Source organism: Chryseobacterium cheonjiense (assembly GCF_012927265.1).
GTDB classification, from domain to species: Bacteria; Bacteroidota; Bacteroidia; order Flavobacteriales; family Weeksellaceae; genus Chryseobacterium; species Chryseobacterium cheonjiense.
Genome location: NZ_JABBGF010000002.1, coordinates 287,433 through 402,775 on the forward strand (window position 1 = coordinate 287,433; position 115,343 = coordinate 402,775).

The 115,343-nt window shown below is 37.6% G+C and carries 107 protein-coding genes and 2 pseudogenes (2 of these 109 cut by a window edge); 71 read left to right on the forward strand and 38 right to left on the reverse strand.

Going from position 1 to position 115,343, the window contains the following annotated elements; all coding sequences use genetic code 11:
• Positions 1–457, reverse strand: partial view of a 3-oxoacyl-ACP synthase III family protein gene (locus HHL20_RS11850; protein WP_169231402.1) — the 5' portion only. The gene continues 518 nt to the left of window position 1, outside the view; only the first 457 of its 975 coding nucleotides appear in the window; its start codon is at positions 455–457; its stop codon lies off the left edge, out of view.
• Positions 458–539: 82 nt separating this feature from the next.
• Here HHL20_RS11850 and HHL20_RS11855 point away from each other — a divergent pair, with 82 nt between their 5' ends.
• From HHL20_RS11855 to HHL20_RS11895, 9 genes are all read left to right on the forward strand, one after another.
• On the forward strand, positions 540–1,079 hold the full coding sequence (locus tag HHL20_RS11855; protein WP_228463181.1) for an acyltransferase: 540 nt from the start codon (positions 540–542) through the stop codon (positions 1,077–1,079).
• 37 nt (positions 1,080–1,116) lie between these two features.
• The gene (locus HHL20_RS11860; protein WP_169231404.1) at positions 1,117–2,265 is read left to right on the forward strand and encodes a glycosyltransferase; all 1,149 of its coding nucleotides are present in this window, start codon (positions 1,117–1,119) and stop codon (positions 2,263–2,265) included.
• A gap of 12 nt (positions 2,266–2,277) precedes the next feature.
• Entirely contained in the window at positions 2,278–2,832 is a 555-nt protein-coding gene (locus HHL20_RS11865; RefSeq protein ID WP_169231405.1) for a serine O-acetyltransferase, read from the forward strand.
• 37 nt (positions 2,833–2,869) lie between these two features.
• A complete protein-coding gene (locus HHL20_RS11870; protein WP_169231406.1) occupies positions 2,870–4,363 on the forward strand; it encodes a phosphoethanolamine transferase in 1,494 nt (497 codons plus the stop codon).
• A 325-nt stretch (positions 4,364–4,688) separates the two neighbouring features.
• Positions 4,689–5,357, forward strand: coding sequence for a carbonic anhydrase (locus HHL20_RS11875; protein WP_169231407.1), 669 nt, complete (start codon positions 4,689–4,691; stop codon positions 5,355–5,357).
• A 20-nt stretch (positions 5,358–5,377) separates the two neighbouring features.
• Positions 5,378–5,677: a Rossmann-fold NAD(P)-binding domain-containing protein gene (locus HHL20_RS11880; protein WP_169231408.1), complete on the forward strand. Its 300-nt coding sequence runs from the start codon at positions 5,378–5,380 to the stop codon at positions 5,675–5,677.
• Positions 5,678–5,820: 143 nt separating this feature from the next.
• Entirely contained in the window at positions 5,821–7,413 is a 1,593-nt protein-coding gene (locus HHL20_RS11885) for a SulP family inorganic anion transporter (protein WP_169231409.1), read from the forward strand.
• 49 nt (positions 7,414–7,462) lie between these two features.
• Positions 7,463–8,098 carry a carbonic anhydrase family protein gene (locus tag HHL20_RS11890; protein WP_169231410.1) on the forward strand — a complete coding sequence of 212 codons (636 nt, stop codon included), beginning with the start codon at positions 7,463–7,465 and terminating at the stop codon, positions 8,096–8,098.
• Between the two features lie 223 nt (positions 8,099–8,321).
• Positions 8,322–8,762, forward strand: a complete 441-nt coding sequence (locus HHL20_RS11895; RefSeq protein ID WP_169231411.1) for a hypothetical protein — start codon at positions 8,322–8,324, stop codon at positions 8,760–8,762.
• A 2-nt stretch (positions 8,763–8,764) separates the two neighbouring features.
• On the opposite strand, the gene pth is transcribed toward HHL20_RS11895, so the two are convergent.
• The 7 genes from pth to mfd form a co-directional block, all read right to left on the reverse strand.
• Positions 8,765–9,328, reverse strand: a complete 564-nt coding sequence (gene pth / locus HHL20_RS11900) for an aminoacyl-tRNA hydrolase (RefSeq protein WP_169231412.1) — start codon at positions 9,326–9,328, stop codon at positions 8,765–8,767.
• Between the two features lie 86 nt (positions 9,329–9,414).
• Positions 9,415–10,347 carry a hypothetical protein gene (locus tag HHL20_RS11905; protein WP_169231413.1) on the reverse strand — a complete coding sequence of 311 codons (933 nt, stop codon included), beginning with the start codon at positions 10,345–10,347 and terminating at the stop codon, positions 9,415–9,417.
• A 102-nt stretch (positions 10,348–10,449) separates the two neighbouring features.
• Complete coding sequence (locus HHL20_RS11910) at positions 10,450–11,301, reverse strand: hypothetical protein (RefSeq protein ID WP_169231414.1); 852 nt, start codon at positions 11,299–11,301, stop codon at positions 10,450–10,452.
• A 113-nt stretch (positions 11,302–11,414) separates the two neighbouring features.
• Positions 11,415–12,158, reverse strand: a complete 744-nt coding sequence (locus HHL20_RS11915; RefSeq protein WP_169231415.1) for a hypothetical protein — start codon at positions 12,156–12,158, stop codon at positions 11,415–11,417.
• Between the two features lie 3 nt (positions 12,159–12,161).
• Positions 12,162–12,974 carry a hypothetical protein gene (locus HHL20_RS11920; protein WP_169231416.1) on the reverse strand — a complete coding sequence of 271 codons (813 nt, stop codon included), beginning with the start codon at positions 12,972–12,974 and terminating at the stop codon, positions 12,162–12,164.
• A gap of 7 nt (positions 12,975–12,981) precedes the next feature.
• The gene (locus HHL20_RS11925; RefSeq protein WP_169231417.1) at positions 12,982–13,797 is read right to left on the reverse strand and encodes a hypothetical protein; all 816 of its coding nucleotides are present in this window, start codon (positions 13,795–13,797) and stop codon (positions 12,982–12,984) included.
• Positions 13,798–13,886: 89 nt separating this feature from the next.
• On the reverse strand, positions 13,887–17,255 hold the full coding sequence (gene mfd / locus HHL20_RS11930; RefSeq protein WP_169231418.1) for a transcription-repair coupling factor: 3,369 nt from the start codon (positions 17,253–17,255) through the stop codon (positions 13,887–13,889).
• Between the two features lie 241 nt (positions 17,256–17,496).
• Between mfd and HHL20_RS11935 the strand changes: the two genes are divergently transcribed.
• The 20 genes from HHL20_RS11935 to HHL20_RS12030 all read left to right on the forward strand — a co-directional run bounded on the left by HHL20_RS11935 (position 17,497) and on the right by HHL20_RS12030 (position 43,520).
• Positions 17,497–17,889, forward strand: a complete 393-nt coding sequence (locus HHL20_RS11935) for a hypothetical protein (RefSeq protein ID WP_169231419.1) — start codon at positions 17,497–17,499, stop codon at positions 17,887–17,889.
• A 191-nt stretch (positions 17,890–18,080) separates the two neighbouring features.
• Positions 18,081–18,323: a hypothetical protein gene (locus HHL20_RS11940; protein ID WP_169231420.1), complete on the forward strand. Its 243-nt coding sequence runs from the start codon at positions 18,081–18,083 to the stop codon at positions 18,321–18,323.
• A gap of 127 nt (positions 18,324–18,450) precedes the next feature.
• Entirely contained in the window at positions 18,451–19,950 is a 1,500-nt protein-coding gene (locus HHL20_RS11945) for a GH3 auxin-responsive promoter family protein (RefSeq protein ID WP_169231421.1), read from the forward strand.
• A gap of 69 nt (positions 19,951–20,019) precedes the next feature.
• On the forward strand, positions 20,020–20,385 hold the full coding sequence (locus HHL20_RS11950; RefSeq protein WP_169231422.1) for a hypothetical protein: 366 nt from the start codon (positions 20,020–20,022) through the stop codon (positions 20,383–20,385).
• Between the two features lie 94 nt (positions 20,386–20,479).
• Positions 20,480–21,715 carry an MFS transporter gene (locus tag HHL20_RS11955; RefSeq protein ID WP_169231423.1) on the forward strand — a complete coding sequence of 412 codons (1,236 nt, stop codon included), beginning with the start codon at positions 20,480–20,482 and terminating at the stop codon, positions 21,713–21,715.
• An 89-nt stretch (positions 21,716–21,804) separates the two neighbouring features.
• Positions 21,805–22,422, forward strand: a complete 618-nt coding sequence (locus tag HHL20_RS11960) for a hypothetical protein (protein WP_169231424.1) — start codon at positions 21,805–21,807, stop codon at positions 22,420–22,422.
• Between the two features lie 33 nt (positions 22,423–22,455).
• Complete coding sequence (locus HHL20_RS11965) at positions 22,456–24,525, forward strand: T9SS type B sorting domain-containing protein (RefSeq protein ID WP_169231425.1); 2,070 nt, start codon at positions 22,456–22,458, stop codon at positions 24,523–24,525.
• 81 nt (positions 24,526–24,606) lie between these two features.
• A complete protein-coding gene (locus HHL20_RS11970) occupies positions 24,607–26,979 on the forward strand; it encodes a T9SS type B sorting domain-containing protein (RefSeq protein ID WP_228463182.1) in 2,373 nt (790 codons plus the stop codon).
• Positions 26,980–27,145: 166 nt separating this feature from the next.
• Complete coding sequence (gene dnaB, locus HHL20_RS11975) at positions 27,146–28,738, forward strand: replicative DNA helicase (RefSeq protein ID WP_169231426.1); 1,593 nt, start codon at positions 27,146–27,148, stop codon at positions 28,736–28,738.
• Positions 28,739–28,796: 58 nt separating this feature from the next.
• Positions 28,797–29,273 carry a ribonuclease HI gene (gene rnhA / locus HHL20_RS11980; RefSeq protein WP_169231427.1) on the forward strand — a complete coding sequence of 159 codons (477 nt, stop codon included), beginning with the start codon at positions 28,797–28,799 and terminating at the stop codon, positions 29,271–29,273.
• A 163-nt stretch (positions 29,274–29,436) separates the two neighbouring features.
• A complete protein-coding gene (locus HHL20_RS11985) occupies positions 29,437–31,686 on the forward strand; it encodes a T9SS type B sorting domain-containing protein (protein WP_169231428.1) in 2,250 nt (749 codons plus the stop codon).
• Between the two features lie 116 nt (positions 31,687–31,802).
• Positions 31,803–34,061 (forward strand): T9SS type B sorting domain-containing protein, encoded by a 2,259-nt coding sequence (locus tag HHL20_RS11990; protein ID WP_169231429.1) that lies wholly within the window; start codon positions 31,803–31,805, stop codon positions 34,059–34,061.
• Between the two features lie 196 nt (positions 34,062–34,257).
• Positions 34,258–34,884: an NAD(P)H-dependent oxidoreductase gene (locus tag HHL20_RS11995; RefSeq protein WP_169231430.1), complete on the forward strand. Its 627-nt coding sequence runs from the start codon at positions 34,258–34,260 to the stop codon at positions 34,882–34,884.
• Positions 34,885–34,914: 30 nt separating this feature from the next.
• The gene (gene nadB, locus HHL20_RS12000) at positions 34,915–36,486 is read left to right on the forward strand and encodes an L-aspartate oxidase (RefSeq protein ID WP_169231431.1); all 1,572 of its coding nucleotides are present in this window, start codon (positions 34,915–34,917) and stop codon (positions 36,484–36,486) included.
• Positions 36,487–36,501: 15 nt separating this feature from the next.
• Entirely contained in the window at positions 36,502–37,146 is a 645-nt protein-coding gene (locus HHL20_RS12005; protein ID WP_169231432.1) for a hypothetical protein, read from the forward strand.
• A 10-nt stretch (positions 37,147–37,156) separates the two neighbouring features.
• Entirely contained in the window at positions 37,157–38,017 is an 861-nt protein-coding gene (nadC, locus tag HHL20_RS12010; RefSeq protein ID WP_169231433.1) for a carboxylating nicotinate-nucleotide diphosphorylase, read from the forward strand.
• Positions 38,018–38,227: 210 nt separating this feature from the next.
• Positions 38,228–40,900 carry a TonB-dependent receptor gene (locus tag HHL20_RS12015; RefSeq protein WP_169231434.1) on the forward strand — a complete coding sequence of 891 codons (2,673 nt, stop codon included), beginning with the start codon at positions 38,228–38,230 and terminating at the stop codon, positions 40,898–40,900.
• A 100-nt stretch (positions 40,901–41,000) separates the two neighbouring features.
• Positions 41,001–41,441 (forward strand): hypothetical protein, encoded by a 441-nt coding sequence (locus tag HHL20_RS12020; RefSeq protein ID WP_169231435.1) that lies wholly within the window; start codon positions 41,001–41,003, stop codon positions 41,439–41,441.
• A gap of 33 nt (positions 41,442–41,474) precedes the next feature.
• On the forward strand, positions 41,475–42,467 hold the full coding sequence (locus tag HHL20_RS12025) for an aspartate-semialdehyde dehydrogenase (RefSeq protein ID WP_089999981.1): 993 nt from the start codon (positions 41,475–41,477) through the stop codon (positions 42,465–42,467).
• A gap of 54 nt (positions 42,468–42,521) precedes the next feature.
• Positions 42,522–43,520 carry a cation diffusion facilitator family transporter gene (locus HHL20_RS12030; protein ID WP_169231436.1) on the forward strand — a complete coding sequence of 333 codons (999 nt, stop codon included), beginning with the start codon at positions 42,522–42,524 and terminating at the stop codon, positions 43,518–43,520.
• Positions 43,521–43,536: 16 nt separating this feature from the next.
• On the opposite strand, the gene HHL20_RS12035 is transcribed toward HHL20_RS12030, so the two are convergent.
• The 3 genes and pseudogenes from HHL20_RS12035 to xrtF all read right to left on the reverse strand — a co-directional run bounded on the left by HHL20_RS12035 (position 43,537) and on the right by xrtF (position 45,055).
• Complete coding sequence (locus tag HHL20_RS12035; RefSeq protein WP_228463183.1) at positions 43,537–43,902, reverse strand: type 1 periplasmic-binding domain-containing protein; 366 nt, start codon at positions 43,900–43,902, stop codon at positions 43,537–43,539.
• Positions 43,903–44,099: 197 nt separating this feature from the next.
• Positions 44,100–44,538, reverse strand: a pseudogene (locus HHL20_RS12040) (exosortase F system-associated membrane protein).
• On the reverse strand, positions 44,525–45,055 hold the full coding sequence (gene xrtF / locus HHL20_RS12045) for an exosortase family protein XrtF (protein ID WP_169231438.1): 531 nt from the start codon (positions 45,053–45,055) through the stop codon (positions 44,525–44,527). Before xrtF ends, HHL20_RS12040 begins: the two are co-directional and overlap by 14 nt.
• 48 nt (positions 45,056–45,103) lie before the next feature.
• Between xrtF and HHL20_RS12050 the strand changes: the two genes are divergently transcribed.
• The 6 genes and pseudogenes from HHL20_RS12050 to HHL20_RS12075 all read left to right on the forward strand — a co-directional run bounded on the left by HHL20_RS12050 (position 45,104) and on the right by HHL20_RS12075 (position 49,485).
• Entirely contained in the window at positions 45,104–46,120 is a 1,017-nt protein-coding gene (locus HHL20_RS12050; protein ID WP_169231439.1) for an aminoglycoside phosphotransferase family protein, read from the forward strand.
• A gap of 66 nt (positions 46,121–46,186) precedes the next feature.
• A complete protein-coding gene (locus tag HHL20_RS12055; protein WP_169231440.1) occupies positions 46,187–46,594 on the forward strand; it encodes a RapZ C-terminal domain-containing protein in 408 nt (135 codons plus the stop codon).
• Positions 46,595–46,663: 69 nt separating this feature from the next.
• Positions 46,664–47,377: a nucleotidyltransferase family protein gene (locus HHL20_RS12060; protein ID WP_169231441.1), complete on the forward strand. Its 714-nt coding sequence runs from the start codon at positions 46,664–46,666 to the stop codon at positions 47,375–47,377.
• Positions 47,378–47,383: 6 nt separating this feature from the next.
• Positions 47,384–48,136, forward strand: a complete 753-nt coding sequence (locus HHL20_RS12065; protein ID WP_169231442.1) for an LOG family protein — start codon at positions 47,384–47,386, stop codon at positions 48,134–48,136.
• Positions 48,137–48,194: 58 nt separating this feature from the next.
• Positions 48,195–48,665, forward strand: coding sequence for a DUF6702 family protein (locus HHL20_RS12070; RefSeq protein ID WP_228463184.1), 471 nt, complete (start codon positions 48,195–48,197; stop codon positions 48,663–48,665).
• A gap of 272 nt (positions 48,666–48,937) precedes the next feature.
• Positions 48,938–49,485 (forward strand): annotated as a pseudogene (locus HHL20_RS12075) (inclusion body family protein).
• A gap of 91 nt (positions 49,486–49,576) precedes the next feature.
• Here HHL20_RS12075 and HHL20_RS12080 read toward each other — a convergent pair.
• Both HHL20_RS12080 and HHL20_RS12085 read right to left on the reverse strand, forming a co-directional pair.
• Positions 49,577–50,974, reverse strand: coding sequence for a DUF5689 domain-containing protein (locus tag HHL20_RS12080; protein ID WP_169231444.1), 1,398 nt, complete (start codon positions 50,972–50,974; stop codon positions 49,577–49,579).
• A 15-nt stretch (positions 50,975–50,989) separates the two neighbouring features.
• Positions 50,990–53,869, reverse strand: a complete 2,880-nt coding sequence (locus tag HHL20_RS12085) for a carboxypeptidase-like regulatory domain-containing protein (RefSeq protein WP_169231445.1) — start codon at positions 53,867–53,869, stop codon at positions 50,990–50,992.
• Between the two features lie 252 nt (positions 53,870–54,121).
• Between HHL20_RS12085 and HHL20_RS12090 the strand changes: the two genes are divergently transcribed.
• Together HHL20_RS12090 and HHL20_RS12095 are read left to right on the forward strand one after the other, a co-directional pair.
• On the forward strand, positions 54,122–55,312 hold the full coding sequence (locus HHL20_RS12090) for an endonuclease/exonuclease/phosphatase family protein (protein ID WP_169231446.1): 1,191 nt from the start codon (positions 54,122–54,124) through the stop codon (positions 55,310–55,312).
• 45 nt (positions 55,313–55,357) lie between these two features.
• Positions 55,358–55,780, forward strand: a complete 423-nt coding sequence (locus HHL20_RS12095; protein WP_169231447.1) for a DUF6146 family protein — start codon at positions 55,358–55,360, stop codon at positions 55,778–55,780.
• A gap of 52 nt (positions 55,781–55,832) precedes the next feature.
• Here the strand turns inward: HHL20_RS12095 and HHL20_RS12100 are convergent, their stop codons facing one another.
• Both HHL20_RS12100 and rho read right to left on the reverse strand, forming a co-directional pair.
• Entirely contained in the window at positions 55,833–56,429 is a 597-nt protein-coding gene (locus tag HHL20_RS12100; protein ID WP_169231448.1) for a superoxide dismutase, read from the reverse strand.
• A gap of 312 nt (positions 56,430–56,741) precedes the next feature.
• Positions 56,742–58,568 carry a transcription termination factor Rho gene (gene rho / locus HHL20_RS12105; protein WP_169231449.1) on the reverse strand — a complete coding sequence of 609 codons (1,827 nt, stop codon included), beginning with the start codon at positions 58,566–58,568 and terminating at the stop codon, positions 56,742–56,744.
• Positions 58,569–58,713: 145 nt separating this feature from the next.
• Here rho and HHL20_RS12110 point away from each other — a divergent pair, with 145 nt between their 5' ends.
• The 4 genes from HHL20_RS12110 (at position 58,714) to HHL20_RS12125 (ending at position 62,544) form a co-directional block, all read left to right on the forward strand.
• Complete coding sequence (locus HHL20_RS12110) at positions 58,714–59,103, forward strand: DUF4293 domain-containing protein (RefSeq protein ID WP_169231450.1); 390 nt, start codon at positions 58,714–58,716, stop codon at positions 59,101–59,103.
• Positions 59,104–59,268: 165 nt separating this feature from the next.
• Positions 59,269–60,189: a M28 family peptidase gene (locus HHL20_RS12115; RefSeq protein ID WP_169231451.1), complete on the forward strand. Its 921-nt coding sequence runs from the start codon at positions 59,269–59,271 to the stop codon at positions 60,187–60,189.
• Positions 60,190–60,346: 157 nt separating this feature from the next.
• Positions 60,347–62,185: an ABC transporter ATP-binding protein gene (locus HHL20_RS12120; protein ID WP_169231452.1), complete on the forward strand. Its 1,839-nt coding sequence runs from the start codon at positions 60,347–60,349 to the stop codon at positions 62,183–62,185.
• Between the two features lie 14 nt (positions 62,186–62,199).
• Entirely contained in the window at positions 62,200–62,544 is a 345-nt protein-coding gene (locus HHL20_RS12125) for a DUF1801 domain-containing protein (RefSeq protein ID WP_169231453.1), read from the forward strand.
• Between the two features lie 158 nt (positions 62,545–62,702).
• On the opposite strand, the gene HHL20_RS12130 is transcribed toward HHL20_RS12125, so the two are convergent.
• The 5 genes from HHL20_RS12130 to rsfS all read right to left on the reverse strand — a co-directional run bounded on the left by HHL20_RS12130 (position 62,703) and on the right by rsfS (position 67,372).
• Positions 62,703–63,356: a phosphatidylserine decarboxylase family protein gene (locus HHL20_RS12130; protein ID WP_169231454.1), complete on the reverse strand. Its 654-nt coding sequence runs from the start codon at positions 63,354–63,356 to the stop codon at positions 62,703–62,705.
• A 4-nt stretch (positions 63,357–63,360) separates the two neighbouring features.
• Positions 63,361–64,233, reverse strand: a complete 873-nt coding sequence (locus tag HHL20_RS12135) for a phosphatidate cytidylyltransferase (protein WP_169231455.1) — start codon at positions 64,231–64,233, stop codon at positions 63,361–63,363.
• Between the two features lie 26 nt (positions 64,234–64,259).
• Complete coding sequence (locus HHL20_RS12140) at positions 64,260–64,841, reverse strand: LUD domain-containing protein (RefSeq protein ID WP_185194814.1); 582 nt, start codon at positions 64,839–64,841, stop codon at positions 64,260–64,262.
• A gap of 134 nt (positions 64,842–64,975) precedes the next feature.
• Positions 64,976–66,988 (reverse strand): ATP-dependent zinc metalloprotease FtsH, encoded by a 2,013-nt coding sequence (gene ftsH, locus HHL20_RS12145; RefSeq protein ID WP_169231456.1) that lies wholly within the window; start codon positions 66,986–66,988, stop codon positions 64,976–64,978.
• Positions 66,989–67,003: 15 nt separating this feature from the next.
• Entirely contained in the window at positions 67,004–67,372 is a 369-nt protein-coding gene (rsfS, locus tag HHL20_RS12150; protein ID WP_169231457.1) for a ribosome silencing factor, read from the reverse strand.
• 86 nt (positions 67,373–67,458) lie between these two features.
• On the opposite strand from rsfS, the gene HHL20_RS12155 reads away from it, so the two are divergent.
• A complete protein-coding gene (locus HHL20_RS12155) occupies positions 67,459–68,175 on the forward strand; it encodes a biotin--[acetyl-CoA-carboxylase] ligase (RefSeq protein ID WP_169231458.1) in 717 nt (238 codons plus the stop codon).
• Here the strand turns inward: HHL20_RS12155 and HHL20_RS12160 are convergent.
• The 4 genes from HHL20_RS12160 to HHL20_RS12175 form a co-directional block, all read right to left on the reverse strand.
• Positions 68,169–69,278 (reverse strand): LptF/LptG family permease, encoded by a 1,110-nt coding sequence (locus HHL20_RS12160; protein WP_169231965.1) that lies wholly within the window; start codon positions 69,276–69,278, stop codon positions 68,169–68,171. The genes HHL20_RS12155 and HHL20_RS12160 overlap by 7 nt on opposite strands.
• Positions 69,279–69,386: 108 nt before the next feature.
• Complete coding sequence (gene tgt / locus HHL20_RS12165; RefSeq protein WP_169231459.1) at positions 69,387–70,520, reverse strand: tRNA guanosine(34) transglycosylase Tgt; 1,134 nt, start codon at positions 70,518–70,520, stop codon at positions 69,387–69,389.
• 7 nt (positions 70,521–70,527) lie between these two features.
• A complete protein-coding gene (locus HHL20_RS12170) occupies positions 70,528–70,905 on the reverse strand; it encodes a DUF4296 domain-containing protein (protein WP_169231460.1) in 378 nt (125 codons plus the stop codon).
• Positions 70,906–70,971: 66 nt separating this feature from the next.
• Positions 70,972–71,688, reverse strand: coding sequence for a polyprenol monophosphomannose synthase (locus tag HHL20_RS12175; RefSeq protein WP_169231461.1), 717 nt, complete (start codon positions 71,686–71,688; stop codon positions 70,972–70,974).
• Between the two features lie 134 nt (positions 71,689–71,822).
• Between HHL20_RS12175 and HHL20_RS12180 the strand changes: the two genes are divergently transcribed.
• From HHL20_RS12180 to HHL20_RS12200, 5 genes are all read left to right on the forward strand, one after another.
• A complete protein-coding gene (locus HHL20_RS12180) occupies positions 71,823–72,434 on the forward strand; it encodes a DUF4271 domain-containing protein (protein WP_317166009.1) in 612 nt (203 codons plus the stop codon).
• Positions 72,435–72,445: 11 nt separating this feature from the next.
• Positions 72,446–73,186: a uroporphyrinogen-III synthase gene (locus HHL20_RS12185; RefSeq protein ID WP_169231966.1), complete on the forward strand. Its 741-nt coding sequence runs from the start codon at positions 72,446–72,448 to the stop codon at positions 73,184–73,186.
• Positions 73,187–73,272: 86 nt separating this feature from the next.
• Positions 73,273–75,318 (forward strand): S9 family peptidase, encoded by a 2,046-nt coding sequence (locus tag HHL20_RS12190; RefSeq protein WP_169231463.1) that lies wholly within the window; start codon positions 73,273–73,275, stop codon positions 75,316–75,318.
• A 5-nt stretch (positions 75,319–75,323) separates the two neighbouring features.
• Positions 75,324–75,521: a hypothetical protein gene (locus HHL20_RS12195; RefSeq protein ID WP_169231464.1), complete on the forward strand. Its 198-nt coding sequence runs from the start codon at positions 75,324–75,326 to the stop codon at positions 75,519–75,521.
• Positions 75,522–75,527: 6 nt separating this feature from the next.
• Positions 75,528–75,872 carry a hypothetical protein gene (locus HHL20_RS12200; RefSeq protein WP_169231465.1) on the forward strand — a complete coding sequence of 115 codons (345 nt, stop codon included), beginning with the start codon at positions 75,528–75,530 and terminating at the stop codon, positions 75,870–75,872.
• Positions 75,873–75,968: 96 nt separating this feature from the next.
• Here HHL20_RS12200 and HHL20_RS12205 read toward each other — a convergent pair whose 3' ends face one another.
• Positions 75,969–76,463, reverse strand: a complete 495-nt coding sequence (locus HHL20_RS12205; protein ID WP_169231466.1) for an SRPBCC family protein — start codon at positions 76,461–76,463, stop codon at positions 75,969–75,971.
• A 196-nt stretch (positions 76,464–76,659) separates the two neighbouring features.
• On the opposite strand from HHL20_RS12205, the gene HHL20_RS12210 reads away from it, so the two are divergent.
• The 11 genes from HHL20_RS12210 to fabF all read left to right on the forward strand — a co-directional run bounded on the left by HHL20_RS12210 (position 76,660) and on the right by fabF (position 88,126).
• Positions 76,660–78,207, forward strand: coding sequence for a sensor histidine kinase (locus tag HHL20_RS12210; protein WP_169231467.1), 1,548 nt, complete (start codon positions 76,660–76,662; stop codon positions 78,205–78,207).
• 82 nt (positions 78,208–78,289) lie between these two features.
• Positions 78,290–78,976, forward strand: coding sequence for a response regulator transcription factor (locus tag HHL20_RS12215; protein ID WP_169231468.1), 687 nt, complete (start codon positions 78,290–78,292; stop codon positions 78,974–78,976).
• Between the two features lie 69 nt (positions 78,977–79,045).
• The gene (locus tag HHL20_RS12220; RefSeq protein ID WP_169231469.1) at positions 79,046–79,678 is read left to right on the forward strand and encodes a hypothetical protein; all 633 of its coding nucleotides are present in this window, start codon (positions 79,046–79,048) and stop codon (positions 79,676–79,678) included.
• Positions 79,679–79,697: 19 nt separating this feature from the next.
• Complete coding sequence (locus HHL20_RS12225; protein ID WP_169231470.1) at positions 79,698–80,066, forward strand: hypothetical protein; 369 nt, start codon at positions 79,698–79,700, stop codon at positions 80,064–80,066.
• A 105-nt stretch (positions 80,067–80,171) separates the two neighbouring features.
• Complete coding sequence (locus tag HHL20_RS12230; RefSeq protein WP_185194815.1) at positions 80,172–82,835, forward strand: TonB-dependent receptor domain-containing protein; 2,664 nt, start codon at positions 80,172–80,174, stop codon at positions 82,833–82,835.
• Between the two features lie 96 nt (positions 82,836–82,931).
• The gene (locus tag HHL20_RS12235) at positions 82,932–83,798 is read left to right on the forward strand and encodes a helix-turn-helix domain-containing protein (protein ID WP_169231471.1); all 867 of its coding nucleotides are present in this window, start codon (positions 82,932–82,934) and stop codon (positions 83,796–83,798) included.
• A 90-nt stretch (positions 83,799–83,888) separates the two neighbouring features.
• On the forward strand, positions 83,889–84,308 hold the full coding sequence (locus HHL20_RS12240; protein WP_169231472.1) for an OsmC family protein: 420 nt from the start codon (positions 83,889–83,891) through the stop codon (positions 84,306–84,308).
• A 212-nt stretch (positions 84,309–84,520) separates the two neighbouring features.
• Entirely contained in the window at positions 84,521–85,126 is a 606-nt protein-coding gene (locus HHL20_RS12245; protein ID WP_169231473.1) for a TetR/AcrR family transcriptional regulator, read from the forward strand.
• Between the two features lie 10 nt (positions 85,127–85,136).
• On the forward strand, positions 85,137–86,405 hold the full coding sequence (locus HHL20_RS12250) for an acetyl-CoA C-acetyltransferase (RefSeq protein WP_169231474.1): 1,269 nt from the start codon (positions 85,137–85,139) through the stop codon (positions 86,403–86,405).
• A gap of 2 nt (positions 86,406–86,407) precedes the next feature.
• On the forward strand, positions 86,408–86,836 hold the full coding sequence (locus HHL20_RS12255; protein WP_228463185.1) for a PaaI family thioesterase: 429 nt from the start codon (positions 86,408–86,410) through the stop codon (positions 86,834–86,836).
• A gap of 48 nt (positions 86,837–86,884) precedes the next feature.
• Positions 86,885–88,126 carry a beta-ketoacyl-ACP synthase II gene (gene fabF / locus HHL20_RS12260; protein ID WP_169231475.1) on the forward strand — a complete coding sequence of 414 codons (1,242 nt, stop codon included), beginning with the start codon at positions 86,885–86,887 and terminating at the stop codon, positions 88,124–88,126.
• 96 nt (positions 88,127–88,222) lie between these two features.
• Here fabF and HHL20_RS12265 read toward each other — a convergent pair whose 3' ends face one another.
• From HHL20_RS12265 to msrB, 3 genes are all read right to left on the reverse strand, one after another.
• Positions 88,223–88,603 carry a cupin domain-containing protein gene (locus HHL20_RS12265; protein ID WP_169231476.1) on the reverse strand — a complete coding sequence of 127 codons (381 nt, stop codon included), beginning with the start codon at positions 88,601–88,603 and terminating at the stop codon, positions 88,223–88,225.
• The gene (locus HHL20_RS12270) at positions 88,604–89,368 is read right to left on the reverse strand and encodes a murein L,D-transpeptidase catalytic domain family protein (protein ID WP_169231477.1); all 765 of its coding nucleotides are present in this window, start codon (positions 89,366–89,368) and stop codon (positions 88,604–88,606) included. It abuts the gene before it with no gap.
• A 127-nt stretch (positions 89,369–89,495) separates the two neighbouring features.
• On the reverse strand, positions 89,496–89,939 hold the full coding sequence (gene msrB, locus HHL20_RS12275) for a peptide-methionine (R)-S-oxide reductase MsrB (RefSeq protein ID WP_169231478.1): 444 nt from the start codon (positions 89,937–89,939) through the stop codon (positions 89,496–89,498).
• Between the two features lie 205 nt (positions 89,940–90,144).
• On the opposite strand from msrB, the gene HHL20_RS12280 reads away from it, so the two are divergent.
• Together HHL20_RS12280 and HHL20_RS12285 are read left to right on the forward strand one after the other, a co-directional pair.
• Positions 90,145–91,389: a DUF445 domain-containing protein gene (locus tag HHL20_RS12280; RefSeq protein ID WP_169231479.1), complete on the forward strand. Its 1,245-nt coding sequence runs from the start codon at positions 90,145–90,147 to the stop codon at positions 91,387–91,389.
• Positions 91,390–91,474: 85 nt separating this feature from the next.
• Positions 91,475–92,296, forward strand: a complete 822-nt coding sequence (locus HHL20_RS12285; protein WP_169231480.1) for a hypothetical protein — start codon at positions 91,475–91,477, stop codon at positions 92,294–92,296.
• 3 nt (positions 92,297–92,299) lie between these two features.
• Here the strand turns inward: HHL20_RS12285 and HHL20_RS12290 are convergent, their stop codons facing one another.
• Together HHL20_RS12290 and HHL20_RS12295 are read right to left on the reverse strand one after the other, a co-directional pair.
• Positions 92,300–93,337, reverse strand: a complete 1,038-nt coding sequence (locus HHL20_RS12290) for a quinone-dependent dihydroorotate dehydrogenase (protein ID WP_169231481.1) — start codon at positions 93,335–93,337, stop codon at positions 92,300–92,302.
• Positions 93,338–93,916: 579 nt separating this feature from the next.
• Positions 93,917–94,612: a pseudouridine synthase gene (locus HHL20_RS12295; RefSeq protein WP_169231482.1), complete on the reverse strand. Its 696-nt coding sequence runs from the start codon at positions 94,610–94,612 to the stop codon at positions 93,917–93,919.
• A 266-nt stretch (positions 94,613–94,878) separates the two neighbouring features.
• Between HHL20_RS12295 and HHL20_RS12300 the strand changes: the two genes are divergently transcribed.
• Both HHL20_RS12300 and HHL20_RS12305 read left to right on the forward strand, forming a co-directional pair.
• Positions 94,879–96,420 carry a glycine--tRNA ligase gene (locus tag HHL20_RS12300; RefSeq protein WP_169231483.1) on the forward strand — a complete coding sequence of 514 codons (1,542 nt, stop codon included), beginning with the start codon at positions 94,879–94,881 and terminating at the stop codon, positions 96,418–96,420.
• A 120-nt stretch (positions 96,421–96,540) separates the two neighbouring features.
• Positions 96,541–97,659, forward strand: coding sequence for a serine hydrolase domain-containing protein (locus tag HHL20_RS12305; RefSeq protein ID WP_228463186.1), 1,119 nt, complete (start codon positions 96,541–96,543; stop codon positions 97,657–97,659).
• Here HHL20_RS12305 and HHL20_RS12310 read toward each other — a convergent pair.
• Positions 97,656–98,927, reverse strand: a complete 1,272-nt coding sequence (locus HHL20_RS12310) for a Y-family DNA polymerase (RefSeq protein WP_169231485.1) — start codon at positions 98,925–98,927, stop codon at positions 97,656–97,658. The genes HHL20_RS12305 and HHL20_RS12310 overlap by 4 nt on opposite strands.
• Before the next feature lie 182 nt (positions 98,928–99,109).
• On the opposite strand from HHL20_RS12310, the gene HHL20_RS12315 reads away from it, so the two are divergent.
• On the forward strand, positions 99,110–99,610 hold the full coding sequence (locus tag HHL20_RS12315; RefSeq protein ID WP_169231486.1) for a M15 family metallopeptidase: 501 nt from the start codon (positions 99,110–99,112) through the stop codon (positions 99,608–99,610).
• Between the two features lie 186 nt (positions 99,611–99,796).
• Entirely contained in the window at positions 99,797–100,834 is a 1,038-nt protein-coding gene (locus tag HHL20_RS12320) for a patatin-like phospholipase family protein (protein WP_169231487.1), read from the forward strand.
• Between the two features lie 412 nt (positions 100,835–101,246).
• Here HHL20_RS12320 and HHL20_RS12325 read toward each other — a convergent pair whose 3' ends face one another.
• Positions 101,247–101,633, reverse strand: coding sequence for a Rid family hydrolase (locus HHL20_RS12325; protein WP_169231488.1), 387 nt, complete (start codon positions 101,631–101,633; stop codon positions 101,247–101,249).
• Positions 101,634–101,941: 308 nt separating this feature from the next.
• Here HHL20_RS12325 and HHL20_RS12330 point away from each other — a divergent pair, with 308 nt between their 5' ends.
• Genes HHL20_RS12330 through HHL20_RS12340 form a run of 3 tightly spaced genes read left to right on the forward strand, consistent with a single transcriptional unit; the run spans position 101,942 to position 103,974 of the window.
• Positions 101,942–102,862, forward strand: a complete 921-nt coding sequence (locus HHL20_RS12330) for a helix-turn-helix transcriptional regulator (protein WP_169231489.1) — start codon at positions 101,942–101,944, stop codon at positions 102,860–102,862.
• A 45-nt stretch (positions 102,863–102,907) separates the two neighbouring features.
• Positions 102,908–103,540, forward strand: coding sequence for an energy transducer TonB (locus HHL20_RS12335; protein ID WP_317166010.1), 633 nt, complete (start codon positions 102,908–102,910; stop codon positions 103,538–103,540).
• Positions 103,541–103,542: 2 nt separating this feature from the next.
• On the forward strand, positions 103,543–103,974 hold the full coding sequence (locus HHL20_RS12340) for a nucleoside deaminase (RefSeq protein ID WP_169231490.1): 432 nt from the start codon (positions 103,543–103,545) through the stop codon (positions 103,972–103,974).
• A gap of 88 nt (positions 103,975–104,062) precedes the next feature.
• Here HHL20_RS12340 and HHL20_RS12345 read toward each other — a convergent pair whose 3' ends face one another.
• Together HHL20_RS12345 and HHL20_RS12350 are read right to left on the reverse strand one after the other, a co-directional pair.
• On the reverse strand, positions 104,063–104,821 hold the full coding sequence (locus HHL20_RS12345) for a type III pantothenate kinase (RefSeq protein ID WP_169231491.1): 759 nt from the start codon (positions 104,819–104,821) through the stop codon (positions 104,063–104,065).
• The gene (locus HHL20_RS12350) at positions 104,822–105,193 is read right to left on the reverse strand and encodes a helix-turn-helix domain-containing protein (RefSeq protein WP_169231492.1); all 372 of its coding nucleotides are present in this window, start codon (positions 105,191–105,193) and stop codon (positions 104,822–104,824) included.
• Positions 105,194–105,294: 101 nt separating this feature from the next.
• Here HHL20_RS12350 and HHL20_RS12355 point away from each other — a divergent pair, with 101 nt between their 5' ends.
• Both HHL20_RS12355 and HHL20_RS12360 read left to right on the forward strand, forming a co-directional pair.
• Positions 105,295–106,983, forward strand: coding sequence for a hypothetical protein (locus HHL20_RS12355; protein ID WP_169231493.1), 1,689 nt, complete (start codon positions 105,295–105,297; stop codon positions 106,981–106,983).
• 2 nt (positions 106,984–106,985) lie between these two features.
• Complete coding sequence (locus HHL20_RS12360) at positions 106,986–107,876, forward strand: hypothetical protein (RefSeq protein ID WP_169231494.1); 891 nt, start codon at positions 106,986–106,988, stop codon at positions 107,874–107,876.
• 76 nt (positions 107,877–107,952) lie between these two features.
• Here HHL20_RS12360 and HHL20_RS12365 read toward each other — a convergent pair whose 3' ends face one another.
• From HHL20_RS12365 to HHL20_RS12380, 4 genes are all read right to left on the reverse strand, one after another.
• Positions 107,953–109,797: a M1 family metallopeptidase gene (locus HHL20_RS12365; protein WP_169231495.1), complete on the reverse strand. Its 1,845-nt coding sequence runs from the start codon at positions 109,795–109,797 to the stop codon at positions 107,953–107,955.
• A gap of 112 nt (positions 109,798–109,909) precedes the next feature.
• Positions 109,910–110,413, reverse strand: coding sequence for a DUF1572 family protein (locus HHL20_RS12370; RefSeq protein ID WP_169231496.1), 504 nt, complete (start codon positions 110,411–110,413; stop codon positions 109,910–109,912).
• A 121-nt stretch (positions 110,414–110,534) separates the two neighbouring features.
• A complete protein-coding gene (locus HHL20_RS12375; RefSeq protein ID WP_228463187.1) occupies positions 110,535–111,035 on the reverse strand; it encodes a cysteine peptidase family C39 domain-containing protein in 501 nt (166 codons plus the stop codon).
• Positions 111,036–111,082: 47 nt separating this feature from the next.
• Positions 111,083–112,771, reverse strand: coding sequence for a DUF6909 family protein (locus HHL20_RS12380; RefSeq protein ID WP_169231498.1), 1,689 nt, complete (start codon positions 112,769–112,771; stop codon positions 111,083–111,085).
• 86 nt (positions 112,772–112,857) lie between these two features.
• Here HHL20_RS12380 and HHL20_RS12385 point away from each other — a divergent pair, with 86 nt between their 5' ends.
• Both HHL20_RS12385 and HHL20_RS12390 read left to right on the forward strand, forming a co-directional pair.
• Positions 112,858–113,100, forward strand: a complete 243-nt coding sequence (locus HHL20_RS12385; RefSeq protein WP_169231499.1) for a hypothetical protein — start codon at positions 112,858–112,860, stop codon at positions 113,098–113,100.
• Between the two features lie 299 nt (positions 113,101–113,399).
• Positions 113,400–115,343, forward strand: partial view of a glutamine synthetase III family protein gene (locus tag HHL20_RS12390; protein ID WP_169231500.1) — the 5' portion only. The gene runs 252 nt beyond the window's last position; only the first 1,944 of its 2,196 coding nucleotides appear in the window; the start codon lies at positions 113,400–113,402; the stop codon falls past the right edge of the window.

Genomic DNA, 115,343 nt, shown 5'->3' on the forward strand with positions numbered 1-115,343 from the left:
GGTTTCCTTTGTCATCCGGATGGATATGTTTGGTGTAGGTTTCTGAGGTAACGAGAAGAATACTTTTGGCGATTCCTGCTGCGATCAGGCCTTTGGCGAAAGCCAACCCGTAAACAAATCCTGAGCACCCCAGATTGAAATCAATAGCTCCGATATTTTTCCTCAGTTTCAGGCGGTCCTGCAAAAGACATGCAGTTGTAGGCAGAAAGTAATCCGGGCTTTGGGTACAGAATAAAATAAAATCTACTTTACTGCGGTCGTAGCTCTCAAAAATTTTTTCTGAAGACTTTACGGCCATATCCAGCACCGTTTCATTATTAGAAGAAATATGGCGTTGCGAAATTCCTACTTTTTCATGGATTCTTTCGGAACTCCATTCGGGGAACAGTTTTTCAAGATCTTCATTAGTCAGCACAGACTCAGGAAGATAATATTCTATTTTCGAAACTTTCATCATGTTAATAAATTTTCTTTCTTTGCAAAAGTAACAAAACAAATGTACACTTGTGATGATTTTTTTATTTAGAATTTTAATAAAAATGCATGCGCTCTATCATTCCCTTTTAAACAGAGCCGGCCTTGAAGCTGCAAAATACAGAGGCATGAAAGTAGGCAGTAATTTCAACATGCCTGATAAAGTGTTCTTCGGAACAGAGCCCTACCTTATCGAAATAGGAGACAACGTAAATATTGCCGCCGGGGTAAGGTTCGTGAATCACGGCGGAACAACAACCTTACTGAGAAAGCTTCCCGGATATGAAGATGCCAGAATTATGGGAAGGATCAAAATAGGAAATAACTGCACCATCGGTCTTAACTGTGTTATCATGCAGGATGTACAGATCGGAAACAACTGTATTTTGGGAGCCAACTCCGTATTGTCGCAATCTATGCCCGACAATACCGTATTTATTGGAAATCCCGCACAATTTCTCTGCACAATAGAAGATTACGGAGATATTGTTTTAAAAAATAATCCCGAATATCCCCGCGAACTGGAAAAGGACCGAAAAAAACTTGATGCCTATATTAAAGAAAATCTTCCTCATAAATACAAAAAAGCGAGAAAAATTAAATAACTTAGTTCTCACAAATACACAAACGAAAAAAAACAAATTGAAAAAGAAAAAAATCCTCATTCGAATAGGCTCGCTGCGGCACGGCGGCGCAGAGAAAGTATTGGTTAATTTTCTGAAAAACCTTCCTCCGGATAAATACGAAATTGATCTTCTGGTGAATTTGTATTCCGGGATGTACCTTAAAGAAGTTCCTTTCTGGATAAATTTGCGTTATCTTATAAAAGGAGAAATGATCACCACCAACAGGCCGAAAGATATTCCCATAAAAGCTTTTAGAGTTCTTTATGAAAAAATGTTCCTTTGGTTCCCGTTCCTGCTTTATCGTTTTATTTTAAAAAATAAAAAATACGATGTGGAAATTGCGGCTATCCATGCCATGTATAAAGAAATACTCTCGAGTCCGCAAAAAAATTCAAAAAAAATCATCTGGGTTCATAATGACATTTTTAGTATAAAAGGCTATACGACGAAAGTGATTCGTGAGTTTTTCAGGTTTGACAGGATTTTGGTGATTTCCAATAAGATCCGGGACGGAATGTATGAACTTGCAGACAGCGATGACGAAAAAGCAGCTATCATTAAAATATTTAATCCTATTGACCGGGAAGATACACTGAGAAAATCAGATGCTGAGATTCAGGATTATCCTTTTACCGAAAATCTTCCTACGTTTGTCTCTATAGGTACAGTATTTCCCCAAAAAGGTTATGACCGTCTGCTGAATGTTCATAAAAAACTGATTGATGAAGGATTGAAACATCAGCTGCTCATTATTGGTGACGGCTACGACTTTAATACTATTCAGAATCAGCTTAACAAACTCGGCCTTCAGGAAACGGCAAAAATGTTAGGTTTCACCAGCAATCCTTATCCTTACCTGAAAAGAGCAGATTTTTATGTCATGTCTTCGAGGTATGAAGGTTTTCCTACGGTGATTGCGGAAGCACTTATCTTCAACAAACCTATTTCTGCAACTGATATTTCAGGAATAAGAGATCTCTTGCAGGATGGCAGGCTGGGAAATATCACACCCAATTCTGAAGAAGGAATTTATGAGGGAATGAAAAAATTTCTCACGGATAAAGATCTTACTGAAGAATATAAAAAAGAAATCGCACAGACTGAGCTTCCGTTTGTTTTAGAAAAATCGGTAGAGCATCTTCAAAAAATTATTGACGAAGTTTAAAAAACAAGTATAATGGCAGATTATTCTATCATTCAGAAAGATTTTTACAGGGAAAGCGGAAAATGGCTCTCCAGGATTGAGATCTGGAAAAAATGCATCAATCCCAATCTCCACTTTGTTTATATTCTAAGAATGGCTCAAAAATACCAGAAAAAAACTGTTCTGAATATATTTTGGAGACTGGTTTTACGGCATTACCAGATCAAGTATGGGTTCCAGATTTACCCTGAAACACAAATTGGAGAAGGTTTTTATCTTGGACACTGGGGAAGCCTGGTCATCAATCCGGAAACGGTTATCGGGAAAAACTGTAATATTGCCCAGGGCGTTACCATTGGGCAACAGAACCGTGGCAAAAATGAAGGTTCTCCCGTTATTGGTAATGAGGTTTGGATCGGCACTAATGCGGTTATAGTAGGAGCAGTCACTATTGGGGATAATGTCCTGATTGTGCCTAATTCTTACGTAAATTTTGATGTTCCGTCCAATTCTGTTGTTCTGGGAAATCCCGCCAAAATTATTCCGACAGAAAATGCTACAGAAGGTTATATCAACCGGAAAGTCTAGCGTATCTGACATATTTTACTGCATAAAACACAATATCATGCTAAAAAAAACAATTCCTATACTCATTATTTTATTATACCTCATAGGCTTTCTGCTTTCTTTTCCTTATATTTTTCAAAAGCTTTTTGATAAAGAATGGTTTGAAAGCATCCAGAATATACTGGAATACGGACTTATGTTCTGTTCTTTTCTTGTTTTTAACGCTCTTCTTTTTAAGAACAGATATACTGCTGCAATTGCCGTGATATTGTGCTTATTGCTCAGTGTGAATTTTCTGATTTCGGTATCGTGTTTTTTCGTTTACCATTCCGGCTTTAATGTAGGAATGGCGATCAGTATTCTGGAAACGAATATGAACGAGGCTTTCAGTATGTCTTATATGTTTATACTGCCCACCGTACTTTTTTTAATTTTTTTCGGAATGGCATTATATTCTGTCAATTATCTGAAAAACAATATTGTAACATTCAATATCAAATTCATTCTTATAGCAGTTCTGTGGCTTGTTATGCCGTATACTTATTACCTTAAACACCGGTATATAAGCAATAAAGGAGGCGGAAAAATGATCAAAAATGTATATTACCATTTGTCCGACTTCACTACGGCGATGAAAATTCAGGATGACATCAATACCATCAAAAAAAATGTTCCTGTTTTTAACATTAAAAAAATACAGCCCGGAATAAAAAATGTTATTCTGATTATTGGAGAATCTGAAAGAAAACAAAACATGTCATTATACGGCTACGGAAAAAAGACTACGCCTTATGCAGATCAGCAGGCCGAAAATATGATGATCTTCGAGAATGCAGTCTCCCCGGCAGGAATTACCAATCTAAGTGTTCCTCTGATGCTCTCCAGCATTCATCCGGATGAGTACAAATATCACTACGACAAGCTTTCGTACAATGTTATTAATCTTGCCAACCAGGTCGGATACAATTCTTTCTGGCTCAGTACACAAGCCAGCGCAAGGGGAATAACGGCTCTGGCTTCTTTGTCGAAAAACAAGAAATGGATCAACGGATACGATGAGGTGATCATTCCTGAACTTAAACACGCTATTCGCGGTAAAGAAGAGAAATTTATAGTGCTGCATATCATGGGCAGTCATCCGAATCCCTGCAACAGGCTGCCTTCCAACTGGAGTTCCGGGGGAATGAACTGCTACGACAGCTCCGTAAAGTATACAGATTATGTTCTCGGAAGTATTTTTGACATCCTAAAAAATACAAATTCTGTTATTATCTATGTTTCCGATCATGGGCTGAAGGTACAGGGTGACAAACTGCTTCATATAGACTCCAAAGAATCTACCCAGGTACCATTTTTTGTCTGGTTTGGCAATAAAGTATCGTCTTCCTACAAAATTACAGGCCGCGAAACACTGCTAACACAAACCACATACATCTATCCTCTGATTATGAAATACATGGGACTTGAACCTCCGGCACATTATAAAAGTGAAGAAAACAAATATCTGAATCTGGAAATGAAAAGTATAAACTACAATACGTTGCAGAAGTAAGAGAACCAATATGATATGTACTATTATTTTCATTAACAAGAACTATAGTTTTATTTAATATTTTTTACTCCGAATGGAGAAAATTTTCAATATAAATTCAATATTATATTTATACTTTGTAATTTTATTCATTATTTTTTTCTAATAAGATTATATCAGTTTAATTTTTTCGGAATTGCAGATGATTTTAAGCATATTTTAATATTAAACTTTGTTAAAAATATTTGCTTTTTCATCAAAAATTCTATTTTTGCAATATTATTGATTTAGTCTATTGATTTTAAAAATAATTTACACGAAATAAATAATTATAACAAAGCAAATTATGTCACAATCGTACAAGGTTATTTTTGAAAACAATAAGAAATGGGTAGAGTCTAAATTGGCAGATAATCCTGAATTCTTTCACGATCTCGCCAAGACACAAAGTCCCGACTATCTTTATATTGGCTGTTCAGACAGCAGGGCAACAGCGGAAGAACTGATGGGAGCGAAACCCGGTGAAGTTTTTGTCCACAGAAATATAGCTAATATTGTAAATACGCTGGATATGAGTTCAACAGCCGTTATACAATACGCTGTAGAGCATCTGAAGGTAAAACACATTATTGTCTGCGGCCATTATAACTGCGGCGGGGTGAAAGCAGCTATGACACCCGAAGATCTCGGACTGCTGAATCCATGGCTTAGAAATATCCGTGATGTGTACAGACTTCATCAAAGCGAGCTGGATTCTATTGAAGATGAAAGCTTACGTTATGACAGGCTGGTTGAGCTTAATGTTCAGGAGCAATGTATTAACGTCATCAAAATGGCCTGTGTACAGGAAAGATACATCCTGGAGGAGTATCCTGTTGTTCACGGCTGGGTATTTGACCTCAGAACAGGTAAGATTATTGATCTGGAAATTGATTTTGAAAAAATTCTTAAAGACATCCAGAAAATCTACAACCTTACGGGTTCTAACTGGGTAATGAGCAGAAAGACCAAATAGTTTTTCTTAAAAAAAGTAAAATGAAACTCTGGAGTATTATTACATTACTGTTTTTTCTAAACTTCACGGCTTTACCGGGTATTGCTTCGGTATTGGGCTGGGATCTTACGAGAACAAATGTTGTAATCAGCGAAGAGGAACCACACTCACACCCGTCATCTTTTATTGTTTATGAAAAGACACTTCCAAAACCACTGGACGTATTCGATTATCTCAAGTTTTTCGAAACTTCTCTGGAAGAAAAATCTTTTGTACCGGTAGATGATTCCTTTCATCTGTCGCCCTTACTTTCCATATTTTCTCCGCCTCCGGAAGCTTAATTTTTATCATTAGACTTTATCATGTTCATACCATATTTGGTATCGGACGCCTATGTACTATTGTAAAAATTAAATTTCCAATCTTTTGTAATTGATTTATTAAGAGCAGAATAAATCAGTTCTATTCACAGCAGTTTGACATCATGAAAAAAACATCATTAATAGGAGGAATAAAGGAGAATTTCCCTTCAGGACTCGTTGTATTTTTAGTAGCACTTCCCCTTTGTTTAGGAATTGCGCTTGCTTCAGGCGCACCTCCTTTATCGGGAGTTATTGCAGGAATCGTGGGAGGCCTTGTAATCGGCACCATCAGTAATTCCAATATTTCCGTATCGGGACCGGCAGCCGGATTAACCGCTATCGTACTGACAGCAATCACAGATCTCGGTGCATTTAATATTTTCCTTTGTGCGGGTATTATTGCCGGAGTTATTCAGTTGGTTTTAGGATTCATACGGGCAGGAAGCATTTCCAATTATTTTCCCAATAACGTTATTGAAGGAATGCTTGCCGCCATCGGGATCATTATTATTTTAAAACAGATTCCACACGCCCTGGGATTTGATAAAGATTACGAAGGGCACCAGTCGATCTTTGACAACGGACTTAATTTCGGCTATTTTTCCGAATTATTCGGAGCTATTCATCCGGGAGCAATTATTGTGACCCTAGTTTCAATATCCATATTAATCATTTGGGATAAAGTTCATGTTTTAAAAAGAATAAAAATGCTTCCCGGCGCTTTGGTAGCCGTAGTAGCAGGGATCATTCTGAATGAAATATTTAAAATGACGGGCAGCTCACTGGCAATACAGACCCAGCATCTGGTGTCGCTGCCGGTGCCACAGTCACTGGATGACTTTAAAAACCTTATCACAACTCCGGATTTCAACGGATTTATGAATCCGAAGGTTTGGATAGCGGGAGCAACAATCGCAATCGTAGCATCTATTGAAACACTGCTTTGTATTGAAGCTTCAGACAGGCTGGATGTACAGCGAAGAATAACAGATACCAATCTGGAGTTAAAAGCCCAGGGAATAGGAAACCTGGTAAGCTCATTTATCGGCGGACTACCAATGACTTCCGTGGTGGTTCGAAGCTCTGCGAATGCCAATGCAGGAGCGACATCAAAAACCTCAACAATTATTCACGGTATTCTTCTGTTGATTTGTGTTTTATCAATTCCGATTATTTTAAATCTTATTCCTCTTTCTACGCTGGCTGCAGTATTGATCTTGGTTGGATATAAGCTGGCAAAACCGGCTACTTTCAGGCATTTCTGGCAACTGGGAAAATTTCAGTTCATCCCTTTTGTGGCAACTGTGATTGCTGTTGTCGCTACAGATCTGCTGAAAGGCGTGGGAATAGGACTGGCGATCTCAGTTTTCTATATACTGCAGGGAAATATGAAAAGAGCCTACTATCTGAGCAGGGAAAAGCTTAATGATGCAGATGAAATTACAGTCAAACTCGCCGAGGAAGTTTCATTCCTGAATAAAGCCGCGATTAAAAAAACATTGAAAAATATAAAGCCGAACTCTACCGTTACCATTGACGCCAGAGGAACCTCTTATATTGCCACCGATGTTTTGGAGATGATTCAGGATTTTGCCAATATCCGGGCTAAAGAAGAAGACATTAATGTAGAACTCTTAGGGTTCAAAACCTCATACAAAGACTATGAAAGAGATGAAGATTCTCATATTGTAGTTACTCATAAACGAGCAATGTAAATCCATTGTTTAATAATTTTTTTAACTTTAAAAAATATAAATAGATTATATGAAAGCACACACGCACGAAACTCAGTCTACCATAACCCCTGAAAGAGCATTAGACTTTTTAAAGGAAGGGAACCAGAGATTTGTAAATAACCTTAAAGCCAACAGAGATCTTCTGGAGCAGGTAAATGCCACCCGCGAAGGGCAGTGGCCATTTGCCGTGGTTCTGAGCTGCATAGACAGCCGTACTTCCGCCGAGCTTATTTTCGATCAGGGTCTTGGAGATATTTTCAGCATCAGAATTGCCGGAAATTTTGTAAATCAGGATATTCTGGGCTCTATGGAGTTCGGATGTAATGTGGCAGGTTCCAAGCTGGTAGTTGTTTTGGGGCACACCAAATGCGGAGCACTGAAAGGCGGTCTGGATGCCGCACAAATTGAAGGATTGGGTATGGATAACCTGAACCATCTTATCAACCATTTTGATCCTATCATTAAACAGGTTATTGAAGAAGGAGAAGAACGTTCTTCAAAAAACAGCGATCTTTTAGAGAGATTAAACCATCAGAACGTAAAAAGCGCTATTGAAGATATCCGCAAACAAAGCTCGACACTCAGAAAGCTTGAGGAGGAAGGCAAGATAAAAATTGTAGGAGCCAATTACGATGTAGAAACAGGAGCTGTAAGCTGGTTATAAGCAATCTCTTATTCTCTCTGGTTGAAACTGGAGAAATCAATACAATATGTTATCGTTAGATAGATTGGAAATTAAATTTTAAAAGTACATCAGAAGACCATCAGAATGATGGTCTTTTTTATTTATAGTATTTCCAATTTCATAATTATAATTGAGATAAAGCGCCGCATTATAGTTCGCCTTAAAATTCTTACTTTTGAATGGTAAAACTCTAAGATTAATTATGGCTGCACCACTAAAACTACTTCTTTTCGTATTTCTTTTTTTTCTGAACGGTTTTCTTAAATCTCAGGAAACTTCCGGTAAAAAAACCATAACGGATACACTGGCTTATGCAAAAAGATTTGAAATTAATAAAGAAAAATACATCGGAAAACCCTTCTCACTCCTTCTGAAAGATATGATGCAGATGCAACCTAAACAAGCTAAATCCGAATTCAGAGAAGATACCAATTATCCTCTTCCGAGCACTGCATTTACTTTTTCAGATAAGGATATCAATTCCGGAAATGGTGTTACTATGATTGTCAGATGGAAAGCTGATGACACGGCAACTACCCCTTTGGAATTTTTTGAACAGGAACACAATTACCGTTTCACACCTAATGAAAAGAACTTCCTGGAGAAAAAAGTAATACGCGATATTACCGTGTACAAACGATAACTTTATTTCCCGTTAAAAGCAGACATCGTATTATTAATTCCGGCAAATACAAATGACAAGCTTGCCTTGGAAAATTTTTCTATTCTTTCGGGAAGTGCCGCATTTTCTTCTTCACTCCATGTTCCGAGCACATAATCTACCTGCCTGCCTTCGGAAAAATCTGCTGATATCCCAAAACGCAGCCGTGCATAATTTTGGGTATGAAGAACCTCGTTGATATTTTTAAGGCCGTTGTGTCCGGCATCAGATCCTTTTCCTTTCATTCTTAAAGTGCCAAAAGGAAGTGCCAGATCGTCTGTTATGATCAATACATTTTCCAGCGGAATATTTTCTTTCTGCATCCAGTATTTCACTGCATTTCCGGAGAGATTCATGTAAGTATCCGGTTTTAACACCAATACTCTTCTTCCTTTATATTTACCGTCTGCCATCCATCCGAAGTTGGTACTATTGAAAGGAACTTCCAGCGTTTCCGCGATTTTATCAGCTACTTTAAAACCTATATTATGACGCGTATTTTCATATTCTGAGCCTTTGTTTCCAAGGCCTACTATCAAATATTTCATTGAGAAATTTTTTGCAAAATTAAGGTATTAAAACAAAAAACTCAACCTGTAAAGATTGAGTTTAATAATATTTTAAAAGATTATTGTTACAATGGCTTGTAAATGTAGTTTACGCCATATCCTTTTCTCATGTAGGTCTGCGCATCATAATTGTAATTTGTAGAAACAACTACCGGTATCGGTACCGGTTGCGTCAGATCGGCAACAGACTTTCTTTTAGGACTGTTTGGTGACAGGATCCAGCTGTCCAGGTCATTTTTTTCTGTTGATAACAATCTGGAAATTTTATAGGCCATTGGCAGCAAAGTAAACGGATTGATCTGCGCATCATAATCGGAGAATTCATAACCGTATTTTGACGTTACAGCACCGAATACACCCCCTGCAACAGGTCCGTAGCTTCTCACTACTTTCGTTACATTATCACCAGAATATTCATAATTAGTTTCTGAGTAATTGGTATATGCAAAAGGTACCCCTATTGCTTCATCACCTGTCCGCATTACAATCTTAGCCAGCTTTGAAGTGGTAGAACTGTAGGTAAGGTTATAAAGTGTTTTTGATTTTCTAAGAATCACCCATGGCCCCGGAATAGTGGAAGGTGGCACAGGAGGTGTTCTCTTATATACGGAACGGGTTTCGGAAATAATATCCAATGTGCCTGTATTACCATAGGTAAACTGCTGTTCGTATGAAGTACTGTCTGTATCCAGCGTTCCGTTATTGTCAGAATCCAGAAAACCTTTGAAGGTTACTCTGCTTATTTTATCACCACTATACTGCACATCAGTTACAGACGCTTTTCTTGTGATAACTTTCGATACCTGAAGGCCGTTATAATAATAGGTAGCCAGTGTATCAGCATCCGTAATTTCTCTATACAATGCACGTGCGCCGATAAGCCCTGTATTGTTGTTGATATCAAGCAGCGGATTTCCGTCTTCATCTGCCAAATCTTTACAAGAATGAACTGTAGAAATACCTACTAAAAGCAAAATAAAATAAAAAAGTCTTTTCATTCCAAGGTGGGATTATTTATTTTTCCACAAATATAGTTTTTTTTTGAATAAAAATCATGTTTTTATTCCTTTTCAGAGAAAACTAATAACGATAAAATATAGTTAAAGTGGTTTATATATATACTTCACAATTTGTCCGGGATCCGATATCGGATAATTCTGCGAATCGTACAGATAGGATTTCGGAACGCTGATCTGTGGCGCACCCGGATTAATCAAGGTAATTTTCCCGGTATTATTAGACGACAGCGCATTAAAATTAATAGGGAACAATGTACCTGTAACCATGAAATATTCTTTTGGTAGAGTCGTGTAAGGATTTATTTTAGAATCATAATTATCGTATGCATAGGACATGGCCGTGGATGTTGAAGGGTCCGGATTACCACCGTTCATCAGCATAGTCGTATACTCAAGTTTTGTAACATTTCCTGCGGCGAATGTAAATTTATTTTCAACATAATGAGTGTAGCTGGTGCTGCCTCCCATCTTTTTCTTTTCCACAATTCTGTACAACTGTCCGTTGGCATCATAATACACTGTAAAATCACTATGGTTTGTGGTAGATAACAACGTCTGATCCATTGTTATTCCCGATAATTTGCCCGCTGTATAGTCAAGAGTATAAAGATTATCTATGACGTGCGGACTAACATTATCCAAATACCTGATTTTAGAGATCTTGTTGCCGGAATACGTAACAGTAGCAGTAATCGTATTGGTGCTTCCCGCATCTCTGATAAAAGCCTGTGATAGAATTCCCGCATTGGTAATATATTCTTCCTGATCTGTTGTTCCGCTTGTAAGCTTACTCAGAATCCTTGGTCCGGTAATTGTCTGGCCGGCAGAGCTGTTGTTATTCTGATTTGGCGGATCTTCTGTAGTATTGTCACAAGAAATGGAAAAACTTAATGCCAGAAAGGCAAGAGATGAAATAAAGTACCTCTTTATCATACGTTATTAATTTTTTAGGTTTCAAATATAATTCATTTTCTTTAACTTGTGGATTAAATATATTTAAATATGCATAAAGAAGAGGTAATTTTAGAAATTAGATAAACTTTCAACTAATAAGGTTGCAGCACTGATGTGGTAAATACAGATTGAGCCATTGCATTATTAAGATACGTTGTATTAGAAGGTATTCCTATTCCCAGTGTTCCTGAATTTAGATTTCTTTTCGTACAGGCTACCTTTACTGAATAATTATTTTTAGGGACAACATCTGTAAGTGTTGCATTAAGATTAAAGATTTTATAAGATCCGTCTGTACCGATTATAACATCTGTTCTCACTGCCTTTAGTACATCATCCAGGAAAATTCCGCACGCAAATCCTGATGAAGAATTTCCGTTTCCCGTTTTTTGTGCAGTCGTTTGAAACGTAAATACAACTTTATTGGTAGGTTTACTTATTGAAAAAGTATCCTGCGTTCCTGACAATACTGTCCATGTATTGTTAATTACAGAGTTTTCCACGTATGGTGTTGTCGATCCATTGGATCCGCTAAATGTCGCCCCGGTCTGATCCGTTAATGTACTGATATAGAAAATAGACATACTGCCCTGCCCATCTGCAACCTTTATGTTTTTCCAGTCGTTTACGGAAAGATCGGAACTGTTATGGAATATTGTTCCTACAGCACCGGCATCTCCCTTTACGGTATTTGTTCCTCCTATCCTGAATTCTTTTCGGATATTGAGATCTCCGTTAACATCCAGAGTTCCTACGGGATTGGCTATATTGATACCCACCTGCGCACAGGAGCAGATTGAAATTACTGATAATACAATAGTAAATATTTTTCTCATAATTTAATTAGTTACTGGATTAAACACTTCAGGAACTTCATAAGCATCTACCTTAAGAGAGGACTGGGTAATAAAGCTGTCAATATTTGTAGCCACGTTGATTCCTATCCCAAGTGTAGCCGAAGAGTTATACGATTTTAGTCTTGCACAGGCCACGCTTACCGTATGATTCCCTTTTGAAAGGTTTTCTGCAATTCCGATCTGGTTGTGCGTAATAAATGTATTCGTTGCCGAGCTGGCCTTAATATTTCTTTGTCTTAAATTAACCAGTTTATCATCAACAAAAATTCCGCATGCATAATCTATGGAAATATCGGGATTTCCGTTGCTGGGAAAATCTGCCTGTACTACTGTTTCGAACTGAAAGTACATTTTGCTCGTAGCGCTGTATAAAGTAAACGGCTGTGATAATGATGAAATTTTTCTAAATAGATTTAATGCACTTATATTAGTATTCTTTACAAGTGAAGTTGATATAGACGCTCCATTTGTAGATTCTTCTGACGAAGTGAATTTTACTCCCGTTCTATCAGAAAAAGAATTACTGAAAATAAGGTAAAACTTATTCTGCTCATAATCAGGAATACGCAACGTTTTCCAGATCGGAGGATACCCTTCACCCTGTGAAACAAGAATCTGATCATTGACTCCTGTAGTCAACTGATTATTGGCTGCATTTGGTACGGACAATTTTCCTCTGAGATTCATATCTCCATTTACATCAAGGATCGATTTGGGCGTTTTTGTATTAATCCCTATCTGTGCACATATCGATAATTTTATTGCAGATAATAATAATATTAATAATTTTTTCATAATGATATTAGTAGGTTACAAATTCAATAACATCTACCTTAAAAACAGATTCTAAAATAAATGCATTGGAAATGGTATTGCTGTTTGATATATTTCTGCCGATGGTAAATTCAGAATTCAGACTGGACGAATCTATTTTACGACACGCCACTTCTATTTTCTGATTGCCTGCGGGCACATTCTGCTCGGTATAATTAAGCGTAAAAATATAATCCTGCAGGCCCAGCTTTTCAGAATTATTATTCGAGGAAATTTTATCGGGTCTCACTGCCACAAGTTTTCCGTTCCTGAAAACACCGCATGTAAAGGTGATACTTTGTGAGGATGTTGCGGATGGTGCTTTTATTTCAACTCCTGTCTGAAATTGATAATTAAGCTTGTTTTTACTGTTTTTAATAACAAAATTATTTTCAAGAGCAGCAATTTTCACCCATTTTCCTTTAGTTAAATCAGTAATATCATCACCGATATTACTTTGATAAATACCATCCGCTGCAACACCTGTAGAAAGGCTTGCGATGCCAACCTGATCTGACGACAAATATGAGTTTATAAGCTTGTACTGTCCCTCTTCCACAAAGGATACGTTCAAAGATTTCCACACAGGAGGCAAACCTTCACCCTGGGAAACTAAAACCTGACCATTAAGCCCGGCGCTGCCTACCTGCGAAGAATTACCGCCAACTCTCAATTCTTTTCTTAGGGAAGTTGTTCCGTTAACATCAAGCACAGAATTTGGAGATTTTGTACTAATCCCAACCTGTGCATTTAATATCACTGAAAACAACAATCCGGCCATACATTTGTGTTTAGTTTTTTTCATAAAGACAAATATATAAAAAATCACACCGAGTTGATATAATTTTATTAAAATTTATATTACATGAAATTAAAACATAAAGAGTGCATCAACTAATCGGTTTTCAGCATTGATTTCAGTAGAGCATTTACCTCATCTACATTGCCTACCTTATCTTTCCGCATCATCAGCTGATTGCCTTCTTTTCCGGTTTTTTCCTTAAGCTGTGCCTGCGCCGGATTTTGGGTAAGATAATTAATAATATGCCTGAATTTATTTGTCTGATAAAATTTATCCTGAGGATTTCCCGGAAAATATCCCAGAAATACTCCGTTTTTCATAACAATTTTTTCGAAACCTATTTCTGAGGCGAGCCATTTTAAGCTTACGCTTTTCAATAAATTTATAGCTTCTTCCGGCAGGCTTCCGAAACGGTCTTTCAATTCAGATTCAAACTTCTCAAGATCTTTCTCATTATCGATTTCAGCAAGTTTCTGATAGAGCAGTAATCTTTCCTCCGTATTCGAGATGTATGAATCCGGCAGCATCAGTTCAAGATCTGTATCAATATTAATATCTTTCGTTGTTTTAAAGAGCTTGTTTCTTTCTTCCTCATTTTCGAATAAATTTTCAAACTCCTGGTCATCTTTCAGTTCTTCGAGTGCTTCCTGCATCAGTTTCTGATACGTCTCAAATCCCATTTCATTAATAAAGCCACTTTGCTCAGCGCCCAGTAAATCTCCCGCACCACGAATTTCAAGATCTTTCATGGCAATCTGGAAACCGCTTCCCAGATCAGAAAACTGCTCAATAGCTTCCAGTCGCTTTCTTGCATCAGAAGTCATCATATCATAAGGCGGTGTAATCAGGTAACAGAACGCTTTTCTGTTGCTACGTCCTACTCTTCCTCTCATCTGGTGAAGATCTGCCATTCCGAATCGCTGCGCATCGTTAATAAAAATGGTATTGGCATTCGGAACATCTACCCCACTTTCTATAATGGTTGTAGAAACCAGAACATCATATTTTCCTTCCATAAAATCAAGTACATTTTTCTCCAGCTGTTTCCCTTCCATCTGTCCGTGGCCGGTGATAACTCTCGCATCCGGCACAAGACGTTGTATTAACCCGGCAATATCTTTCAGATTTTCAATTCTGTTGTTGATAAAATAGACCTGGCCGTCACGCTGAAGTTCGTACGAAACGGCATCACGAATGACCTCCTCATTGAATCCAACCAATTGTGTTTCCACGGGCTGTCTGTTGGGTGGTGGCGTTTTAATCACCGATAAATCCCGCGCAGCCATTAAAGAAAACTGTAACGTTCTTGGAATCGGCGTTGCAGTAAGCGTAAGCGTATCAACATTACTTTTAAGGGTTTTTAATTTATCTTTTACAGAAACCCCGAATTTATGCTCTTCATCAATAATCAATAAACCAAGATCTTTAAATTTAACGGAGGTTCCCGCCAGCTGATGGGTTCCGATAACGATATCTACTTTACCGTTTTTAAGGGCTTCCATCGTTTCAGACTTTTGCTTGGCAGTTCGGAAACGGTTGATATACGAAACATTTACCGGAAAATCTTTAAGTCTTTCTTTAAAACTTCTGTAGTGCTGAAAAGCGAGAATTGTAGTTGGAACCAGCACGGCCACCTGTTTGCCATCGGTTGCCGCTTTAAAAGCAGCCCTGATTGCCACTTCCGTTTTTCCGAAACCAACATCTCCGCAAACCAGCCTGTCCATCACCGTATCGGCTTCCATATCTTTTTTCACATCAATAGTTGCCTTCTCCTGATCCGGTGTATCTTCATACAGGAAGCTTGCTTCCAACTCATTTTGTAAGTACGAATCCGGACTGTAGGCAAAACCTTTTGCGGTTTTACGTTGGGCATACAATTTTATAAGGTCAAAAGCAATCTGCTTTACTTTTGCTTTTGTCTTTTGTTTTAAAGATTTCCAGCTTGGTGAACCAAGTTTGCTTAAAACCACTTCCCGACCTTCCGGGCCATTGTATTTTGAAATTTTATGGAGTGAGTGAATGCTTACATACAGCAAATCCCCGTTTTTATAAGTAAGTTTAAAACATTCCTGAATTTTATCGTCGTTATTAACTTTTACAAGTCCCATGAACTTTCCGATACCATGATCGATATGGGCAATGTAATCTCCGATTTTCAGAGACATCAAATCTTTCAGGGTAAGCTGTTCTGATTTTGCAAATGTATTCTTTGCCTTGTAGCGCTGATAGCGGTCAAAAATCTGATGATCCGTGTACACAAGCAATTTATGGTCATGATCTACAAATCCTTCGTGAAGTTCAGATTTAAAGCTTTTAAAAGGAAGCTCATGTTCAAGTTCTTCAAATATAGATTCGAGTCTTTCTTTCTGCTTTTCTCCGGAAAAAGAGATCCAGGTATCAAAACCGTCATTCTGTTTTTCTTCAAGGTCTTCGATCAGCAGTTCAAAGTTTTTATGAAAAGATGGTTGGGGAATCTGGTCTGTTCTGACCTCCTGAAGCTCAATAAGACCCTCCATAGGAACACTTCCGAAGTCTATGGTCTTAAACTTTTTATAATCGAATAAAAATTCCTGATCGGAGATGAAAAGTTCCTGTGGAGCTCTGTGGGCAATGTCTTTATTTAAAGTATCATATTTTTCCAAAGCTTTTTCATAGAACGTTTTCAGTTTCTGCATGCCGATAATTCCGTTTTTAGAGACGACCATACTTTCCTTCGGCAAGAGCTGAAGAAGAGAAACCCGGCTTCCGGTAACGGTGAAATTCATATTGGAAACCAACTGAAAGTCATTAACTTTATCTATAGAAAGCTGCGATTCTATATCGAAAGTTCTTATGCTTTCAACCTCGTTGCCGAAAAAAGTAATACGGTAAGGTTTTTCATTGGAGAAAGAAAAAACATCCACAATTCCTCCTCTTACGGAAAATTCTCCCGGCTCAGAAACAAAATCGGCCTGTTGAAAGTTGTAATGGTTAAGAAGCTCATCCACAAAATCAAAATCAAGCTGATCTCCAACTTTAATATGGTGGGAAATCGCTTTAAAATCTTCCTTTTTCAAAACCTTCTCAGACAAAGCACCTGCATATGCCACAATCACTTTCGGAGATTTTCCTGATGTGATCTTATTGATGGCTTCCGTTCTTAAAACCAGATTGGCATTTTGAGTTTTTTCCACCTGATAAGGCTCCAGATGAGTTGCGGGAAAGTATAATACTTTATCTTTTCCCAAAAGATCTTCCATTTCCGTATTGGCATACAGTGCTTCTTCCTTATCATCAATAATATAAAGGATATGCTTTTTGCGGGTGAGAAAAAGTTCTGCTGCAAAAATAGAAACAGCAGATCCGGCACTGCCTTTTACGGATATATGTTGATGGTTTTCCAGCTGAATAAAAATTTCCTTTCCGAATTCTTTTTGAAGCAATTCCGGAAGAAATTTTTCACTAATGGTTTTTAACTGCATATAAATTCTTTATAAACGACAAAAGCGATTTCGGGAGTTTTCCGAAACCGTTTATTCCTTACAAAGGTACTACTAATTTTCATTCCAAAACCACTTCCATTTTTTATAAAAAAACATAAAAACAATCTATAATCTTAATTTTTTACTAAAAACTTAAATAAAAAGTTAAAAAGCCACTCCATTTTCCAAATGGCACATTGTTTGAAAATTTTAGACTACCAAAAATTAAAGAAATATTATTATGAAAAAAGCAATCAGAATTTTAGGAATGTTCGCTTTACTATTTTTTGTAGTCACGACAATCACATCGTGCAGCGACGACGATGACCCTGCCAACAACGATTTTTTTGCAGGAACATACAGAGGTAGCGTAGGCTATACAGATGGAGACAACAACATCAGCTCAAACGACGGAAGTGTATTCGTAACAAAAATCGCGAGCGGAACAAAGTACAACTTCGCCTTTTCAAACGGTATTCCGGATCTTAACGGTGTTGAATTTAACCAACAGGGAGATAATACTTTGGTTATGGTAGGATCTACTGCAACATCTTATATCAGAATCGATAATAACGAACTTAGAATTTTATATTTAAAAGACGGTAAATCGTGGACGGCTAACTGCACGCGATAACCAACTTTTCATACATTATGTTAGGACCTGCTTTTCTTTATGAGGAAAGCAGGTTTTTTTTATCAAGACTTTATCTCTGATTATTTAATCTTTTTTTAAGCAGTGATAAACTTTAGTTAAGTTTCAAAAATAAGATTTCTCAGACAGAAATTTGGCTACCTTTGATTCAACAAACAAAGAAAAAAAATCTTATGAAAAAGTTATTGTCTGCCATGTCAATTATGCTTGGACTTGGGCTTGCAAGCGCCCAGCAAACCGTTCCGGCAGCGGGCTCCAAACATCAGCAAACAGCAAAAACAGCGCAAGCTGCAAAACCTGAAGCCGCACCTGCCGCAAAAATGAAGAAAGACGGTACCCCCGATAAACGGTACAAGGAAAACAAAAATCTAAAGAAAGACGGCACGCCTGATAAAAGGTATAAAGAAAACAAGTAATACTCAACAATAGTTGTTATTTTCATAATCAAATTTCGAGAACCGATGATCACTCATTCATCGGTTTTTTTATTGGATATTGCCGATAAAGTTTCTAAGATTCTTCAGTTATTTATAAATTTGAAGAATGTTACAATTCCTCAAGAAAAAAATAGCATTGCTCTGGGCAAAAAAACATGTCCGCAACACTGAAGAATTCAAAAAAAACGCTGAAAACAACCAGGAGAAATTATTACTTTCTCTGGTGGATACCGCTAAAAAAACACTTTTCGGAAGAGAACACGATTTTGAAAATATCAGGTCCGTAAAGGATTTTCAGAATAAAGTGAAAATTTCAGATTACGAAGACCTTAAACCTTATATCGAAAGGGTAAAAAAAGGACAGGCCAATATTCTCTGGACAGATATTCCTGAATATTTCGCAAAAACATCGGGAACAACCTCAGGATCAAAATACATTCCTATTTCAAAGGAAGGAATGCCGTTTCAGGTAAAAGGTGCACAAAGCGCTCTTTTCCATTATATTTCAAAAAAGAATAATGCGGATTTTGTAAACGGCAAAATGATCTTTCTTCAGGGAAGTCCTGAGCTTGAGGAGGTTTTCGGGATCAATACCGGCCGCCTTTCGGGCATTGTAGCCCACCATATCCCCAAATATTTACAAAAAAACAGGCTTCCAAGCTGGGATACCAATATTATGGAAGACTGGGAAGCTAAGGTAGATAAAATCGTAGAAGAGACGGAAAAAGAAAACATGACCCTTATTTCCGGAATCCCGCCATGGCTGATTATGTATTTTGAAAAGCTCGTTGAAAAGCACGGTAAAAAAATCACCCAAATTTTTCCTAATCTGCAGCTCATCGTAACCGGAGGCGTCAATTATGAACCCTACCGCGACAAAATGGAAGAACTTCTCGGCGGACAGGTGGATATTGTACAGACTTTTCCTGCATCGGAAGGCTTTTTTGCATTTCAGGATGATTATACAAAAGAAGGCCTATTATTGTTAACAAATCACGGAATATTCTATGAATTTGTCCCCCTTGAAGAATACGGAAAGCCGAATGCGAAAAGATTAACATTAAAAGATATTGAAATTAATAAAGATTATGCATTAATTTTAACAACGAATTCGGGATTGTGGGCTTATTCGATTGGTGATGTCGTAAGATTTATTGATAAAAATCCGCACAGAATCCTGGTAAGCGGAAGAACCAAACACTTTACTTCTGCCTTCGGCGAACATGTGATAGCTTTTGAAGTGGAAGAAGCTCTGAAAGCTGCCGTAGAAAAATATCCTGCGCAGATTACCGAATTTCATCTCGCCCCACAAGTGAATCCTGAAGAAGGCCTTCCTTATCACGAATGGTTTATCGAATTTGAAAAAGAACCTGAAAACCTGCAGATGTTCCGCAATGAGCTGGACGATCAGCTTAGAAAACGCAATTCGTATTATGATGATCTTATTTCGGGAAATATTCTGCAGAAACTTCATATTACCCAGCTAAAGAAAAACGCTTTTCAGGAATATGCAAAATCACAGGGAAAGCTGGGCGGGCAAAATAAAATACCGAGGCTTGCCAATGACAGAAAAATTGCAAATTCATTGAAAATTTATAAACTTTAAGCACATTTTTTCAATTCCAGAAACATATATTCGAAAAAAATTATAAATTTGGAAAACTAAAAAATAATAATGAAAGCATCTGTACTTTTAAAATCATCTTTATTGACATCGTTATTTGTAATTTCATCCTGTGCAACCACAAAATACAGTATGGATACTGCTAAAAATGATTATTCTAATCTTGAAGCAGGCAGAGTGTATACTGTAATGATGAGAGACGGTTCCGAAAATCAAAAAATATTATTCCGTAACGTAGAAGGAGACAATATCATAGGAACAGCCGGTAAAAAAGACAGTACAGTTGTAACGATACCTAAGGCTAATGTAGCAGCAGTGAGAGACAGCAGAAAAGCAAAAACCGTTATAGGAGCTTCTATAATAGGAGCCGCCGGTGTTGCAGCATTAGTAATCAGTGCTTCCCGTGCCGACAACTAAAATAGATTTTATCTTTTAGGAGTCATCTAATTTTTCATTTAAAAAATTATCATATGCATAGCCTTAAATCAATATTTGAGGCTATTTTTGTGGGATGATTTCGTTTACCCCGTTACAGACATTGCAAAATGTCGAGTTCAGGAATCTTCTTACGGGAAGATTTTTTATTGTTCTTGCCTTCAGAATGCTTGCCACTTTACTGGGATGGTGGGTGTATCAGCTGACAAAAGATCCTTTTTCAATCGGACTTATCGGCCTCTCGGAAGTCATTCCTGCGGTGAGCTGTGCATTGTATGCCGGCCATGTGATCGACATGAATGAAAAGAAAAGATTATTACTGATCTGCAATTATGCTTACATCTTTCTGATCGGGTTACTGCTGATTCCCGCTTTCTTTAATGTAGAAATGCATTTTACGGGACATCAGATTACTTATTTTATCTATGGGGTAATATTTTTTACAGGTATTGCAAGAGCATTTATCGGCCCGATTGTTCCTTCCATGATTCCTAAAATTGTAAAAAAAGACAATCTTCCCAATGCCGTCACTTTAAATCAGGCCACATTTCTTATTTCCTCTGTTTGCGGGCATGCGGCAGGAGGATTTCTCATCGGATACTTTGGGGTAAAATGGACATTAATTGTGATTATTGCACTGATCTTTTGTGCCTCTTTATTTTTTTTTCAGTTAAATAAACAGCATTCCGAATACAAAAAAGAGAATATCAACGTTATAGAAAGTATGCGAGAAGGAATTTCCTATATATTAAAAACAAAAGAAATTCTCGGAGCTCTTTGTCTTGATATGTTTGCTGTACTCTTCGGAGGTGCCGTTGCGATGATTCCGGTGTATGCTACCGATATCCTCAAAGTAGGCGCGGAAGGCTTCGGATTACTTAATGCAGCTTCAGACATAGGGTCTATGTGCATCATTACCGTTCTGTCGATCGTACCGCTGAGAAAGAATCAGGGTAAAATCCTGCTCTCGGTGGTTACAGGATTCGGGCTTTGTATTATTGGCTTCGGATTGTCGCGATTGTATTGGCTTTCGTTCCTGTTTTTAATGATGAGCGGAATGCTGGATGGTATTTCCGTAGTCATCAGGGGTACCATTGTACAGCTGAAAACTCCGGATAACATTAGAGGAAGGGTATTGAGCGTTAATTCCATTTTCATAATGTCAAGTAATGAAATGGGACAGTTTGAAAGCGGGCTTATGGCTAAATTATTAGGAGTCGTGCGCTCTGTAGTGGTGGGAGGTACCCTCACAGTACTGGTTGCTTTAACGATAGGAGCAACGAACTCAAAATTGAGAAAAATGCAATATTAAAACAATAAAGATCAATTTGTTAAATTTATTTCAAAAACTTTAATTTAAAATTAATAATTTTTTATATTTGTAATATAAAATTCCCCTACATGAAAAAAACTCTATTAATTTGTTTTTGTGTAGTAGGCTTTTGCTTACAGGCACAAACTTACAGTGAAAAAGACTTCAAACAGACTGTTGCACAGGTAAACACCGCTAAAACAGAAAGTGAGTACGAAACCATTTTCCAAAAGTTTTCAACGTTCACTTCCTCGAAACCCTCGGAAAAGTGGGAGGCGTATTATTATGCCGCTCTTTCTGCGTATCTGAAAGCAGAATTACAGCTTAAGAAAACACCATCTGCAGACGTTTCAAATGTGAGCGCCCTTGCCGGAAAATATGCAAAAGGCGGTCTCTCTGATTCTAAGAGCAACAATGCCGAAAGTGATATTTTGTTCGGCCTGATTGCACTTCAGAAAGCTCAGATTAAGGGAGCAAAAGATGTTAAAAGTAACATGGATATTGCTTCGCAAATGATCGCTAAAGCTGAAGCCGTAACACCAGAAAATCCAAGATTAGCTATTCTTAAGGCTAAATTAGCGGAAATGTCCGGTAATAAAGAAAGTGCTGAAAAGTTGTTTAAAAAGGCATTGACGGGACTTGAAACGAAAAGCACGTCTTCTTCTGCACCAAGCTGGGGCAGACAGCTGATTCCATCTATGAATTAATCTTCGGATTAAAAACTTTAAAACAACTAAAAAATGAAAAAAGCTCTATATATTTTTTTAATTTTAATTTCCCAGAGCTTTTTCGCCCAGTCCAGTTCAGATTGCGGCGGAAATGTGCAGGTCTGTGGAAATACTCCAATATCCTTCACGCCTACTGGGCCTGGTAGTGTAATGGAAACCCTGGGCGGCTGTCTCGGCGTTGAACACTTTTCCATCTGGTACACCTTTACCATTGCCACTTCAGGTACATTAACTTTTGTGATTAACCCAAATAATTTTACAGACGATTACGACTGGGCTGTATACGGACCAAACGTGAGTTGTGGAAGTTTAGGAGCGCCTATCAGATGTAATTATTCTGCAGATGACGGACCTACCGGTCTTAATACAACCGCAACCAATACTTCATCTGGCGCAGGGGGCTCGGCATTTTGCTCAAGCATGAATGTAGTTGCAGGACAAACCTATTATCTCCTTGTAGATAATTTCTCATCAAGTGCGAACGGTTTCGTATTATCTTGGGGAGGAAGCGCTACGCTTGTTTCGCCATTCAACAGTGCATTTCAGCCGTATCCTTTTATAGAACCTGGAACTCCGGGACCTACAGCTAACTCTCCGAGAGAAGTTGTAGTATGTTCAAATCCTGCTGTATTTAATTTTACAACCCTTACTGCAGGTATCGTGAATAACAATCCTAACTTTAACGTATCGTATTATTATAACCAAAATGATGCGATCTCAGGAAATAATCCGATCACAACACCTATTACGGTAAATACAACAGACACTTATTATTATGCAATTACCTATACGGAGCCTGGTGCTCCGGCTACTGCAATCAACAGGTGTAGAATTCCCGGAAAATTTAAATTTATACAAAAAGCGATTACAGGAACCAATATAACATTAACGAAGTGTAACAATAACAACCAGGGAACTGCTGTTTTTGACCTCACTACAGCAAATGTGAACGGTGATCCTGCGGTTACCAGAAAGTATTATCCTACATTGCAGGATCTTAATGCAGGTACTAATGAAATTACCAATCCATATCAGTACGTTTCTGCAGGAGGTGATGTCTATGTATTGCTTACTTCACCATTTGGGTGTAAAGCGACCGCAAAGATTACATTAACTTTCTTCCCGGTAGTAACGGTAACAGAAGCAACGCTTAGATCTTGTTTCATTGAAACAAATCCTGCTACTGCTTCTTTCAACCTTACTGTAGCCCCTGTAACTACGCAAACCGGAGTTAAAACATATTACCCTTCTTTAGCTGATGCCGTTGCAGGAACCAACCAGATTGCCAACCCAAGCACATACATTTCTCCAACCGGAGTAGTGTTTATAAAAGTAACAGACGCAAACGGTTGTTATGCTGTTGCGAAAGTAAACCTTATCGTATTACCACCTGTATATTCTAATACGCTTGATGATAAGATCATTTGTATAGAAGACACCACAACGCTGGATGCAGGACCTGGATTCGCAGGATACAAATGGAGTACCGGAGCCACAACGCAGACAATTAATAATGTTACTGTGGGTACCTATTGGGTGGAGCTTAAAACAGGAGACTGTGTTACAAAACAAACCGTAAAAGTTTATCCTTCCGAACAGCCGGTTATCTCTAATGTCGATATTGCCAATAATACTGTTACCGTGAATGCTATAGGCGGAACTGCCCCTTATAAATATTCTCTTGATGGTATCAACTGGCAGGATTCAAACATTTTCACCAATGTTCCGAGAGGAGATAATTCAATATATGTAAAGGACGGATATGACTGTGACCCTATTACAATTAGTGTAGTTGTTCCTAATCTTGTTAATGTGATTACTCCGAACGGAGACGGTGTTAATGATGTGATTGATTATTCGGCATTGGCAGGTAAGCAAAACTTAATACTCAGCATCTTCGACAGATATGGTGTAAAAGTAGCACAAGCCGATAAGTCTAACGGATACAAGTGGGACGGAACCACGGGCGGCAAGAAAGTATCTACCGGAACCTATTGGTATACTGTAACATGGAACGAAAATGACAAGAAAAATACACCATTTAAATTCTCAGGATGGGTAATGGTGAAAAATAGAGAATAAAGTAATAAATAACGAAGAAAAACCGCTTTCTCAAGCGGTTTTTTTCACATGAAATCTAAATAAATATAAAAATCATTTCTAATGAAGAAAGTACTATTACTGACTGTTTTATTTTTCTCACAAATGATCTTTTCACAGTCTGACTGTGTTACCGCCATTGCGGTTTGTGGAAATTCAGGCCAGTCATATACACCAAGCGGACATGGCGTTACACAGGAAAGCCCGCTGGGAGGATGTCTTTCAACTGAACATTTTTCCGTATGGTACAAATTTACCATTGCAACGGGAGGCACGCTCACTTTCGTAATCAATCCCAATGCTACAGGTACAAGTACAGATTATGATTGGGCTGTTTATGGACCTAATGTACAGTGCGGAGCACTGGGATTACCGGTAAGATGTTCCTTTTCTGCAGGCGGAGGGCCTACAGGACTTAACATGACTTCTCTGGATACATCCGAAGGCGCAGGCACCGATAACTTAGGTAACCCTTCAGATCGTTTTGTAAAATACATGGACGTTCTACCTGGCGAGACGTACTATCTTATTGTAGATAACTTCTCATCAAATACCACAGGTTTTGCTTTACAATGGGGAGGAACTGCAACTCTTGCATCTCCTTTTACAGATCCCAATTTAACACCAAATCCTTTTGTTCCGCCTGGTACTCCAAGCGCAACACCGAACGGACCTAACGAAATTGTACAATGTCAGCTTCCTACAACATTTGATTTCAGTACTCTTAGTGCCGGGATCATTAACGGGAATCCAAACTTCCAGGTTACTTATCATTACAATTTAAATGATGCTATTACCGGAGCCAACCCGATCACGACACCAATTACGATAAACGGTACGACTATTTATTATTACAGCATTCATTATCAGGATCCGGCGAATCCGAATAACCCTATCAACAGCTGTACCCAGACCGGTTCAATTAAATTTGTTCCCGGAAATATCGTTACCAATAATGCTACACTCACTACATGTAACTATAATAATTCAGGTACAGGTGTCTTTAATCTGACAACGGCAGTTGTATATGGACCGACAACCGGTGTTACCAAAAAATACTATCCTACTTTGGCGGATATGAATGCAGGGACCAATGAAATTACCAATCCTGCCGCGTATTCATCTACAGCCCCGAAAATCATTTATGTAAAGATCAGTACAGATCAGGGATGTTATGGAAGCGCACAGATTTCACTGCAGTTTTTTGCTCCGCTTCCGGCAGTAAACGTTACACTTAAAGCTTGTAATAATAATAATGCAGGAACGGCTCTTTTTGATCTTACTGCAGCAAACGTATATCCTCCGGGAAATGTTACCAAAAAATATTATCTGAGTCAGGCAGATCTGAATGCCGGTACCAATGAAATTACAAATCCTGGAAACTATACCTCTGCAGCTCCTAAGACAATTTATGTACAGGTAAGAAATGCAGATGGATGTACCGGACAGTCAGAGATTTCTTTACAATACCTTCCGGTTGTAACAGTAACGGAAGCAACATTAGAATCTTGTTTTATTGAAACAGCAGTCAATACAGCATCTTTTGATCTTACTCAGGCAAATGTAACCTCCCAGACAGGGGTTGTAAAAGCGTATTTTAAAACACAGGCTGATGCATTGGCCGGCGTTAACCCGATTGCAAACCCTTCTAATTATATATCAACAACTACAACGATATATACTACCGTAACCAACGCAAACGGCTGTTTTGCTATTGCTAAAGTGAATCTTAAAGTTTTACCTCCGGTAACATCAAGCGTGCTTAAGGACAAGATTATCTGTATTGAAGATAAGACTACTTTAGATGCAGGACCTGGATTTGATGGTTACGAATGGAGTACAGGAGCTACTACACAATCTATTTCAAATGTAACAGCTGGTGCTTATTGGGTTAAACTGAAAACAGGAAAATGCTGGACATTGCAGCCGGTAAAAGTAAATGCGTCCGCACAACCGGTAATTACCAATATCGAAATCACAAACGATTCATTCACGGTAACTGTAAACGGAGGAAAAGGGCCTTACCAATACTCACTTGACGGTGTTAACTGGCAGGACTCAAATGTATTCACAGGACTTCCGAGAGGTGAAAACAAGGTATATGTGAAGGATTCCTACGATTGTAATCCGATCAGCGTTCAGGTAACGGTTCCGAATCTGCTTAATGCGATCACTCCAAACGGAGACAACAAAAATGATTATATAGACTATTCAGCATTGTCTTATAAGAAAAATGTTGTATTCACAGTATATGACAGATACGGAAACATGCTTTACCGTGCCGATAAGATCAGAAACTACACCTGGGATGGAACTTCCAACGGTAAGAAAATCGTAACCGGAACTTACTGGTACACGATTACATGGACCGAAAACGATAAAAACAATACCGAAACCAAGTACAGCGGATGGGTATTGGTAAAAAATATTGAATAATTAATAAATTAATTTTCAAGCACTTAAATCACCTCTGTTAAGGGGTGATTTTTTTATGCACATCAACACAAAACCTCACTCTCATTATATTTTAACAATGTTGTGTTCATAAATTGTTGAATACTATTTTTTAATTGCTTTTCAAAAAAACTATCTTTGCAGAACTATGGCGCAGAAAGAAACATTATCTTCATTGACGAACGGAAACTTTGCAAAAGAACTCTCCATTGCTGACGGTAAAATGCCGCCCAATGCCCTGGATTTCGAAAGGCTGGTAATCGGAACCTTTTTAATTGACAAAAAGGGTCTGGACCATTCTATTGACTTACTGACACCGGAAGTTTTTTATGATCCGAGACATCAGGTAATTTTTTCTACCATTTTAAAACTGTACGAAGGCAATCAGCCGGTGGATTTAATGACCATTATTCAGGATCTGAAGAAAGAAGGCAGACTTAATCTGGCGGGTGGGGACAGCTATATCATTGATCTTACTATGGGGGTCAGTTCATCTGCCCATATTGAGTACCATGTTCGTGTTATTCTGGAAAAATATATTTTAAGAAGTTTAATTAATGTATCGGCAAACGTTATCGATGCTGCGTATAAAGAATCAACCGACGTTTTTGAACTTTTGGATAAAGCCGAACAGTCATTTTTCGAAATTACCAACGGAACCATCAAGAAAGGATTTGATACGGCCAATTCTTTGGTAAAGCAGGCTATTGAAACCATTAAATCTTTAAAAGATAAAGAAGGTCTTTCCGGAGTTCCTTCAGGATTCCGTGATGTAGATAAAGAAACCGGGGGATGGCAGAATTCTGATCTTATCATTATTGCGGCACGTCCGGCCATGGGAAAAACGGCATTTCTTCTTTCCATGGCGAGAAACATAGCGGTGGGACACAAAATTCCGATGGCCCTGTTCTCTCTCGAGATGGCATCTGTACAGCTTATTACCAGGATGATCGCTTCCGAAACAAGAATTTCTTCCGAAAAATTAAGAAAAGGAACCCTGGATGATGAAGAATGGCAGAGACTGTTCTCCAACGTATCCGAGCTGGAAAATGCCCCTTTGTATATTGATGAAACTCCTTCTCTTTCTATATTCGATTTCCGTGCAAAATGCCGAAGACTGGTAATGCAGCATGGGGTACGCCTTATCATGGTCGATTATCTTCAGCTGATGACAGCCGGAGGTGGCGGAAAAGGTACTGGAAACCGTGAGCAGGAAATCTCCATGATATCAAGATCCCTCAAGGCCATCGCAAAAGAACTTAACGTTCCGGTAATTGCTCTTTCACAGCTTTCCCGTAGTGTGGAAACACGTCCCGGAAAAAGACCTCAGCTTTCCGACCTTAGGGAATCCGGAGCGATTGAACAGGATGCGGACATCGTATCATTTATCTTCAGACCTGAGTATTATAAAATTACCGTTTGGGATAATGATGAAGAAGGCCAGGAAACCTCAACGGAAAACCAGGCAGAGCTTATTATTGCCAAGCACAGAAATGGTGCAACGGCCGATGTGCGGTTATCCTTCCTGAAGCATTTTGCTAAATTCGGGGATATTGAAGCTGCTTTTGATGGAGGAATGGGTGGCGGATATCCTTCCAATTTCGGATCTTCTGAACCGAGCGGTTTTGATAAGATTAAAACAACCATACAGCCGGGAGCAGCGTTTGACCTTCCGAGCAATTCTCAGGTTTCAGGATCTTCCATGAATGATTTTGATGATGATGACGATTTTCCTTTTTAAAAATTTAAGCTAAGATTTATATAACTTTTAAATCTAAATTTTAGCCCTAATCTACCTCATGAAAATAGAAATATACACCGACGGAGCATGCAGCGGAAATCCCGGAAAAGGCGGATATGGAATTCTCATGCGGGTACCCGAAAAAAATTACCAGAAAACGTTTTCGAAAGGATTCAGGAAAACTACCAACAACAGAATGGAGCTCCTTGCCGTAATTACGGCTCTGGAAAAACTGAAATCTCCAGAAAACGACATCCACATTTACACCGACAGCAAGTATGTTGCCGATGCTATTAACCAAAACTGGCTTGCCGGATGGATAAAAAGGGGATGGAAAAATGTGAAAAATCCTGATCTCTGGCAAAGATTTGTAGTATTGTATAATCTTCACAAGCCAAAAATGCACTGGATCAAAGGTCACGCCGGACATTTTGAAAATGAACTGTGCGACAAACTCGCCGTAACCGCCTCATCCTCAGCAGACTTAGCTATTGACACCTATTTCGAAAACCTTGAAAAGAATTCCCTTTTTTAATTTATATTCAAACTAAATACGAATAAAAACCATTCAGCATTTCTCTCCATAACTTATCATTTATTATAAAATAACCATTAAATTCAGCAAAATTAACATTAAATATATATTTATTGATTAGGATTTAATATCTTTGACACGTCTAAATCTAAGTGTCTAATAAATGAGTAAAAAAATCTACCTCTTTTTATTGGTAAATCTGTTGCTTCTTTTTCCGCAATATGTTTTATCACAAACTTATCAGCTAACAGGAAGCCCTGTAAATACCACGGGATGGACGATGGTAGCTCCCACTGTAGTCAATACAGATTTCGTACAGCTGACTCCCGACACCAATAACCAATCCGGCTCAATTCGTCTGAACGATCCCATCAACCTTAAATATTGCGATAAATGGAGAGTGGAATTCGATTTCCGAATGGATTCTAATCAAACCGCAAATGGAGACGGCATTGCATTCTGGTATCTTGCCAACCCACCGGTGGCCAGCGTACTGGGCTCAGGTCTTGGAGTTTCACAAAATGCCGTAGGATTTATTGTAGGATTAGATACCTACAACAATACTACCACAGCGGTGATGAGCAAAGTACACGTTGCTTACGGCCAGGTTGCCAATACTACGGATAACAATAATGTAGAATTCTTCAATGTTGCCGGGAGCTCATTTCACTCACCGGATATGAATACTACCCTTCCTTTCCAGGGAACAACTTACAAGCATGTAGAAGTAACCGCACAGGTAGATCCTGCTGCACCGGCGAACTGGATTGTGAAAATCACTATCGACGGAAACTTAATCTGTAACCAGTCTTTTGCACCATCAGGAACCGCAGCTTCAATGACTGTTGGTTATTTCGGATTTTCAGCTTCGACAGGAGGAAACAGATCAAGACATTCTATTAAAAATGTAAAAGTTTATATTGACAAAGTAGCCCTTAATCAGACTACGGTAACCGATACTTTCTGCCCCAATCCGTCAACCGGTCAAGGAACAGCAAATTTAACGAGCTATCAGAATCAGTTTGTTGCAAATCCTGCCAACTATACTTTTTCATACAGTGTATCAGGCACTCCGATTACAAACCCTGCTAATTATCAGTTTAGTGCCAATACAACTGTTTCTGTATTGGTCAAAGATAATTCCGGATTATTGTGTGATAACCCCGATGGCAAGATCCAGCTCAATCTGTCACCATTTACTGCAACTCCAGCCACGCTTACTGCATGTAATAACAATAACGCCGGAACAGCCAGCTTTAACCTCACTTTAGCGAACGTTAACGAACCCGCAGGTTCCACAAAAAAATATTACAAAACATTAGCAGACATGAATGCAGGGATTGAAATTCCGAACCCAGCAAATTATGTTTCGGCAGCGGGTACTGTATACGTAAAAGTAACCACGCCATTAGGATGCGTGGGTTCTGCGCCCATTACGCTGGCATTCTTCCCACCAATCGTATCAAATGATGCCACGATAGAATCATGCTTTATAGAGAATGCTCCTACAACAGCATCATTCGATCTTACACAGGCAAATCTAACTTCAGCATCGGGTATTACGAAGAAATATTTCAAAACGGAAGCTGATGCACTTGCAGGTACCAATGAAATTGTGCCGGCAAACAATTATATTTCGACATCGTCAACCGTATATGTAAGAATTACCAATCTTGCAGGCTGTTTCGTTATTGTTAAAATAACGCTTAAAGTTTTACCTCCTGTTTATTCTTCAGTACTGAAAGACCAAATCATTTGTATCGATGATAAAACCACTTTGGATGCAGGTCCGGGATTTGACGCCTATTTATGGAGCACAGGAGCTACCACCCAATCTGTTCAAAATATTACACCCGGTCTGTATTGGGTAAAGCTAAAAACAGGAAGATGTACAGCCATGCAGATGGTAAAGGTAAACTCTTCACCCCAGCCGGTTATTGCCACTATTGACATTACTAACAATACCATTACCGTAAATGTAAAAGGTGGAAAAGGACCTTACCAATATTCGCTCGATGGGACAAATTGGCAGGATTCGAATGTATTTACCGGACTTGCTAGAGGCGAAGTCAAAGTATTTGTAAAAGACACCTACGACTGCACTCCGATTCAGGTACAGGTTACCGTTCCAAATCTCATTAATGCCATTACTCCGAACGGAGATAATGTGAATGATGTAATTGATTATTCTGCATTGGCTTACAAGAAAAACCTTGTTTTCACCATATTCGACAGATACGGAAACAAGCTTTACCAGGCCGACAAAATAAGAAATTACAAATGGGACGGAACAACAGGCGGTAAAAAAGTTATCACCGGCACCTACTGGTACACCATCACCTGGAATGAAAACGATAAAAACAACACACAGACCACTTACAATGGCTGGGTATTGGTAAAAAACAGAGAATAATAATTTACATTAAGATCACTCCATCATGGGGTGGTCTTTTTTTAGCCCTATAAAAACATTCTTCAAAAAAACATAAATGAGCAGTAAAAACATATCATTTAATAACCAATCACCTCATGAAAAACAATCTGCTCTCTTATTTCTTCTTAATTTTCATTTGCTTATCCGGCAAAATTTCTGCGCAGACTTATCAGCTTACCGGTAATCCTGTAAACGTTACAGGTTGGGATCTTGTTTCTAGCGCTGTTATAAACACAGATTTTATACAGCTGACCCAGGATGTCGGCAATCAGTACGGGGCCATCAAACTTCAGGACCCCATTAACCTTAAATATTGTGACAAATGGAAGGTAGAATTTGATTTCAGGATCGATGGAAACGGAACCGCACAGTATGGAAGAGGCGACGGCTTCACCTTTTGGTATCTGGCGAATCCTCCAACCGGATTTATTTCGGGAGGCGGTCTCGGAATTCCGGCAAACGCTAACGGATTGATGGTGGGATTTGATATTTTCAACAATTCTACTGAAGGCCAGATGAGTAAAGTCCACGTTTTATACGGAACCAATAATGGCTTAAACAACAATATAGAATATAATACCACCCCGGGAAGCACATTCCATTCGCCGGATCTGAATCCTACACAACCTTTCGTAGGTTCAACGTATAAACATGTTGAAGTAAACGGAGAAACAGATCCTGCCAATCCCACCAACTGGCTTATTAAAATAAGAATAGACGGCGTCCTGATTGCAGACCAGTCTTTTGCTCCTTCCGGAGGTGCTATTGGTATGACGACAGGGTATTTCGGTTTCTCTGCAGCGACAGGAGGAGCAAGTGCAAGACACTCTATTAAAAATGCAAAAATCTATATCGATAAAGTTCCGATATTAACCAATACAATCAATCCTTTTGTTTGTGTAAATCCTGCCACAGGAAACGGAGCGGTAGATTTAACTTCCTTCCAGAACCAGTTTGTAACCAATCCTTCAAACTATGTATTCTCTTATTTCGGGCCGGGCGGAACACCGATTACCAACCCGTCCGATTATCAGTATTCTGCAGGAACGACGACGATTACCGTTGTAGTAAAAGACCCTTCCTCTACGCTGTGCGACAATGGAGACGGAACTATTGTGCTTACGCCAAGTCCTTTTGCAGCTAATGATGTGACGCTTACCGGATGTAATAACAATAATACAGGAGGAGCCGTATTTGATCTTACCTCAGCCGCATTATCATCAGTTCCCGGAAGTACGTCTGTATTTTACAATACCATGTATGACCTTACCAATCATAATAACCCGATCACCAATCCTTCCGCTTTCCTTTCCCCGGCAGCAACAATTTATGCACAGGTGACTACGCCACAGGGATGTACAGATGTAGCACAAATCACATTGGCACTTTTCCCTATTGTAGAAGTTCAGGAAGCAACATTAAGAACCTGCTCCATCGAAAGCAATCCCTCAACAGGATTATTTAATCTTACCACAGCTCCCGTAACAACCCAGAGCGGAACCGTGAAACAGTACTATCCATCATTAACAGACGCACAAAACGGAACTAACGGAATCGCAAACCCTTCATCGTATATCTCTCCAAACGGAGTCGTTTATATTAAGGTTTCAAACGGAAACGGATGTTATGCCATCGCTAAAGTTAACCTTATCGTGATTCCTCCGGTGTTCTCGGCTACTCTTGATGATAAGATCATTTGTATGGAAGATACTACAACTTTGGATGCAGGACCCGGATTTACGGGCTACGAATGGAGCACAGGTGCAACGACTCAGTCGATTTCAAATGTCGGAGTGGGTACCTATTGGGTGAAACTGAAGACAGGAGACTGCGTTGTTACACAGCCAGTGAAGGTCTATGCTTCAGAACAACCTGTAATTTCAAATGTTGATATTTCAACTAATACCGTTACAATATATGCGATGGGAGGCACCGCACCGTATAAATATTCTACCGATGGAATCAACTGGCAGGATTCTAATGAATTCACAAATATACCACGCGGGGATTTAAAGGTTTACGTAAAAGATGCTTACGATTGTCAGCCGATTGACATCACAGTTGTCGTACCAAATATCATTAACGTGATTACCCCTAACGGAGACGGTGTGAATGATGGAATTGATTATTCAGCACTTGCAGGAAAGCAAAATCTTATTTTTAATGTTTTCGATCGATACGGCGCATTGATTCATAAAGCAGACAAAACCAACCGCTATCGTTGGGACGGAACCATGGGAGGAAGAAAGGTACCTACGGGAAGTTACTGGTATTCTGTTTCGTGGAATGAAAATGATAAGAAAAATACTCCCATTAAATATTCAGGTTGGATACTTGTAAAAAACAGGGATTAACCCGTAAAACAATATTATTTGTAATAGTTTCGGCGGCCTTTCAGGCCGCCGAAACTATTGGATCATCCATGGCCAAACCTTCAAGGTTATAAAAACCTTGAAGGCTCCATAACACCTATAATAATCACGCGGTAATTATTTAGCATATTTCGTGTTAAAACCGAATTTATTCATGTTCAATCCTTAAATTTGTCTTATGAATTATTTGGAAGCTTTAAGCAGAAGATATTCTGTAAAAAAATTTAACAACGAAATTATCCCCCGGGAAGCGTTGCATAATATTCTGGAGTCCGGGAAATTATCGGCCAGCTCACTTGGCCTTCAGCCTTACAGAATCCTTGTTGTGGAAAGTAAGGAAATGAAAGAAAAACTGATTCCTGCATTTTACAATCCGTCCCAGATCTCAACATGTTCCCATCTGATTGTCATTGTATCGAAAAAATCCTTGGATGAAAATTATGTCAACGGATATTTCAGACATATTTCAGAAGTGAGAGAAACTCCGTCGGAAAAACTTGACCTTTTCAGAAACAGCATCAATCAGCATATTAATCAAAAAACCCAGGACGAAATTTTCAACTGGGCAGAAAAACAATCTTATATCGTACTGGCAAACCTTATGTATGCCGCAGCGATGGAAAGTATAGATACCTGTCCTATGGAGGGCTTCCGTCCGGATCTTATCGAAGAAATTTTAGAATTAAATCCTGAGACTGAAAAAGTAACCGTTACCCTCGCTCTAGGCTACCGATCAGAGGAAGATCATTTCCAATACATGAAAAAAGTAAGAAAACCAAACGAAAAATTGTTTAAATTTATTTAATTATTTAGACGATTGTCTTAAACTAAGGATATGATAAAAGCGGATGTATTAGTAATCGGTTCCGGGATTTCGGGACTTTCCTATGCTATTAAAGTTTCTGAGCAGCTTCCTGATGCCAAAATAATTATTGTAACAAAATCCGATGAGGATGAGAGCAATACCAAATATGCACAAGGCGGTCTTGCGGTCGTTACAGACTCTAAAAACGATAATTTTGACAAACATATTGAAGACACTATGCGTGCCGGAGACGGCGAAAACAAGCGTGATGTTGTAAAAATGGTTGTGACGGAAGCTCCTGCAAGATTCAATGAAATCGTGGAATGGGGCGCCAACTTCGATATGAAAAACGGAGAATTCGCGTTGGGAAGAGAAGGCGGCCATACCGAAAACCGAATCGTACACCATAAAGATATTACGGGTTTCGAGATCGAAAGAGCTCTTCTGGAAACAGCTAACAAAAGCAGTAATATTGAAATCCTGGATCATCATTATGTTATTGACATCATTACCCAGCATCACGTTCCGGGAAAAGAACTGAATGAAGGAGACATCCACTGTTACGGCGCTTATATTTTAGATGAAAAATCTAAAAAAATAAAAAAAATTACATCGAAAATAACATTAGTGGCAACAGGAGGAGCTGGACATGTGTATAAAAACACCACCAATCCCACGATTGCTACAGGAGACGGAATCGCTTTTGTAGCCAGAGCAAAAGGAAAAGTTTCCAACATGCAGTATTACCAGTTTCATCCTACCGCACTATATAGTAAAATCGACGGAATGCTTTTTCTGATTTCCGAAGCCGTTCGTGGTGACGGAGCAAAATTAAGAACAAAAAGAGGTGAAAAATTCATGCATAAATATGATGAGCGTGAAGAACTGGCCTCTCGCGATATCGTAGCAAGAGCCATTGATGCCGAAATGAAAATTACCGGTGATGAATATGTAGGACTGGACTGCCGCGAAATGAACCATGAAAAATTCCTTGAACATTTTCCCAATATTTACAAAAAATGTGAAGAAGAAGGAATTGATCCTTTCAAACAGCTGATTCCGGTAGTTCCTGCCTGCCATTACCTGATGGGAGGAATTGAAGTAGACAAAGACGGGCAATCTTCCATCAGAAATCTTTTTGCAGTAGGAGAATGTACCAACTCAGGACTTCACGGCGCCAACAGACTGGCATCCAATTCATTGCTTGAAGGATTGGTTTTCGGGCATAATGCTGCCATTAAAACTGTTGAGCTTTTAAATGAAAACCATTTTAATTTCGATGATCTCAAAGCTGTACCGGAATGGAATGAGGAAGGAATGAAAATCATGGATGAAATGGTGATCGTTTCCTACCTTAGGAAGCAGCTTCAGGAAATGATGAGCGATCTTGTAGGTATTGTACGAAGCAACCGCCGCCTCAATATGGCGCTTCAGAAACACCAGGAAATTGCTGCTGCCGTAGATGAAATCTATCACTACTCCATTCTTTCTCCTCAGCTTTCGGAATTGAGAAATTTAACCACCGTAGCACACCTCATCATCACTCAATCCATGGAAATGAAAGAGAATAAAGGAGCTTTTTATAATAAAGATCTGGCTTAGAACTTAAAACAGAATATGGAAATCTTCAGTCTGAGAATTCTACCGGTCGTCAATATTTTATCTGTTTTAGGAATATTATTGATTTTTCTCGTTTTTACAATATTGATGTTCCTCACTTTCGGATGCAAGCATTATGATGTACTATATATTCTGGGATGGATGTTCATTTTAGCTTCTGTGTCTTTTGGATTTAAATTTTTTAATTGCTTAAAAAAAATTATCATTTCCAAAGCTAAGTATTCTCTTCCTTTGAATTTGATATGCAATATTCTTAAAATCGGAAAGCCATATTATTTTGGAAAGGACACATTTAATCTTGATGAAATCATTAATGACAATAAGCTTACTTTAACGTTTTATTACATCAACAATCATCAACATCCTATTTTACAATTCAATAAAGATAAACTGATTTTTCATAATCAGGAATACGACTGGAAAAGCCTACATTGGAAATATTTTCTTTATTCAAAAACGCCTTACTGGAACGGACGAAGAGATGGCAAATATGTGATAGAATTTACAGGATCCAATCAAGATAATATCCGCATAAAAAATAAAATAGAGTTTGAAAAAATAAAAGCTAAAGAAAATGAAGTAATTTTGCTTTTTATCATTCACGATTTGTTATTCGGAAAAAAATCATCTTACTATTACTAATTTTGAAAATATGAAAAGACCTGCATACGTTACAGATAAAGCGTTAAAACAATTCATAAAAAATGCACTGGAGGAGGATATTCAGGATGGCGACCACTCTACCCTTTCTACGATCCCGAAAGACCTGGAACAAAGCGCCAAGCTTCTGGTAAAGCAGGATTGCATTATTGCAGGAGTAGAATTGGCTAAAATCATATTTAAAACTTTTGATAAGAATCTCAAAATTGAGACTTTCGTAAAAGATGGTGATGCCGTAAAAATTGGAGATATAGCTTTCCTCGTAACGGGAAGCGCAAGATCGATTCTTTCTACTGAAAGACTGGTTTTAAACTGCATGCAGAGAATGAGCGGTATTGCAACCCTTACGCATGACTGGGATTCTCGCCTTGTCGGTACCAAAACCAAGCTTCTGGACACAAGAAAAACAACACCGAATTTCAGAATCTGCGAAAAGTGGGCGGTCGCTATTGGCGGAGGAACCAATCATCGGTATGGATTGTATGACATGATCATGCTGAAAGACAATCATATCGATTACAACGGAAGCATTACCAATGCCGTAAAAATGGCGAAGGATTACATTAAAAAAAATAAGAAAAAACTTAAGATTGAGGTTGAAACCAGAAACCTTGAAGAAGTGCAGGAAGCTATCAAAGCAAAAGTTGACAGAATCATGCTTGATAATATGGATTTGAAAATGATGAAGGAAGCTGTTAAGATGATCAATGGCTCGTGTGAAACAGAAGCATCTGGTGGAATTACCCGTGATCAGCTTAAGGAAATCGCATCCACAGGAGTTACTTATATTTCTGCAGGGGCATTAACGCACTCCGCCGAAAATATGGATCTCAGCCTTAAAGCCGTTAAATAAAGATGAATTTTTAATAAAAATAAATATGTTTTGTTAAAAATTCAATAATGTGATTTTTTTCATGTGATATTTCAAATATTATTCAATACATTGTAAATCAGAAATATAGAGCTTATTAAGATTGAGTAAAAATTAACATAAAGTTAATATTAGTTAAATTTTATTTACCGAATTTTGCAGAAAATTTAAATCTAACTATTACTAACGATTATGAAATTAATCAACAAATCGATGCTAACGGCGATAATCACATTATCCACAGCTAGCGTCTATTACGCTCAACAGGTTCAGGACACTGTGGATACAAGGTCTAAAGACATTGAACAAGTTGTACTAACCGGAGTTGCTGACATTGCAAAAGACAGAAAAACTCCTGTAGCAGTTTCAACAATCAAGGAAGCACAAATCGTTGAAAGATTAGGAAATCAGGAATTCCCTGAAATCCTAAAAACAACCCCTTCTATTTACTCCGCAAAAGGAGGTGGAGGTTTTGGAGACGGACGTCTGAACATCAGAGGGTTTGATACAAACAACACAGCCGTAATGATTAATGGGGTACCCGTTAATGACATGGAAGGAGGTACAGTATACTGGTCTAATTGGGCTGGTTTATCTGACGTAACTTCTGCGATGCAGGTACAAAGAGGTCTTGGTTCTTCAAAGTTAGCCATTGCTTCTATTGGAGGTACCATTAACATTATTACAAGAGCTGCAGATAAGAAAAGAGAAGGTAATGTTACTGTTGGATTAGGAAATGACGGTTATCTGAAAACTTTATTTTCTTATAATACAGGTAAAAATGCTAAAGGATGGTCTACATCATTCTTAATGAGCAGAACTGCAGGAAATACATATATTGACGCGAGTGAATTTGAAGCTTATAACTATTATTTTGCCTTAGGTTATCAGCCAAACGAAAAACATGACTTCCAGTTTACTTTTACAGGAGCGCCTCAATGGCATATGCAAAACTTCCAGAGTAGAATCGACAAATTTATCCAGTATGGAAATGGTGTTGATGAACCAAATAGAAGATACAACTCTAACTGGGGTATGCTGAATGGAGATGTAATGTCTCAGTCAATCAACTTCTATAGCAAACCGGTAGCATCCATCAACTGGGATTGGAAAATTTCTGAAAAATCAAAATTATCTACAGTAGGGTACGCTTCTTGGGGTAGAGGAGGCGGAACAGGTGTTATGGGAAGTATCAACGGAACAAACATCAACAGCTTACCTAAAACCGCAGACGGTCTTATCAGATTTGATGATATCGTAAGATGGAACCAGGGACAAAATGTAATCTGGGATCCTAATATCGCAAACAATACAGGCATTAACAAAGTAAATGCAACACCAGGTATTGCTACAAGAACTAATGGATTAACAAGAAGAGCAAGCATTAACTCACATGACTGGTACGGAATTCTTACAAACTTCCAACACAAAATTAATGAAAACTGGAATTTCTCAGCTGGATTTGACGGAAGATATTACTATGGTTACCACCCGGGAGTTTTAACTGATCTTTGGGGGAATACAAAATATATTGAAAAAGACAACAAAAATATTCCTGGAGGATATGATGTAACACTTGTTCAGAGTCCTGAACCTTCAGCAAACCCTTTTGCAAAAGCATTAAAAGATAAAGATCAGGTAGTTTACAGAAACTATAATGGTGAAGTCCTTTGGGGAGGTATTTTTGGTCAGCTTGAATATACGAATGATAAAATTTCAGCATTTATCCAGGGATCTGCCTCAGAACAGGGATACAGCAGAATTGACAACTGGATCGTTGATGGTGTGACTGTTCAGCAAGGTCAGACTGTAAATACAAAAACTCCAATGAAATTCCTTTTTGGATTTAACGCTAAAGGAGGTGTTAATTATAATATTGACGGACAACATAACGTATTTGTTAACGTAGGATATTATTCTAAACAACCTAATTTCTTTGCTGTATATAATTCACCACTTGCTGTTGCCAATCCAACTAATCCAACTTTTAACTCTCCCGATGGAAGAGCTACAGGTAACCAGCAAATCGTGAATCCACTACTTACTAACGAGAAAATCGCTTCAGCTGAAGCGGGCTATGGATTTAGAAGCGGTATCTTTAATGCGAATGTAAACCTTTATTATACTTCATGGAAAGATAGATATCAAAGATTCTCAAATCTACCTGGTATTGCGATTAATCCATCTTTACCTGCTACTGGAACAAATGTTTATAACAGACCTTATGCCAACATTACCGGGATTGAAGAAATCCACATGGGGGTAGAATTTGAAGGAAGCTTAAAAGCAACTGATTATTTGACATTCAACGGAATGCTTTCAGTAGGAAACTGGTACTACAAAGGAAATCCTACAGGTAACCTTTTCGATGAAAACGGAACTCCAATTAGCTTCAACGGAAGTACAGATGTTGTATTTGCTCTGGACAAAGTAAAAGTTTCTGATGCTGCACAGACAACTGCTTCATTAGGATTTACATTAAAACCGGTAAAACCATTAAGTATCTTTGGAACTTGGAATTATGCTAATAACTATTTTGGTTTAATCAACTTCAATAGAGATTACCTTATTGAAAATGGTGTTGTGAAAGATGCTGCTAAAAGCGGAGCTTTGAAGTACCCTCACTTCCACTTATTCGATGTAGGTGCATCTTATAAGTTTGATTTCAAAAACGGACAGAGCTTAACATTAACAGGAAATGTTTACAACGTATTTGATACGGTTTACATTTCTGATGGTAAGTCAAGTATCCGTAACGGAGATGCTGGTGCAACTAATCAAAACTGGAAAGGAATTGATACTGCCAACCAGGTATATTTCGGATTCGGAAGAACGTGGTCTGCATCACTTTCTTACAGATTCTAAGATCTAACTAATAAAACATTAGATTTTCTAAATATCAATCCCGGCTTTTCGCCGGGATTTTTGCTATATTTGTGTACTTTAAAAAAGAAAAAATTAGGATATGGATTTTTACAAAATTTTCCTTAGCGCCCATAAAGGCTTTGGGTATTTAGAATTAGTTTTAGTAGCTTTATTTACGATTGCCCTTTTAACAGTAATGTTCGGATTCAGCGGTAAAGTGAACAAGTTCTTAAAGAAAACAACGCTTTTTACGATGATTTTCTTTCATGTTCAGTTTTTAGTGGGCATCGCTTTGCTGCTAATTTTTTCTCCGGGCTTTAAAGCAGCTTTGGATTCCGGTACTTTGATGAGCGATTCTTATTCAAGGTTTCAGTATGTAGAACATCCGTCTTCCATGCTGATTGCTGCGGTTTTAATGACCATCGTCAATAAAAAAGTAAAAATCAACCCTACCATCTCTTTAGGAGTTGTAATTATGGGACTGATTGCAGTAGGTTTATTTGCATTCGCGTTCCCGTGGACGAGAGTCTTCGGGGCATAAATATATTAACTTAAACAATTTTTAATTAAATCAATGAAAGTAGCTGTAGTAGGTTCAACAGGAATGGTTGGACAAGTTATGCTTAAAGTTCTCGAGGAGAGAAACTTCCCTGTCACAGAATTAATCCCGGTAGCATCCGAAAAATCTGTTGGTAAGAAGGTGAAGTATAAACAGGAAGAATTTACGATTGTAAGCATGAAAGACGCTATAGCTGCCAAACCTGATATTGCCATCTTCTCAGCCGGAGGAGCCACGTCACTTGAGTTTGCCCCGCTTTTTGCCGAAGCAGGAACAACCGTGATCGATAATTCTTCTGCATGGAGAATGGATCCTGATAAAAAGCTTGTTGTACCGGAAATCAATGCAGATGTATTGACAAAAGAAGATAAAATCATTGCCAACCCCAATTGTTCTACCATTCAGCTGGTAATGGTTTTAGGACCTTTAAATAAAAAATATGATCTGAAAAGAGTAATCGTTTCTACATATCAGTCTGTAACAGGCACCGGCAAAGCGGCTGTAGATCAGCTGAATTCCGAGATCAGTGGCGACGAAACCATTGCTAAAGTCTATCCTTATCAGATCTTCAAAAATGCTCTTCCTCACTGCGATGTTTTTGCGGATGACGATTACACCAAAGAAGAGATCAAACTGATGAAAGAGCCTAAGAAAATTTTAGGAGATGATACTTTCAATCTTACGGCAACTGCAGTGCGCGTTCCGGTTCAGGGAGGCCACTCGGAAAGTGTAAACATTGAATTTGAAAATGAATTTGATCTTGATGAAGTAAGAAAAATCTTATCTGAAACACCGGGTGTAGTGGTGGTAGATAATGTTAAAAATAACGAATATCCTATGCCGCTTTATTCCGAAGGAAAAGACGAAGTTTTCGTCGGAAGAATAAGACGGGATCTCTCACAGCCCAAGACCCTGAATCTCTGGATTGTGGCAGACAACCTGCGGAAAGGTGCTGCAACCAACGCAGTACAGATTGCAGAATATCTTGCAGCCAACAACTTAGTTTAAACTAACAAACATAAAAAGAGTCTCAGAATTGAGATTCTTTTTTTTATCAAACCTATGAACGTTCAGAAAAATAATAATAAAGATAAATTAGCCTTTCAGAAGCTTATTGCCGTTTTTGGGATTATTCTTTTTATCGGAAAAATAATAGCCTGGAAGCTCACCAGTTCAGACGCCGTCTTTTCCGATGCCATGGAAAGTATCGTAAATGTCATCAGTGCATTTATGGGCCTTTATTCCCTTTATCTGGCAGCAAAACCTAAAGATGAAGACCATCCGTATGGACACGGAAAAGTAGAGTTCGTAACTTCCGGGATTGAGGGTGCCCTCATCGCCATTGCCGGTATAATGATTATCTATGAAGGAATCAACAGCCTTATTACCGGGAAAATCCTTGAGAAACTCGACTGGGGAATTGCCATCATCGCAGCAACAGCCATTATCAATTATCTTTTAGGCTATATTTCTATTAAAAAAGGTAAGCACGAAAATTCACATGTTCTGATTTCTTCCGGAAAACATCTTCAGTCGGATACTATTACAACCTTGGGTGTGGTAATAAGTTTAATTGTAGTGTATTTTACCAAAATTTATTGGCTGGATTCCGTTGTAGCACTGATATTTGGCTTTTATATCATCTTTATAGGCTATAAGATTATCCGGAAATCCTTAAGCGGAATTATGGACGAACAGGATCCTGATCTTCTGAATCAGATCATTAAAGTGCTGGAAGAAAACCGCCGTACAGAATGGATTGACGTTCACAACATGAAAATTCAGCAGTTTGGCGCCAATCTTCATATTGATGCCCATATTACCTTACCTTGGTATTACAGTCTTTGCGACGCACACAATGAAATGGAAAAAATGATCATTCTTCTTGCTAAAAATACAAAGAGGAGTGTAGAATTCAATTTTCATATGGACGACTGCAAACCGATTTCCTGCCCCATTTGCCAGATTGCAGACTGCCCCGTTCGGGAACGTGATTTTATAAAAAGAGTAACCTGGACTCCTGAAAATGTAACCTGTGTAGATAAACATACAGCAGAATAAAAGTGATTCTGAAAACTTACTTTGTTATGCCTAAAACAGCTTTGTAGATTTCAATCTCTTTTTCAAGATCGGCTATCTTTTGTTGCTTTTCAAAAAGCTCCTTTGAAATCTTAGCCTCTTCGTTCATAAGTAAAGACGGCGGATAATAATCGGTAAGCTCTGTCAGAAAATCATAACCGATTGCAATCCCGAGATTCCACAGAATACCAAACTGAAGGGATGGCTGACGGAAATATTTGGCAAGAGAAGAAGGGCTTATTGTCATTCGTCTGGCTACCTCAGCCTGGGTCATTTTCTTTTCCCATATTACCCTTTTTACCAATTGCCCGATATGAGGATGAGGATGTTTACTTTTCTGTAAATACTTTCTGTTAATCATCATTTATTTTTTTAAATCATTGTATTTATACCTTTCATTTTATGTATAATATATGCATTTTTGGGTTTTAAATATATCTGTATAGATATACATATATAAGAACACGTCTCACACATAGTGCTATACGCCTTATACATTGTTATGTATATATTACATGTCTATCTGTATATCTTAGGTATATATCCATACGTCTTAAACGTCTATGTATTAGTTTTACTTGTATAACGACGGTAATAAAGAATAGGAATAACCAGCAGTAAGATTAAAGGCTGTATCACAAACCTTCTCATATAAAAAGAAAAGAGGTACCCCACTTCAAACCCTGTCAGAGATGCAGTACAGATAAATTGGAAAAGTAATGGCAAAGACAATGAGAATCAAAAGCGCTCCCTGAATCGTCCATTGTTTATTGTTAAACCAAAACTGAATGATTAAACAGGAAAAGAAAAGATTTAAAAAAAATCTGAATAAATAGCTGACGATTAATTTCCCCCATTTGAAATCAGGAAAATGCAGGCTTTTGTCGACTTCATGAAAGAAGCTTAGGAAAGGATCATAAAAGATCCTGTCTTCAAAAACCCGGACACTTATAAGCCCGAATACGCCTAAAACAACAATAAACCAACTAAGAATTTTCATTTTTCAAAGCAAAGAATTTTATCCATACCAGCCAAAGAAGCACAACAGTTCCATAAATGACTGCCGGAAAAATAAAATCATGAAAAGTCTTTCCGTATTCTTTGTAGTCAGTCATTACTATATTTAAACCTACAATTCTGAAAAGATTCATAATATACAATAGAATCAGCCCTGCCAATATAAAAATAAAAGTTTTAGGACCCTTATAAAAAGCAAAGACAAATGCTGTAAAAAGAATCATGACCGATATTGCATTACATCCTTCCACCATTCGGGTAGGATAAAAATTTCTTACATAAAAATATACCTGTTCACCCTTTATATCATGATACAGCTGTGTAGGATATCCAAGATGATTCTGAACATCCTTTATCTGCTCCGCAATACAATGCGAAAAAGGATCAAGGCCTTCCTGCCGGAAACTGTTCAGGTAATATTGATACACCAGCAGTAACACCACGTATACAATGATGAAGCGCAACAAAATGCTTAAAACCGGTTTGAAATCCTTTAACATATTACAAATATAAAAATTAGGTCGTAATTTACTATATTTGTTGCATCTATGATTTCCGAATTTGCACAACGGTTTTTTGAAGATTATACCGAAAAAAAAACTTTTGAGTTTATCACTTTAGCTCAAAGCGGGTCTTCGAGAGTAAATTTTTATGCTAAAGCCGATAAAGAGTATATTATAACCTACAACGAAAATTTATCAGAAAATGAAAGTTTTTTGTATTACTCAAAAATATTTTCGGATTTAAAGCTTAATACCCCCACTATTTTTGCTGTTTCGGAAGATCACAAAATGTATATTCAGGAATATTTGGGAAAAAATACCCTTTCCGAAATTATCACAAAAGAAGGGTTATCCGATAAGGTAAAAGCTTTAGTAAAGCAGACTTTGCAAAAGCTCTGTCAGTTACAGATTCTTACACAGAATAAGATTGATTTTCAAAAAGCATTTGAATATGAAAATTATGATGAACTTCCCGTAATTCATGATCTGTATTATTTTAAAAATTTTGTAGCCGATGTTCTGGAACTGGAATATCACAAATCTTCCTTACTTAAAGAGTTTAAAAAAATAGCTGCCTTAATAGAAAGCCTGGAACCCAAAGGGCTGATGATCCGCGATTTTCAATCCAGGAACATTATGGTAAATGAATTGGATAAGGTTTCATTCATTGACTATCAATCTGCAATGAAAGGTCCTCTTATGTATGATGTGATTTCTTTTCTGTTTCAGGCAAAAGCCGATTTTCCGGAAAATTTCAAAAATGAAATGCTGGATTTTTATATCAATCAGTTTGAAAGTGAAACGACAAAACAAGATTTAAAACAATCTATAAAACCACTCCAGTTAATGAGATTCCTACAGGTGTTGGGAGCTTACGGTTTCCGCGGATTGATCCAGAGAAAACAACATTTTATTTCCAGCATTGAAAAGGGAATCGAAAATATTACCGCGTTTGCGGAAAACTGGGAAAATATGAATGAGTATCCTGAATTGAAAAAAGTGATTAACCAATTGTGTTCGGATAAAACAAAATTGAAAGTTGAAGAAATACTAAACCATTAAGAAATTTTGATTGAGCAAAATCTTAAATAAACTTAACTTCTTAAATACAAATAATTAGAAAATAAAATGTTACACATAGACATACACAGCTTTTCATACAAGAAAGGAGGAATTCCAAAAGATGAAACAGGAAACGGAGGCGGATTTACGTTTGACTGCCGAGGAATTCTGAATCCGGGAAGAATTGAAGAATATAAAATCCAGACCGGAAATGATATCGGAGTTCAGGACTTTCTGGAAACAAAAACCGATATGCCTAAATTTTTAGACCTCATCAAAAACCTGATTTCCATTAACATCGATAATTATCTTGAAAGAGGCTTTGAAAATCTGCAGATTAATTTCGGATGTACGGGAGGACAGCATAGATCGGTCTATTCTGCCATTAAAATAGCGAATTTTATTGAAGAAAAATACGGCGACAAAGTAGAAATCAGCCTTCATCATGACGAACAGCATCAACTTAATTCATAAATGATAAGCGATAATTTATAACTGATTTTTAACCCTGTTTATAGATATCAATCATCATAATTATAAATAATGAAAGCTTTAATTTTTGCTGCCGGCAAAGGCACAAGACTAAAACCGTTTACCGAACACCATCCGAAGGCATTGGCGAAAGTAAATGATATTCCGCTTTTGGAAAGAAATATTAAATATTTAAAAAGTTTCGGAATCAACGATTTTGTCATAAACATTCATCATTTTGGAAATCAAATAGTTGATTTTTTAAACCGGAATGATAATTTCGGATGCAAAATAGAAATCTCTGATGAGTCTGAAGAACTGCTTGAAACGGGAGGCGGCTTAATTTTTGCTAGAAAATACCTCGATCATGGGGAAGATTTTCTGATCATGAATGCCGATATTCTTACAGACATGAACATCACCGATTTTGTAGAATATCATAAAAAGATAAAAGATTTTGCTACATTAGCCGTTTCGGACAGGGAAAGTTCAAGAAAACTGCTTTTCAATGATGAGATGATTTTAAGAGGCTGGCTGAATGTACAAACCGGTGAGCAACGTCTTGCAGAATTCAACAAAGGATTTAAAGCAATGGCTTTCAGTGGCATTCATTGTATTAATCCTCTTATGTTTGAAAAAATAAAAAGAACGGGCAAATTTTCTATCATGGAAGAATATCTTGATCTGATGCAGACCGAACAGATTCACGGATTTGTACACAACAGCAATCTGATTGATGTGGGAAGACCGGAATCCATCATAGAGGCCGAAAAATATTTTAAATAATTTGCAATGGGAATTGAAGGAACCAGAGACGAAAGTTTGGTAAATCCTGAACTTGATAGTAACGAAACAAAGCTCCAAAACAGCCTGCGCCAAAAAACGTGGGACGAAACCATCACGAAAGACAGCTGGATGGTGTTTAAAGTAATGGCTGAATTTGTAGACGGCTATGAGAAGCTGGCCAAAATCGGTCCGTGCGTTTCCATTTTTGGTTCTGCAAGACTGAAGCCTCAAAGCAAATATTATAAAATGGCCGTGGAAATTGCGGAAAAAATCACGAAGATCGGTTTCGGAATTATTACCGGAGGGGGGCCGGGAATTATGGAAGCCGGAAATAAAGGCGCCTTTAATACACAGGGTACCTCTATCGGGCTTAATATTGATCTTCCTTTTGAGCAGCATTTTAATCCGTATATCAATAAATTATATTCCATGAACTTCGACTATTTCTTTGTGAGAAAAGTAATGTTTGTGAAATATTCTCAGGGGTTTGTTGTAATGCCGGGAGGCTTCGGCACACTGGATGAGTTTACGGAAGCATTAACTTTAATTCAAACCAACAAAATAGGGAAATTCCCGATTGTTTTGGTGGGATCAGAATTCTGGAGTGGCTTGCTGGAGTGGTTTAAAGCAACTTTACTGAAAGAAAAAATGATTAATGAGAAAGATCTGGATCTTTACCGTGTGGTAGATACCGCTGATGAAGCAGTTGCGCATATTAAGGCATTTTATGATAAATATTCTGTAAATGTGAACTTTTAATTGGCATATTATTTGTCACCTTTAATAAACAATCATGATTGTAAATCTATTATTTAAGATGAAAAATTATTTTTATGTATCAGGAATATTAACACTTTTTGTGTTAATGAGTTTCATGAATGTAGACTTTTTCTCTTCAATGACAAAAGTGGACTATATTGAAGGAAGCAAAACCTTAAAGTTCACCACAAAAATGAATACCAATCATATTTCCGACGCTATTAAAATAAACCCTAATACGGCAGCTTTTGAAGCAGAAGTAAAAAAATATGTAAATAATAATTTTGATGTGTATGTCAATGGCTCACCGAAAACAATAACTTTCACCGGAAGCCAGGTAAGTGGAGAAACTGTATGGGTATACTTTGAAACAGGAGGAGTTTCAGACATTAATACCTTAAAGATTAAAAATACCATCCTCCTCAGTGCTTTTCCGAAGCAGATAAACCTTGTAAACATTGCCTATAAGGGGAATCAGCGGACCATGAATTTTCAGCGGGGAAAAGAAGTGAATGAGGTTTCTTTTTAATTTAAAAATCTATAAAAATATAACCACTGCAGATGCAGTGGTTTTTTTATTTCATTAGTATTAATCATTTAACATATCACAATAAAGAGATTTATTAAGTATAATTACCTATTTCCAAATTTCAGCATTTATACTCTATCTTTCTCATTTTCAAACATGTAAATTTGCTATGTAATATTACAAAACCAAAGTGGAGATCAGAAACCACTATAAATAACGAGGCGATTTCGAAAAGCCATATGAGTAGGAAAACCAAAAACAAAATTAATACAATGGACTTAGAATTAAACTCATCGAGCCAAGAAATTGATGTCTTGGTAGTTATTGACACCGACTATGTAAAGTCGAATTATCCAAATCCAAGTCAGGATCCAAACAATCCAACAGGAATTGATCACAACAGTCAGCATATGATTGTATCAAACTCAAATGCAGTTTCAGGACAGGGTACAGCAGATTTAAACTTCAGTGCAAGGCAGGAGATGAAGTGTCTTTCAGAAGCACATCAATATCTCAAAATTCAGATGATGCAGTAATTATATACAATATTAAATACTGGTCTGGCGATCAGGTTTTTAATACCTTTGTATATGATGCTGTAACAAGACAGCAGGCAGTGATTCCCAATTATAATTCGGCAAACGGACTACCCGCAAATACTGCCAATATTACATTCTCAAGCTTTGATTCTAAAGTAAGAAGTACCGGAACTGAGAATTTCTATGTACAATTTGCACTATATCAACTAGATCCAAATGACAGTAATAAACAGATATTATTTGGCTATTACTACTGGGATCCAACAATTACAGTGAAATAAGCAATTTGAGATCTTTACATGAATTTTAAATTCATTAAAATAAAAAAGACTGTCCCAAAAGACAGTCTTTATATATTTAAATTTTAAAATCTTACTGAACCTGAATGTTATCCAGCTGAATGGTAGTAGTGACACCACTTCCGTTTCCGGAGTATTCGAATAAGATAAATCCGTTACCCGTTAATGTAGTTGGGAAACTGTAAGTTCCGGCCGGAGTTAATGTTCCGTATCCGCTTGTAGGAAGTACCGGAATCGTAAACGCAGAAGTAATATCTGTTTTGGTAGCCTGTGTAATATCTCCGAGTGCAGTATAATTGGTTGTATAATATACTTTAAGAGCATTACCGTTAAAGAATCCTACATTTACATCAAATTTCAATGTATTGGCAGCCGTAAAATCAACAGGTACTGCAAAATACGTAACATAAGGTCCTGAACCTGAGTTGGCACCAAGCTGAATATATTTGTTGTTACTGAATGTTTTCAGCTGCCAGTATCTGTTTCCTAAAACTGGATCGTTTACATATTTAGGATATACTTCAAGGTTGGTAGGAGTAGTTGAATAGCTTTCAAAATTTTCAAGGAAAGAACCAGAATATGTAATCGCCGTACCTCCTTTTGGCGGCGTAGCATCTACTCTGGTGCCTGTAAATTTAATATCGGAAATACTTCTGATAAGCATCTGCCATGTTGAATTATATCGGCTTACCACGAAAGTTACATTTCCATTTCCTGTTGGAAGAAGCTCCCCTCCTGTTTTAAAGAAACCGGAATTTCTGATTACTGCGGTATTTCCTAGTTTATCCTCGATATTTCTGTCTGTATCCAGTCCCTGACCTCCCGCATCGTAATCGATAAATTTCTTAACGGTAGGGTAGATTTCAGCAATATTAAACTGAACATCCGGTACTGTAACCAACGTGTTGATTAAAGCAGGATTTTTAGCATCAGCCAAAGAAGTAAGCTGTTTAGGAACAATTGTCTGGATATCCAGTCCGTTTCCGTTACAAACTCCCGACATGTATCTCCCCACAAGAGCCTGAGGAATTCTTCCGATTGCATATACAGGATCTTCAGAACCTAATTTGATAGCGCCTCTGTCTGTACCGAGACGTAATCCTTTAGCATTAATTCTGATATGTGCCCCTACCGGGAAATCTGCAAAATTACTTGACTTATCTACTTCAATCTGTAGCCCAACAGTAGGGTTTGAAGTTTTATCCTGAAAGGAAATCGTTTTATAAAAATTTCCCTGCTCATCGGATGAAATGATGTAACCATCGAAAATTTGATCAGTAGTAATCAATTTATATCCTGAAGAAGGAGTTTGAGCAACAAAATCAGCCATAGAAATAGTAGGCTCCGGAAACTTATTTGAACACTCGATAGGGGGTGTTTCCCACTCGTCGTTCTTCACGCAAGAAGACACTGCAGACAATACTCCTACTGCCAGAAATGCCGTTTTTAAAAAATTAGTGATATTATTCATAATTGTTTTATTTTATTAGAATCTGAATTGTAAGTTAACAAAATAGGAACGTCCCTGGTTGTACCAGTATTTTGGTCCGAAAGAAGGAGTAGGGCTAAGATAGTCTGTCGCAAAATCAAGAGCTTTTGTTTCTCTTGTCTGCTCAAATCCTCCGGTAATGTATTTCCTGTTATTTAAAATATTATTGACAGATGCAGTAACTAAAAGATAATATTTACCAAATACAAAAGATTTTCCTGCATTAGCATTTAAGAAAAATGCAGAAGGAAGTTTTACCGGTTTCAGTAAATTTCTTACATCATCATCGGTAAGACCAAGATACGGCGTACTTGAATAAGCATTCTGAATAAAATTATTCGTTCTTAAAGCCGGAGCCGGATCCAGATAATTGTCATCAAGATAATTCCAGTTTGCTCCTACCCACCAGTATTTCGGATTGTTGTAACGGAAACCTAATGAGAATGCCTGCTGAGGCGTACCTCCCTGCTTATAGTTTTTGATATATGCTTTTCCGAATGGTGTCACACTACTTCCTGAAGCATCCGATACCAGATATACGTCCGGGTTATTTCTGTATACAAATTGTCCGTAGCTCGCTAAACCCTGTAGGGATAATGTTGGTAATACTTTAACATCAACACCTAATTCGGCACCCATGTTTCTTTTTTCCACATTAGACATTACCTGTGTTACGAAAGCACTCTGAACCTGTGAAACAGTTCCGTCCGGATTTGTATTATTCAGCTGAATACCATCAGCAAAGAATCGCTGTACATTTGTTTCATTTTGAGTATCAACTAAATAACCCGTAGCTCTCACTTTAAGGAATGGTGTACTGATGACATAGCTTAAATCATTCGCGGTGTAAACGGTACTTTTGATATTTGGATTCACAAGAGCATTAACTCTTGGATTAATAAATAAATCTTCAAGGAATGGCGCCTGATTGTACATAGCTCCATTATAAACCAGGAAGTTTCGGCCATTGATACGATAAACAACCTGCCCTTTCAGTCCAAAATTCCAGAAATTGAAATCACTGCTTTTTCCATAGGAGTTTTCATATAAATAATGCTTGAACAGCCCTTCTCTGTTTGAAGTGGAATATCCTGCCAATGCAGAAACGAAAACATCGAAATTTCCTGTTGAAAATTTAAGTCCCGGATTTACTTTTGCTTCCTGTCTTCTCAGAATGTAGTTGTATGTCATACGATCACCAACCTTTACCTCAACATTTTGATCGAGCGTATTGTAAAAACCGGTAGAACCAGGCTTTGCAGTTTCCTTAAACGGATCTACATTGATAGCATAATCTCCTCCCAAAAGATCTTTCATTTCACGATAAAGTTCAGATCTGTAGTTTTGGTAAGAAACGTTTAAGATAAACTTGGTACGGTCATTAAAATTATAAGTATAATGCGTTCCGGCATTAAAGATTTTGTCATCGCTTACGTCATCAACCAGATATATTTTGGAACGTTTGCCGTTTAATCCGTAAAGTCGGGACATTTCAGCCTGATCCACAACATCATTTTTAAGGTTGTTTCTGTAAATTCTGTCCCAATTAATCTGTGTAACATCCGGATCTCCGTTTACCCAGCTGTTTAAACTTGTATTATATCCGTCAATTAAAGAAGTAAACTGACTTGGTGTGAATTGCGGATTATTTGTCGCATTATAAATAATACTGTTGATATAATAGCTTGGTAAATTTCTGTAATAGGTCGGAGACGGGTTGGAAACTCCGTTCCAGTCTAAACGTGATCCTCTGTCTTTCCCTAACTGGTAAGAAACCGTAGTCCAGAGATTTGAGTTTTTATTGATTTTCCAGAAATCCTGTACCTGGAATATCGGCTGGAAACCTCTTCTTACCCTTTCGCTTCTTTTTTCTCCATCCTGCCATCCCCAATACGAGTTGTAATGTACTCCTCTGTAATCGTAAACTTCCTGAGTACTAGGGCTTGCAGTAGATCTTCTGTATGGAGAGCCTATGAAATTGAAAGTCATCGTATGCTTGTCACTGAATTTCTTTTCAACACCAAGATAAGTTCCGTAGGCATCATAGAATGTCCCTTCCTGAATACCCTCTTCAGCCCATCTTCTTGCTCCCATTAAAGTAAACGCCCATCCGCTTTTGCTCATTCCTGAGCTGTATCGCAACGATGTTCTGTTTCTGTAATTTCTGTTGGTTAAAGACTGCGTAAACTGGAATCCTTTTCGGTATTCACTGGCTTTCGTATTTTTATAAATAACCCCGCTGTTTCCTCCAAATGCATATTCTGACGGGGAATGATTGGGTGCAATCTCCGGATATCTGGTAATTTCGTTAAGACCTCCCCAGTTGCTGAAGTCTACATTCCCGTTATCAGATTTTACCATAGAAACCCCATTCATCATTGTTTCTCCTGATCTACCATCAATACCTCTCGGGCGGAACCAATAAAAGCCCAGATCAAACGCCGCGATTCTGTTGAATACATCCTGCGAAGACTGCAGTAAACCTACCGTAGACACCTGATTGCTGCTTTCGTCACTGTCATCATCATTGTCAATAATTGCTAACCCCTGATCTGCGTTTGTAAGTGTAGAATAGAGAGTAATTACTCCCAGATCCTTTTTCTTCTCATTGTCCATCACATCAAACTCCATTACTTTTGTTTCGTAATTCGGTTTGGTAATTACAATTTGGTAATGTCCCGGCATAAGATCCACAAACTGGAAGTATCCTATTTTGTCTGCCGTAACATCATTGTCCTTCCCTTTCATATCTACTTCTGCCCTTTCAACAGGCTTTCCATCTGCATCTTTCAGATACGCAGAAACGGTAGTCTGCGCAAAATAGTATGAAGCTGGAAGTAAAGTAAATAAAGAGACTAATGATAGTTTTTTAATCATGAGTATATTTATTTTTTTAAATACTTTTCTTGTTAATTCTCAACAGTTTAAAAGTTGGGGCGACAAATTTAGTCAAAATTTACAATCTACAATGTTTTTCACGTTATTTTTTCTTAACATTGCAAACTTTTAAGAACCATTATAAATAAATAATGTGAATACACACTTTAAATTTACAAATATTTAAAATGCGATGTATTAAAAAAAAGTAAATTTGTAGATTAAATAATAATTAATAATAACTCTAAGATAATGAAGAGATTTTCGAGTTTCCTGGCCATCGTTATTTCAATAATGGCATTCTCTCAACAGCAGGGAAAACTGAGAAAAGTTGCAACAGTAGGATTTCTGAACGTAGAAAACCTTTGGGACACGATTCGCTCAGCAGATTATATCGACGGGACAAAGGATATCAAAAACCCTGCGTTCCACAGAAGCATTCCTATGGATTCCATCAAATTTCTGGAAGCCGAGAAGTACGACGGTGTATGGAGCGACGGTGCGCTGGCAGGTAAAAAAGCGGTAAGATACCAAAGCGGCTCGGAAGAGTTTACGCCACAAAGCCCTAAGAATTACAATACCAAAATTTACAAGGCCAAGCTTGCTAATGAAGCAAAGGTAATTTCCGAAATGGGTGCCCAATATACAAAGACGGCTCCTGCAGTAGTAGGACTTATTGAGGTAGAAAACAGACAGGTTATTGAAGATCTTATTAAAGAACCTGCCTTAAAGAAATATGATTACGGCATCATCCATTACAATTCTTATGATTACAGAGGAATTGATGTAGCACTGATCTATCAGAAGAGAAGATTCACACCTACCAACTCATTAAAAAAAGAACTGAAAATATTCGGTGACAGCGGAAAGAGAGAGTACACAAGAGATATACTAGTCGTTACCGGTTTTCTTGATAATGAAAAAGTTGCCTTTTTTATGAACCACTGGCCTTCAAGAAGAGGCGGTGAGGCAGCTTCTCTTCCTAAAAGAAACGCAGCAGCAGCTTTACTGAAGCAGCAGATGGACAGTGTAAGAGCAGCAGACCCAACAACAAAGCTCTTCGCCATGGGCGATTTTAATGACGATCCGGTAAGTTCAAGCTTAAAAAATTACCTGAAAGCTCAGCCAAGCCCGAAAGATCTTTCTGAAGCGACACCTTATCTGAATCTGATGTATCCTTTATATAAAAAAGGAGTGGCTTCATTAGCTTATCAGGACGCACCAAACTTATTTGATCAGATTATTGTTTCTAAAAACCTAATTTCAGATGAGGTTACGAAGGAATATTCGGTATATAAAGCAGAAATTTTCGCCCCACCTTATCTGGTAAATAAAGAAGGGAATTACAAAGGCTATCCTTTCAGGTCCTGGAACGGCGATCAGTTTACAGGAGGATACAGCGACCACTTCCCGGCGTTTGTAGTACTCCAGAAAGAACCATAGAATTAGGCACTCACTTGAGTGCTTTTTTTATGTAACTTTATTTGTATGAAAAATCTAATTCTCATCTTCCTTATCTTTCTTTTGCCATTCAGCTGTTGGGCGCAGGACAATTTAAAAAACGACAAAGAGAAATCCGAAATGAAACCTTCGAAAAATGACGACGGTGAGTGGGATCTCACAGTAATTGACACCCAGTTTGATTATTTTCTGAGTGCCGTTGCAAAGCCTGTCAGTCAATATTCAGAATCTTATCTAAAAACAAAGAACACACTTTTGGTAAGCGAGTGGAATTCTTATTATTTTTCAGGAAGATACAGAAACGTTATAGAATCCTCCATTGATTACGATCCAAAAGAAAATTACGGGATTAAATTTGAGTATAAATTATATCAGGTTTTTGCCTATGTAAACTGGAAATATGGATTGAGGATGAATGGACTTTCGGGAAGTGATACTACGAGATATTAAAAAAGGTTCAGAATTGCTCTGAACCTTTTTCTTTTTTATGAATAGTTTTAAATTATTTGTTGAATAATTCCTCAACCTTATCCCAGTTTACCACATCGAAGAATGCAGCTACATAGTCTGGTCTTCTGTTCTGGTAGTTCAGGTAATACGCATGCTCCCAAACGTCAAGACCTAAAACAGGAGTTCCTTTTACGTCTGCAACCGGCATCAAAGGATTATCCTGATTTGGTGTAGAAGTTACTACAACAGAACCATCACCATTTTTTACCAACCAGGCCCATCCTGAACCGAACCTTGTTTTAGCCGCATCAGAAAAATCTGTTATAAATTTTTCGAAGCCTCCATAAGTTTCGATAGCTGCTTTTACATTTCCAACAGGTTCTTTGCTACCTCCCGGTGTTAAAATTTCCCAGAATAACGTATGGTTGAAATGCCCTCCTCCATTGTTTCTTACAGCCGGCTTATCAGTTCCTGTCTGGCAGATCTCTTCGATTGACTTTCCTTCAAAATCAGTTCCTTTAATAGCATTGTTAAGGTTATCAATATAGGCCTGATGATGCTTTGTATGGTGGATTTCCATTGTTTTTGCATCAATTGTCGGCTCTAATGCGTCGTAAGCATATCCTAGTTTTGGTAATTCAAATGACATAATTTTATTTTTAATGTTATTAACCCAAATTTAACCATAAATACGCCGATATTCAAAAAACAGACATTACTTTAATAAATCTTTAACATTGATATATTGATTTAGAATGAATTAAATTTTGTAGTAATAGAAATGAAGGATAGAAGACGGATTTTTTATACGTTGAAATATTCATTGTTGAAGCTATTTCTTTATAATTAAAATTAATGATTAGATTAAAGGCCAACATTAAAGCCTCCAGTTATCCTTTTAAAACAAAAAAACACGAACTAACAAGTCCGTGTTTTCTATTTAACAAAATAAATTAATTTATTATTTATTCATCGACATCAGGAATTCCTCATTATTAATGGTTCCTTTGATGTTTTTGTCAACAAATTCCATAGCTTCCACAGGGTTCATTTCAGAAAGATATTTTCTTAAAATCCACATTCTCTGTGAAGTAACCTCGTCAAGAAGCAAATCGTCTCTACGGGTACTTGAAGCCACAAGATCAATTGCAGGATAAATTCTTCTGTTGGCAATTTTTCTGTCCAGCTGAAGTTCCATGTTTCCTGTTCCTTTGAATTCTTCAAAAATCACCTCATCCATTTTGGAACCCGTATCGATAAGTGCAGTGGCAATAATCGTTAAAGATCCGCCGCCTTCAATTTTTCTTGCTGCCCCGAAGAATCTTTTCGGTTTGTGAAGTGCATTGGCATCTACCCCTCCGGAAAGCACTTTTCCTGAAGCAGGTGTTACTGTATTGTATGCTCTGGCCAATCTTGTAATAGAGTCTAATAGAATTACAACATCATGTCCGCATTCTACCATTCTCTGTGCTTTTGCCAGAACAAGGTTAGCTACTTTTACGTGCTTTTCTGCCGCCTCATCAAATGTTGATGCGATAACTTCCGCATTCACACTTCTTTCCATATCCGTTACCTCTTCAGGACGTTCGTCGATAAGAAGAACCATCATATAAACTTCAGGATGATTGGCTGCAATAGAATTGGCGATATCTTTCAGAAGCATGGTTTTACCGGTTTTCGGCTGGGCAACAATCATTGCTCTCTGTCCTTTTCCGATAGGAGCGAACAAATCGACCACTCTTGTAGAAATCGTAGAACCCTTTCCTGCAAGATTAAATTTCTCTTCCGGGAAAAGCGGTGTCAAATATTCAAAAGCGACACGGTCTTTGATGAATGCCAAATCACGCCCATTAACTTCTGTTGGTTTTAATAGAGAAAAATATTTTTCCCCTTCCTTGGGTAACCTTACGATACCTTTTACAGTATCTCCTGTTTTTAACCCGAAATTTCTGATCTGAGCGGTAGAAACGTACACGTCATCCGGTGATGAAATATAACTGAAATCTGATGAACGAAGGAAACCGTAGTTATCCGGTAAAATTTCCAGAACGCCTTCAATGCTTACCATTCCGTCGAAACTGAACTCCCTTTTCTGTTCCTGGTGTTCTTCGTTTCTGTCAGAATGTTGCTGCTGATGCTGCTTATTCTGATTTTGGTTTTGGTTTTGATTATTGTTCTGGTTTTGGTTTTTATTCTGATTTCCGTTGTTGTGCGGATTGTTGTGTTGTCCTTTTTGGGATCTGGCCTGGGTTTGAGGGTTGGTTGGCCTTTCTTCTGCTGGAGCAGGTTCTGGGGATTCTGTGTTTTTAGGAGCTTCAGGTTTCTCTTGCAGTGTTTCGGTAACAGCTGCGTTTGTAGTGGAAACTCTTTTTCTTTTTTTCTTTGCCGCCGGTGATGCAGCTTCGTCTGCTGTTTCTGCCGGTTCGGCTTTTACCTCTTCCTGAATCGGTTCCTGTGAAGGTATTACTTCTGTCTCTATTTTTTCTTCAGCCTTTGGTCTTTGTTCTGCTTTTGCCTCTGTTTTAGGCTTGGCTGCCGTTTTTTTCGGGGCAGGTTTTCTGGCAGGTGCTTTCGCTGGTTTTTCCGTAGCTTGCTCTTCAGTATCTATACTGCTTTCTGTGGCGCTGAAATATTCTTTTGCCACTTTGGGATTCGAAGCCTGAAAGTCAAGAATTGCAAAGATTTTGTCATTTTCAGTGCTGTTTCTTGCAACTTTAACGCCCAAATCCTTTAAGATTTTAGTCAGCTCCGTTACGGATTTTGACCTTAACGTTTCAATGTTAAACATATTTAATGTAAAAAATGTAATTAATTGTGAGTAAGAAAAGTAAGTCCGGTGACTTTTGTTTTCAAGTACATTTGTATAATGCAAATCTACACTTATTTTTGAATTGTGCAAAATTTATGCTACTTTTGCAGGGAATTTAATTGTCATGATACAAAGAATACAGACGATATGGACATTTCTGGCAGTTTTAGCTGCTGTATTTCTGTTCATTACAGGTCAGGATGTAATCATTTCCGAGAGTTTGCCTGTGCTGAATGTCTTGTGTGTAATCCTTGTTTTAATAGGATTATTAAGTGTATTCAGTTATAAAAACAGAAAAAGACAAATTTTGCTGAATAATGTCAGCATCATTATAAACGTTTTGTTGGTTGGTATATTGATTTACTGGTTACTCAACTTATCCGGAGGAATTCAGATTCCTGAGAAGGGTATTGAGCCAATATTTCCGTTAATTGCGATCGTATGTTTGTTTATTGCAAATATGTACATCAAAAAAGATGAGAGGCTCGTAAAATCTGTAGACAGACTTCGATAACCGCGCAACGATTTTTTGAGTAAGAACAGCTTCTTTTAGGAGCTGTTTTTTTATTTTAATTATTTTTCTGCAGTATGGTATAGGTTACTTCCAGTAAAATTAATTCTAAAACTAAATGCAACATTTCTCTTTAACCCGCGACAGATTATCTATAAATTTTATTACATGAAAAAACTAACCTATCTTACCTTTTCACTGTTCTCAATATTTTCCTTTGCACAGGAAGTTTCCAAAGAAAGAATTAAGACTGTTCTTTCAACACTGGCATCAGATGAAATGAAAGGCCGTGAAATCGGAACTCAGGAAAATGAAAACGCAGCGAACTATATTGCCAAACTTTTCAAGGAAAATAATTTAGAGTACTGCACAGGAAGTTCCTTTCTGGTCCCTTTCACCTACAAAGGCAAAACAGCATATAATGTTTGTGGGATTAAAAAAGGGAAAACAGATAAGTATTTAGGCTTTTCCGGGCACTTTGACCATATCGGAACCAGCAATAATCCAAAAGATAATATCTATAACGGAGCCGATGATGACGCCAGCGGAATCACAACACTTGTAGGAATTGCTGATTATTTTAAAAACAAAAAACCTGAATTTTCAATGGTCTTTATGGCATTTAACGGCGAAGAAAAAGGTATGCTCGGATCAAAGGCGATTTCGACGGATAAAAACCTGGATAATATCTACAATAACCTGACTGCTCTTTTCAATTTTGAAATGGTGGCAACAGAATCAGCTTTCGGGATAAACGCCCTTTTTATGACGGGTGATGAATTCTCTGATCTTGATGAGCTGTTTAATCAAAATGCTGCAAACGGACTTAAAATCAATCCGGATCCTTACGCTGCACAGCAGTTGTTTTACCGTTCGGATAATGTAAGCTTTGTAAAAAAGAAAATTATTGCCCATTCTTTTTCCACAGTTGATATGACAAAAGCGATTCACTATCACAATGAAAGCGATGACATTAACGTTGTAGATTTTGACAATCTTACCCAGATCATCAATAATTTCGGAAAAACACTTGAAAAACTGTCTCCTAAGAATTTCAGCCCTAAATATAATGATACTGTAAAATTCTGACCCCTTATATACAGCCACCGGGACGAGGTGGCTCTTTATTTTCATAAAATATTGTAACAAAAACTCCGGAATTAAAACATATTAAAGAAAGTAAAAGACCTTTAAAAACGTCTTATCATTTAAATTATGTAATTTTGCTATCCAATTTTTTCATTGAATGAATCAATATATTAAAATACTTAAGTTCGCAAAACCTCATCAAAAATACATTTACGGAAGTTTATTCTTCAATCTTATGTATTCTGTATTTCAGATTGCTTCCTTAGGGACAATTCTGCCAGTTTTGGGAATGCTTTTCGGAACTATAGAAGCTAAAAAATACAAAACAGCACCGGTATATTCAGGTGAAATCCTCGATTTTTTTTCTTACGCAAAAGAATACGCCAATTATTATGTTCAGAGTCTGGTAACTCAATATGGAGCTCTTAATGTTTTGGCATGGCTTTGTGTAGTTACAGCCTTCATGTTCCTGTTAAGAAATCTTTTCAGGTATCTGGGATCTTTTTTACTTATCAATTACAGAGTAGGTGTTACCAAAGATCTTCGGGGAGCCATGTACAGGAAAATACTTTCTCTTCCCGTAGCCTTTTTTACGGAAAGCAGAAAGGGTGATCTTATGTCCCGAATGTCCAATGATGTGGGAGAAGTGGAAGGAAACATTCTTGGGAGCCTTGTAGAGCTCATTAACGCTCCTTTTATGCTGATCAGCACACTGGTAACTTTATTCTTTTTAAGCACGGAAATGACGCTTTTCTCACTTCTGGTTTTACCGGTGATGGGAACAATGATTGCCCTGATCGGAAAGAGCCTTAAAAAAGATTCTCATGAAGCGCAAAACGAAATGGGAAATATTTTTTCTATTGTAGATGAAACCCTGAAATCCACGAAAGTCATTAAAATTTTCAGTGCAGAAAAAATAATGGACAGCCGGTTTATGCAGTCTATGCAGCGATGGATCAACAGCTCCATACGACTGGGAAGAAAAAAAGAGCTGGCCTCGCCGATGAGCGAGTTTCTAGGTTCTGTGACGTTTTTAATTATCGCATGGTACGGAGGAAAACAGATTATTGTAGAACAGAGTATTTCTCCTGCAGATTTTCTTGTTTTCTTAGGAATTTTCTTCCAGATATTGCCTCCGGTGAAAAGTTTATCCCAGTCTATTTCAAATGTTCAGAAAGGAGAAGCTTCTCTGGAAAGAGTTCTTGAAATCCTTGATGCTGACGTGAAAATTGATGAAGCTCCGAATCCGGTAAGCATTTCCACTCTTAATCAATCTATCGAATTTAATAATATTGGTTTTTATTATGATAAAGACCACACCATCCTTAAAAATTTCTCACTGAGCATTCCAAAAGGGAAAACAGTGGCTCTTGTTGGACAGAGCGGAAGTGGGAAAACGACTATTGCCAATCTTTTAGCGCGGTTTTATGATGTTTCTGAAGGGGAAATATTAATTGACGGAGTTAATGTCAAAAATTTAAAGCTAAAGGAATACCGGAAGCTTTTAGGAATGGTTACCCAGGAATCAGTTTTGTTTAATGATTCTGTTTATAATAATATCCTGATGGGCAAACCCGATGCTACGAGAGAAGAAGTAATTGCTGCCGCAAAAATAGCCAATGCAGACACATTCATTTCGCAGTTCCCAGATGGATATGATTCTAATATCGGGGACGATGGAGGAAAGCTTTCCGGAGGTCAGAAACAGAGGGTTTCGATAGCAAGGGCTGTATTGAAAAACCCTCCGATCATGATTCTGGATGAAGCAACTTCGGCCCTGGATACTGAGTCTGAAAGATTTGTACAGGATGCTCTGGAAAAAATGATGGAAAACAGAACTTCTCTCGTTATTGCACACCGTCTTTCAACCATTCAGAAAGCCGACTGGATTGTGGTAATGGAAAGAGGAGATATTGTAGAACAGGGAACACACCATGATCTTATCGCCAAAAAAGGGATGTACAACAAGCTGGTGGAACTGCAAAATTTCGATTAAACTTATCTAAACAAATGAATCCTATACAAGAGTATTTCTACAGACTTAATGAGCCTGCAAGAAGTACTCTTCTTTTTCTGCGAAAAAAAATTCTGGAATCTGATGCGGAAAACATCACGGAAACATTCAGCTTTAGATTACCTTTTTTCAAATACAAAAAGAAAATGCTGTGTTATTTTAATTTCAGCAAAAAGCACAAATGTTATTACATCAGCTTTTATCACGGCGACAGGCTCGATCATCCGCAATTACTTCAGGAAGGCAGGAAAAAATTTAAGATACTGCTAATTGATCTAGATGAAGATTTACCATTGGATGTGATTCTGAACTTGATAGATGAAGTTAAAAAGTTTTATTAACGTATTTTATTAAATAAAATTTAAGCTAAAGCCAGGTGAATTATATTTAATTGTAAACGGGCTAAAGCCCGTCCCTATTGATGCAAATTCTTCATTCATTTAAACCAAATAAAAAAGGCTGATTCTACCGAAACAGCCTTTACTATATGTAAGTAATATTATTCTTTCATTCTTGCAATCACATCCAGACCTCCTTTTGTGACATCACCTATTTTACAGATGATTTCCGTATCCAACGGTAAGAAGACATCCATCCTTGAACCGAATTTTATAAACCCGAATTCATGACCTGCTTTGGCATCATCTCCCTCATTACAGTAGAAAACAATTCTTCTGGCTACATATCCCGCAATCTGGCGAAATACGACCTTGTGATTGGTAAGACTTTCTACAGCGACCGTAGTTCTTTCATTTTCTGTAGAAGATTTCTCATGCCAGGCTACAAGATATTTTCCCGGATGATATTTTTTATAGATTACCTTTCCCGAAACAGGATATCTGCAGATATGAACATTAAGCGGAGACATGAATATGGAAACCTGAATTGCTTTTCCTTTTATGAATTCATCCTCTTCCACCTCCTTTATCATTACTACCTTTCCGTCTACCGGGGCAATTACATTTTCCCTGTGTTCCAGAATATCCCGGTTTGGAACCCTAAAGAACCAGAATACGAGACTGTAAACAACCAATAAAGGCAGAATGATCACCAGTGACCACATTTCAAGAAAATAAATGGCCAGTGCACTCAAAATGATAAACAATAAGGAGGCAACAGTGATGGTTCCTTTTGATTCTCTGTGTAATTTCATGAGATTATATAAATTTTTCTAATATAAAGTACAAATATACGACAGGAACGCAGATTAAAAAACTATCAAGCCGATCTAATACGCCGCCATGTCCAGGAATGATGTTTCCACTGTCTTTTACTCCGAAGTTTCTTTTCAGCTGGCTTTCCACAAGATCTCCTACAGGAGCAAAGGCAGCTACCAGAAATCCTACGACCATCCAGTTTCCTCGAAGATCCGGATGATAATGTTCAATAAAGTAGGACAATACCAATGTAAGCACAACTCCGCCTATATATCCTTCCCAAGTCTTTTTAGGGGAAATTTTAGGAGCCATTTTATGTTTTCCGAAGAACTTTCCCGTTAAATACGCAAAAGTATCGCTGCTCCATATTAAAATGAAAAGGAAAAGAACTTCCAGAGAAAACCTGTCGTCGAATCTTGAAAATTTTGGCAAACCTAATGCAAAACTAAATGGCAGCGCCACGTAAATGACCATAAAAATGAGTTTCCCACTGTCGTAGTACAACTCATTCGGATATTTAAATAAAGTGACCACAGCAATGACTATTAAAAGCAGCGCCAGAATTTCACTGAACCTGAAATCAAAAAAGAAATCGAAGTGGAAATATCGTTTGGAAAAAACGTAAAAAACAAAGATAATCAGTGGAAGAACCACCCATCTTTCATAGCCGTTACCAAACTTCATGATTTTAAAACATTCCCAAGAGCTTACTCCCAAAAGAAATGTAATGAGTCCGTAATAGAGGTATTCCTGCTGTACAAGGTCAGGACTTATACTGTTAATCAGCTGTGCACCCAGCGGTGTTGTGCAAAGAATGATAATTGCTATATATACAATTCCTGATATCGTTCTTTGAATAAGATTTTTGTCCAAGATTTTAAAATTTATAACGTTGATGCCTAATCTTCAAGCAACAATAAAAACAGTTTGGTATTGCTGTTGGAAGAAGTATCCAGCTTCGACTGTGCTCCGCTGATGGAAGTAAGGTTTTTGATATTCCCGTTTCTTTTGATTTTTCCCATTGCATCATTGAGATTGTTCACGATCTGTGAAACATTGGCCATCACAATAATCTTATTAGGCAGCCTTGACGAATGGTAATGAAGGATATTATTGTGCGAAAGCATAATTCTTCCGTCATAAGCGATGAGATATTCACAGGTGATGAAACTTGCATCATTATCACTTTGCAGTTCCGGAGTATAAGATGTTTTTACAACATTTAAGAAATTCTGAAGATCTTTGTCCCAGCAGAATACATTGCTGATACCTTCTATTTTGATAATCTGATGTAGAGTCTGTAATGCCTCTGCTTCATCTGCGCAGTAATTGAAAAATCCTCCTGAATGCGTAAACAATTGGGCAAATTTATAATCAAGATCCGCATTTTTAAGCGAGTCTCCTAATTTCTCCAGACTTGGTTTTTCTTCTTCTTCCGGCTGGTTGGTAAGTTTGCTTACAATCCTTTTGAACAAATTCAATTTAATTTATTTTTTAGACGCTTTATACAAAAATATAAAATTATCATATAGAAATCTAAAAACGTGCCGATAAATATGAAAAAACCTGACAAATCAGAGACTGTCAGGTTTTCTTAATCTATTTAAAAAGATTTTTAGATTTGGGTAGGACTTTCAGGTGCCTGAATTTCACTATCTTCCTCTTTATCTTTAATGATAATTTCTTCGTTTGGCTGCTGTGCTGCCGGAATGGTATTCGTAACAGGTTTTTCTGTCAGTTCCGGATCCCATGCTCTTTTTCCGAACACTTCTTCAAGATCTTCTCTGAAAATCACCTCTTTTTCAAGAAGTTTGTTGGCAAGCGCATCGAGCTTATCTTTATTTTCTGTCAGAATCTGAACAGCGCGGTCATATTGAGTTTCAATAATTCCTTTGATTTCAATATCAATTTTCTTTGCTGTTTCTTCAGAATAAGGTTTCCCGAAGTTGTATTCAGACTGGCCTGAACTGTCATAATAAGAAATATTACCGATATTCGGGCTTAATCCGTAGATCGTAACCATTGCCTGTGCTCTCTTCGTTACACTTTCGAGATCAGAAAGAGCTCCTGTTGAGATATTATTAAAAATAACCTGTTCTGCAGCTCTACCTCCTAAAGTCGCGCACATTTCATCAAGCATCTGCTCAGTAGTTGTAAGCTGTCTTTCTTCAGGTAAATACCATGCTGCCCCTAAAGATCGCCCTCTCGGAACAATAGTTACTTTTAACAGTGGTGATGCGTGCTCTACCAACCAGGAGATGGTAGCGTGTCCTGCTTCATGATAAGCCACTCTTTTCTTTTCAGATGGTTTGATGGCTTTGTTTTTCTTTTCTAGACCTCCGATAATACGGTCTACCGCATCAAGAAAATCCTGTTTTGTAACTGAAGTATGATTGTTTCTCGCTGCAATTAATGCCGCTTCGTTACATACGTTAGCAATATCCGCCCCGCTGAATCCCGGAGTCTGTTTTGCTAAAAACTCCCGGTCTACACTGTCATCAAGCTTGATTTTCTTTAAATGCACATCAAAGATTTGTCTTCTTTCATGCAATTCAGGAAGATCTACATAGATCGAACGGTCGAAACGTCCGGCTCTCATTAATGCTTTATCAAGAATATCCGCCCGGTTGGTTGCAGCCATTACAATAACGTTGGTATCTGTTCCGAAACCGTCCATTTCCGTAAGAAGCTGGTTCAGCGTGTTTTCTCTTTCGTCGTTTCCGCCTGAGAAGTTATTCTTTCCTCTCGCACGTCCGATAGCATCAATCTCGTCTATGAAAATAATTGCCGGTGATTTCGCTTTAGCCTGAGCAAATAAATCTCTTACTCTGGATGCACCTACTCCTACAAACATTTCTACGAAATCTGATCCTGAAAGTGAGAAGAAAGGTACTTTGGCTTCACCCGCCACAGCCTTTGCCAATAGCGTTTTACCAGTTCCCGGAGGCCCTACCAATAGTACACCTTTAGGAATTTTACCTCCCAGTTTCGTATATTTTTCTGAATTTTTAAGGAAATCTACGACTTCCTGAACTTCTTCTTTTGCACCTTCCAGTCCTGCAACATCTTTGAAGGTCACCTGAATTCTTTCTTTTTCGTCAAAAAGCTTGGCTTTTGATTTCCCGATAGAGAAAATCTGACCTCCAGGGCCACCTCCGCTTCCCATTCTTCTGAAAAGAAGGAAATAGAATAATCCTAAAATAGTAATCCAGATTAGTGCCTGAATAAGAATACTCATCAACGGGCTTTCACCTTCTGCATAATCCTTAGATGTCGCAATCTGAGGGTTTTGCTGTTTCAGAGCATCAAATTTTTCAAGGAATAATCTCAGGTCTCCGTATTTAAGCGTATAATCTGCTTTCGGAGCCATTGATAGGCTTGAAAAAGGGTTTGCTTTATCGTCTTTCTTTACGGTAGCTGTTTTAGCAGCCTGTGTTAAAAACACGTCAGCCTTCTGGGCTTGTTTATCTATTAAAACTCTCTGGATTTTTCCTGCCTGCATTTCTTTAAAGAAACCATCCTCATCAATAGTTTTTGCACTATTATCACCTAAAAAATTAGGAATAAAAAATAACAAAAGAGCTATGATCGCAATCGGAAAAAACCAGTTAAATCCTTTATTGTTCATTTATACTTTTTAAAATTAAAATTCATTTTCGATTCTGGTAATGACTGCATCACCCCAGAGCTCCTCTATATCGTAGTACTCGCGTACTTGTTTCTGGAAAATATGTACTACTACGGAAACGTAGTCTACCAGCACCCACATTGCATTTTCCGTTCCTTCTACGTGCCAAGGTCTTTCTTTAAGCTCGTTTCTCACCTTTTTTTCAACACCACCCGCTAATGCGGCTACCTGTGTGTTTGAGTTTCCGCTGCATATCACAAAGGTCTCTGCGACAGAGTTTTCGATGTTTGAAAGATCGAAGATCATAATGTCTTCTCCTTTTACATCCTGGATTGCCTCAACGATTTTATCTAATAATTCTTGTTTTTCTGCTGTTTTATTCATTAAAAAATACTATAATCTGCAAATTTATTGTTTTTCTTTCACTTTAGCCTTACTTTTAACCCCCGAAAGTCTTAAAGTTTTCTTAAATGAGTCAACTATTCTACCTGAAAGAATGTTCTTCTACTAATGACGAAATTTCAAAGTTTTTACTTTATGAAAATTCTGATTTTATTGCGCTTCATACATTTCATCAAACAAAAGGCCGTGGCCAGTACGGAAATACATGGTCAGCTGCTGCTGAAAAAAATTTAGCCTATACTCTTGCTGTAAAGACGGAAAATTTTCCGGTGTCTGATTTCCTGTTCAATTATTATACCGCAATCATAATCCGCGATTTCCTTGCCAATTTGACTGATAATCCTGTGAAAATAAAATGGCCTAATGATATTATTCTTAAAAATAAAAAAATCGTAGGAATTTTAATTGAAAAGAAAAAAATTAATCAGAATAATTATTTTATTATTGGAGCCGGTTTTAATATTCTCCAGGAAAAATTTGATGAAATATCGAACGCGGGATCTATTTTAACACAGACAGGTAAGCATTTTAACCTTAATGAATTCACTATTGCGCTTCATGATTTTCTCGTTGAAAAGTTAAATATAATTCCTTCTGAAGATGAAATTCTGAGCCGGTTTAACGCCGGTTTATTCAGAAAAGATGAAATTTCTGTTTTTGAGCTTAATGAAAAAAGACAAAATGGCATCATTAAAAATGCTGACATAAACGGTAATCTCTGGATTGATCTTGAAAACGACGGGTTACAATCCTTCTATCATAAGGAAATAAAACTCCTTTATTGATTGGCCCTTTTCAGGTACAGAAACAGAGCAAGAGGAGAAAACACCATATTCGGAAACCACATGGCAAGAGCCGGTGACATGCTCTTATTCTCTGAAACTACTTTAAGTGCCTCAAATGAAAAAACAAAGACAAACGCCAAAGAAATACCCACGGCCAGATTAATTCCCAATCCGCCCCGCTTTTTCTGTGACGAAAGGGAAAGCGCCAGAAAAGTAAGGATCACAATTGAAACGGGCATGGATGTTCTTTGATAAAGTTCGTTCAGGTGGGCATTCAAATTGCTGTTTCCTTTTTCCGTTTCTCTTTGGATAAATTTTAAAAGTTCGGGGGTTGTCTTGTTCTGCCCCAGCAATTCATTGGGGAAGAGCTCATCGGGATTGTGTCCAAAACTTTTCTTTAAATCAAAACCATTTGATAGTTTTTCGGTATCATCTTTATTAATAGTCTTCTCGGTGTATGAATTCAGGACAAAAACTTTTTTATCCTTATCCCAGGAAGCATCTGAAGCTTTAAGCTCATATACCAGCTTCCTGTTTTTATCAAACTTCTGGTAAGCAAATCCTGACCCTCTTTTTTCACGCTTATTCCATGAGTTGATAAAAATATATTCCGTTTTGCTGAGCTGGGCGGAAACAGGAGCCGTACCCAAAACTTTTTCCTTATTGGCAGCATTGTAGGTATAAGCTTCCAGCTGATTTTTTTGAATATTTGCCCATGGAAGTACAAAATGATTGATGCCCAAAGAGATTAGTGCAATAAATAGCGATGTCAGCAAATAAGGTCTTGCAAATCTGTGAAAACTTGCCCCACTGCTTATAATGGCGACAATTTCCGTATTATTTGCCATTCGGGAAGTGAAATAAATCACAGAAATAAAGACAAGAATAGAAAGAAATGTCATCACAAGATTGACGATCCAAAAAGGATAAAAGTGAACTAAAAAATATGTAAGGTTCAGTTTCGGATCAATCGCTGTCGCGTTTTCAATCCTTGGGATTTTCTGCTGAACATCAATTACCAAAACAACAATAGACAGCAAAATCAGCATGAAACTGAAAGTCCCAAGGTATTTTTTTACAATGTATCTGTCTATAATTTTCAGCATTATTTTATTTTTTTAATGCGTTGTTAATTGATTTCTATGTTTAACAGGTTTTTATCCTATTCTACTTTAGGCCGTCCCTTCAGGACTCTCGTTTCGGATTCATTTTTAAAGCCTTTGACGGAGAACCGGAACAACCGAATTTTTCCATTGATAAAAATCTCCTGCTAAGATATGTTCTCTTGCGACTTTTACCAAGTCCAGATAAAATGCCAAGTTATGAATAGACGCAATTTGTTTCGCGAGGTATTCTTTGGAGACAAACAAATGCCTTACATATGCTTTTGAATATTCTCTGTCTACGAAACTTGTTCCAAACTCATCCAGTGGCGAAAAGTCTTTTTTCCACTTTTCGTTTTTCATATTCATCACCCCTTTCCAGGTGAAAAGCATCGCATTTCTGGCATTTCTTGTTGGCATTACACAGTCCATCATATCGATTCCCAGACCTATTGATTCCAGAATATTCCACGGAGTTCCCACTCCCATTAGATATCTTGGTTTTTCTTTTGGTAAAATATCAGTAACCTCATCGGTTATTCTGTACATTTCTTCTTCGGGTTCGCCTACGGAAAGTCCGCCGATGGCATTTCCTTCTGCGCCGGCTTCTGCAATTACTTGTGCGGAAATTTTCCTCAAGTCGGAATAGGTCGATCCCTGAACAATAGGGAAAAGTCTTTGTTTGTGTCCGTATAATTCGGGATTATTTTCCGTCCATTCAATACATCTTTTCAGCCAGCGGTGTGTAAGCTCCATGGATGATTTAGCTTGGTTGTATTCGCATGGATACGCCACACATTCGTCAAAAGCCATGAAAATATCGGCTCCGATCTGTCTTTGGATTTCCATAGATTTTTCCGGAGAAAACATGTGGTAACTTCCGTCAATATGAGATTTGAATCTTGCGCCTTCTTCAGACATTTTTCGGCTGCTCGCCAATGAAAACACCTGGAAGCCTCCAGAATCGGTAAGGATGGGAAGCTCCCAGTTCATGAATTTATGAAGCCCTCCCACTTCCTGCATGGTATCCATTCCGGGACGAAGGTATAAATGATAGGTATTTCCCAAAATAATCTGGGCTTTTATATCTTCTTTTAATTCTCTTTGGTGAACCGTTTTTACACTTGCTACCGTTCCAACCGGCATAAAAATCGGGGTCTGGATCTTACCGTGGTCTGTGGTAAGTTCTCCCGCTCTTGCCTTTCCCTCAGAGGTTTTTTCTATGGTAAAAAACTTTTGCATCTTATAATTATCTTGATAAAGGAGGAAGATTTTCAGTGTTTCCTGTCTTGCTCATTTTATCTTTTACATATTTTTCAGCTTTCGGATCTTTTTTCAATAATATTTCCTGTGCATCTTCAACGATTCCGTTCATTTTTTCCTTTACTACATAGTATTTGAAGCTTTCTACATAGTCAGCTGATTTTACGTTATGTGTTTTAAGAACATATCTCGTCCCTGCTTCCAGGTTTGAATTCGGGTACATGAAAGTTGCCTGATCATTAATGGCCAGATCTGCCATAATTTCAGCCATTTTATCTTCTGGTAAAAGATTTTTAGGCTTATCGATATAATCTCCGCAAGAAAGCAAAGATATCAGTACAAAAAAGAAGATCAATTTTTTCATCAGTTAATTTTTATCTGTTTTTGATGAAGCCGTCTTATTTCCGAATGAAATTTACAGCATATCATTTTATAATCTGTTGATGATTGATTTCCACTTTAAATTTAAAACTCCGAAAACCGCTTCATGAATGATGCCGCCATTCATTTTGCTTTCTCCAAGGATTCTGTTGGTAAAAATAATCGGCACTTCTACAATTTTGAATCCTTTTTTAAGAGTTCTGAATTTCATTTCAATCTGAAATCCATACCCTTTTAATTTCACATTATCCAGCCCGATTTCTTCCAGCACTTTTCTTGAAAAACAGACAAAGCCTGCAGTAGTATCGTGAATCGGCAATCCTAAAACGAATCTTACATATTTTGACGCAAAATAAGAGAGCAATACTCTTCCCATCGGCCAGTTCACTACATTCACTCCTTTGGAATATCTTGATCCAATAGCCATATCGGCATTCCGGCATGCATCAAAAAGTCTTGGCAGATCAGCAGGATTGTGCGAAAAATCGGCATCCATTTCAAAAATATAATCGTACTTATTTTCGATGGCCCATTTAAACCCATGGATGTAGGCTTTTCCCAATCCGTCTTTTACTCTTCTTACCGATAAATGCAGAAAATGCGGATGTTCTTTCTGCAATTCTTTTACCAGCTCTGCTGTACCATCGGGAGATGAATCGTCTACTACCAGAATATGAAAGTCATCTTCCAATGCAAAAACTGCGGAAATAATTTTTTCAATATTTTCCTTTTCGTTATACGTGGGAATGATGACCAGTTTTTTCATTTCAGTTTGCAAAGATAGTTTATTTAACCTTTTTATTTTATACAAAATAATCTATAATTTTGCAAAAAAATACTCCTTTGCCGTTATCACAAAATTTTATAAATCATATAAGGATACCTGAGAACAACGATTGGGTGATCTTTATATTGTTGGGAAGCATCTTTTTGTACCTTTTTATGATGAATATTATTGAAAGGGAAGCAAATCTGAAAGATTTTCTGCTACAGAAATATTTTGATGCAAGTAACAATCTTCCGAGCTGGGTTATAACGTCCTGTGTGACGGCTCTTACCTTATCGGTACTGGTCTCACAGTATATCCCGACCGTCCCTAAATACATTGCAGATCTTCAGGTGTTGGGATATCGGCTGAACAAATTCGGATTCTGCCTGATTGCCGTGGTCCTGTTTTATATGCTGAAATCAGGATTGGGATTTTTATTTTTTCAGAGCACCGGCGACGGAAAAAAATGGACTGTATTTTATTTTACTGCTACAAAATTTTATTTCATCCTGTCTTTTATCCTGATTATTTTATGTGTAACCCACTATTATTTCCCGCTTGACAGAAATAAAATGTTTCTGTACTACTTTTACTTTTTTTCTTTTGTGTTCATTTTCAAGGTTTTTTTCTATTTATTTCATAAGAATAATATCTTACCTGAAAAATGGTATTATAAATTTTTGTATATTTGCACCCTCCAAATTGCACCTCTTTTGTTGCTTTGGAAATTATTATTTTTTTAATACTGTCAATGATGAGAATAAAGTCAATATTGGTTTCTCAACCAGCGCCAAGTGAGTCGTCTCCGTACCTGGATATTGCAAAGAAGGAAAAGATAAAAATAGATTTCCGCCCTTTCATCCACGTAGAAGGAGTTGACAATAAAGAATTGAGAACACAGAAGATCGATCTTACGCAATATACCGGAATTATTTTCACGAGTAAGAATGCGATTGATCATTATTTCAGATTAGCAGAAGAGCTGCGTTTCGCGGTTCCTGATACCATGAGGTACATCTGCCAGTCTGAGGCAATTGCCAATTATCTTCAGAAACATATTGTGTACAGAAAAAGAAAGATCAGCTTCGGGGAAAAGAATTTCTCGGATCTTCTTCCTTTATTCAAAAAATTCCCGACAGAGAAATACCTTTTGCCTTCTTCGGATGTATTGAGTCCGGATATTGTGAAAACAATGGAAGCTTCCAATGTAGACTGGAAAAGAGCCATCATGTACAGAACGGTTTGCAGCGATCTTACAGACATCAACGTAAAGGATTATGACATGCTGATATTCTTCAGCCCACAGGGAATCAAGTCATTACAGCAGAATTTCCCGGATTTTAAACAGGAAGAAACAAAAATAGGCGTCTTCGGAACCACTACTCTTGCTGCCGCTGAAGAGGCAAGGCTTAAAGTAGATCTTATGGCTCCTACTAAGGAAACTCCATCTATGACTATGGCACTGGAGAAGTACATAAAGTCGCTTCACAAGTAAGTTTTACTGTAAAATATAAAGCAACCGTCTTTTCATCAGGAAAGATGGTTTTTTTTTAACTAAATTTGAACAAGAATTAATATTGAATGGAAGCTCCAAAGGCAAAAAAAATAGAAAAACTCCTTGAAACACACGGTGATAAAAGAATTGACAATTATTTCTGGCTTAATGAACGGGAAAATCCGGATGTCATAAAATACCTTGAAGAAGAAAATGCCTACGCAGATTTCGTGATGAAAGATACGGAACAGCTGCAGGAAGAACTTTTTGAAGAGATGAAAGCCCGGTATAAGAAAGATGATGAATCTTTACCGTATTTTTTCAACGGATACTGGTATATCGTCCGCTATGAAGAAGGGAAAGAATATCCTATTTTCTGCAGAAAACACCAAAGTTTAGAAAACAATGAAGAAATTATTCTTGATGTTAATATCCTGGCAGAAGGCGAAAGCTATTTTGAAGTAGGAAGTGTTGCCGTTTCTCCGAATAACGAGCTGGCTTCTTTCTCAACAGACAATGTAAGCCGCCGAATCTATAGCATCAACTTCAAAAATGTAAAAACAGGAGAAATTCTTCCTGATAAGATTGAAAATACAACAGGAAAAGCAGTGTGGGCTAATGATAACGAGCATGTATTCTATATCCGAAAAGATGAAAGCCTGAGAGCTTTCCAGGTGTACAGACATAAGCTGGGAACTGACGCGTCAGACGATGTTTTAATATTCCATGAAAAAGATGACACTTTTGACGTGAATGTTTTTAAAACAAAATCCCTAGAATATATTTTTATTGCAAGTTCGAGCACAATATCAGACGAGCACCGGTTTATTCCTTCCGATAATGTTTTCGCAGAATGGACGATCATTCAGCCAAGAATCGACGACCTGGAATATTCTGTTGAACATTATGAAGACGAGTTTTACATCATTACCAACGCTGATGACGCTTTTAATTTTAAAATTGTAAAGACGAAGATTAATAACTGCGGAATGGAAAACTGGGTTGACGTAATTCCGCACCGTCCTGAAATTTTGCTGGAAGGTTTTGAGATTTTTAAAAATTACCTGGTGCTTGAAGAAAGAGAACAGGGATTGCTGCAAATTAAAATCATAGACGAAAAAACTCAGGAATCTTATTATTTGCCGTTTTCTGATCCTACTTACACCGCTTACATCGGGGTAAATCTTGAATTTGACACGGAGGTTTTACGTTATGGTTACACCTCTTTGACGCAGCCGAGTTCTACTTACGAATATAATATGAAAGAAAAAACCACCGTTCTTCTGAAACAACAGGAAGTTTTGGGCGGAAAATTCTTTGCCGAAAATTATATTTCAGAACGAATCTGGGCAGACTCCAGAGACGGAAGCTCAAAAATTCCGATCTCTCTGGTTTACCACAAAGACACCAAAAAATCTGCGGACACCCCTTTGCTTCTCTATGGTTACGGAAGTTATGGACATACCGTTGACGCAAGTTTCTCGAATGTAAGATTATCAATTCTGGACCGGGGTTTCATCTATGCCATTGCGCACATCAGAGGCGGAGAATATTTGGGAAGAGAATGGTATGAGGATGGAAAAATGCTGTTTAAGAAAAATACATTCTTCGATTTTATTGATGCCGGAAAATTTTTAATTAAAGAAAATTACACTTCCTCAAAGCACTTATACGCAATGGGCGGAAGCGCAGGAGGTTTGCTGGTAGGTGCTGTGATGAATTATGACCCTTCATTATTCAACGGGATTGTAGCACAGGTTCCTTTCGTAGATGTGGTTACTACCATGCTGGACGAAACGATTCCTTTAACAACCGGAGAATATGACGAGTGGGGAAATCCAAACGATGAAGAATACTATCATTACATGAAAGAATATTCGCCTTACGATAATGTAGAAGCGAAAGAATATCCAAATGTACTGATTACAACAGGCTTGCATGATTCTCAGGTTCAATATTGGGAGCCCGCAAAATGGACTGCAAAGTTACGTGAGCTCAAAACCGATAATAATATTCTCATTTTCAAAACCGATATGAGCGCAGGCCACGGTGGGGCAAGCGGAAGATTTGAATCTCTGAAAGAAGACGCTCTGGAGTACGCATTCCTGTTGAAATTGGAAAATAAATATTAAAGATTATGATACTCCTGATTATTTTTTTCGGCCTTGCTGTGGTGTATTACCTTTTCCAGAAGAACAGAATCAATAGAATTGAAAAACAGGAATATCTGCGCGAAAGGAAGAATGAAAAATTCGAGCAGCTCTTGGATCTCGCAAGAAAACAGGATGGGGCAAAATCTGAAGAGCAGAATAAAAATAATAACATGGAGAATTGATATATTATGATAAACGAAGCAGAATACTGGCAAAAAATAGAACAATTTTTCGTAGAAAATTTTGATACGGAAAAAAATGCTCCGATAGAAACGTATCTATTTCTGATCGGCCTGCAGGAACTGGGAAGCGGTCAGCAGAAATACACAAAAGACGATAAGGTAAACTTAATTCATATTGCAGTCTGCCGATTACTGGAACCTTTTGGGTATTATAAATTTTCACATTACGATGACGACGGCTATCCGCATTTTGAAAAGCTGGAAGAACTGCCTGAACTGAAACCCAATGAACAGCAGCTTTTAATGAAAAAAGCGATTATTCAGTATTTTCAGGATGAAGAAATTGTTTAAATTAAAGTGTACAAATAAAAAACGGAAAGTAAAAATACTTTCCGTTTTTTATTTGTCTTAGTTTTGGCTAAAGCTGCTCCTATTGATATTTAAATATTATTTAATGCTGCTGAGAATGCTTTCCAATTGATTTAAGCCTGTTTTAAAACCCTCTTCAAATCCCATTTCCAAGAGCTGATTCATTGCCTCTTCAGAGGCAAAGTGAATATTGATTGTTACTTTTGTTCCTTCTTCCACTCCGGTAAAACCAAACAGCCATTTTGCTTCCGGGAAGTCAGGATTTACATTTCCGTTTTCATCGCAGAAAGAGTCGGTTCCGTCGAAACTTCGATGTTCCGTTATTTCTCCGTACTTTACTTTAGCATAATGCCTTTCACCTTCAGGTCCAAACATTGAATACAGCCATATTCCTCCATTTTTAAATTCCTGAGTTTTGGTTTCACATTTCCACGGTTTCGGAGCCCACCATTGATCGAGAAATTGGGATTTTGTAAAATAATTCCATACTTCAGTAACATCAGCATTATAAATGTGCATTATATAGACACTGGCAGCATCTGCATCTTTGTTAAAAACGATTTCGGATTTCATATTAATAATTTATTTACACAAATCTACTTTTTTATTTAATGAAAGTTCTTTTCATATATCAAAGAATTAAAAATTTATAAATAAATGTTAAAAAACACGTTTTTAAGAAAAATAACACAATTTTTTGGCTCGTTTTTTGTTTATCAAGTCATAAAATAATTAATTTTAACATTCTGTTTTTTAAATTTACTAAGTAATGAATAATAAATTCATCCCAATAATATCGGTGTTTATGACGATTTCACTGATTGTGTTCGTCACGCTCCAGTTTTATTGGCTGAAACGTTATTATGGCGCACTGGATCAGGATTTCTCCTCTAAAGTCTATTCTGCATTAGAAAATACATCAAAAATCATTGGTGAAGCTGAAGTTGATAAATATCTGAACGTCGAAAACAAGGATTTCAGGAATACTGTTCTTGCCAATAAGAATCAGCCTTCATTGACTACGATTCAGCAGGTAAAAGATTCGGGAACCCAAAGGCAGATTGTATATTCTAAGAATATTATCGAGAAAAATCAGCTTCCGATTTCGCCAAAAGGGGATTCCCTGAACCTTACCACATTGTATTCTGACGAAGCTGCTTACAAAATAAAACGAGATACTACCAATCGTGAGCTTCTGACCGCCGACATCAACCGTGATATTGAAAATGGTGACTATGCCATGAAAGAGTTCGTGAAGATAAATGGAAATAATCTTCCCATTACCAAAAGGCTAGATGAAAAAATTCTGGATTCCGTCATTGCAAAAGAGTTGAGAATAAGAGGAATTTCGGCAACTTTCGGATACGGTATTACGGATAAAAATAATAAGCTCACAAGTGTTGTCAATAAACTATACAAAGAAAAAAAAGACAACAACACGTACAGCTATCCCCTGTTTACGGATTCTAAAGAAAGAACGCTGTATACGCTTGTCCTGGTTTTTCCCAAAAAGGAATATTCTCTGGCGATGAATAACTGGCCGATGCTGCTGGGCACATTCCTTTCGTTGCTTACCATTTTGGGCATTTACATCATTTCTATTAATTATATGATGAGACAGAAAAAGCTTGCCGAAGTAAAAACAGATTTTATCAACAATATGTCTCATGAGTTTAAAACCCCGCTGGCGACTATTTCTGTGGCTACCGACTCGTTGGCAAACGATAAAATCGCAACCAATCCGGATAAGGTTAAATACTATTCCGAACTGATAAAACAGGAAAACCTGCGCATGAAAAAACAGGTCGAAAACGTCCTGAACATGTCGAAGCTTGAGCGTAATGAAGTAAAATTATTTTTGAAAGAAACCAATGTAAGAGAACTGATCAGAAGAACGGCAGAATCTTTCAGTCTAATCGTAAAACAGAGAAACGGAACCCTGAGAGAGGAATTCAATGCGACAAATTATAATTTTAAAATAGACGAATTCCACATCTCGAACATGTTGGTAAATCTTTTGGATAATGCTAATAAGTATTCTCCGGAAACGCCTGAAATCTCTATTAAAACAAGAAATGAAGGGCACTTTTACGTGATTGAAATTTCGGATAAGGGGATGGGTATGGAAACGCAGAATAAAACAAAAATTTTCGAAAAATTCTTCAGAGAAGAAACCGGAAATATTCATAATGTGAAAGGCCAGGGATTAGGGCTATCTTACGTTAAAAAAATTGTAGAACTTCATAAAGGTCAGATTCTGGTAGATTCTCACAAAGGAAAAGGGAGCGTATTTACCATAAAGCTGCCGATGAGTTAAAATAAGATCAACCAAGTAAACAAAATATAAGAAGAGAGAGTGGCATGTTCATTCTTATTATTAAAATTTAATTATTAAAACTATGAGCAACAGAATATTATTAGTAGAAGACGATCAGAGTTTCGGAGCAGTATTGAAAGATTATTTATCCATCAATAATTTTGAAGTTACTTTGGCCACAGACGGCGAGCAGGGATTGAAAGAATTCACCGAAAATGAGTTTGACATCTGTATTTTCGACGTTATGATGCCGAAAAAAGACGGATTTTCGCTAGCTGAAGACGTAAAGAAAATCGACAAAAATACACCGATTATCTTCCTGACAGCCCGAAATATGAGAGAAGACATCCTGAAAGGATACCAGTTGGGAGCAGATGATTATATCACCAAGCCTTTCGATACCGAGTTGCTTTTATACAAAATAAAAGCCATTCTTCAGAGAAGTTCTACCCTGGAAAATGAAGAGCAGGAACAGTTCAAAATCAGCAATATCTTTTTTGATTCTATGCTGAGACAGCTGAGAGTAGGAGATAATGAATACAAACTTTCACCTAAAGAAAATGAGCTGCTAAAGCTTCTTTGCATCCATAGAAACGATTTTATGCCGAGAGATCTTGCTTTGAGAAAAATCTGGAAAAAAGAGAATTATTTTACCGCAAGAAGTATGGACGTATATATCGCAAAACTGCGTAAATTACTGAAAGATGATGAAGGATTGGAGATCATTAATGTTCACGGTGAAGGATTCAGACTTTTAGTTAAGAATTAATTACAAAAATCCTTACGATAATTATAAATTAGCAAAGCAATTCAAAATGTTTTGCTAATTTTGTTTTATATGAAGAATACAATTTTCGGCATGCTTGCCATCTCCATAGTAACAATCTCTTGTAAAAAAGACGAAAGAGCGACTTATATTAAAGAAGAAGCCGGTGTTCAGCAGCCTGCCATAATGGCAAATCAGGCTCCCAAAGCTTCATTGCTGGATCAGGCCGGAATCCAGTCAACACAGCCCCCTTCTGCAACAGCCGTTACAGCTCCCGGGATGAATCCTCCGCACGGACAGCCGGGCCACAGGTGTGACATTCCCGTAGGCCAACCTTTAAACAGCAAGCCTGCCCAACCAGCTCAGACTGCTTCAGCGACGCCTAATCAGGCTCAGACCATTCAGATTGATCCCAATTCTTTACAACCCGGAAAGTTTTCTGTAGAAAATGGAAAAGCTAAAAATAGTAAAACGGCCAAAGGAATGAATCCTCCGCATGGCGAACCGGGACACAGATGTGACATTCCGGTGGGACAGCCCCTTAACAGCAAGCCTGCTCCACAACCTGTACAACAAAATATTACCCAAAATACACCCGCTCCGACACCTACTCCCGCTCCAACAGGTCCAAAACCAGCTTTAAATCCTGCACACGGAGAACCATGGCATAATTGTGCCTTAAAAGTTGGTGATCCTTTACCATAATTTTTGTATTTTTGCAGTGATGAAACTCGTTCAGATCATAACAATTGTATTTTGCTTAGGAATTTTCCTGATTCCTAAAGACAATTTTTATGCTCAAAACATGCAGGAAACATGCTGCAAAAAGGCATCAGAAAGCTCCTGCTGCAAAAAACAGCATACAGAGCATTCTAAAGATAATCATAGCCAGAAACAGAAAAGTTCTTCATGTCATGACGACTGCTGTATCTCCTGTGCAATGTGCTACAGTTTTATAGAAACTCCTTTTTCCAGAAGCCTTAAGCTGGATATTTCATACTACAAAGCCAATAAAAACTTACACTTCGAATACTCAGACCCTTATATTTCAGGCCGTCTGAGAGAAATCTGGCAACCCCCGAAAATAGGTTAATTAAAAGAAATCGTATAATGTATAATTATCAATCTTCTCATGATTGTTAAATTATTGCATTGTCAATTGTTCCATTAATTTAATTAATCTAAATCTTAAAAAATAATGAAATCATATATATCCAGGATTATTCTTGGTCTGTTCTTATTATGTACGCCTTTTATATTTGCACAGCATCTTTCCCAAAACCAGTATAAAGTAAAAGGAAACTGCAACTTGTGTAAAGAAAGAATTGAAACAACGGCAAAAAAAGCCGGTGCAAAAACAGCTAGCTATTCCGTAGATTCACAGATATTAACATTAGAAACAGAAGATCACGTTTCTCCGGAAAATGTTTTAAAAGAAGTTGCAAAAGCCGGACATGATAACGAAAAATTCCAGGCAAATGAGGCAGATTATAATGCATTACCACCATGTTGTCAATATGAGAGAGACACTAGACATGCTGCAGAAGAACATCACATTCATACAAAAGCAGAAAATGAATTTTATGTAAAAGGAAACTGTGAATCCTGCAAAGCAAGAATTGAAAAGGCAGCAAAAGATGCCGGAGCCGATTCGGCAGAATGGAGCGCCGAAAAACAGACGGTTACTTTAAATTTTAATGATCAAAAAACTTCAGCAGATAAAATTCTCAAAAAAATTGCTGAAGCAGGACACGATAATGAAAAGTACAAATCCAGCGACAGCACGTACAAAAATCTTCCATCGTGCTGCTTATACGACAGGGAAATCCCATTTGGAGAAGCCAATCCGAAAGTTCATTTGGAAGAAAGTACAGAATCAGAACATGATCACGCTGCTTCAGGCGGTAACCACGAAACAAGCATTGAAGGTGTTACGGTAACTGCTGCAAAAGCCTCCACCTCACTTAACAAAAAGGAAGCAGGATTAATTTTTAATATCGATAAAAAAGAATTATTGAAAGCTGCGTGCTGTAATTTATCCGAAAGCTTTGAAACCAATGCAACAGTAGATGTTTCTTTTAGCAATGCCGTAACAGGCACCAAGCAGTTAAAAATGTTGGGACTGGACCAGAAATACACAAGCTTAACGAAAGAACTGCTTCCGGAAATCAGGGGACTTGCTTCTGCTTACGGATTAAATTTTATTCCTGGAAGATGGATTGAAAGCATTCAGCTTACCAAAGGAGGAAGTACGGTAACGAATGGTTATGAAAGCATCACGGGACAAATCAATACCGAGTTGCTTAAAAATTCTGAGAAGCCGGAAACATCACTGAATCTTTTTGCCGACTTCAACGGAAGAACAGAAGCCAATATCACCAGTGTTTCCAAAATAGACGACAAATGGTCACAGACCTTCCTCCTTCATGGCAACGGAACTTTCGGTGATACGGATATGAATGACGACGGATTTCTTGACAGACCGAAAGGTACACAGCTGAATGCAGCCTATTTGCTGAATTATAATGATCTGGAAAAATCAGGCTTCGGATCTCATTTTGGGATTAACTTTATTAAGGACGAAAGAACTGCAGGCCAGGTGGGATTTGATAAAAAAATTCAGCAGGCTCAGCAATCTCTTTACGGAGTAGGAATCGATATCTCAAGATTTCAGGTATGGAATAAAACAGGCTATGTTTTTAAAGGAAAACCTTACCAGAGCCTTGGCTGGATGAATCAATATACGTTTCATCAGCAGGACAGCTTTTTTGGATTGAGAAATTATTCCGGAAAACAGCAGACTTATTATTCAAATTTAATTTTTGAAAGTATTCTTGGGAACACGAATCACAAATACAAAGCCGGTGCAAGCTTTATGTATGACGGATATGACGAAAACTATTTAACGCAAAATTTCAAAAGAAACGAAATTGTTCCGGGAGCATTTGCAGAATATACTTTAACAGGATTAAAATATACATTGGTCGCAGGAGCAAGGGTTGATTTTCATAATTTAGCGGGAACACAGTTTACCCCGAGATTAAATTTTAAATATGACATTACTCCACAAACGATCTTAAGACTTTCGGCAGGAAGAGGCTTCAGAACAGCAAATATTTTTGCGGAAAGCCAGCAGTATTTTGCCTCCAACAGGAATATTCAGATTCTTGAAAACGGAGGAAATATTTACGGATTGAGACCGGAGATTGCCTGGAATTATGGAGCAAGCCTTCAACAGGAATTTAAACTGTTCGGAAGAAAATCTTCCATTGTTGCAGATTTCTTCAGAACGGATTTCCAGGATCAGGTGATGGTAGATCTTGACCGATCACCCCAGCAGCTAACCTTTTATAATCTTGAGGGAAAATCTTTTGCCAATTCATTCCAGACCCAGTGGGATCTTATGCCTTTTAAAAACTTTGAATTGAGATTTGCCTATAAATATTATGACGTGCAGGCCGATTACCTGAACGGAAGAAGAGCGGTTCCTTTTATGGCAAAACACAGAGGCTTTGTAAATGCAGCCTATTCAACCAATAAAAATGATAAAGGCGGCTTCTGGAGCTTTGACACGACTTTAAATATCGTAGGAAAACAAAGGCTTCCGGATACTTCATCCAATCCTTCACAATTTCAGCTCGCAGCATATTCACCTTCATACAGTGTTCTGAATGCACAGATTTCAAGAAATTTCAACAAAAAAATACGGGCTTATTTGGGTGGCGAGAATTTAACCTCTTACTCACAAAGCAATGCGATTGTTGATTTTAAAAATCCTTTTGGGAACTACTTCGACGGAGGGATGGTCTATGCTCCGATTATGAAAGCTAATTTTTATGTAGGGCTGGATGTAACGTTCTAACAATACAATATTAATTAAAATTAAATAGCATGGTTTCAGTTTCAGCAGTAATAAAGAAACCATGCTTTTTTTATATCTTTAAGGTAAAGTAAAGTCATGCCGCATACCCTTATTTTTGAAGAACAGTATAAAAGACTCGGTATAGAAAAATTCTCGGAACATCATCTGGAAACGATTCACGGAAATAAGTTTCGCTACGATATTAAAGTAATGTACATTCCTGCAGGGTATGAGCTATCGGTAGATTTCAATCACTTTTCGGTTACACAGCCAAGTCTTTTTTTCTTAACCAATCAGCATGTAAAAATTACAAGAGCTCAGGGAAATGCGAAATTACTGTATTATAACCGCGATTTTTACTGTATTCAGATTCACGATAAGGAAGTTGCATGCGACGGGCTGTTATTCCACAACGTGTTTGAAATTCCTTTCGTAGAGCTTGATCGCGAAGAAGATATTATTGTTCAGCAGCTTTTTCAAAATATAGAGCATGAACTTAAATGGAAAGATTCTTCCGCAGAAGAAATGATCCGGACGTATGTAAAACAGATCATCATCCACGCTACCAGAAAATGGAAAAAGCAGAATCTTGATAATAATGTCATAAAAATTCCCAATAATGAGGTTGATTTTTTCCGTGATTTCAGCAGGCATCTGGAAATTCATTTCAGAAGCAAGCATAATGTCTCTGAATATGCAGACTTCCTCCACATAGCTCCCAAGACATTGACCCATAAGTTTAAAAGCTTAGGACTTGAATCCCCCAATCAGCTGATCATCAACAGAATTCTTCTTGAAGCAAAGAGACTTCTCATCTATACGGATAAAACGGTGAAAGAAATTGCCTATGATCTTGGTTACGAAGATCCGGCATATTTCAACCGTCTTTTCACCGGCAAAACAGGAAGCACGCCTTCAAATTTCAAGAAAAATTACATGCCGGGAAAAAAGTACAATATTTAAAGCCATTTATGTATTTATTAGGAGCAAAACCCAACATATCTTTGTAACATCAAAACAAGCAATATTTAACAACAAAAAAATTAAAGTATTATGAGACGTAACGCAACAGCCGTTTGGAACGGTAACATCAAAGAAGGTAACGGACATTTAACGACACAAAGTACAACATTAAACCAGACTCAGTATTCCTTCAACAGCCGTTTTGCGGACGGAGTAGGCACAAATCCTGAAGAATTGCTGGCTGCAGCCCATGCAGGATGTTTTACCATGAAATTAAGCGCAGAACTTTCCCAGGCAGGATTTACCCCCGAAGAATTAAAAACCACTTCTGTAATTACCCTTGATCCAGGTGTAGGAAAAATCACCAAATCAGAACTTACTTTAACGGCAAAAGTTCCGGGAATTTCAGAAGAAGAGTTCCAGAAATATGCTAAAATTGCAGAAGAAGGTTGTCCTGTAAGTGCAGCGTTCAATTTCGAAATTACTTTGAATGCAACTTTGGAAAATTAAGAATCTGACATTGAATACGGTTAATATCAATTGGAGCGGGCTTTAGCCCGCTTTTTTTAAAGAGTACCGTTGGCTTTAGCCAAAATCTAAGAATCAGGATTTAACCGTATTATATTATTTAATACTGATAACCCGTCAGATATCATTTAATTATAAATTAAAATATACCAATCGGTATATTTTTGTATATTTGCTTAAAATAATGATCTAAAATGTCTAAGGCTGAAAAAACAAGGCAGTTTATCATCGAGAAAACAGCATCTCTTTTTAATACAAAGGGATATACCTCCACATCGCTTTCAGACATTACAGAAGCTACCGGCCTGACCAAAGGAAGTATCTACGGAAATTTCGAAAACAAAGATCAGGTCGCATTAGAAGTGTATAAATACAACGCCAATCTTTTAAAACAAAGCATGTCCCGTTCTTTCGGTGATGAATTTCCCTCTACTATTGATAAGCTGCATGCCTTTGTTGCGTTCTACAGAAAAAACTGGCAGTCAGTTTTTTTAAACGGAGGATGCCCACTGATGAATGCTGCTACCGAAGCCGACGACACTTACCCTTTACTAAAAAATCAGGTAACAAGATCCTTCACAGAATGGATTTCCAGGATTACGGAAGTAATTAAGCAGGGTCAAAAAATCGGTGAGTTATCAGCAAATGCCAATGCTTCAGAATACGCCTCTCTGTTCATTATGCTGATTGAAGGCGGAATTTTATTGTCCAAAACAACAGGAGAAGAAAAATTTTTAAATCAGGCATTAGACAGAATCCTTACTATCATTAAAAACGAACTGAATATACATCCATCATAAATATCATCATATGGAAACAAAAAAAGTGGCCATCGTAGGATACAACAGAATTCCGTTTGCCAGAATCAATACCGCATATGCAGAAAAAAGCAATCAGGATCTGCTGACTGCCGCACTGAACGGACTCATAGAACGGTGCAACCTTAAGGGAAAACTGTTGGGAGAAGTCGCCGGCGGTGCCGTTATCAAACATATTTCTGAGAGCAACCTCATCCGGGAATCTGTTATGGAAACCTCTCTGGATCCTGCCACTCCGGGATGCGACCTCCAACAGGCCTGTGACACCGGAATTGAAGCAGCAATTTATATCGGAAATAAAATTGCTTTAGGCCAGATTGAGAGTGGTATTGCCTGCGGTGTTGAAGCAATGAGCAATATCCCTTTCGAAACATCTCCACGATTAAGAAAAGCGTTATTGAAAGCCAATAAAGAAAAATCTGTCGTTGGGAAAATCAAACAATTATTAGATCCTAGACTAAAAGACTGGATGCCGGTTCCCTACAAGGGCCAGGAACCCAAAACCGGTTTGGTGATGGGAGGACATACAGAAATTACTGCAAAATATTATGAAATTTCCCGCGAAGATCAGGATCTATTGGCATTTAAAAGCCACCAGAATATGGCAAAAGCATACGATGAGGGTTTCTTCGATGATATGATCTCTCCTGCTTTCGGATTGGATAAAGACAATAATCTTCGACGAGATACAAGCCTTGAAAAACTGGCCCAGTTAAAATCGGCTTTTGATAAAGAGAACGGCACATTAACGGCGGGAAATTCCACACCATTTACGGATGGTGCGTCTGCCATTCTGCTGGCCAGTGAAGAATGGGCAAAAGAAAACAACCTTCCGGTTTTGGCTTACATCAGCTTTTCTGAAGTAGCAGGCATAGAATACGTTGAAAATAAGCAGAATTTATTGCTTGCTCCGGTTTTTGCCGCCGACAGAATGCTGGAAAAAGCAGGAATGAAGCTTGAAGATTTCGATTATTATGAAATTCATGAAGCATTTGCTGCGCAGGTTTTAGCGACATTAAAAATCTGGGAACATGATGATCTTGCCAAAAAGTTCGGACTTGAAAAAGCACTGGGAAAAATCGACCGCAACAAGCTGAACGTGAAAGGCGGAAGTCTTGCTGCGGCACACCCTTTTGCGGCAACAGGAGGAAGAATTATTGCTACATTAGCAAAGCTTTTAGATCAAAAAGGAAGCGGAAAAGGCTTCATTTCCATCTGTGCAGCCCGCGGGCAAGGCGTTACTATGATATTGGAAAAATAAAAATGATGGACAGGCTTGCACAATTAAAACAGCATATAGGAAAAGAATTCACCCAATCACCATCTCCTTTTATGAAATGGCTGAATCCGGTAATTCTTTCCGCAGAAGAAGGACAACTGGAATTTCAATACATCATACGACACGAATGGCTCAATCCGGCAGGAAACCTCCATGGCGGAATCACAGCTGCGATTATCGACGATATCATTGGTGCCACTATGTTTTCGTTAAATGAAAATTCCTTCATTACAACCATCAATAATGTTATTGATTATTTTTCCACTGCCAAAGAAAATGATATTATTGTCGCGGAAACAACAATCATTAAAAGAGGTAAACAATTTGTAAATGCCCAATGTGAAATCTGGAACTCAGACAAAACAAGAATCATTGCAAGAGGAACCTCCAACCTATTCAAAATTAACAATTAAACCTCATCATTATTTGATGATAAGACCAATAAAGATAAATATCTACGAATGAAAAGAGTAGTCATTACAGGACTGGGCGCAGTAACCCCGCTAGGAAATAATGTCGGAGAATTCTGGGAAAACAGCATTAACGGAGTAAGCGGAGCCAACAAAATTACCCATTTTGATACGGAAAAATTTAAAGTACACTTTGCCTGTGAGGTGAAAGATTTTGATCCTAAAACTCATTTAACCCACAATGAAATCAAACGAAGTGATCTTTTTTCACAATATGCGATGTATTCTGCTGCGGAAGCGTTAAAAGATTCAGGACTTGAGCTGGAAAATATGGATCCATTTGACACCGGTGTGATCTGGGGAACAGGACAGGGCGGAATGTGGACATTTGAAAGCGAAGTGATGGAATTCACAAAAGGAGACGGAACACCGAGATTTAATCCTTTTTTTGTTCCGAAATTCATCGCCAATATGGCTTCAGGAATGATTTCCATGAAATTTGGACTTCAGGGGATTAATTATACAACAATTTCAGCCTGTGCTACAGGAAATACGGCATTGATGGATGCTTTTAATTATATCAGGCTCGGAAAAGCCAAAGTCATTGTAAGTGGTGGATCTGAAGCAGCCATTACACCAGCTTCCATCGGAGGATTTTCCATTATGAAGGCTATGTCTACAAGGAATGATGACTTTACAACAGCAAGCCGGCCTTATGATGCGAACAGAGATGGTTTTGTCATGGGAGAAGGTGCAGGTGCTTTAATTCTTGAAGAATATGAACATGCAAAAGCAAGAGGCGCAAAAATCTACGCAGAATTGGCTGGAGCCGCAATGACGGCAGATGCTTATCACATGACCGCTCCTCATCCGGATGGTGTAGGAGCCATTAAAGCAATGCAGCTGGCATTAAAAGAAGCCCAGATCAATACGGATGATATTAACTATATTAATCCCCATGCTACTTCTACTCCAATGGGAGATCTGGTAGAACTGAACGGAATTAACAAATTATTTAAAGGAAGTAAAAATCTTGATATCAGTGCCACAAAATCAATGACCGGACATTTGCTGGGTGCCGCAGGTGCTGCCGAAGCGATTCTATCCATTAAAGCCATTGAAACAGGAATTATCCCGCCAACGATTAATCTTCACAACATAGATGAGAATATCCCTAAAGATATTAATATTGTTTTTGGAGAGGCTAAAGAGAAAGCCATTAATTATGCTTTGAGTAATGCTTTTGGTTTCGGAGGACATAATGCGACAGTAATTTTCAAGAAATTTTCATAAAAGATTTGTTTCATTTAAATATGATCGGATCCCAATCATCATGCAAAAAAGCAGTCAAAATCTGACTGCTTTTTTATTTAATCAATTAAAATATTTCTAATTACGATCAGGAATGAAAAAACTTTCACCTTGATCCGTGATGGGAATATAAATCCTTTCCCACGTTTCTCCTTCTTCAAATTGCCAGCTGTGACCTTTTCCTTCTACATCTTCTGCCAAAAGAATAATTCCGGGTTCAATAAGAAATGTTTCTCCACTGCTCACTTTAAACCTGATTTTCCCTTTTACCGTTACTACATATTGTCTTCTGGGTGCAGGATGATCAGATTTCTCCCATTCTTCAACAGTATTGCTGACCCTGAAAGATGTAGTGGCAATTGTTTTCAGAACAGGAATCTTTCCCGTTTCGAAAGTACTGCTTCCGTCAGGAGCATTTATCAATCGTATTGCCGGAATATATTCCTGGTTTTCTTTCATTTATACTGATGTTTTCAGCCATTCCGATTTAGAAAGATAATTCTGGTCCGGATAATAAATAAACAGAAGGTTTCTTCCTTTAATGGTGTTAATAATCGGCTGTGTAAGATCTCTCGGTACGGCAGGGCAGCCCCAGCTTCTTCCGATTCTTTTATGCATTGCGGCAAATTCATCGCTTACATAATCTGCGCCATGCATTACGATAGCTCTTCTGTACGCCGCATCATTAAATCCTTTATCCATTCCCAGTAATCTCAGGGAAAATCCGTTGTCCCCGTTGTACGTTGCATCGGTAATATAAAAACCTAAACTACTTTGAAGCGAGCTATCGGTATTAGAAAAATTCGTTGCAAACTCTTCTCCGGTATTTTTACCGTGTGCTACCAGTGAGTTGAACAGTACTTTTCGCTCATTCACATCAATTACCCAAAGTCTTTTCGTATTAGAGGACATGGAAAAATCGCATACCGTAAGTAAATGCGAATCCCGATTAAGCAAACCAGCTTTCTTCAAATTCTCAAACCCCGTTAAGGCTTTGAAGAAAACTTCTTCGCTAAGTTCATGTCCTTGTTCAAATGCGATAGATCTGTATAACTCTTCTGATGAGGATACTGTTTTCCCTGTTGTCTTTCCCGATTCTCCGTCGGTTACTCTTTCAATCTTTTTTGTACTGATTTCATTCCTGGCCTCTTTTTTTTCAGGCGACAAGTAGAATGAAGTAGTTACCATGTAAACAATAGTTAATACGCTATAAAATCCTTTCATTCAATATTATGTTAATCCAATTGAGTCAGCAAATGTATAAAAACATAAGTATCTGAAAGAATAACTCCACGGGTTTAACTCAAATTTAAGAAACTTTAACTTCCTGATTTCGTGAATAAAAACTATTTTATATCTGTTCATCCGGAACAAATTCCAGACTCACGGAATTCATGCAGTACCTTAATCCGGTAGGCTTCGGACCATCATCAAAAACATGCCCGAGATGGGAATCGCACCGTTTACACAGAACCTCTACCCTATCCATTCCGTAGGTTAGATCTCTTTTATAATAGACGCCTTCTTTATCCGCTTCAAAAAAGCTCGGCCATCCGCAGCTGCTGGAAAATTTTTCCGTGGACCTGAAGAGGTGATTTCCGCATACCGCACAGAAATATTCTCCCATTTGATCAAATTCATTGTATTTCCCGGTAAAGGCTCTTTCGGTTGCTGCTTCTCTTGCCACCGCGTACAGCTCAGGAGAAAGTATTTTTTGCCACTCATCGTTGGGAATGTTAACCGGTGTTCTGTCTGTTCTTGAGTAGTATGGATTGTTTTTTGCTTCGTTTTGCATAAGATTTTACTTAAAAGATTTAGGTAACTAAAATTTAACCACAAAAGTCACAAAAGTTTTTTGCCTAAATTGATGCTGGTAAAATTGCACAGTATATAAAATCTAATATGTACTTCAGCAGAAACATTTAATTTTAAATATCCTGTACAATTTTTTGTGACTTTTGTGGTAAAAAATATATACCAAATGTACTAAATTTGAGCATATGAATGATGAGGCCAAAAGAAAACAATTAAGAAAATATAAGGCATTTGCTACAGGACTGTTCCTTTTGATGGCGGCCGTTTTTATTGCCACCACTCTTCTTCAGAAAAATGTAGACTCACATTGGGTCGGCTATGTACGGGCATTTTCGGAAGCGGCAATGGTGGGTGCACTTGCTGACTGGTTCGCGGTTACCGCTCTTTTCCGTCATCCGTTGGGATTACCCATACCTCACACCAATCTTATTGAAAACAGCAAGGAGCGACTGGGCGACAATCTCGGCAGTTTTGTGGTGAGTAATTTTCTTTCTCCACAGAATATCAGGCCTTACATGATGAAATTGAAAATTTCCGGATTTGTGGGTGAATGGCTTTCAAAGGAAAAAAACCAGGAAATCCTCATTAAAAATATTTCAGATATTGTTCTGGACATTCTCAATAAGCTTGACGATACTGCGGTGAGTCAGTTTATCAGTAAAAAAGTCCAGGAAATGACCGATGATATTAAGCTTAACAAAATCGTAGGAAACGGAATCGGTTATATTATTGAGAAAAACGACCATCAGAGAATGGTAACCAATCTTTCGGCACAGATCAAAAATTACATTCTTGAAAATGATGAAATGATTAAAGAGCGGGTAAAAAAAGGAAGCTACACCTTTATTCCTTCTTTTGTTGATAATAAAATTGCTGACAAAATCGCGACCGGACTGTCAGATTTTTTCAGAGAAATTGAAGAAGATCCGCAGCATGAGATCAGACAACTGATTACCCAGAAAATACTTGAATTTTCTGTTGATTTAAAAGAAGATCCGAAATGGGATGAAGAGTTTAAAAACATTAAAAATGATCTCCTGAAGGGTGACAAACTGAATGAATATTCAAATGACATCTGGATTTCCATTAAAAATACATTAATGAACGAACTTCAGGAAGAAGAGTCTTCTTTAAAAAACTATCTATCCAAAAACCTCAGCGAATTTTCAGAGAACTTAAAAACGGACGAAAGCCTTCAGAATAAGATCGACGACTGGATTCGGGTGACGGCTTACAAGTATATCCTGAGAAACACCCATCAGTTCGGAAACCTCATCAGTTCAACCGTAGGAAACTGGCAGGGAAAGGAGCTCAGTGAGAAATTGGAGCTTGAGGTCGGTAAAGATTTACAGTTCATCCGGGTCAACGGAACATTAGTGGGCGGACTGGTAGGACTTATTATTTATACCGTTGCTCATTTTTTCCTCTGACATTAACCCAAATGCAAACCTGACCATGAAAAACTTATTTTCTCTCATATTTTCTTTTAGCATAACATTTTTTGCCTGTCAAAAAGTGGAACTGAAAAAAGTGACCGATTCTTCCCAGATTTTCAAGGGAGAAATTGCAGGAAATCCGATTACTTTACAGCTTAATTTTGAGGGAATTGTAGATTGTAACCAGTACCAGCATTTTGTGAAAGGTTGGTATTATTATGATAAGTACAAAAAGAAAATTCCTTTAACAGGAGTCTACGATCAGGCAAACCTATACCTGTATAATTTCGGAAGCCAACAAAGTCGTGCGGGAAAATTCCTCCGTCAAAAAATTACAGATCAAGAATCACTCACAAAAACAGACAGTATTGCTAAAATCATGAAGCCGGGGGAAGCCCTGTTTTTTGAAAGTGACTATTCACTAAAAAAAGCAGTTGAAGGAAAATTTTATATGGCTAATAAAATCCTGCCTGCAAAATTATTCACCAAAGATACAAGGATATACCGCTACAACAATTATCTCATTCTTCCTCACAACAAAAAGATAAACACCTACGATGTGATCAACCCTTCCGGAGGAAATAAGCTCATTTCGTATGCTTCAGATAAATCCGGAAACAGGGTTTTATTATATTTTGAAGAAGTCTCCAATTTTAATTTCTGTGGAATGTGCGGTGCCAGCGATGGCGAAAAAGGGTACAGGGTACTCTATTTCACCAATGACTGGAATTTCAAAAATTATGAAGAATATCTCACAGAAAGCTGCATAGAGAATATATATGACACCAAAAGCGTAAAAAAGAATGACAAAAAAATCCTGAATATTCAGAAAAACTCCTCTTCTCCTGCTTATACTTTAACGGTTGATATTAAAAATGCAACCATCACCAAGTCGAGGTAGCAATTACCGCGGTAGGCGGCTGGCTCTCGTTAATATTGCTTTATTGATGTCATTGATCAGTTCCGGGCCTTCATAAATAAACCCGGTGTACAGCTGCACAAGGGTAGCTCCCGCATCCAGTTTTTCCAGGGCATCCTTTGCAGAATGAATTCCGCCTACTCCAATAATCGGGAAAGATCTGTTGCTTTTGTCGGAAAGATATTGGATCATTTTCGTACTTCGCTCACGAATCGGTTTTCCGCTAAGACCACCGTTTCCGATCTGTGCCAACACTTCCGGTGATGTTTTCAAGCCTTCCCTGTTTACCGATGTATTGGAAACTACAATTCCGTCAATTTTAGTTTCTGCGATCAGCTCAATGATTTCATCAAGTTGATTATTATTCAGATCCGGAGCAATTTTCAGTAATATAGGTTTTTGTACAGTTTTTGACTGGTTGATTTTTTTAACTTCGGTAATTAACTCTCTCAGATACTCTACATCTTCAAGCTTGGCGTGGCTTCCTACATTCGGACAGCTTACATTCAGCACAAAATAGTCTACATAAGGATGAAGCCCTTCAAAACATTCCAGATAATCTTGGGTATAGTTGTCCGGTGTGGTGTCTGTATTTTTACCGATGTTTCCGCCGATGATGATTTTGCCTTTGTTGCCTTTCAGTTTTTCAATGGCCGCTTCAAGACCATCATTATTGAATCCCATTCTGTTGATGATTCCGCCATCTTCAATCAGACGGAAAAGCCTTTTCTTAGGATTTCCGGCTTGTGCTCTTGGCGTAACCGTACCGATTTCTACAAATCCGAATCCTAAATCTCCCAATTCATTAAATAATACCGCATTTTTATCGAATCCGGCAGCCAGTCCTACGGGATTTTTAAATTTCAATCCGAAGACTTCTCTTTCAAGACGTTTATCTTCAACAGGTTTCGGGAAAAATAATTTTGTTAGAAATCCAAAATTTTTAAGCATTGAAAAAGTAAAATGATGAACTTCCTCAGGATCAAATTTGAAAAGAATCGGGCGAATGAGCGACTTGTACATTGAAAAAAAGTTTTACAAAAATACTCATTTTAAATTTAATGCTCTATTAACCTATGATATTAATGGGAAAATTGTATGATATATAGTGTCTATAACATGTAATCATCTGCAGGATCTGTTTAATATGTAAGATAACGTAACGCTGATTGATAAAGTTTTCAGGAGCTATTTCCCGCTTTCCATTACAATCTTTTTTTTCAAAAAGGATTTTCATTGCAATCGGGGCTAGGGTTGCAGTTGGTTGTTCCATAGTGTGCAATAAATGAAGTCTGTCTTTTAACTGTGTTAGATCCTTTCAGATGACAAACTGCATAATCGATATAAATTAAAATTGAGCAATAAAATATAAATCTGCGTAATCTGTTAAATCTCCGAGATATTTAATGCAAGTTTCATAACGCCTATTATAGAAGCAATAATAATTAACAAGTTTAGGGTAAATTTTATTACATAGAGTTTCGTTGCTTCAAGGAATGAGCAAAACACAGGGTATTGAGAAACGCAATAAAAGTTCTCGATACATTTTCTCCATTTTATTCCGAAAATTACTCGAACTGACGAATTACATTATTCAAACAACTAAGAATAGGCACTCAAATCCAGGTTCAGAATAGCTCCAATTTTTTTAAAATCATTATCTATTGTAGCATTGATTGTTACTTTTTCGCCGGAAGTCGGATGATTAAATGTCAGTTGATGGGCGTGCAGCGTCATTTTGCTGATACCAAATGTCTGAAGCCACAACTTATTCTGCTTATTACAGCCGTGTTTGCGGCAGCCTAAAATAGGGTGTAGAATATGTTTAAAATGCTTCCTCAACTGATGGAACCTTCCTGTTTCAGGAGTTGCTTCAACCAGACAGTACCGCGAAGTCTGATGTTTTAGAAAAGGCAAGTCTATTTCCGAAGTCTGCAAACGCCTGTAATACGTAACAGCATTCTGCGTAACTTCGTTTTCATTGACCAGGTCATAATCAATGGTTTCTTCTTCTTTGGCCCAACCCCGCAGAATTGCAATATATTTTTTCTCTACTTCCCGCGTGGCGAACTGATCGCTCATTATTCTCAATGTCTCTCTATCTAAAGTAAACAGCAAAACACCCGAAGTTTTCCGGTCTAACCGGTGTACCGGATATACTTTTTGCCCGATCTGCTTTTTCAGTTCCTGAATCGCATACGTATCTGCTTCTCCGGAATAAAAAGATTTATGAACCAATAATCCGCTGGGTTTATTGATGGCAATAAGATGCTCGTCTCGGTAAAGAATTTCTAACATCCGGCAAAAGTAGAGAATTTCTATTAACCCTAACGGGTTTTAAAAACCCGTTAGGGTTGTTTGAAGTTTGCTATCACTAGTCCTGATTGAGCGGCATGTTTGAGCTCATTTTCCGGGATTTAGGCGGTGCGGCGAAGCCGCGCCGCCTAAATCCCGGAAAATAGCGAGTAGCGAAAGCAGGTTCCCGACTCCTAAAATTCTGTATTATAAAAACTTCTAACTTCCCGCTTTTTCACTATTTTTGCAACTTCAGACGTTAAAAAATTATGGCAAAGCAAGAAGATGTTTTCAAGAAAGTGATTTCTCACGCTAAAGAATATGGTTTTATTTTCCCTTCGAGTGAGATCTACGATGGTTTATCCGCTGTTTATGATTATGGACAGAACGGTGCCGAACTCAAAAATAATATTAAGCAGTACTGGTGGAAAGCCATGGTACAGCTTAACGAAAATATTGTCGGCATTGATTCAGCAATTTTGATGCACCCTACAACATGGAAAGCATCGGGCCACGTAGACGCTTTTAACGATCCGTTGATTGACAATAAAGATTCTAAAAAACGTTTCAGAGCAGACGTTTTGGTGGAAGATTACTGCGCCAAGATTGAGGATAAAGAAAACAAGGAAATTGAAAAGGCTGCGAAAAGATTCGGAGAATCATTTGATAAAGATCAGTTTGTCGCTACCAATCCCAAGATACTGGAATACAGAGCCAAAAGAGAAGCCATTCTTTCAAGGCTGGCAAAATCCCTGGAAAATGAAGACCTTGCTGATGTAAAAGCCTTAATCGAAGAGCTGGAAATTGCTGATCCGGATACCGGTTCTAAAAACTGGACGGAAGTACGGCAGTTCAACCTGATGTTCGGAACGAAACTGGGCGCTTCTGCAGACTCTGCAATGGACTTGTATTTAAGACCGGAAACTGCTCAGGGCATTTTCGTGAACTTTTTGAATGTTCAGAAAACATCACGACACAGGCTTCCTTTCGGTATTGCACAGATCGGTAAAGCATTTAGAAATGAGATCGTTGCAAGACAGTTTATTTTCAGAATGCGTGAATTTGAACAGATGGAAATGCAGTTCTTCGTTGCTCCTGGAACAGAATTGGAATTCTATGAACAGTGGAAGCAGAAACGACTTAACTGGCATTTAGCGTTAGGTTTGGGTGACGAAAACTACAGATTCCATGATCACGAAAAACTGGCTCATTACGCGAACGCTGCGGCTGATATTGAGTTTAATTTCCCGTTCGGTTTCAAAGAGCTGGAAGGTATTCACTCCAGAACAGATTTCGATTTAAAGGCTCATGAAAAGCATTCAGGAAGAAAATTACAATTCTTCGATCCCGAAAGAAACGAAAACTATGTTCCGTATGTGGTGGAAACTTCGGTAGGTCTGGACAGATTATTACTTTCCATTTTCTCTCATTGCTTAAAAGACGAAGTATTGGAAGATGGTTCGGAAAGAACAGTTTTATCATTACCACCGGCTTTAGCACCGATTAAAGCTGCCATTCTTCCGTTAATGAAAAAAGACGGGTTAGCGGAATATGCCGAGCAGATCTTTAACGACCTGAAATACGATTTCAACCTGTTCTACGAAGAAAAAGATGCGATCGGAAAACGCTACAGAAGACAGGATGCCATCGGAACGCCTTACTGTATTACGATTGATCATGATTCATTAACAGATCACACCGTAACGATCAGAGACAGGGATACCATGCAGCAGGAACGAGTTCCTGTTTCAGAGTTGAGAAGAATCATTGATGAAAAGACCAACTTCAGAAATTTACTTTCAAAAATATAAATGAAAAGCCTTGAGAAATCAGGGCTTTTTATTTTTGCTAAAAAATCCGGTTTCGTCCGATATTTTCAAATTTAGCTTACATTTGTTTTAAGATCAATTGGTATGATGGTTATTATTTATATGATTACAATTCTAGTAATCGCAGCAGCACTTTTCTATCTTTTCGGATACAGTTATATTTTTAACGGAATTTCAAAAACCTATCTGAAGGGAAAAATGAGCGCTCATATTGATGACGGAAAGTTTTTCACCCACAATGTCATCGCTGCCGGCAATCCTGCCCCTTGGGAAAAAGATCCGGAATACAATAAAACCCCATTACCGGAAAATATCGTTGAAGATTTGCACCATTCCAACACGGCTTCTTTTCTTGTGGTAAAAAACGGTAAACTCATTCATGAACAATACTGGAACGGCTATACTGAATTGTCAAAGACCAATTCTTTTTCCATGGCAAAGGCCGTCACCGTCATGCTTTTTGGTAAAGCTGTTGAAGAAGGAAAAATCAAAAGTATTGATGATAAGTTTTCTGATTATTTTCCGGAATTTAAAAACAAAGCATTTGCTGAAAATTTAACACTGAAAAATCTGGCCCAGATGGAATCCGGCCTGAACTGGGAAGAAAACTATAAAAATCCTTTTTTACCGAATGCCAAAGCCTACTACGGAAGAAGTCTTATAAAAGCTACTTTTTCAAGAACATTTAAGCATCATCCCGGAGAACGATTTGAATACCAAAGCGGTTCTACCCAACTGCTGGGCTTCGCGGTGAAAAAAGCAGTTAACCAGACTCTTGCGAGCTATTTATCTGAAAAAATATGGACTCCGCTCGGGATGGAACATCAGGCAGAATGGAGCACAGACGAAAGCGGGATGGAAAAAACCTATTGCTGCATCCATGCTACAACCCGGGATTTTGCAAAGCTGGGACAGTTATTCCTGAATAACGGCAAAGCAGGAGAAAAGCAGATTCTAAATCCTGATTTTATCAATCAAATGCGGACTCCTACAGAAAAATCTGAAGAAATCTATGGAATGGGATTCTGGATTAATTATGACAATCCAATTAAACATTATTATTTTTTAGGACTTCAGGGACAATACATCATCATGGTTCCTGAACACAATATGGTTATCGTAAGAACAGGAAGCTACAACAATATCCCGAAAAAAGACCGTGGAAGGCCCGACCAAGTAAAGTTCCTTGTGAATGAGACCGTACAATTATTTGCTGATTAATGAAACCTGAAATTGGCTTCCGTAAAAGTATTATTCTTCAGGAACGCTTCATATTCGGGAGATAATTGTTTTCTTCCGTAAGTATTTTCTCCACTCATACTTCCCAGGCGTACTTTATCTTTTCCGAATTTTTTATTCAATGCATCCATGGCTTTCATTACCGGCAAATGCTGATTTTGAGTATCTTCTTCGAAAAGGTTGATTAACCTTTGATCTTCGGGTACGAAATCATTGACAATTACTCCCGCTTTTTTATAATGGAATCCTTCTTTAAAAACAGCTTCAAACAATTCATTTACCACTCTTCCTATCAGGATGGAAGAATTAGTAGGATTCGGGAGAATCTGTGTCACTGCATTTTTGTATTCCGGTAAATCTTTACGGAAACGATTAGTCTGTACGAAAACCGTTATCATTTTACAGCAGGTGTTTTGCTTTCTTAAACGCTCAGAGCAGTACATTCCAAAAGTTTCGACCCTTTCTCGCACCTCTTCTTTTTGGGTAAGCATTTCCATAAAACTTCTCGTTACCGCGATGGATTTCTTCGGAGACGGAGCATCCAGTTCCAGCTGCCGGATTCCTTTGAGCTCGTTGATCATTCTTATCCCATGAATTCCCATTACTTTACGCACCCACATTTCGGGTTTCTGCAGCAGATCCCACGCTTTATGAACACCGTTATCATTCATTTTTACGGCAAGTCTGCGCCCTATTCCCCATACATCTCCTATAGGCAGCCATTTTAAAGCTTTTTCAATTTTATCCGGTGTATCCAGTATAAATACTCCATCAAAATTATCAGGGTACTTTTTTACAATTCTGTTGGCAACCTTGCATAAGGTCTTTGTAGGGGCAATACCTATACTTACGGGAATATTGGCCTCCTTCCCGATCCTGTTTTTTATTTCAATACAATAATCGTGGATGTTGATGTATTTAAAACCTGTGAAATCCAGAAACAATTCATCAATACTGTACACTTCATAATCCAGTACATACGATTTTGCTATTTCAATAACCTGCTGACTTTTGAAATTATACAATTCAAATTTTGCAGAGAAACTCTTTACATTATGTTCTTTAAAAAGTTCTTTAAATTTAAAGGCAGGTGCCGCCATAGGAATTCCAAGATCCTTGGCTTCTCTGCTCCGGGACACAACACATCCGTCGTTGTTGGAAAGTACAACAACAGGCTGATTTTCAAGCGCAGGATCTAAAGTCCGCTCGCAGGAAACAAAGAAATTATTACAGTCTACCAGAGCATACATAATTAAAAACGGAGCATTTCAATAAGCAAAATTATAACTTTTAAACTATAATATTATGTTTAATATAAATTTTAACATTAAATTTAAATATTTGATATACAGGATATTAAATTTATTTTAATACGTCAAGTTTTGTCGTCATATACCTGTAATTTTGTTTTCTAAAATGCTAAATTATTGATATGGATAAAGTAACAGTACAAAGAATTGAAAAGCTGCATCCTCTTGTAAGGGAAGAGGTAAAACAGATCATAGAAGATTGTGATGAAGCATTAAGCGGAAGAGCAAAAGTAAGAATTACACAAGGTCTGCGAAGCTTTGAAGAGCAGGAAAAACTGTACGCGATCGGAAGAATTACTTCCGGAAAAAAAGTGACCAATGCCAAAGCCGGCCAGAGCATTCACAATTATGGACTCGCCGTTGATATATGCATGATGATCGACGGCAAGACAGCCAGCTGGGACACGGTGAAAGATTGGGATAATGACAGGGTGGCCGACTGGTATGAATGTGTGAAAATTTTTGCTAAATACGGCTGGGACTGGGGCGGCAACTGGAAAACTTTCAAGGACCTCCCCCACTTTGAGAAAAAAGCCATCCTAACGGAGAAAGGTATGGTGAAAACAAGCTGGCGAAACCTGATTAAAATGAAGCGGGATAAAGAAAATTATATAATTTTTTAATTCTCCTTTGTTTGAAAAATTATTTTAATACGACAAGTTCTGTCGCTTCCCAGTCCTACTTTTGCTTTAGAGAAACACCAAAACAATCTCTATACAATTAAAAACCAATAGTTATTTCTCCGGAAAATCTATTGGTTTTACTTGTCTTTAATTGTCTGGTTTTTCTTCTAAAAAAGCAAAAAACAAATGAAAAAGACAACCATTCTATCTTTGGACGGGGGCGGAATCAGGGGAATCATCACCTGCATTATTCTGCGTTACATAGAAGAACAGCTGCAGATTTATGATAATCCGGGAGCCAAACTCGGAGATTATTTTGATTTTGTTGCAGGAAGCAGTACAGGCGGTCTGATTGCATCTATTATTCTATGTCCCGATGAACACCGAAAAGCAAAATATTCCATTCAGAAAGGATTGGAGCTTTATGCTGAAAAAGGTGGCGACATATTCCAGGTTTCTTTCTGGGAAACACTCATCAATCCTTTTGGGTTGATTAACGAAAAAATATCCCAGAAAGCACTTGAAAAAAATCTGAATGACTTTTTTGGAAATTTAGAATTAAAAGAACTGATAAAACCATGTTTAATAACGAGTTATGATATTGAAAACAGAAGAGCAAAGCTCTTTAATTCCTGGAAGGCGAGGCTTAACACTGACAACTTTTATGTGCGGGATGTATGCCGGGCAACTTCAGCGGCACCTACTTATTTTTCGCCGGTTCAGATTAAATCAATGTACGGGCAGATTTTCAGCCTGATCGATGGCGGCATGTTTGCGAATAACCCATCACTATGCGCGTATGCGGAAGCCCGAAAAATTCCTTTTGCCGAAATATTGAAAAATAATCAGAAAACCAACCATCCTACCGTAAATGATATGATCGTCATTTCTATCGGGACCGGTATTGAAGCACGCGCTTATTCTTTCAAAAAGCTTGAAAAGGCAGGAAAAATAAGCTGGGTGAATCCCATCATCGATATTTTAATGTCGGCCAATGCGGAAACAGTAGATTATCAGCTTTGCCAGATGTTTGATACACTGGGACAGCGAAATCAGAAAAATTATTACCGCCTTAATCCTTCATTGAAAAATGCATCTCCGGCAATGGACAATGTAAAAAGGTCCAATATTGAAAATCTGATACAGGCCGGGTTATGCTATATTGACGATAACCGGGATGTTCTTAATCAGATCGTACAGAAGCTGATTAAAAATAAAATATAAGCGTTTCGGCTTATAAACACATAAAATAAGCTACAAACCTTATATTTTAAAAATAATTTTTACACGTCATGTTTTGTCGTTACGGCAAAATATCTTTGAATCAGAATTAAAACAATAACCATGAAAACTCAAATTATTCAGATTTATCTAAAACTATAACCTATTCAAATACATAACCATGGAAACACCAACTCATCATTCCGATACTCTGTTTTCGATGAAGATTTTTATGCTATTGACTGGAACGAAATCGAAAATACAGAAATAGATTATGAAAATTTTCTCAGTGACATTGAAAACTTTTTTCGGGATGATTTTGAAAACGAAACTCTTGATGAATAAAAACTAACAACCATTCACATAAACATTAAGAACTCCGCAGAAAATCCTGCGGAGTTTACTTTAGGTAAAGCTAATTTCTGGCTACAATTTTAATCTCCATTTTCTGTCCCGGAAGCGCGAGTTCATTTACTGCAACGATCGTACTGGCAACGATACAATCTTCTCCATAAAATTCTTTTCCCATAAGTTTTCTCGCGGCAAAGCCTTCCTGCATATCCGTTACATAAATAACTTCCTCTGTTACATCATCACTTTTCATTCCAAATTCGGTCAATAATTGTCCTATATTTTCATAGGTCTGCCTGAACTGATTTTCCATTCCTTCAGCAAGTGTACCTTCCATATTATGACCCAATTGACCGGAAATCCATATCGTATCTCCTTTCTTTACTGCCTGAACATAACCATATACCTTTTCCCAAGGCATATTAAAAGTTTTAAACTCTTTAGTACTCATAATTTTATTTTAAATTACAGATACCGTCTCAACCATAATGCCTTATAACTAAAATATTGATTTTCAAAATTTTATTTTTAATTCATAAAAGAAAATTTATCGAAATATCGTAAATCACCTATAACAATATTGAATTTTAATAAAATCTTTTCGTTGATAGCAGCGTTAGGAAACTTATCCACAAAAATAAAACACGACACGTTTTGTCGCATTAAGCTTATATATTTGTCTTAGAAATGTAACCATGAAACGCTTAGCGTTCCATTCGAAATTACAACTGCAGAAAACTGTACCATAAATAAATCCGAATGAAAAAAGACTTTTACCTGACCAGATACGCTTTGATAATCAAAAGATTAGAAAGTTCTCCAGCGACCTATTCACAGCTGGAAGACTACCTGCTCAACTCTTTTGAATTTCAGGACGCGGGCATTAAAAGCTATTCGATCCGTACTTTGCAGAGAGATATCCGTGAAATTTCCGACCTGTTTAATCTATCCATCCACAACAAGAAGAAAGGTGATAACCGATATTATATTGAGAGCCGTCCCATTATGGAAGTGGATGAGTATAACCAGAAATTACTCGAATCGTTCCAGGTAAGCAATGCCCTGAATCTTCATCCCGATTTCTCAGATTTTATCTTTTTTGAAAGCAGAAAACCTACAGGCGTTGAACATTTTTATGACCTGTTCTTTGCCATCAGAAATAAAAGAATTGTCTCTTTTGAACATTATAATTATAAAAATAAACTGATGACTTCCCGAAAGGTACACCCTCTTGCTTTAAAAGAATCCAAAGACCGATGGTATCTCATCGCTATTGATACCAAGGATAAAATGCTGAAATCTTTCGGGCTGGACAGGATCAATTATTTGGATGTTTCCAACAGCAAATTCAAGGAAAAATATAAATATAATTTCAGGGAACATTTTAAAAATGCTTTCGGAGTAATGAATCTTACAGCTCAAAATCCTCAGAAAATTGTTCTCAAATGCAGCAGGCATCAGGGAGAGTATATCAAAAGTTTCCCCCTTCACCAGTCTCAGAAAGAAGTAAAGGAAACCCCGGAAGACATCTATTTTGAATTTTTCCTTCATCCCACTTACGACTTTATGCAGGAGATTTTATCGTATGGAAAAGAAGTGCAGGTTTTAGAACCGAAAATTTTAGTTGATGAAATACGCAGCCATCTGCAGGAGTCGCTGAACAGCTATCTTAAGGACTGAGCAATGTATTGGATTTTTTGATTACTTTTACATAAATATATCAAAGTGAAATTCCTGTTTCCATACATTTTCTGTCTTATTTCTTCATTCTGCTTTTCGCAGCAGACCGAAGACTTCAGGCTCGTTAAACAATATTACAACCAGCACCGCTCTATGCTGGGTCAGGAATTCAAGAAAAAGTTTGATGCTGAGACCGATAATTTCCATAAAGCTTCCATAAAAAGCGATTACCTTCTTTTCATGCAAAAGATGGACAGTATAGAGAATGTGGCTTTAACTGGTGTTTTATTAAAAACAAAAAATCTGGAGGACCTGGCGAGACTCCACCTTATAAAAGCAAACATTACACCCGAAGCTCCTGAAGTTCCGAATGTGGTTATAGACAAAGCGGCAGATTACCCCGGAGGGATCAACGAACTCAGAAAAGAAGTGGCCGACCTTTTTTACCTGGGAGGTATATATTCTGAAACCAAGACCATTAAAACAAATGTTGCTTTTATTGTGGAAAGGGACGGCACTATAACAAATGTTGAAGCCCAGGGAGATAATTTCACCTTCAACAGACAGGCCGAAATTGCCTTATATTCTGTTTCACAGAAGTTTTCCCCGGCCATCGTCAATGGTATTCCGGTACGATATCGTTTCCGGCTTCCTTTAACTATGAATCTTGAAGAATAACAATGTTTACCGACGAATATTTTATGAAAATGGCGCTCAATGAAGCGCATCTTGCTCTTGAAAAAGATGAAGTGCCGATTGGCTGCGTTGTCGTTTCTAACAACAGGGTTATTGCAAGAGCCCACAATCTCACCGAAACCTTGAATGACGTTACTGCCCATGCAGAAATGCAGGCCATTACTTCTGCTGCGAATTTCCTTGGCGGAAAATATCTTATCAACTGTACGCTTTATGTAACACTGGAACCATGTGTAATGTGTTCCGGAGCTCTTTCATGGGCACAGATTTCAAAAGTGGTCATCGGAGCAAGAGATGAACAGCGGGGTTTTATCAACAAACATCTTTCTCTTCATCCCAAAACAGAAATCGTAACAGGAATCATGGAAAATGAATGTTCTTCTATCGTAAAAGAATTTTTTAAGTCAAAGAGATAATGAGTACAGGTTAAGCTTGAGGCTGAGAAAAAACAATGATCTACGCCAAATTCAGCACAGAAATTATTGAGCGCCAACCTTAACTTGACTACAAATCTTTTCCTAAAAAGTAAAGTCCTTTCAGGGTATGGAGTCTATCCATCACATGGATTTTGTCTGTTAAAGGTTTATACACATGAGAGACCCCTCCTGTAGCTACTACAAAACAATTATCATCCACCTCATCATTGATTCGATCGATAAATCCTTCCACCATACCTAAAAATCCGTATACCATTCCGCTCTGCATACAGGTAACGGTATCTAATCCTAAAACGGTCTTCGGTTTCACCAGCTCAATTTCCGGGAGCTGAGCGGTCTGACTGATCAGGGAATTTAAAGCGGTAACGATTCCGGGAGCAATGATTACGCCCAATGTTTCGCCATTTTCTGCAACACAGCTTGCGGTAAGGGCTGTTCCGAAGTCCAGAACTATTTTTTTCCGGTCCGGATACATGTTGTGTGCCGCCACAAGGTTAGCATAAATATCGGTTCCCATCTGCTTGGACTTGGCCTGAACTCCGGATGGAGTATTTCTGTCGACAATCACCGGATTGATCCCATGGATCTTCCTGATGGCCGAACTCATTATTTTTGTGAGATGAGGCACTACAGAACCCATGATGATCTTATTAATTTCTTTTGGCTGAATTTTATAGGTCTGGTATAGCATAAGCATCTGAACATAAAGCTCGTCTGCCGTTCTGTAAGGCTTGGTATTGATGACCCACGAAATATCGCAGTTATCATCATTAAAAAGACCGAATCTGATATTACTGTTTCCTACATTAATTACTATTGAATTCATTTATTTACTTTTCAATTGTTCGATTTCTGTTCTCAGGTCTTTTATTTGCTGCTCATAAACAGCTATAAGCTTTTTTGACAATTCTGAATTTTCATAATAAACCCGATTGTCATCATTAAAACCTTGATAACCTGTTGCGGAATCGTGATTTTCCTGATTAAAATTTTTTTGTGAATCTGTTTCAAGAAGATCATTCAATGGTGTCTCCAAAATTTTAGAAATATCAATCAATCTTTCAACCGTTAGTTTTGTTTCTCCTGTTTCTATTTTGCGGTAGGCTGATGTACTCAGATCTAAATCCTGAGCCATATTTTCATAAGAAAACCCTTTTTTGCTACGGATCTCAGCTATTTTCTTAATAATTTTTTCCATATTAGTAAAAATAATTTTCGTAAAAGTAAAAATTTTCCCGTTAAAGTAAACTACATCTTAAGAAATTAATTATATTATTGCATACATTAATTCAATACAAAATGAAAAAAAATTATTTCCTAATGCTGTTGGCATTAGTGTTGTTCTTGTCTGGATGTCGAAGCGAAGACCTTGCAGATACACAGGATAAATCCACAGCAGCGCATTCTTCCAAAAATTACGCTTCCCTCGACAAATTTCTACAGGTAACAGGAATATCCAAAGAAGAACTTTACAAAGACATCTCTTCCGCCAAAGGAAAATCTTCCCCGGAAGACTTTGAGATCAATACAGACAGAATACTCGAAACCATAAAGAACCAGCAGATAACAGCCTTTTCCTTTATTGTTCATCCTAAAAACGGAAGCATCGTAGAAATAGAGAACGGGAAAGAAATTTTCTACAATATGGCTTTTGTAAAGGTGGATAATGTGTGGCAGAAAAGTATTTATAAATATACTGTTCCTGCGGGTTGGCTTTCTTCCCTTCAAACTACACCCAATGCTCCTTTCAACGGAAATATTACACGAGTATATCCTTCTTCGGAAAGCGCAAGGGCATATATCTGTGGCTTTTCAGCAACTCCTGCTTTTCACTGTTGGGCAGGACATACCGATCCTAACGATGGAGATTGCGGAGACTGCTGGCACTGGAATACGACTTCCATCTGGTGCGATGACACTACGGTTGTAGGCCCGGATCATCCCGCAAACGGAGGAACTATTGGCATTGGCGACGGAGGAAGTAATGAATCCGGATTTCAGACCAACCTGCCGATGGCAGATGAGCAGGCGATGATGATACAGAAATACGCTGCTTTTGTGAGTAGCTTTAACCTGAATTCTTATGGATTTTCCACAGAACTCAAATCAAAACTTTTCCATTTGTATCTGAGTTTGCAGGAGGATGATTATATTATTAACCAATTACTTTCCTCTTCGCCTACCAACTCGCCTCAAAAAGTGAATCTGCTTAACTGGGCAATTGATTATTTTAATGAAAATCTAAATACTTCATCTATAGCCGAAAATACCACTTATACCACAAGTTTTTTAAGCTGGGGAAGTAATTTCTTTATTCAGAACCCTACGATAACTTGGCAGCAGTTTCGAAAATGGTTTATAGAACCCATCACACAGCAAGATGTAATAAATGAACTTCAAGGATACCCCTGCGCACAAAGTGTTGCTCAACAATTACCCAATCTTTCCAACGATATTGCAACAGCAATGAAAAATGTATTTCAAAATAATGAAAATTATAATATTATTTTTAGAGCAAAAAGCGGTTTGGGTGATGTTGATGGAAAAACATTTTCTTCACGATCAAACACAGGTAGTTTTAGAGCAGTAATATATTTAAATGATCAAGTTTTAACAAAAGGCACAAAAGAGTATATACTAGTAACTATGTATCATGAGGTTGTTCATGCCTTTTTGGATTATGAAAGATTTAGACTTGGAGACTTAGCCTTTAACAACCAATATCCAAGCGTTCTAGTAGGCTATGATTATGACGGAAACGGCCATATAATCAACAGATACACTTTTCTTCCAAACCATAGTCAATTAGGAGCTTTTCTTTCTCAACTGGAAAATATAATTTCTACATACAATCCTAATCTGCCTATAGCAACAGTTAAAGCAATTGCAAAAGCTGGAATTACGACAATCACACAGCAAGAAAAACAGTTAAACCTCAACGAAAGAGATACTACAACAAACAATCATAAAGGAACAAAATGTCAATAATTATGAAATTAAGTGTTTTAATCTTCTTATTAGCTATTTCATCGACCTTTTCATGTCAGAAGTATATACTTTTAGACAGCTTAAAAAAGTATGATGTAAAAGAATATACCCTAAATACAAAAGATATTTATAGTATAGATAAAGAAATTGATATTTACAATTTTTTTATAAGTAGAGAGGTTATATTATTATTCTCTGTTTTACCACCGCTAGAAAAAGATCCAATATTAAATTCTAAACAAATGATGCAAAATAATTGGATTGCTGTTGATATAGAAAAAGTAAAAAATCAAGCTCTTACTGGTAAACAAATTTACAAACTTGTGGAAGAATGGAGTGTCAATAACACACCTGAAAAAAAGACATTTGATTACAAAATAGTTAAAAAAGAAAATGGAAAATATTATGCTTCAAAATATTGTTTAACAGAACTTTTTAATATTTCAAGTATTGAGTTTCCACTAATTTCTTCATATGGCGTTATTAATATTATGGATAAAGAAGTTAGCATTAAACAAATGCAAGTTAGTTTTGAGAAACAATTTCCTGACACAAAATTTATCTTAGATTTCCGGGAGCAGGATTATATTCGAAATTTAAGCATATATTATAATTACAGAAATTACCTATCAAAAATACTTACTATAAAAAAGAAAAAAGCTTATCAGTTTTGGACATTCGATGGTTGGTGGGTACAAGATGGATACAATGAACATAGAGGAATTGATAGATTCTTGTATATTCCGAATAAAGGTATTGTTGGGGGTTCTTATGATTTTTATTTTAAATTTAAACCAAAAATATCAGGCAATGAATATTTTATTGAATCAGAAAAAAAATTATGGGATAATATCATCAATGAAAAGATCATGCTTGCCAATGAATTAAAATAAGTATTTGTTGTAAATTAGAAAACAAACAATCCCTGCAGAAAAATTTCTACAGGGATTTTTTATCTATATTAAAATGTTATTTTACTTCAACAAAATTGTCTTCCATATTCACATCCGCCATTCTTTCACTGAAATCTATTCCTACAACAGACAACTGCGATTTTGTATAGGGAACAGTAATGGAGTATTCTTTTTGCGTCCATGGCCAATAAGGCATTGTTTTGAATTCGCCATAAGCATCTTTTTCCTTCCAGGTATGGGTCATATTCATCGGAATCTGATAGGTAATCACTTTTTTATCAGATGTTATTATGCTGAAATCAACAGGCATGGGTACCTGCCCGTTGTTTACCAAGGTAATGGTTGTAGATTTTGCATCGTACTTCACATCCTTGATTCCGTAATCTATTGTTTTGGTAGTATTGATCCAGTAATGATGAAACCACTTCAGATCCATCCCGGAAACCTTCTGGGCAATATGCAGAAAATCTCTGTCGGAAGGATGCTTCAGCGCCCACTGATCATAGTACTGCTTTAATGTTTCCGCCAGATTCTGCTCTCCCATAATATAACCCAGCTGTACCAGATACAGTTCTCCTTTTACATAAGAAGCATAGGTATAGGAAGTACCGTTGTCATGATGATCTCCCAGCCATACCGCTGGCTCTTCAATTCCCTTTTTAATAAAATTCCTGTAAGCATTAATTGAGTTTGCGAACGGATTAGGAAGCTCTTTAGAGGGAGGGAAAAGTTGATTCATCACGTAGCCTTCTGCATAGCTGGTAAAACCTTCATCCATCCACGGACGCATCGGTTCATTGGTTGCCAGCATCTGCTGATACCACGAGTGGGCCCCTTCGTGAGCCATAAGTCCCATCAGATCTTCCATGCTTTTGGCTTCTCCTAAAATCATGGTACACATCCCGTATTCCATTCCGCCATCACCCCCCTGGATAAAAGCGTACGTAGGATACACATATTTCCCGAAGTGAGCATTCATCAGCTGGAAGTATTTTGTAACGTATGGCTGAGCCTCTTCCCAAACTTTCGTTTTATCATTATTCTGATATACGAGGAAAACCTTCGGGCCTTGAGGAACATCAAAACTTTTTACAATATAGTCTTTGTCTGCTGCCCAGGCGAAATCCAAAATGTTTTTTGCCGTCCATTTCCAGGTAACTTTATTATTCTTATCAACTGTAAGCAAAGATTTTTCCTGATATCCTTTGACAGCTCCGGGATTTTCAAGAATCCCTCCTGCTCCGATCACATAATCTTTATTGATTTTAATATTAACTTCAAAATCCGAGAACGGTGCATGAAATTCTCTTCCGATATAATCGAAGGTTGCCCAGCCGTCATAATCATATTCTGCAATTTTAGGATACCACTGGGTCATGGTCATATCCACTCCTTCCCTGTTATTCCTTCCACTTCTTCGGATCTGCTGCGGAATCACGGCATCCCATTCTAACGTAAAGGTCGTTGAAGAATTTGGCTTAATAGACTCGGCCAGATATACTTTCATTACCGTTTCCTGAATTTCATATTTCAGCGTTTTGCCGTTTTGTTTAATCCAGTGAATATTCTGAGCGCCTTCCTGATCTTTCGGGATAGAGGCAAGTCTTGAGATTCCGTCTTTCTGCAATCTTGAATCGCCGTTTTTTCCTTGCCCGGCAACTCTCTGATCCATCATTGAATTAGGCTTAAAGGCATTCCAGTACAGATGAAAATATACAACATTAAGCTCATCCGGAGAATTGTTTTTGTATTCTAATGTCTGTTTGCCTTCATAAGTGAATTTTTCAGCATTAACATCAATATCCATCCTGTATTTCGCACTCTGCTGATAATAAGGCCCCTGTTGAGCCTGAAACTGAGAAATGATAAACGCAAAGAGGATTGCAAAAGATCTTTTCATGTATAAAATTTATTTTTCTTAAAGGTATGTATTTAAATAAAAACCTCAAAAATGTAATTATTGTTGAGGTTTTGTTCTATTTATAAAGTTTAGATTAAAATTATTTGGATTGTTAAATTTTCCGCTGATTTTCCAGATATACAGATTCTTTTTGTTGAAGTAGTTTTTTAATTAAAGTAATCTGACCTAAATGATAATAGCAATGTTCAATCATTCCATCAATATTCCTGAGATAGGTTCCGTATTTTTCGTCCACAAAAACCTCATTCATTTTGGAATCCTGCATCTGATCAAGTAAATTGGCGAATTTTTCAGCGTCATTCCATAATTTATTTTTAAGACTCTTCCATTGTTCTTCATTTTCAATAGGCGGAAGATCAAAACTGTACTGATCCCTGATTTCCAGATTTCCGCCTTCAAAAACATGGATAAGTCCCGCAATATAATAATCAATATGAAAAGTAAGCATGGCAATGGTATTCAGAGAACCTATTTTAGCGGTAGCCTGTTCCATATTTACATTAGATAACTGGTCTTTAAAATTGGTATTGGCAATCCATAAACCATCCAGCAACACTTCACGGAATCTTTTGGCTAATTGTGATGTTGAGCTCATTTGTTTTAATTTTTTTAAAGATAATTATTTTTATCTCGTTGATTTAGCAATTAATTTCACAAATAAAATTAGTGTTTAAAATAAAAGGACTCAAATGCTTTCATTTGAGTCCTTTTATTTTTTAATTAGCAGATCTCTTTTCAAAAACTAGAGCTACTCCTGCTTTTTCATCAGCATATTCAGGCTCAAACCATGAATCACAAAATTCTTCTTTTGTATAAACTTTCAATGAATCTCCGGGATCGGCAACATAAATTTTAGAATTTTCGATTTTATATACAACTACAAAATGATTTGGATTCCAATGAACAATGCATGGTAAGGGCACCATAGTATTTAGTTCATCAAAATTTATCTTTACTCCTTTAGCAATAAGTCCATGTAAGTTGGCAGCATCGTTTAGATCTAAAAAAGATGTCCCCCTCACTGAATCAGCATGAGTGATTTTATTCAAATATTCTTCAGTATAATCTTCTCCATAGTATTTAAAAATCATACGCAGGCATGCCGGACCACAACTGTTTGAATTTGATTGTTTATAAAAAGGAAAATCTTGATTTTTCTTTGTATCGGTACAGCTAAACATAAAAAAAATCATGAGCACAAATAAAAATATGCTCATGAAAATATTTCTTGTCTTATAAATAAGATTCATTTTTTTAAATAGAATTATTTTTTCACAGAAACTTCTTTCTTTCCGCTTTGTAAAATCTTTTCTAATATTCTTAATGTAATAAGATACGTAGGCTTCACTCCTGTCAGTCCTAAACCGCCTGAAGAAAGCGTGCTCCCTGTTTCCAACGGATTATCTGAAGCGTAATAAGCATACATTACAAAAAGATCCGGCGTGATATGATGCCTGATCTTAGAAGCTACCTGAATGGCTTTCTGGTAATGTGCTCCTTCCATTTCAAGACCGATTGCTTTCCATGAGGTGTTCATAAAATACGAAAGAATATCCCTGTTTTGAAGTGAAGTTCCCAATACGGTAATCATCGGCCCTTCGAAAGCCTGAAGTTCGTCATCTTTGAAATCTTCCAGTTTTAAAGCATTTTCAAAAGGATAATTATCGGCTGTTCCTTCAAAAATATGGGAAGTCGGGATCATGATATCACCTTTCCCGCCGGCGAGAATTCCGGCTTTTCCCATTATGGAAACAGATTTCACCTTCATCATATAGACTTCGCCTTTATGCTCAAAAGGTCTAAGTAACTCGTCCATTACTTCAAAAGCCTGCTCTCCGAAAGCATAATCGAAAACCATGATCACATCATCACCTCCGAATTTAATATCCTGGAAAGGTGTATTTTTAAGCTCGGTTTTGCTGAGGTCGATGATCTGAACATCAATATTACTTCCGCTCTTATCATTAATATAGATCATGCCCTGCTCGAGCGCATATTTTGAAACTTTGTCACGAAGCTCTTTTTTATCAGAAATTTCCCCGTATAGTTTGTAATCAACCTTATGGTCCTTCTTTTTGAGAGCTTCATTGGCATACAGCATATTTTTCACCGAATGCATATTGGCAGAAATAATATGAAGCGGGCGCATATGAAGATCATTTTCATACAATACCTCTTTTACTTTATGAGCCCATTTTTCACCAAAATAATGATGCCCCACTCTTTCTTTTAATATGGCACTGAAATGTATTTCGCGTTCTCTGGTCTGCTTGGCATCTTCCAGGCTTACTTTTGCCAGGTTATAGATGATCTTGAAAAGACGGTCAGGATTATTGTCTTCACCAAAAGTGTTGTAGGCATTCAGCGTTTCATCAAAAGTTCTTCCTATAAGAGAAGACAGGTGAATGAGCGCAACTTCTTTTTCTTTTCTGCTGAATTTCTTTTCTCCTTTTACTACTTCTTCAATGATTTTGAAGGCACGTGTCGGCTTCCAGTTTTCATCCTGAATGAAGGCCAGATTTCTTACCTTATCCGCTTCTATAAATAAGAAGGTTAAATGGGTAAGAATATCATAGATCTCGGAACGGCCCAAAAGCACTTCGATATTCATCTGATGTTCATCGATCCTGTAGCAGTTTCTTCTTCTCTTTTTGGGAACAATCGGCTCGAAACTTCCTTTATCAAACCCTTCATCCGAAGTAAGATGAATAAAAGCACATTCTTCAATCCCTTCCGGAAGCCTGTCCAGCACATACATCAAACCGTTCAGTTCGAGTTTACTCGGCACGTTCATACTTCCGTAAATCTCCGGATTGATGGTCTTTAACAAACTTCTGATCGTCTCCCCCGAAACACCGGCAGGTTTAAAAAAACCTCTGTAAAAGAGGTGTCTCATAGAAATATACAATCTTTCAATTGCTTCCGTTGTTTCTCTAGCTCTAGAATTTGTCATAAAATAAATTTCACACAAATATACAAAATCTCCTTCTAAGTTATTTTAAGTGTCTTTTAATAAATGGCTTAACATAATATAAAGGAATGGTATTATTTGGATTTTTAAGCCCGAAGAAGTACGAAGAAACACGCAAACCCTATCTCTCTCAAATCTCAGAAGTTAATCAGGAGCTTTTTCCCGCTTTTTGCTTTATCTTTTTTGTTTCGCAATTTTCAGGGCCTCCGCAGATAAAAAAGGATGCCGCGGCAATCGGGGCTAAGAAAACCGGAGGCTTCGACCCTCAGCCTCCGGTTTTTATAGAAACAGATGATAGTTTCATTGTTTAAATAAGCTAAAGCCGGTAAAATGGCATTATTAATCATAATTAATAAAATAAATGAAAACTTTTAGTAATGCTTCTGGTATAAATTTATAAATTGTACTCATATAATAATAGAGTTATTGCCAGCAGTTCACAAAGAGACTACATCTCTTATTTATAACTCTACTTTAAGAAAACCCCTCTTAAAACTAACATCCCCATTTAAATTTTCATTAATTATACAATTACCCCTTAATTTTTTAGGGTCAAAATATTTTTTATTCATTTTTTTTGTAAATTTGCATCGTAAAAATCAAACCTAATATGTCAACTTTAAGATTCAAAGCGTTAGAAACTTTACCATTTAAGGACTTTAGAAGAGATAATTCTGTCGAAGTTCCTGTAAAACTATCCGAATTGTTTTGCCAAAATGTTTTCTCAGAAGAGACAATGAGAGAATATTTAACAAAAGAAGCATTCAATTCTATTATGGATGCCGTAAAAAAAGGGACTAAGATCCAGAGACACATTGCAGACCAGGTAGCTGTAGCAATGAAAGACTGGGCCATGAGCAAAGGGGTAACCCACTACACACACTGGTTCCAGCCTTTAACAGGAAGCACTGCTGAAAAACACGATTCTTTCTTCACTCCTATCGAAGGCGGAAGAGCCATCGAAAGATTCAGCGGAAATTTATTGATCCAGCAGGAACCGGATGCATCTTCTTTCCCGAACGGTGGTATCAGAAACACTTTTGAAGCAAGAGGTTACACAGCATGGGACCCTACATCTCCGGCATTTATTATGGGAACAACATTATGTATTCCTTCTATTTTCATCTCTTATACCGGAGAAACCTTAGATTATAAAGCGCCTCTTTTAAGAGCACTTAACGCTGTGGATGAAGCTGCAACCAACGTCATGCAGTATTTTGACAAAAACGTTACCAAAGTAACGCCTACTTTAGGTTGGGAACAGGAATATTTCCTGGTAGATTCCGCCTTATACCAATCCCGTCCGGATCTTGTATTAACCGGTAAAACTTTATTAGGCCATTCTCCCGCAAAAGGACAGCAGCTTGATGATCATTATTTCGGGTCTATTCCTACCAGAGTAATGAACTTCATGATGGAATTAGAAGTGGAGTGCATGAAGCTGGGAATTCCTGTAACAACAAGACATAATGAGGTAGCACCGAACCAATTCGAGCTTGCCCCGATGTTTGAAGAAGTAAACGTTGCGGTTGACCACAATTCTTTATTGATGGATGTAATGGCAAGAGTTGCCCACAGACACCACTTTCATATTTTATTCCACGAAAAGCCATTCGCAGGCGTAAACGGAAGCGGAAAACACAACAACTGGTCTTTAGCAACTGATACAGGTGAAAACTTATTAAGCCCTGGAAAAAACCCTAAGAAAAACTTACAGTTCTTAACATTCTTCGTGAATACCATCAAAGCGGTTCATGAATATGCCGACCTTTTAAGAGCAAGTATAGCTTCAGCAAGCAACGATCACAGATTAGGTGCCAACGAAGCTCCGCCGGCAATTATCTCCGTATTTATCGGAAGCCAGCTGTTCAGAGTATTGGAAGAACTTGAAAAAGTGAAAGAGGGAAAACTTTCTCCGGATGAAAAAACAGATTTAAAATTGAATGTTGTTGGAAAGATTCCTGAAATTTTGTTGGATAACACCGACAGAAACAGAACTTCTCCATTTGCATTTACAGGAAATAAATTCGAGATCAGAGCGGTGGGATCTTCTGCAAACTGCGCAGAATCTATGACGGTAATGAATACTATTGCCGCAAAACAGCTTCGTGATTTCAAAAAAGAAGTGGATACCCTTATCGAAAAAGGTCTTAAGAAAGATGAAGCCATTTTCAACGTATTAAGAGAATACATCAAGCAATGTAAAAACATTATGTTTGAAGGTGACGGTTATTCTGACGATTGGGCAAAAGAAGCGGAAAAAAGAGGATTAAACAATCTTAAAACTACTCCGGAAGCCCTTAAACAGGAAATGGATGAGAAGTTCCTGGCTCTTTACGAAGAAATGGGAATCTTTACTCACAGAGAAGTTGAGGCAAGAAACGAAATCAAATTAGAAAAATACTCAACGGTTATTGATATTGAAGCAAGAGTATTAAGCGATATCGCAAGAAACCACATTATTCCTTCTGCATTAAATTATCAGAACAGACTGATTGAAAACGTAAAAGGTCTTAAAGAAATCTTCGGCGATAATGAGTTCAAATCTTTAGCA

Coding starts and splice junctions, on each gene's coding strand:
- HHL20_RS12025 (WP_089999981.1), top strand. CDS start 41,475: ATGAAAGTAGCTGTAGTAGGTTCAACAGGAATGGTTGGACAAGTTATG.
- HHL20_RS12030 (WP_169231436.1), top strand. CDS start 42,522: ATGAACGTTCAGAAAAATAATAATAAAGATAAATTAGCCTTTCAGAAG.
- HHL20_RS12070 (WP_228463184.1), top strand. CDS start 48,195: ATGAAAAATTATTTTTATGTATCAGGAATATTAACACTTTTTGTGTTA.
- HHL20_RS11960 (WP_169231424.1), top strand. CDS start 21,805: ATGAAAAAAACTCTATTAATTTGTTTTTGTGTAGTAGGCTTTTGCTTA.
- HHL20_RS12270 (WP_169231477.1), bottom strand. CDS start 89,368: ATGAAAGGATTTTATAGCGTATTAACTATTGTTTACATGGTAACTACT.
- HHL20_RS12095 (WP_169231447.1), top strand. CDS start 55,358: ATGAAAAATCTAATTCTCATCTTCCTTATCTTTCTTTTGCCATTCAGC.
- HHL20_RS11880 (WP_169231408.1), top strand. CDS start 5,378: ATGAAACTCTGGAGTATTATTACATTACTGTTTTTTCTAAACTTCACG.
- rnhA (WP_169231427.1), top strand. CDS start 28,797: ATGAAAATAGAAATATACACCGACGGAGCATGCAGCGGAAATCCCGGA.
- HHL20_RS12265 (WP_169231476.1), bottom strand. CDS start 88,603: ATGAAAGAAAACCAGGAATATATTCCGGCAATACGATTGATAAATGCT.
- HHL20_RS12085 (WP_169231445.1), bottom strand. CDS start 53,869: ATGATTAAAAAACTATCATTAGTCTCTTTATTTACTTTACTTCCAGCT.
- HHL20_RS12065 (WP_169231442.1), top strand. CDS start 47,384: ATGGGAATTGAAGGAACCAGAGACGAAAGTTTGGTAAATCCTGAACTT.
- HHL20_RS12290 (WP_169231481.1), bottom strand. CDS start 93,337: ATGTACAAGTCGCTCATTCGCCCGATTCTTTTCAAATTTGATCCTGAG.
- tgt (WP_169231459.1), bottom strand. CDS start 70,520: ATGCAAAAGTTTTTTACCATAGAAAAAACCTCTGAGGGAAAGGCAAGA.
- HHL20_RS12210 (WP_169231467.1), top strand. CDS start 76,660: ATGAATAATAAATTCATCCCAATAATATCGGTGTTTATGACGATTTCA.
- HHL20_RS12230 (WP_185194815.1), top strand. CDS start 80,172: ATGAAATCATATATATCCAGGATTATTCTTGGTCTGTTCTTATTATGT.
- HHL20_RS11925 (WP_169231417.1), bottom strand. CDS start 13,797: ATGAAAAAAACTAAACACAAATGTATGGCCGGATTGTTGTTTTCAGTG.
- HHL20_RS12195 (WP_169231464.1), top strand. CDS start 75,324: ATGATACTCCTGATTATTTTTTTCGGCCTTGCTGTGGTGTATTACCTT.
- HHL20_RS11855 (WP_228463181.1), top strand. CDS start 540: ATGCATGCGCTCTATCATTCCCTTTTAAACAGAGCCGGCCTTGAAGCT.
- HHL20_RS12245 (WP_169231473.1), top strand. CDS start 84,521: ATGTCTAAGGCTGAAAAAACAAGGCAGTTTATCATCGAGAAAACAGCA.
- HHL20_RS11955 (WP_169231423.1), top strand. CDS start 20,480: ATGATTTCGTTTACCCCGTTACAGACATTGCAAAATGTCGAGTTCAGG.
- HHL20_RS11870 (WP_169231406.1), top strand. CDS start 2,870: ATGCTAAAAAAAACAATTCCTATACTCATTATTTTATTATACCTCATA.
- HHL20_RS11920 (WP_169231416.1), bottom strand. CDS start 12,974: ATGAAAAAATTATTAATATTATTATTATCTGCAATAAAATTATCGATA.
- HHL20_RS12325 (WP_169231488.1), bottom strand. CDS start 101,633: ATGAGTACTAAAGAGTTTAAAACTTTTAATATGCCTTGGGAAAAGGTA.
- HHL20_RS12205 (WP_169231466.1), bottom strand. CDS start 76,463: ATGAAATCCGAAATCGTTTTTAACAAAGATGCAGATGCTGCCAGTGTC.
- HHL20_RS12020 (WP_169231435.1), top strand. CDS start 41,001: ATGGATTTTTACAAAATTTTCCTTAGCGCCCATAAAGGCTTTGGGTAT.
- HHL20_RS11940 (WP_169231420.1), top strand. CDS start 18,081: ATGAAAAAGTTATTGTCTGCCATGTCAATTATGCTTGGACTTGGGCTT.
- HHL20_RS12015 (WP_169231434.1), top strand. CDS start 38,228: ATGAAATTAATCAACAAATCGATGCTAACGGCGATAATCACATTATCC.
- HHL20_RS12300 (WP_169231483.1), top strand. CDS start 94,879: ATGGCAAAGCAAGAAGATGTTTTCAAGAAAGTGATTTCTCACGCTAAA.
- HHL20_RS12200 (WP_169231465.1), top strand. CDS start 75,528: ATGATAAACGAAGCAGAATACTGGCAAAAAATAGAACAATTTTTCGTA.
- xrtF (WP_169231438.1), bottom strand. CDS start 45,055: ATGTTAAAGGATTTCAAACCGGTTTTAAGCATTTTGTTGCGCTTCATC.
- HHL20_RS12115 (WP_169231451.1), top strand. CDS start 59,269: ATGAAAAAACTAACCTATCTTACCTTTTCACTGTTCTCAATATTTTCC.
- HHL20_RS12185 (WP_169231966.1), top strand. CDS start 72,446: ATGAGAATAAAGTCAATATTGGTTTCTCAACCAGCGCCAAGTGAGTCG.
- HHL20_RS12330 (WP_169231489.1), top strand. CDS start 101,942: ATGAAAAAAGACTTTTACCTGACCAGATACGCTTTGATAATCAAAAGA.
- HHL20_RS12340 (WP_169231490.1), top strand. CDS start 103,543: ATGTTTACCGACGAATATTTTATGAAAATGGCGCTCAATGAAGCGCAT.
- HHL20_RS12295 (WP_169231482.1), bottom strand. CDS start 94,612: ATGTTAGAAATTCTTTACCGAGACGAGCATCTTATTGCCATCAATAAA.
- HHL20_RS12380 (WP_169231498.1), bottom strand. CDS start 112,771: ATGACAAATTCTAGAGCTAGAGAAACAACGGAAGCAATTGAAAGATTG.
- HHL20_RS11995 (WP_169231430.1), top strand. CDS start 34,258: ATGAATTATTTGGAAGCTTTAAGCAGAAGATATTCTGTAAAAAAATTT.
- HHL20_RS12120 (WP_169231452.1), top strand. CDS start 60,347: ATGAATCAATATATTAAAATACTTAAGTTCGCAAAACCTCATCAAAAA.
- HHL20_RS11945 (WP_169231421.1), top strand. CDS start 18,451: ATGTTACAATTCCTCAAGAAAAAAATAGCATTGCTCTGGGCAAAAAAA.
- fabF (WP_169231475.1), top strand. CDS start 86,885: ATGAAAAGAGTAGTCATTACAGGACTGGGCGCAGTAACCCCGCTAGGA.
- HHL20_RS12060 (WP_169231441.1), top strand. CDS start 46,664: ATGAAAGCTTTAATTTTTGCTGCCGGCAAAGGCACAAGACTAAAACCG.
- HHL20_RS12125 (WP_169231453.1), top strand. CDS start 62,200: ATGAATCCTATACAAGAGTATTTCTACAGACTTAATGAGCCTGCAAGA.
- HHL20_RS12305 (WP_228463186.1), top strand. CDS start 96,541: ATGATTACAATTCTAGTAATCGCAGCAGCACTTTTCTATCTTTTCGGA.
- HHL20_RS11985 (WP_169231428.1), top strand. CDS start 29,437: ATGAGTAAAAAAATCTACCTCTTTTTATTGGTAAATCTGTTGCTTCTT.
- pth (WP_169231412.1), bottom strand. CDS start 9,328: ATGAAATATTTGATAGTAGGCCTTGGAAACAAAGGCTCAGAATATGAA.
- HHL20_RS12375 (WP_228463187.1), bottom strand. CDS start 111,035: ATGAGCATATTTTTATTTGTGCTCATGATTTTTTTTATGTTTAGCTGT.
- HHL20_RS11865 (WP_169231405.1), top strand. CDS start 2,278: ATGGCAGATTATTCTATCATTCAGAAAGATTTTTACAGGGAAAGCGGA.
- ftsH (WP_169231456.1), bottom strand. CDS start 66,988: ATGAACAATAAAGGATTTAACTGGTTTTTTCCGATTGCGATCATAGCT.
- HHL20_RS12100 (WP_169231448.1), bottom strand. CDS start 56,429: ATGTCATTTGAATTACCAAAACTAGGATATGCTTACGACGCATTAGAG.
- HHL20_RS12280 (WP_169231479.1), top strand. CDS start 90,145: ATGAATGATGAGGCCAAAAGAAAACAATTAAGAAAATATAAGGCATTT.
- HHL20_RS12345 (WP_169231491.1), bottom strand. CDS start 104,821: ATGAATTCAATAGTAATTAATGTAGGAAACAGTAATATCAGATTCGGT.
- HHL20_RS12215 (WP_169231468.1), top strand. CDS start 78,290: ATGAGCAACAGAATATTATTAGTAGAAGACGATCAGAGTTTCGGAGCA.
- rsfS (WP_169231457.1), bottom strand. CDS start 67,372: ATGAATAAAACAGCAGAAAAACAAGAATTATTAGATAAAATCGTTGAG.
- HHL20_RS12250 (WP_169231474.1), top strand. CDS start 85,137: ATGGAAACAAAAAAAGTGGCCATCGTAGGATACAACAGAATTCCGTTT.
- HHL20_RS11990 (WP_169231429.1), top strand. CDS start 31,803: ATGAAAAACAATCTGCTCTCTTATTTCTTCTTAATTTTCATTTGCTTA.
- HHL20_RS12355 (WP_169231493.1), top strand. CDS start 105,295: ATGAAAAAAAATTATTTCCTAATGCTGTTGGCATTAGTGTTGTTCTTG.
- HHL20_RS12110 (WP_169231450.1), top strand. CDS start 58,714: ATGATACAAAGAATACAGACGATATGGACATTTCTGGCAGTTTTAGCT.
- HHL20_RS12220 (WP_169231469.1), top strand. CDS start 79,046: ATGAAGAATACAATTTTCGGCATGCTTGCCATCTCCATAGTAACAATC.
- msrB (WP_169231478.1), bottom strand. CDS start 89,939: ATGCAAAACGAAGCAAAAAACAATCCATACTACTCAAGAACAGACAGA.
- HHL20_RS11875 (WP_169231407.1), top strand. CDS start 4,689: ATGTCACAATCGTACAAGGTTATTTTTGAAAACAATAAGAAATGGGTA.
- HHL20_RS12035 (WP_228463183.1), bottom strand. CDS start 43,902: ATGATGATTAACAGAAAGTATTTACAGAAAAGTAAACATCCTCATCCT.
- HHL20_RS12005 (WP_169231432.1), top strand. CDS start 36,502: ATGGAAATCTTCAGTCTGAGAATTCTACCGGTCGTCAATATTTTATCT.
- HHL20_RS12170 (WP_169231460.1), bottom strand. CDS start 70,905: ATGAAAAAATTGATCTTCTTTTTTGTACTGATATCTTTGCTTTCTTGC.
- HHL20_RS12130 (WP_169231454.1), bottom strand. CDS start 63,356: ATGAAATTACACAGAGAATCAAAAGGAACCATCACTGTTGCCTCCTTA.
- HHL20_RS11905 (WP_169231413.1), bottom strand. CDS start 10,347: ATGAAAAGACTTTTTTATTTTATTTTGCTTTTAGTAGGTATTTCTACA.
- HHL20_RS11965 (WP_169231425.1), top strand. CDS start 22,456: ATGAAAAAAGCTCTATATATTTTTTTAATTTTAATTTCCCAGAGCTTT.
- HHL20_RS11970 (WP_228463182.1), top strand. CDS start 24,607: ATGAAGAAAGTACTATTACTGACTGTTTTATTTTTCTCACAAATGATC.
- HHL20_RS12175 (WP_169231461.1), bottom strand. CDS start 71,688: ATGAAAAAACTGGTCATCATTCCCACGTATAACGAAAAGGAAAATATT.
- dnaB (WP_169231426.1), top strand. CDS start 27,146: ATGGCGCAGAAAGAAACATTATCTTCATTGACGAACGGAAACTTTGCA.
- HHL20_RS12055 (WP_169231440.1), top strand. CDS start 46,187: ATGTTACACATAGACATACACAGCTTTTCATACAAGAAAGGAGGAATT.
- HHL20_RS12050 (WP_169231439.1), top strand. CDS start 45,104: ATGATTTCCGAATTTGCACAACGGTTTTTTGAAGATTATACCGAAAAA.
- HHL20_RS11910 (WP_169231414.1), bottom strand. CDS start 11,301: ATGATAAAGAGGTACTTTATTTCATCTCTTGCCTTTCTGGCATTAAGT.
- HHL20_RS11950 (WP_169231422.1), top strand. CDS start 20,020: ATGAAAGCATCTGTACTTTTAAAATCATCTTTATTGACATCGTTATTT.
- HHL20_RS11885 (WP_169231409.1), top strand. CDS start 5,821: ATGAAAAAAACATCATTAATAGGAGGAATAAAGGAGAATTTCCCTTCA.
- HHL20_RS12155 (WP_169231458.1), top strand. CDS start 67,459: ATGAGTCAACTATTCTACCTGAAAGAATGTTCTTCTACTAATGACGAA.
- HHL20_RS12360 (WP_169231494.1), top strand. CDS start 106,986: ATGAAATTAAGTGTTTTAATCTTCTTATTAGCTATTTCATCGACCTTT.
- HHL20_RS12235 (WP_169231471.1), top strand. CDS start 82,932: ATGCCGCATACCCTTATTTTTGAAGAACAGTATAAAAGACTCGGTATA.
- HHL20_RS12385 (WP_169231499.1), top strand. CDS start 112,858: ATGGTATTATTTGGATTTTTAAGCCCGAAGAAGTACGAAGAAACACGC.
- HHL20_RS12255 (WP_228463185.1), top strand. CDS start 86,408: ATGATGGACAGGCTTGCACAATTAAAACAGCATATAGGAAAAGAATTC.
- HHL20_RS11890 (WP_169231410.1), top strand. CDS start 7,463: ATGAAAGCACACACGCACGAAACTCAGTCTACCATAACCCCTGAAAGA.
- HHL20_RS12090 (WP_169231446.1), top strand. CDS start 54,122: ATGAAGAGATTTTCGAGTTTCCTGGCCATCGTTATTTCAATAATGGCA.
- HHL20_RS12370 (WP_169231496.1), bottom strand. CDS start 110,413: ATGAGCTCAACATCACAATTAGCCAAAAGATTCCGTGAAGTGTTGCTG.
- HHL20_RS12315 (WP_169231486.1), top strand. CDS start 99,110: ATGGATAAAGTAACAGTACAAAGAATTGAAAAGCTGCATCCTCTTGTA.
- HHL20_RS12320 (WP_169231487.1), top strand. CDS start 99,797: ATGAAAAAGACAACCATTCTATCTTTGGACGGGGGCGGAATCAGGGGA.
- nadB (WP_169231431.1), top strand. CDS start 34,915: ATGATAAAAGCGGATGTATTAGTAATCGGTTCCGGGATTTCGGGACTT.
- mfd (WP_169231418.1), bottom strand. CDS start 17,255: ATGCAGTTAAAAACCATTAGTGAAAAATTTCTTCCGGAATTGCTTCAA.
- HHL20_RS11935 (WP_169231419.1), top strand. CDS start 17,497: ATGAAAAAAGCAATCAGAATTTTAGGAATGTTCGCTTTACTATTTTTT.
- HHL20_RS12240 (WP_169231472.1), top strand. CDS start 83,889: ATGAGACGTAACGCAACAGCCGTTTGGAACGGTAACATCAAAGAAGGT.
- HHL20_RS12310 (WP_169231485.1), bottom strand. CDS start 98,927: ATGTATGCTCTGGTAGACTGTAATAATTTCTTTGTTTCCTGCGAGCGG.
- HHL20_RS12365 (WP_169231495.1), bottom strand. CDS start 109,797: ATGAAAAGATCTTTTGCAATCCTCTTTGCGTTTATCATTTCTCAGTTT.
- HHL20_RS11895 (WP_169231411.1), top strand. CDS start 8,322: ATGGCTGCACCACTAAAACTACTTCTTTTCGTATTTCTTTTTTTTCTG.
- nadC (WP_169231433.1), top strand. CDS start 37,157: ATGAAAAGACCTGCATACGTTACAGATAAAGCGTTAAAACAATTCATA.
- HHL20_RS12225 (WP_169231470.1), top strand. CDS start 79,698: ATGAAACTCGTTCAGATCATAACAATTGTATTTTGCTTAGGAATTTTC.
- rho (WP_169231449.1), bottom strand. CDS start 58,568: ATGTTTAACATTGAAACGTTAAGGTCAAAATCCGTAACGGAGCTGACT.
- HHL20_RS12350 (WP_169231492.1), bottom strand. CDS start 105,193: ATGGAAAAAATTATTAAGAAAATAGCTGAGATCCGTAGCAAAAAAGGG.
- HHL20_RS12190 (WP_169231463.1), top strand. CDS start 73,273: ATGGAAGCTCCAAAGGCAAAAAAAATAGAAAAACTCCTTGAAACACAC.
- HHL20_RS12080 (WP_169231444.1), bottom strand. CDS start 50,974: ATGAATAATATCACTAATTTTTTAAAAACGGCATTTCTGGCAGTAGGA.
- HHL20_RS11915 (WP_169231415.1), bottom strand. CDS start 12,158: ATGAGAAAAATATTTACTATTGTATTATCAGTAATTTCAATCTGCTCC.